General features: G+C 66.8%; 102 protein-coding genes, 3 tRNA genes and 6 pseudogenes (2 of these 111 running past the window's edge). 57 read left to right on the top strand and 54 right to left on the bottom strand.

The window, feature by feature from the left end:
• The 6 genes from LPA45_RS09110 to LPA45_RS09135 all read left to right on the top strand — a co-directional run.
• Positions 1-195, top strand: the end of a protein-coding gene (locus LPA45_RS09110; protein ID WP_116320633.1) for a cbb3-type cytochrome c oxidase subunit II. The gene continues 1,518 nt to the left of window position 1, outside the view; the window shows 195 of its 1,713 coding nt (coding positions 1,519-1,713); its start codon lies beyond the left edge, outside the window; it ends in the stop codon at positions 193-195.
• Between the two features lie 8 nt (positions 196-203).
• Positions 204-380, top strand: coding sequence for a cbb3-type cytochrome oxidase assembly protein CcoS (gene ccoS / locus LPA45_RS09115; protein ID WP_116320632.1), 177 nt, complete (start codon positions 204-206; stop codon positions 378-380).
• Positions 373-582: a hypothetical protein gene (locus tag LPA45_RS09120; RefSeq protein WP_116320631.1), complete on the top strand. Its 210-nt coding sequence runs from the start codon at positions 373-375 to the stop codon at positions 580-582. Before ccoS ends, LPA45_RS09120 begins: the two co-directional genes overlap by 8 nt.
• 264 nt (positions 583-846) lie before the next feature.
• Positions 847-1,602 carry a sulfite exporter TauE/SafE family protein gene (locus LPA45_RS09125; RefSeq protein ID WP_116320630.1) on the top strand — a complete coding sequence of 252 codons (756 nt, stop codon included), beginning with the start codon at positions 847-849 and terminating at the stop codon, positions 1,600-1,602.
• A gap of 25 nt (positions 1,603-1,627) precedes the next feature.
• Complete coding sequence (locus LPA45_RS09130; protein ID WP_116320629.1) at positions 1,628-3,796, top strand: heavy metal translocating P-type ATPase; 2,169 nt, start codon at positions 1,628-1,630, stop codon at positions 3,794-3,796.
• Positions 3,793-4,380, top strand: coding sequence for an SCO family protein (locus LPA45_RS09135; protein WP_116320628.1), 588 nt, complete (start codon positions 3,793-3,795; stop codon positions 4,378-4,380). Before LPA45_RS09130 ends, LPA45_RS09135 begins: the two co-directional genes overlap by 4 nt.
• Positions 4,381-4,404: 24 nt before the next feature.
• Here the strand turns inward: LPA45_RS09135 and LPA45_RS09140 are convergent, their stop codons facing one another.
• Positions 4,405-5,370: a DMT family transporter gene (locus LPA45_RS09140; protein ID WP_116320627.1), complete on the bottom strand. Its 966-nt coding sequence runs from the start codon at positions 5,368-5,370 to the stop codon at positions 4,405-4,407.
• A gap of 203 nt (positions 5,371-5,573) precedes the next feature.
• On the opposite strand from LPA45_RS09140, the gene dapC reads away from it, so the two are divergent.
• The 10 genes from dapC to LPA45_RS09190 all read left to right on the top strand — a co-directional run bounded on the left by dapC (position 5,574) and on the right by LPA45_RS09190 (position 15,147).
• The gene (dapC, locus tag LPA45_RS09145; protein ID WP_116320626.1) at positions 5,574-6,788 is read left to right on the top strand and encodes a succinyldiaminopimelate transaminase; all 1,215 of its coding nucleotides are present in this window, start codon (positions 5,574-5,576) and stop codon (positions 6,786-6,788) included.
• Between the two features lie 66 nt (positions 6,789-6,854).
• A complete protein-coding gene (gene dapD / locus LPA45_RS09150) occupies positions 6,855-7,682 on the top strand; it encodes a 2,3,4,5-tetrahydropyridine-2,6-dicarboxylate N-succinyltransferase (RefSeq protein ID WP_018005704.1) in 828 nt (275 codons plus the stop codon).
• A gap of 117 nt (positions 7,683-7,799) precedes the next feature.
• Entirely contained in the window at positions 7,800-8,159 is a 360-nt protein-coding gene (locus tag LPA45_RS09155; protein WP_233528185.1) for a hypothetical protein, read from the top strand.
• Positions 8,160-8,184: 25 nt separating this feature from the next.
• The gene (locus LPA45_RS09160) at positions 8,185-8,532 is read left to right on the top strand and encodes an arsenate reductase (protein WP_116320624.1); all 348 of its coding nucleotides are present in this window, start codon (positions 8,185-8,187) and stop codon (positions 8,530-8,532) included.
• A gap of 74 nt (positions 8,533-8,606) precedes the next feature.
• Complete coding sequence (gene dapE, locus LPA45_RS09165; protein ID WP_116320623.1) at positions 8,607-9,758, top strand: succinyl-diaminopimelate desuccinylase; 1,152 nt, start codon at positions 8,607-8,609, stop codon at positions 9,756-9,758.
• Between the two features lie 24 nt (positions 9,759-9,782).
• Complete coding sequence (prmB, locus tag LPA45_RS09170) at positions 9,783-10,676, top strand: 50S ribosomal protein L3 N(5)-glutamine methyltransferase (protein ID WP_116320622.1); 894 nt, start codon at positions 9,783-9,785, stop codon at positions 10,674-10,676.
• A gap of 165 nt (positions 10,677-10,841) precedes the next feature.
• Entirely contained in the window at positions 10,842-12,110 is a 1,269-nt protein-coding gene (locus tag LPA45_RS09175; RefSeq protein WP_116320621.1) for an MFS transporter, read from the top strand.
• A 209-nt stretch (positions 12,111-12,319) separates the two neighbouring features.
• Complete coding sequence (locus tag LPA45_RS09180; protein ID WP_116320620.1) at positions 12,320-13,327, top strand: tripartite tricarboxylate transporter substrate binding protein; 1,008 nt, start codon at positions 12,320-12,322, stop codon at positions 13,325-13,327.
• 64 nt (positions 13,328-13,391) lie between these two features.
• Positions 13,392-14,963, top strand: coding sequence for a class I adenylate-forming enzyme family protein (locus LPA45_RS09185; protein ID WP_317920199.1), 1,572 nt, complete (start codon positions 13,392-13,394; stop codon positions 14,961-14,963).
• A gap of 107 nt (positions 14,964-15,070) precedes the next feature.
• Positions 15,071-15,147, top strand: a tRNA-Val gene (locus LPA45_RS09190).
• 83 nt (positions 15,148-15,230) lie between these two features.
• Here the strand turns inward: LPA45_RS09190 and LPA45_RS09195 are convergent.
• From LPA45_RS09195 to LPA45_RS09205, 3 genes are read right to left on the bottom strand one after another with little or no spacing between them, the layout of a single operon-like run.
• Entirely contained in the window at positions 15,231-16,370 is a 1,140-nt protein-coding gene (locus tag LPA45_RS09195; protein ID WP_317920201.1) for a CaiB/BaiF CoA-transferase family protein, read from the bottom strand.
• A gap of 15 nt (positions 16,371-16,385) precedes the next feature.
• A complete protein-coding gene (locus LPA45_RS09200; protein ID WP_317920203.1) occupies positions 16,386-17,399 on the bottom strand; it encodes an NADPH:quinone oxidoreductase family protein in 1,014 nt (337 codons plus the stop codon).
• A 10-nt stretch (positions 17,400-17,409) separates the two neighbouring features.
• Positions 17,410-18,408 carry a tripartite tricarboxylate transporter substrate binding protein gene (locus tag LPA45_RS09205; RefSeq protein WP_317920204.1) on the bottom strand — a complete coding sequence of 333 codons (999 nt, stop codon included), beginning with the start codon at positions 18,406-18,408 and terminating at the stop codon, positions 17,410-17,412.
• A 251-nt stretch (positions 18,409-18,659) separates the two neighbouring features.
• Between LPA45_RS09205 and LPA45_RS09210 the strand changes: the two genes are divergently transcribed.
• The 7 genes from LPA45_RS09210 (at position 18,660) to LPA45_RS09240 (ending at position 26,904) form a co-directional block, all read left to right on the top strand.
• Positions 18,660-19,160, top strand: coding sequence for a MarR family winged helix-turn-helix transcriptional regulator (locus LPA45_RS09210; protein ID WP_116320615.1), 501 nt, complete (start codon positions 18,660-18,662; stop codon positions 19,158-19,160).
• 84 nt (positions 19,161-19,244) lie between these two features.
• Positions 19,245-20,828 (top strand): ABC transporter substrate-binding protein, encoded by a 1,584-nt coding sequence (locus LPA45_RS09215; RefSeq protein WP_317920206.1) that lies wholly within the window; start codon positions 19,245-19,247, stop codon positions 20,826-20,828.
• 103 nt (positions 20,829-20,931) lie between these two features.
• Positions 20,932-21,873, top strand: coding sequence for an ABC transporter permease (locus tag LPA45_RS09220; protein ID WP_116320613.1), 942 nt, complete (start codon positions 20,932-20,934; stop codon positions 21,871-21,873).
• Between the two features lie 11 nt (positions 21,874-21,884).
• On the top strand, positions 21,885-22,814 hold the full coding sequence (locus LPA45_RS09225) for an ABC transporter permease (protein WP_116320612.1): 930 nt from the start codon (positions 21,885-21,887) through the stop codon (positions 22,812-22,814).
• On the top strand, positions 22,811-24,463 hold the full coding sequence (locus tag LPA45_RS09230) for an ABC transporter ATP-binding protein (protein WP_367394500.1): 1,653 nt from the start codon (positions 22,811-22,813) through the stop codon (positions 24,461-24,463). The genes LPA45_RS09225 and LPA45_RS09230 overlap by 4 nt, the downstream gene beginning before the upstream one ends.
• Before the next feature lie 52 nt (positions 24,464-24,515).
• On the top strand, positions 24,516-25,925 hold the full coding sequence (locus LPA45_RS09235) for an amidase (RefSeq protein WP_317920208.1): 1,410 nt from the start codon (positions 24,516-24,518) through the stop codon (positions 25,923-25,925).
• Between the two features lie 79 nt (positions 25,926-26,004).
• Positions 26,005-26,904, top strand: coding sequence for a LysR family transcriptional regulator (locus LPA45_RS09240; protein ID WP_116320610.1), 900 nt, complete (start codon positions 26,005-26,007; stop codon positions 26,902-26,904).
• A gap of 9 nt (positions 26,905-26,913) precedes the next feature.
• Here the strand turns inward: LPA45_RS09240 and LPA45_RS09245 are convergent, their stop codons facing one another.
• The 16 genes from LPA45_RS09245 to LPA45_RS09320 form a co-directional block, all read right to left on the bottom strand.
• The gene (locus tag LPA45_RS09245) at positions 26,914-27,876 is read right to left on the bottom strand and encodes a phosphatidate cytidylyltransferase (protein ID WP_116320749.1); all 963 of its coding nucleotides are present in this window, start codon (positions 27,874-27,876) and stop codon (positions 26,914-26,916) included.
• A gap of 5 nt (positions 27,877-27,881) precedes the next feature.
• Entirely contained in the window at positions 27,882-28,508 is a 627-nt protein-coding gene (locus tag LPA45_RS09250) for a 1-acyl-sn-glycerol-3-phosphate acyltransferase (protein WP_116320609.1), read from the bottom strand.
• Between the two features lie 8 nt (positions 28,509-28,516).
• Positions 28,517-28,948 (bottom strand): hypothetical protein, encoded by a 432-nt coding sequence (locus LPA45_RS09255; protein ID WP_317920209.1) that lies wholly within the window; start codon positions 28,946-28,948, stop codon positions 28,517-28,519.
• Positions 28,938-30,317 (bottom strand): phosphatase PAP2/dual specificity phosphatase family protein, encoded by a 1,380-nt coding sequence (locus LPA45_RS09260; protein ID WP_367394501.1) that lies wholly within the window; start codon positions 30,315-30,317, stop codon positions 28,938-28,940. Before LPA45_RS09260 ends, LPA45_RS09255 begins: the two co-directional genes overlap by 11 nt.
• Positions 30,314-32,083 carry a bifunctional alpha/beta hydrolase/class I SAM-dependent methyltransferase gene (locus tag LPA45_RS09265; protein ID WP_317924493.1) on the bottom strand — a complete coding sequence of 590 codons (1,770 nt, stop codon included), beginning with the start codon at positions 32,081-32,083 and terminating at the stop codon, positions 30,314-30,316. The genes LPA45_RS09260 and LPA45_RS09265 overlap by 4 nt, the downstream gene beginning before the upstream one ends.
• 4 nt (positions 32,084-32,087) lie before the next feature.
• A complete protein-coding gene (locus tag LPA45_RS09270) occupies positions 32,088-32,714 on the bottom strand; it encodes a CDP-alcohol phosphatidyltransferase family protein (protein ID WP_317924492.1) in 627 nt (208 codons plus the stop codon).
• Positions 32,715-33,008: 294 nt separating this feature from the next.
• Positions 33,009-34,079 carry a M14 family metallopeptidase gene (locus tag LPA45_RS09275; RefSeq protein WP_116320748.1) on the bottom strand — a complete coding sequence of 357 codons (1,071 nt, stop codon included), beginning with the start codon at positions 34,077-34,079 and terminating at the stop codon, positions 33,009-33,011.
• A gap of 63 nt (positions 34,080-34,142) precedes the next feature.
• Positions 34,143-34,922, bottom strand: a complete 780-nt coding sequence (locus LPA45_RS09280) for a hypothetical protein (protein ID WP_317924491.1) — start codon at positions 34,920-34,922, stop codon at positions 34,143-34,145.
• A gap of 74 nt (positions 34,923-34,996) precedes the next feature.
• Entirely contained in the window at positions 34,997-35,815 is an 819-nt protein-coding gene (locus LPA45_RS09285; protein ID WP_317924490.1) for a M55 family metallopeptidase, read from the bottom strand.
• Positions 35,815-36,861 carry a P1 family peptidase gene (locus LPA45_RS09290; RefSeq protein WP_317924489.1) on the bottom strand — a complete coding sequence of 349 codons (1,047 nt, stop codon included), beginning with the start codon at positions 36,859-36,861 and terminating at the stop codon, positions 35,815-35,817. Before LPA45_RS09290 ends, LPA45_RS09285 begins: the two co-directional genes overlap by 1 nt.
• A 3-nt stretch (positions 36,862-36,864) precedes the next feature.
• A complete protein-coding gene (gsiD, locus tag LPA45_RS09295; RefSeq protein ID WP_116320601.1) occupies positions 36,865-37,788 on the bottom strand; it encodes a glutathione ABC transporter permease GsiD in 924 nt (307 codons plus the stop codon).
• 7 nt (positions 37,789-37,795) lie between these two features.
• Positions 37,796-38,716 carry a glutathione ABC transporter permease GsiC gene (gene gsiC, locus LPA45_RS09300; RefSeq protein WP_116320600.1) on the bottom strand — a complete coding sequence of 307 codons (921 nt, stop codon included), beginning with the start codon at positions 38,714-38,716 and terminating at the stop codon, positions 37,796-37,798.
• Positions 38,717-39,018: 302 nt separating this feature from the next.
• On the bottom strand, positions 39,019-40,563 hold the full coding sequence (gene gsiB, locus LPA45_RS09305) for a glutathione ABC transporter substrate-binding protein GsiB (RefSeq protein WP_376790645.1): 1,545 nt from the start codon (positions 40,561-40,563) through the stop codon (positions 39,019-39,021).
• A gap of 50 nt (positions 40,564-40,613) precedes the next feature.
• Entirely contained in the window at positions 40,614-42,518 is a 1,905-nt protein-coding gene (locus tag LPA45_RS09310; RefSeq protein WP_116320598.1) for a dipeptide ABC transporter ATP-binding protein, read from the bottom strand.
• Between the two features lie 50 nt (positions 42,519-42,568).
• Positions 42,569-43,546 (bottom strand): isoaspartyl peptidase/L-asparaginase family protein, encoded by a 978-nt coding sequence (locus LPA45_RS09315; RefSeq protein WP_116320597.1) that lies wholly within the window; start codon positions 43,544-43,546, stop codon positions 42,569-42,571.
• An 8-nt stretch (positions 43,547-43,554) separates the two neighbouring features.
• A complete protein-coding gene (locus LPA45_RS09320; protein WP_116320596.1) occupies positions 43,555-44,520 on the bottom strand; it encodes a MurR/RpiR family transcriptional regulator in 966 nt (321 codons plus the stop codon).
• Positions 44,521-44,819: 299 nt separating this feature from the next.
• Between LPA45_RS09320 and LPA45_RS09325 the strand changes: the two genes are divergently transcribed.
• Complete coding sequence (locus LPA45_RS09325) at positions 44,820-46,751, top strand: ATP-binding cassette domain-containing protein (protein WP_317924487.1); 1,932 nt, start codon at positions 44,820-44,822, stop codon at positions 46,749-46,751.
• A gap of 66 nt (positions 46,752-46,817) precedes the next feature.
• Here the strand turns inward: LPA45_RS09325 and LPA45_RS09330 are convergent, their stop codons facing one another.
• From LPA45_RS09330 to alr, 4 genes are all read right to left on the bottom strand, one after another.
• Positions 46,818-47,303 (bottom strand): disulfide bond formation protein B, encoded by a 486-nt coding sequence (locus tag LPA45_RS09330; protein WP_116320594.1) that lies wholly within the window; start codon positions 47,301-47,303, stop codon positions 46,818-46,820.
• A gap of 159 nt (positions 47,304-47,462) precedes the next feature.
• The gene (locus LPA45_RS09335) at positions 47,463-48,035 is read right to left on the bottom strand and encodes a GNAT family N-acetyltransferase (RefSeq protein ID WP_317924486.1); all 573 of its coding nucleotides are present in this window, start codon (positions 48,033-48,035) and stop codon (positions 47,463-47,465) included.
• A gap of 3 nt (positions 48,036-48,038) precedes the next feature.
• Positions 48,039-49,400: a DNA repair protein RadA gene (radA, locus tag LPA45_RS09340; RefSeq protein ID WP_317924485.1), complete on the bottom strand. Its 1,362-nt coding sequence runs from the start codon at positions 49,398-49,400 to the stop codon at positions 48,039-48,041.
• 109 nt (positions 49,401-49,509) lie between these two features.
• Positions 49,510-50,631, bottom strand: coding sequence for an alanine racemase (gene alr, locus LPA45_RS09345; protein WP_116320591.1), 1,122 nt, complete (start codon positions 50,629-50,631; stop codon positions 49,510-49,512).
• Between the two features lie 635 nt (positions 50,632-51,266).
• On the opposite strand from alr, the gene lplT reads away from it, so the two are divergent.
• On the top strand, positions 51,267-52,586 hold the full coding sequence (lplT, locus tag LPA45_RS09350) for a lysophospholipid transporter LplT (protein WP_317924483.1): 1,320 nt from the start codon (positions 51,267-51,269) through the stop codon (positions 52,584-52,586).
• A 24-nt stretch (positions 52,587-52,610) separates the two neighbouring features.
• On the opposite strand, the gene LPA45_RS09355 is transcribed toward lplT, so the two are convergent.
• Genes LPA45_RS09355 through tsaB form a run of 4 tightly spaced genes read right to left on the bottom strand, consistent with a single transcriptional unit; the run spans position 52,611 to position 56,020 of the window.
• Positions 52,611-53,786 carry a DUF1853 family protein gene (locus LPA45_RS09355; RefSeq protein WP_116320589.1) on the bottom strand — a complete coding sequence of 392 codons (1,176 nt, stop codon included), beginning with the start codon at positions 53,784-53,786 and terminating at the stop codon, positions 52,611-52,613.
• Entirely contained in the window at positions 53,761-54,693 is a 933-nt protein-coding gene (locus LPA45_RS09360) for a uracil-DNA glycosylase (RefSeq protein ID WP_317924482.1), read from the bottom strand. Before LPA45_RS09360 ends, LPA45_RS09355 begins: the two co-directional genes overlap by 26 nt.
• Positions 54,690-55,265 (bottom strand): ribosomal protein S18-alanine N-acetyltransferase, encoded by a 576-nt coding sequence (gene rimI, locus LPA45_RS09365; RefSeq protein ID WP_116320587.1) that lies wholly within the window; start codon positions 55,263-55,265, stop codon positions 54,690-54,692. The genes LPA45_RS09360 and rimI overlap by 4 nt, the downstream gene beginning before the upstream one ends.
• A complete protein-coding gene (tsaB, locus tag LPA45_RS09370; protein ID WP_317924480.1) occupies positions 55,262-56,020 on the bottom strand; it encodes a tRNA (adenosine(37)-N6)-threonylcarbamoyltransferase complex dimerization subunit type 1 TsaB in 759 nt (252 codons plus the stop codon). Before tsaB ends, rimI begins: the two co-directional genes overlap by 4 nt.
• A 131-nt stretch (positions 56,021-56,151) precedes the next feature.
• Between tsaB and LPA45_RS09375 the strand changes: the two genes are divergently transcribed.
• Positions 56,152-56,421: an acyl-CoA-binding protein gene (locus LPA45_RS09375; protein WP_317924479.1), complete on the top strand. Its 270-nt coding sequence runs from the start codon at positions 56,152-56,154 to the stop codon at positions 56,419-56,421.
• 30 nt (positions 56,422-56,451) lie between these two features.
• Here the strand turns inward: LPA45_RS09375 and LPA45_RS09380 are convergent, their stop codons facing one another.
• Both LPA45_RS09380 and LPA45_RS09385 read right to left on the bottom strand, forming a co-directional pair.
• Positions 56,452-57,933: a DHA2 family efflux MFS transporter permease subunit gene (locus LPA45_RS09380; RefSeq protein ID WP_317924478.1), complete on the bottom strand. Its 1,482-nt coding sequence runs from the start codon at positions 57,931-57,933 to the stop codon at positions 56,452-56,454.
• Positions 57,930-58,400: an SRPBCC family protein gene (locus LPA45_RS09385; RefSeq protein ID WP_317924477.1), complete on the bottom strand. Its 471-nt coding sequence runs from the start codon at positions 58,398-58,400 to the stop codon at positions 57,930-57,932. Before LPA45_RS09385 ends, LPA45_RS09380 begins: the two co-directional genes overlap by 4 nt.
• 143 nt (positions 58,401-58,543) lie before the next feature.
• Between LPA45_RS09385 and LPA45_RS09390 the strand changes: the two genes are divergently transcribed.
• The 6 genes from LPA45_RS09390 to LPA45_RS09415 all read left to right on the top strand — a co-directional run bounded on the left by LPA45_RS09390 (position 58,544) and on the right by LPA45_RS09415 (position 61,631).
• Positions 58,544-59,218, top strand: a complete 675-nt coding sequence (locus tag LPA45_RS09390) for an SGNH/GDSL hydrolase family protein (protein WP_317924476.1) — start codon at positions 58,544-58,546, stop codon at positions 59,216-59,218.
• Between the two features lie 120 nt (positions 59,219-59,338).
• Positions 59,339-59,746, top strand: a complete 408-nt coding sequence (locus LPA45_RS09395; protein WP_317924475.1) for a VOC family protein — start codon at positions 59,339-59,341, stop codon at positions 59,744-59,746.
• Between the two features lie 151 nt (positions 59,747-59,897).
• Complete coding sequence (locus LPA45_RS09400) at positions 59,898-60,146, top strand: AbrB/MazE/SpoVT family DNA-binding domain-containing protein (protein WP_116320580.1); 249 nt, start codon at positions 59,898-59,900, stop codon at positions 60,144-60,146.
• Positions 60,140-60,460 (top strand): type II toxin-antitoxin system PemK/MazF family toxin, encoded by a 321-nt coding sequence (locus tag LPA45_RS09405; RefSeq protein ID WP_317924474.1) that lies wholly within the window; start codon positions 60,140-60,142, stop codon positions 60,458-60,460. The genes LPA45_RS09400 and LPA45_RS09405 overlap by 7 nt, the downstream gene beginning before the upstream one ends.
• 198 nt (positions 60,461-60,658) lie before the next feature.
• Positions 60,659-61,471 carry a MetQ/NlpA family ABC transporter substrate-binding protein gene (locus LPA45_RS09410; RefSeq protein ID WP_317924473.1) on the top strand — a complete coding sequence of 271 codons (813 nt, stop codon included), beginning with the start codon at positions 60,659-60,661 and terminating at the stop codon, positions 61,469-61,471.
• A gap of 73 nt (positions 61,472-61,544) precedes the next feature.
• Positions 61,545-61,631: transfer RNA gene (locus LPA45_RS09415), tRNA-Leu, on the top strand.
• A 76-nt stretch (positions 61,632-61,707) separates the two neighbouring features.
• On the opposite strand, the gene LPA45_RS09420 is transcribed toward LPA45_RS09415, so the two are convergent.
• Positions 61,708-62,517, bottom strand: a complete 810-nt coding sequence (locus LPA45_RS09420; RefSeq protein ID WP_233528192.1) for a substrate-binding domain-containing protein — start codon at positions 62,515-62,517, stop codon at positions 61,708-61,710.
• Between the two features lie 244 nt (positions 62,518-62,761).
• Here LPA45_RS09420 and LPA45_RS09425 point away from each other — a divergent pair, with 244 nt between their 5' ends.
• From LPA45_RS09425 to LPA45_RS09435, 3 genes are all read left to right on the top strand, one after another.
• Positions 62,762-63,661, top strand: coding sequence for a LysR family transcriptional regulator (locus LPA45_RS09425; protein ID WP_317924472.1), 900 nt, complete (start codon positions 62,762-62,764; stop codon positions 63,659-63,661).
• Between the two features lie 94 nt (positions 63,662-63,755).
• Positions 63,756-63,842, top strand: a tRNA-Leu gene (locus LPA45_RS09430).
• A gap of 308 nt (positions 63,843-64,150) precedes the next feature.
• Complete coding sequence (locus LPA45_RS09435; RefSeq protein WP_367394502.1) at positions 64,151-65,698, top strand: serine hydrolase; 1,548 nt, start codon at positions 64,151-64,153, stop codon at positions 65,696-65,698.
• Positions 65,699-65,743: 45 nt separating this feature from the next.
• Here LPA45_RS09435 and LPA45_RS09440 read toward each other — a convergent pair whose 3' ends face one another.
• Positions 65,744-66,841: a mechanosensitive ion channel family protein gene (locus tag LPA45_RS09440; RefSeq protein WP_116320575.1), complete on the bottom strand. Its 1,098-nt coding sequence runs from the start codon at positions 66,839-66,841 to the stop codon at positions 65,744-65,746.
• A gap of 146 nt (positions 66,842-66,987) precedes the next feature.
• Complete coding sequence (locus LPA45_RS09445; RefSeq protein ID WP_317925850.1) at positions 66,988-68,463, bottom strand: HdeD family acid-resistance protein; 1,476 nt, start codon at positions 68,461-68,463, stop codon at positions 66,988-66,990.
• A 181-nt stretch (positions 68,464-68,644) separates the two neighbouring features.
• Here LPA45_RS09445 and LPA45_RS09450 point away from each other — a divergent pair, with 181 nt between their 5' ends.
• The 3 genes from LPA45_RS09450 to LPA45_RS09460 all read left to right on the top strand — a co-directional run bounded on the left by LPA45_RS09450 (position 68,645) and on the right by LPA45_RS09460 (position 71,489).
• Complete coding sequence (locus LPA45_RS09450; RefSeq protein ID WP_317925848.1) at positions 68,645-69,352, top strand: HAD-IA family hydrolase; 708 nt, start codon at positions 68,645-68,647, stop codon at positions 69,350-69,352.
• A 249-nt stretch (positions 69,353-69,601) separates the two neighbouring features.
• Entirely contained in the window at positions 69,602-70,573 is a 972-nt protein-coding gene (locus LPA45_RS09455) for a tripartite tricarboxylate transporter substrate binding protein (protein ID WP_116320572.1), read from the top strand.
• 190 nt (positions 70,574-70,763) lie between these two features.
• Positions 70,764-71,489: a hypothetical protein gene (locus LPA45_RS09460; protein WP_376790603.1), complete on the top strand. Its 726-nt coding sequence runs from the start codon at positions 70,764-70,766 to the stop codon at positions 71,487-71,489.
• Between the two features lie 68 nt (positions 71,490-71,557).
• Here the strand turns inward: LPA45_RS09460 and LPA45_RS09465 are convergent.
• From LPA45_RS09465 to LPA45_RS09475, 3 genes and pseudogenes are all read right to left on the bottom strand, one after another.
• Positions 71,558-71,782: pseudogene (locus LPA45_RS09465) on the bottom strand (porin); the annotation flags it as partial.
• A 181-nt stretch (positions 71,783-71,963) separates the two neighbouring features.
• Entirely contained in the window at positions 71,964-73,211 is a 1,248-nt protein-coding gene (locus tag LPA45_RS09470) for an NAD(P)/FAD-dependent oxidoreductase (protein WP_317925846.1), read from the bottom strand.
• Positions 73,212-73,327: 116 nt separating this feature from the next.
• Positions 73,328-74,260, bottom strand: a pseudogene (locus LPA45_RS09475) (MFS transporter); the annotation flags it as partial.
• 134 nt (positions 74,261-74,394) lie between these two features.
• On the opposite strand from LPA45_RS09475, the gene istA reads away from it, so the two are divergent.
• Positions 74,395-75,960, top strand: a complete 1,566-nt coding sequence (gene istA / locus LPA45_RS09480; protein ID WP_317925844.1) for an IS21 family transposase — start codon at positions 74,395-74,397, stop codon at positions 75,958-75,960.
• Entirely contained in the window at positions 75,957-76,730 is a 774-nt protein-coding gene (istB, locus tag LPA45_RS09485; RefSeq protein ID WP_317925842.1) for an IS21-like element helper ATPase IstB, read from the top strand. The genes istA and istB overlap by 4 nt, the downstream gene beginning before the upstream one ends.
• A 66-nt stretch (positions 76,731-76,796) precedes the next feature.
• On the opposite strand, the pseudogene LPA45_RS09490 reads toward istB, so the two are convergent.
• Positions 76,797-77,212, bottom strand: a pseudogene (locus LPA45_RS09490) (MFS transporter); the annotation flags it as partial.
• 177 nt (positions 77,213-77,389) lie between these two features.
• Complete coding sequence (locus LPA45_RS09495) at positions 77,390-77,623, bottom strand: tripartite tricarboxylate transporter substrate-binding protein (RefSeq protein WP_317925841.1); 234 nt, start codon at positions 77,621-77,623, stop codon at positions 77,390-77,392.
• A gap of 116 nt (positions 77,624-77,739) precedes the next feature.
• On the opposite strand from LPA45_RS09495, the pseudogene LPA45_RS09500 reads away from it, so the two are divergent.
• Positions 77,740-78,129, top strand: a pseudogene (locus LPA45_RS09500) (MurR/RpiR family transcriptional regulator); the annotation flags it as partial.
• A gap of 56 nt (positions 78,130-78,185) precedes the next feature.
• Positions 78,186-78,926, top strand: a complete 741-nt coding sequence (locus LPA45_RS09505; RefSeq protein ID WP_317925839.1) for a hypothetical protein — start codon at positions 78,186-78,188, stop codon at positions 78,924-78,926.
• Between the two features lie 176 nt (positions 78,927-79,102).
• On the opposite strand, the gene LPA45_RS09510 is transcribed toward LPA45_RS09505, so the two are convergent.
• From LPA45_RS09510 to LPA45_RS09530, 5 genes and pseudogenes are all read right to left on the bottom strand, one after another.
• Complete coding sequence (locus LPA45_RS09510; RefSeq protein WP_367394503.1) at positions 79,103-80,299, bottom strand: acetate/propionate family kinase; 1,197 nt, start codon at positions 80,297-80,299, stop codon at positions 79,103-79,105.
• A 4-nt stretch (positions 80,300-80,303) separates the two neighbouring features.
• Positions 80,304-81,242 carry a phosphate acetyltransferase gene (locus LPA45_RS09515; RefSeq protein ID WP_367394504.1) on the bottom strand — a complete coding sequence of 313 codons (939 nt, stop codon included), beginning with the start codon at positions 81,240-81,242 and terminating at the stop codon, positions 80,304-80,306.
• A gap of 60 nt (positions 81,243-81,302) precedes the next feature.
• Positions 81,303-83,624: a DUF3141 domain-containing protein gene (locus tag LPA45_RS09520; RefSeq protein ID WP_367394505.1), complete on the bottom strand. Its 2,322-nt coding sequence runs from the start codon at positions 83,622-83,624 to the stop codon at positions 81,303-81,305.
• A 106-nt stretch (positions 83,625-83,730) separates the two neighbouring features.
• Entirely contained in the window at positions 83,731-84,723 is a 993-nt protein-coding gene (locus LPA45_RS09525) for a 2-hydroxyacid dehydrogenase (protein WP_317924519.1), read from the bottom strand.
• 40 nt (positions 84,724-84,763) lie between these two features.
• A pseudogene (locus LPA45_RS09530) lies at positions 84,764-86,355 on the bottom strand (aspartate:alanine exchanger family transporter).
• Positions 86,356-86,784: 429 nt separating this feature from the next.
• Between LPA45_RS09530 and LPA45_RS09535 the strand changes: the two are divergent.
• Positions 86,785-88,038 (top strand): oligosaccharide flippase family protein, encoded by a 1,254-nt coding sequence (locus LPA45_RS09535; protein WP_116320542.1) that lies wholly within the window; start codon positions 86,785-86,787, stop codon positions 88,036-88,038.
• Between the two features lie 47 nt (positions 88,039-88,085).
• Here LPA45_RS09535 and phbB read toward each other — a convergent pair whose 3' ends face one another.
• The 4 genes from phbB to LPA45_RS09555 form a co-directional block, all read right to left on the bottom strand.
• On the bottom strand, positions 88,086-88,829 hold the full coding sequence (gene phbB / locus LPA45_RS09540) for an acetoacetyl-CoA reductase (protein WP_116320541.1): 744 nt from the start codon (positions 88,827-88,829) through the stop codon (positions 88,086-88,088).
• Between the two features lie 185 nt (positions 88,830-89,014).
• Entirely contained in the window at positions 89,015-89,560 is a 546-nt protein-coding gene (gene phaP / locus LPA45_RS09545; RefSeq protein ID WP_317924520.1) for a TIGR01841 family phasin, read from the bottom strand.
• A 258-nt stretch (positions 89,561-89,818) separates the two neighbouring features.
• Positions 89,819-90,739 (bottom strand): phosphorylase, encoded by a 921-nt coding sequence (locus LPA45_RS09550; RefSeq protein WP_317924521.1) that lies wholly within the window; start codon positions 90,737-90,739, stop codon positions 89,819-89,821.
• 67 nt (positions 90,740-90,806) lie between these two features.
• Positions 90,807-91,154, bottom strand: coding sequence for a hypothetical protein (locus tag LPA45_RS09555; protein ID WP_199414615.1), 348 nt, complete (start codon positions 91,152-91,154; stop codon positions 90,807-90,809).
• Positions 91,155-91,594: 440 nt separating this feature from the next.
• Here LPA45_RS09555 and LPA45_RS09560 point away from each other — a divergent pair, with 440 nt between their 5' ends.
• The gene (locus tag LPA45_RS09560) at positions 91,595-95,392 is read left to right on the top strand and encodes a chemotaxis protein CheB (RefSeq protein ID WP_317924522.1); all 3,798 of its coding nucleotides are present in this window, start codon (positions 91,595-91,597) and stop codon (positions 95,390-95,392) included.
• 136 nt (positions 95,393-95,528) lie between these two features.
• Entirely contained in the window at positions 95,529-95,993 is a 465-nt protein-coding gene (locus LPA45_RS09565; protein ID WP_116320537.1) for a YaiI/YqxD family protein, read from the top strand.
• Between the two features lie 72 nt (positions 95,994-96,065).
• Here the strand turns inward: LPA45_RS09565 and LPA45_RS09570 are convergent, their stop codons facing one another.
• The gene (locus LPA45_RS09570; protein WP_116320536.1) at positions 96,066-96,521 is read right to left on the bottom strand and encodes a carboxymuconolactone decarboxylase family protein; all 456 of its coding nucleotides are present in this window, start codon (positions 96,519-96,521) and stop codon (positions 96,066-96,068) included.
• Positions 96,522-96,530: 9 nt separating this feature from the next.
• Entirely contained in the window at positions 96,531-96,947 is a 417-nt protein-coding gene (locus LPA45_RS09575; protein WP_116320535.1) for a cupin domain-containing protein, read from the bottom strand.
• 87 nt (positions 96,948-97,034) lie between these two features.
• On the opposite strand from LPA45_RS09575, the gene LPA45_RS09580 reads away from it, so the two are divergent.
• A complete protein-coding gene (locus tag LPA45_RS09580; protein WP_116320534.1) occupies positions 97,035-98,447 on the top strand; it encodes a PLP-dependent aminotransferase family protein in 1,413 nt (470 codons plus the stop codon).
• A gap of 409 nt (positions 98,448-98,856) precedes the next feature.
• Here LPA45_RS09580 and LPA45_RS09590 read toward each other — a convergent pair whose 3' ends face one another.
• Positions 98,857-99,591: a GntR family transcriptional regulator gene (locus tag LPA45_RS09590; RefSeq protein WP_116320533.1), complete on the bottom strand. Its 735-nt coding sequence runs from the start codon at positions 99,589-99,591 to the stop codon at positions 98,857-98,859.
• A gap of 126 nt (positions 99,592-99,717) precedes the next feature.
• On the opposite strand from LPA45_RS09590, the gene LPA45_RS09595 reads away from it, so the two are divergent.
• From LPA45_RS09595 to LPA45_RS09605, 3 genes are read left to right on the top strand one after another with little or no spacing between them, the layout of a single operon-like run.
• Positions 99,718-101,124 (top strand): adenylosuccinate lyase family protein, encoded by a 1,407-nt coding sequence (locus tag LPA45_RS09595; RefSeq protein ID WP_317924526.1) that lies wholly within the window; start codon positions 99,718-99,720, stop codon positions 101,122-101,124.
• Between the two features lie 47 nt (positions 101,125-101,171).
• Positions 101,172-102,161: a tripartite tricarboxylate transporter substrate binding protein BugD gene (locus tag LPA45_RS09600; protein ID WP_116320531.1), complete on the top strand. Its 990-nt coding sequence runs from the start codon at positions 101,172-101,174 to the stop codon at positions 102,159-102,161.
• A 29-nt stretch (positions 102,162-102,190) separates the two neighbouring features.
• Entirely contained in the window at positions 102,191-103,597 is a 1,407-nt protein-coding gene (locus LPA45_RS09605) for a class II fumarate hydratase (RefSeq protein ID WP_317924528.1), read from the top strand.
• Positions 103,598-103,621: 24 nt separating this feature from the next.
• On the opposite strand, the gene LPA45_RS09610 is transcribed toward LPA45_RS09605, so the two are convergent.
• Positions 103,622-104,230 (bottom strand): cysteine hydrolase family protein, encoded by a 609-nt coding sequence (locus LPA45_RS09610; RefSeq protein ID WP_317924529.1) that lies wholly within the window; start codon positions 104,228-104,230, stop codon positions 103,622-103,624.
• A gap of 187 nt (positions 104,231-104,417) precedes the next feature.
• On the opposite strand from LPA45_RS09610, the gene LPA45_RS09615 reads away from it, so the two are divergent.
• A complete protein-coding gene (locus LPA45_RS09615; protein WP_317924530.1) occupies positions 104,418-105,392 on the top strand; it encodes a GlxA family transcriptional regulator in 975 nt (324 codons plus the stop codon).
• 6 nt (positions 105,393-105,398) lie between these two features.
• Positions 105,399-105,743: a hypothetical protein gene (locus LPA45_RS09620; RefSeq protein WP_317924532.1), complete on the top strand. Its 345-nt coding sequence runs from the start codon at positions 105,399-105,401 to the stop codon at positions 105,741-105,743.
• Positions 105,744-105,764: 21 nt separating this feature from the next.
• On the opposite strand, the gene LPA45_RS09625 is transcribed toward LPA45_RS09620, so the two are convergent.
• Together LPA45_RS09625 and LPA45_RS09630 are read right to left on the bottom strand one after the other, a co-directional pair.
• Positions 105,765-106,148 carry a hypothetical protein gene (locus LPA45_RS09625; protein WP_116320528.1) on the bottom strand — a complete coding sequence of 128 codons (384 nt, stop codon included), beginning with the start codon at positions 106,146-106,148 and terminating at the stop codon, positions 105,765-105,767.
• A 303-nt stretch (positions 106,149-106,451) separates the two neighbouring features.
• Positions 106,452-107,555: a mandelate racemase/muconate lactonizing enzyme family protein gene (locus tag LPA45_RS09630; RefSeq protein ID WP_317924533.1), complete on the bottom strand. Its 1,104-nt coding sequence runs from the start codon at positions 107,553-107,555 to the stop codon at positions 106,452-106,454.
• 129 nt (positions 107,556-107,684) lie between these two features.
• Here LPA45_RS09630 and LPA45_RS09635 point away from each other — a divergent pair.
• The 4 genes and pseudogenes from LPA45_RS09635 to pcaD form a co-directional block, all read left to right on the top strand.
• Positions 107,685-107,825, top strand: a pseudogene (locus tag LPA45_RS09635) (LysR family transcriptional regulator); the annotation flags it as partial.
• A 127-nt stretch (positions 107,826-107,952) separates the two neighbouring features.
• Positions 107,953-109,104 (top strand): muconate/chloromuconate family cycloisomerase, encoded by a 1,152-nt coding sequence (locus LPA45_RS09640; RefSeq protein ID WP_317924534.1) that lies wholly within the window; start codon positions 107,953-107,955, stop codon positions 109,102-109,104.
• A 43-nt stretch (positions 109,105-109,147) separates the two neighbouring features.
• A complete protein-coding gene (gene catC / locus LPA45_RS09645) occupies positions 109,148-109,426 on the top strand; it encodes a muconolactone Delta-isomerase (protein WP_029048466.1) in 279 nt (92 codons plus the stop codon).
• Between the two features lie 14 nt (positions 109,427-109,440).
• Complete coding sequence (pcaD, locus tag LPA45_RS09650) at positions 109,441-110,223, top strand: 3-oxoadipate enol-lactonase (protein ID WP_317924535.1); 783 nt, start codon at positions 109,441-109,443, stop codon at positions 110,221-110,223.
• A 31-nt stretch (positions 110,224-110,254) separates the two neighbouring features.
• Here the strand turns inward: pcaD and LPA45_RS09655 are convergent, their stop codons facing one another.
• Positions 110,255-111,637 carry a PLP-dependent aminotransferase family protein gene (locus LPA45_RS09655; RefSeq protein ID WP_317924537.1) on the bottom strand — a complete coding sequence of 461 codons (1,383 nt, stop codon included), beginning with the start codon at positions 111,635-111,637 and terminating at the stop codon, positions 110,255-110,257.
• A 167-nt stretch (positions 111,638-111,804) separates the two neighbouring features.
• Here LPA45_RS09655 and cyoA point away from each other — a divergent pair, with 167 nt between their 5' ends.
• Both cyoA and cyoB read left to right on the top strand, forming a co-directional pair.
• Complete coding sequence (gene cyoA, locus LPA45_RS09660) at positions 111,805-112,839, top strand: ubiquinol oxidase subunit II (protein ID WP_116320523.1); 1,035 nt, start codon at positions 111,805-111,807, stop codon at positions 112,837-112,839.
• A 1-nt stretch (position 112,840) separates the two neighbouring features.
• On the top strand, positions 112,841-113,811 hold the 5' end (the start) of the coding sequence (cyoB, locus tag LPA45_RS09665) for a cytochrome o ubiquinol oxidase subunit I (RefSeq protein WP_317924539.1). It continues 1,006 nt past the right edge of the window; only the first 971 of its 1,977 coding nucleotides appear in the window; its start codon is at positions 112,841-112,843; its stop codon lies beyond the right edge, outside the window.

A 113,811-nucleotide genomic window follows, 5' to 3' on the forward strand; every position in this document is an offset into this window, starting at 1 on the left:
CCGCTGACCGGCCAGCCGCTGCCGATTCCGCCCGAGCAGAAAGCCGCGCTGAACGACCCCGACCTGCGCGCCGACGAATCGCGCCACGCCTATCGTCCCCCGGCCGGCGAACCGGGACAGCCCGGCCAGCCAAGCACCTATGCCGGCGAGGCGTGGGCCAAACGGCACGGCTTCGCATTTGCTGACGAGCGCTAGGAGCGAGCATGGCTGAACTCACCTTCCTGCAATTCGTGGTGGCCTTCTTCATGAGCCTCGGCGCGGTCTGCGTGTTTATCTGGGCCGTGCTGTCGGGGCTGTTCGAAGACGTCGAGGCCATCAAGTACAAGGCCTACCGGGCCGAAGTCAAGGATGACGAAGCGGAGGCATCCGGCCATGAATGATGAACCCGACACTCCGCCCGCCGGACCCGAAACACCGCATCACCAGCAGACCGAAGACTACGGCGGCGGCCATATCCAGGCGCGCCATGGCCGCATCAATGTATGGCTGCTGGTCGTCTACCTGGTGTTGTTCATCTGGGCGTTGTACTACGGCTACGCCTACTGGGGCGGGCTCGGGCCAGGGCTGGACCTGACGCGCTGAGTGACCGCCCGCCGACCGCCCGCCGACCGTCCGCCACACCATCGGAGCCGACCATGATACCGAGACTGCTGCTGGCGCTGGCCCTGCTGAACCTGGCCTTCCTGTTCGGCGAACTCGCGCTGAACGTGCTCGGCCTGCAACTGTTATAGCGGAGCCGGTCATGACCCTTGCCGAAGCGATCGCCTTCTGGATCTTCGTCATCATGACGGTTGGCTTCTTTGCCTGGGTGGCCTACCTGGCGATACGCAAGTAGCGGGAGAGGCCATGAGCGACCTGTGGCTGGTCTTTCTGGCAGGCGTGGCCGGCAGCATGCACTGCGTGGGGATGTGCGGTGGCTTTGCCTGTGGCCTGGGCCCCGCGCCCGGCGGACGCCTTGCTACCATGCTGCGGCACCTGGGCTACAACCTGGGCCGCATCGCCAGCTATGCCTTCCTTGGCACGCTGGCCGGCTATCTCGGCATGCTGCTGGTCGGCCACGCTGGTGAAAGCACCACGGCCAGCATGGTGCAGCGCGGACTGGCCATTTTCTCCGGGCTGCTCATGCTGATGATCGGGCTGAACCTGGCCGGGTTCATTGGCCGAGGCGGCCATGCGCTGGGCGGCGTGGGCGCGCAATGGCTGGCGCAATCGCTGCGCACCTTGCTGCGCCAGCCCGGACCTGCCGCGCCGCTGGCATTTGGCGTACTGAACGGCTTCCTCCCCTGCCCGCTGGTCTATGCCTTCGCCGCCCAGGCGGCAGCCAGCGGCACCGCGCTGGGCGGGCTGCAGATCATGCTCGCGTTCGGGCTCGGCACCCTGCCGACCATGCTGGCAATGGGCGGATTCGGGCTCTGGTGGCGCGCGCGGCGTCGGCCTGCCGGCATCCCGGCGCAGCCGGTCGTGGCCAGCTTCCTGCCTGCGCCGGCGGCGCGCCTGGGCTGGCGCATGCAGGGCGTGCGTGCCGCCGGCGCGTTTATCGTCCTCCTCGGCCTGATCACACTCGCGCGCGGGGTGGTGCCGATGAGCGCTCACCTGCATTAGCGAGGCCGCATTAACCAGGCCATCCATGCCCATCGAAACCACACACGCCTGCAGTCACTGCCAGTTGCCGGTCGGACGGCTGGGCCAGCAGCGCGAACTGGACGGCGAAGCGCACTGGTTCTGCTGCTATGGCTGCTGCCTGGCGTATCAGGTGCACCATGGCGAGCACGAGGAACCGCAGGCCGCTGCCGCGCTGATACGGCTCGGCGTCGGCGGGTTTCTCGCGATGAACGTCATGCTGTTCAGCTGGCTGCTCTACGCCGATGCGTTTACCGGCGACGAAGCGTGGCTGCGGGGCCCGGTTCACTGGCTGCTGTGGGCGCTGGCGACGCCACTGGCATTGCTGCTGGGGCGGCCATTTGCCGAAGGCGCGTGGCAGGCCATGCAGCAGGGCCGGCTGTCGACCGATACCCTGGTCTGCATCGGCGTGCTCGCCGCCTACTGCTACTCAGGCTGGCAGGTATTGCTCGGCTCGAGCCTGGTCTATTTCGATACCGCCGCCATGGTGCTGCTGCTGTTTACGCTGGGCCGCCTGCTTGAGGCGCAGGTGCGCGTACGCACCGCGCGCCGCCTCGCGCCGATGCTGGCGGCTGAACGCGCCGAGGCGCGCGTGGTCGAGGGCGGCACCGAAGGCTGGCGCGCCGTCGTCGACATCCGGCCGGGCGAAATGGTGCGGATACTTCCCGGCGAACGCGTGCCAGTCGACGGCATTGTCGTCGATGGCCGCTCGGAGTGCGACGAAGCCGTCCTGACCGGGCAGGACGAGCCGCAGTTCAAGCCGCCGGGCGCATTGGTGCACGCCGGCAGCATCAACGGCAGCCGCCCGCTGCTGGTCCGCGCCACGGCGGCCGGCTCGCAGACCCGGTGGCAGCAGATCGGCCGGCAGGTGCGTGCAGCGCTGGCGCGCAAATCGCTGGCGGGCGACACCGTCGACCGGATCATTGCCGTGTTCATTCCCGGCGTGCTGGCGCTGGCCGCGGCCAGCGCATGGTTCTGGGGGAGCCGCGCAGGCGCGCCGGCGCAGGCGGCGGATGCCGCGATGCTGGCCGGACTGGCCGTGCTGGTGGTGGCGTGCCCGTGCTCGCTGGGCCTGGCTGCACCGCTTACGCATGCGTTGGCAATCGGGCTGGCGGCACAACGCGGCATTCTCGTGCGCGGCGGCGACGTGCTGGAAAGGCTGGCGCGGCTCAAGGGCATTGCCTTCGACAAGACCGGCACGCTGACGGCGGACACGCTGCACCCGGTCGGCATGCAGACCGAAGGCGCCAGCCATGCCGAAGTCCTGCGCGTGGCGGCTGCGCTGGCGCAGGCTTCGGACCATCCGGCAGCGCGCGCAATTGCCGCCATGGCCCGCGCCGCGGCGTCGCCGCCCGCAACCTCAAACGAAGTCGAGGCCAATGCCGGCGAGGGCCTGTGCGGTCGATTCGACGGGATGGAGTGCGCGCTGGGGTCGCCCGCCTTTCTCGGCACGCTCGGATGGCACGTGCCCCCGGGCCTGCTGGCTACGGCGCCACTGGGATGCACGCTGGTACTGGTCGGTTGGGAGGGACAGGCGCGCGGGCTGATCGCGCTGCGTACGCTGCCGATGCCGCATGTTGGCGACGTGATCGCCGAGATGCAGCGCCAGGGCCTGCGCACGCTGCTGCTGAGCGGCGACAATCCGCACGCGGTGGCGGCCATGGCCGGCACGCTGCATATCGCTGCGTGGCAAGCCAGGCTGCTGCCGCAGGACAAGGTGCTTGCCCTGCGCGACTGGGCCGCCGGCACAGGGCCGGTCGCCATGGTCGGCGATGGCCTCAACGACGGTCCGGTGCTGGCGGCTGCCTCGGTCGGCATCGCCGTGGGCAATGCCTCCGACCTGGCGCGCGAAAGTGCGGACGTCGTGCTGCCGCGCTCCGGCCTGGCCAGCTTGCCGTGGCTGTTGCAGCAGGCGCACCAGGTGCGCCGCACGGTCCGGGCCAACCTGGCCTGGGCCTTCGGCTACAACGCGATCGCGCTGGCGCTGGCCGCCGCCGGGCTGCTGCAACCGGTGCTCGCGGCGGTGCTGATGGCGGGTTCCAGCGTGCTCGTGGCGATGCGCTCGTGGCGCGCCAGCGCAACTGCCGAAGCCAATGCAGGCACCGCCGAGCACGCAGGCGCCACGGCTCCGGGCCAGCCTGCCGCACTACGATCCGGTCACGGAGTGTCACCATGAACCGATGGCTGGCCAGCCTGGCCGCCTGCCTCTTCGCGGCCTCGCTGCCGGACCTTGCGCCGGCCACGCACAATGAGACCCAGCACACCGACCTGTCGTCGCGCGGCTGGCCGGTGGGTGATTTCCGCCTTACCGATCAGAACGGCCGCTCCTTTACCCACGCGCAACTGCAAGGCCGCTGGACCCTCGTGCTGTTGGGCGACACCCATTGCGGAGCGCCGTGCGGCGCTGCGCTGACGGCCCTGACGGGGTTGTACCAGCGCATCAGCACGACGCAGAAGCTTGCCACCACGCAGGTGCTGTTCGTCTCGCTGGACCCGCGGCGCGATACACCGGAGGCACTGCGGCGCTACCTTGCCCCGTACGACGCCCGCTTCATGGGTGCCACCGGCAGCCCGGAGACGCTGGCACGAATGATTGACGATCTCGGCGCCAGACCAGGCGTGCCGCCCGCCCCGAACGCAGCCTATCCAGGCTCGCTGATCCTGGTCGGGCCGGATGCCACGGTGCGCGAGCAGTTCCTGCCGCCGTTCGACGTGCCGCTGCTGACCGCCGCCTACCTGAAAGCACGCGTGCGAAAGTGACACGCACGCCCCAACGGCGACGGCTCAAGCTGCCAGTTCGGCGTCAGCCACTGCCGAAGCACGCGCCGGCCGGCTCCGGTGCACCAGCCCCGACAAGGCCCCGGCCGCGACAATGCACAGCCCGCCGGCCGCCTCCTTCCAGCTCAGCACCTCGGTCGCCAGCCACCACGCCGATACCGCCGCGATCACGATCTCGAACAGCATCAGCAGTGACACCCGGTTGGCCGGCAGCCGCTGCAGGCCGTACTGCACCACCGAATTGCTGACCACCAGCACCGCGGCCAGGCCCAGCACCAGCATGGCGACGCTGACCTGCGCGCCCGCCGCGACCACCACCGAGGTGCCATCCAGCAGCAGTGCCGCCGGCACGCCGACCACGGTGCAACCGAGAAACACCACCACGGTACGCACGCGCGCATCCATGTCGGGAAAGCGCTGGCCGGCCCGGCGCGACAGCACGTTGTTGACGGCAAAGCCCATGCCGCCGACCAGCCCCGACCATTCCGCGGCGTTGCCCGGCAGTGGCACGCCGACCTCCGGCGTCCACAGCATCAGCCCCGCGCCGAACAGGGCCAGCGCCACCAGCCCCAGCCCGGCCGCCGACAGCCGCTCACCCAGGAACAGCCGCGCGAACAGCGCGGTCCAGACCGGCGTCAGGTAGAACAGCAGCAGCACGCGCATGACATGGCCGTTGACGCTGCCCCAGACAAAGCCTGCATTGGTCACCCCCGCCGCCAGCCCGATTGCGACAAAGAGCCAGTGCGGGCGCAGCCCGGCCAGCTGGCGGCGGAACGCCAGCATCGACAGCACCGCGGCGACCGCGCTGACCAACGCGGCGGCGTGCATGCCGCCCAGCCCCCAGCCGGCCAGCACGCGGTACGGAAACCAGGCGATGCCCCAGACCGAGGCCCCCAGCAGGATGGAAAGTGATGCCTTGACCGCATGGCGGTCGGCCGGCGCAGCCTGCGCCGTAACGAGTTTCGTGTTCATGAAGGAATCTGTTTGAGGCGAGCCGGGCTTGTTGCGGCGACTCAAAGACGAGCGAGCAGGCAAGTCCGGACGGCGCCGGCGGCATCACTGCGATGTGATGCCCGCCATCCGTGCCCCGGCCGGCCGCGCGGGCGGCCCCGGTGCACGGTAACCCGCGCCGTTCCTCTATAATGCGTCGTTTTAACCGGCCCCGACTGCTAACCGTGAATCCGCGCCTCGACCTGCTCCAGCCCTACCCGTTCGAGAAACTGCGGGTGCTCTTTTCGCAGGTAACGCCTGCCGACAAACCGGCGATCAGCTTCGGCATCGGCGAACCCAAGCACCCGACGCCCGAGTTCATCAAGCAAGCGCTGGCCGGGTCGCTTTCGGGACTGGCGAATTATCCCACAACGGCCGGTTCCGATGCACTACGACAGTGCATCGCGGGCTGGCTGGAACGCCGCTACGGCCTGCCCAAGGTCAATGCCGCGACCGAAGTGCTGCCGGTGACCGGCTCGCGCGAGGCGCTGTTCGCCTTTGCCCAGACCGTGGTTGACGGCACCAGGCCCGGCGCGCTGGTGATGTGCCCGAACCCGTTCTACCAGATCTACGAAGGCGGCGCGCTGCTGGCCGGCGCCACGCCGGTGTTCGCCAACAGCGACCCGGCGCGCAACTTTGCCCCGGCGTTCGACCGCATTGGCGAAGACGTGTGGCAGAACGTGCAACTGCTGTTCGTCTGCACGCCTGGCAATCCGACCGGCGCGGTGCTGTCGCTGGACGACTGGAAGCAGCTGTTCGCGCTGTCGGACCGCTACGGCTTCGTGATTGCGTCGGACGAGTGCTATTCGGAAATCTATTTCGACGAAGGCCGCGCTCCGCTGGGTGCGCTGGAAGCCGCGCACAAGCTCGGCCGCGCGAATGGGGCCAACCCCTTCGAACGGCTGGTGATGTTCTCCAGCCTGTCCAAGCGCTCCAACGTGCCGGGGCTGCGTTCCGGCTTTGTCGCCGGCGACGCCGCGCTGCTGAAGAAATTCCTGCTATACCGTACCTATCATGGCGGCGCGATGAACCCGGCGGTGCAGACTGCCAGCATCGCCGCCTGGAACGATGAGGACCACGTGCGCGAGAACCGCGCCGCCTACGTGCGCAAGTTCAGCGAAGTGACGCCGATGCTGGCCGAGGTGCTGGACGTGGCGCTGCCCGATGCCGGTTTCTACCTGTGGGCCGATGTCTCGCGCACCGGCCTGAGCGATACCGAATTCGCCACGCGGCTGCTGGCCGAGCAGAACGTGACCGTGCTGCCCGGCAGCTACCTGGCGCGCGAAGCCGACGGCATCAACCCGGGCGCCAACCGGGTGCGCATGGCACTGGTCGCCACGCCGGAGGAATGCCTGGAAGGCGCGCGCCGCATCGTCGAATTCTGCAAATCGCTGGGCTGAGGCAGCTGCCTCGCCCACCGCATTGGCCAGACCCAAGCATCAATATTCAACCCTGAGAAAACGAACATGACGCAAGCACTGCAAGCCCTGATCGACCAGGCCTGGGAAGACCGCACCAGCCTGTCGCCCAAGTCCGCCCCCAACGACATCCGCGAAGCCGTGGCCAACGTCATCGGCCAGCTGGATGCCGGCACGCTGCGCGTGGCCGAGAAGCAGGGCAAGGACTGGATCGTCAACCAGTGGGTCAAGAAGGCCGTGCTGCTGTCGTTCCGCCTGGAAGACAACGCACCGATGAGCGCCGGCGGCTTCGCCCAGTTCTACGACAAGGTGCCGACCAAGTTCGCCAACTGGAGCGGCGACGACTTCGCCAAGGCCGGCTTCCGCGTGGTGCCGCCCGCCGTGGCCCGCCGCGGTTCGTTCATCGCCAGGAACGCCGTGCTGATGCCGTCGTACGTCAACATCGGCGCCTATGTCGATGAAGGCACCATGGTCGACACCTGGGCCACCGTCGGTTCGTGCGCGCAGATCGGCAAGAACGTCCACCTGTCGGGTGGCGTGGGCATCGGCGGCGTGCTGGAACCGCTGCAGGCCAACCCGGTCATCATCGAAGACAACTGCTTCATCGGCGCCCGTTCGGAAGTCGTGGAAGGCGTGATCGTGGAAGAAAACTCGGTGATCTCGATGGGCGTGTACCTGGGCCAGTCGACCAAGATCTACGACCGCGAAACCGGCGAGATCCACTATGGCCGCGTGCCGGCCGGTTCGGTCGTGGTCGCTGGCAACCTGCCGTCCAAGGATGGCAAGTACAGCCTGTACTGCGCCGTGATCGTGAAGAAGGTCGACGCGCAGACCCGCGCCAAGACCAGCCTGAACGACCTGCTGCGCGGCGACTAAGCCCGCGCCTGGCGCAGCCCGGCTGCGCCACACCGTCCCGGGGCCGGCCCCGGGATTGCATTTCCGCTGTTACCCCGCCTGGCCAGGCTGAACATGCCTTCCCTCCGCAAGCGACTCATGGCCCTGGATCCCGCCACCGTCAGTACCGTGCTCTCCCTGTTGCCCACCATTCTCGAGCAGGCAAACAAGACCATCGAGAAGATCAAGAAAGGCAAGCGCAAGGACGACGCGCCGGAAGGCGCCGTGGCCGAAGCGCGCGATCCCGCCGCCCGCATTGCCGAGTTGGAAGCAGCCGCCGTGCAGCAGGCCGAAGCGGTCAAGCTGCTGGCCGAGCAACACGCCATCACCATCGAAGCGCTGCGCAAGGAAGCCGCGCGGCTGGACCGCCGCCTGCGCCTGATGACCGCGGTCGCCATGGGCGGCGTGGCGCTGGGCCTCGGCAGCCTGGTAATCGCGCTGAACCTGCTGTTCCGCTGAGCCCGAATTTCACAAAGAACAAGCCATGACCGTCCTGCTCTACGGCATTCCCAACTGCGATACCGTCAAGAAAGCCCGCACCTGGCTGGACGCCAACGGCGTGGCCTACACCTTCCACGACTTCAAGAAGCAAGGCGTGGATGAAGCCATGCTGCGCGGCTGGCTCAGGCACGTGCCGCTGGCCACGCTGCTCAACCGCAAGGGCACCACGTATCGGGCACTGTCGGATGCCGACAAGGCCCGCGCCGAGGAAGAAGCCGGCGCGATCGCCCTGATGCAGCAGAGCCCGTCGCTGATCAAGCGCCCGGTGCTGGCCCACGATGGCAAGGTGATGGTGGGCTTTTCCGCCGACCAGTACGCCAGCCAGTTCTGATTTCCCTGCCGATATCCCCGCCGATATCCCTGCCGATATCCCGGCTGATTTTCCTGATTTAGCGCCGCCGTCACATGACCGCCACCCTCGCCCTCACCGAAGACCTGATCCGCCGCCGCTCCGTCACGCCCGCCGACGAAGGCTGCCAGGCCATCCTGGAAACCCGCCTGAAGGCGCTCGGCTTCGACTGCGAAGCCATCGTCAGCGGTCCGGACGATTTCCGCGTGACCAACCTGTGGGCGGTCAGGCGCGGCACGCAGGGCAAGGACGGCAAGCTGCTGGTGTTCGCCGGCCATACCGACGTGGTGCCGACCGGCCCGCTGGAGCAGTGGCACTCGGATCCGTTCGAGCCGACCCACCGCGACGGCAAGCTGTACGGCCGCGGCGCGGCCGACATGAAGACCTCGATCGCCGGCTTCGTGGTGGCGGTGGAGGAATTCGTCAAGGCGCATCCCGCGCATGCCGGATCGATCGGTTTCCTGATCACCAGCGACGAAGAAGGCCCGGCGCATGACGGCACCATCAAGGTCGTCGAAGCGCTGACCGCGCGCGGCGAGCGCCTGGACTACTGCGTGATCGGCGAGCCGACCTCGGTCAACGCGCTCGGCGACATGGTCAAGAACGGCCGCCGTGGCTCGCTGTCGGGCAAGCTGACGGTCAAGGGCATCCAGTGCCATATCGCGTATCCGCACCTGGGCCGCAACCCGATCCACGAAGCCGCCCCGGCAATGGCCGAACTGGCCGCCGAGCTCTGGGACGAAGGCAACGAGTATTTCCCGCCGACCAGCTGGCAGATGTCGAACATCCACGGCGGCACCGGCGCCACCAACGTGATCCCGGGCCACGTCACCATCGACTTCAATTTCCGCTTCTCGACCGCCAGCACGCCCGAAGGCCTGAAGGCGCGCGTGCATGCGATCCTGGACCGCCACAGCCTCGAATACACGCTGGACTGGACCCTCGGTGGCGAGCCCTTCCTGACGCCGCGCGGCGATCTGTCCGAGGCGCTGTCCGCGGCGATCCACGCCGAAACCGGCTTCGACACCGAGCTCTCGACCACCGGCGGTACCTCCGACGGCCGCTTTATCGCCAAGATCTGCCCGCAGGTGATCGAGTTCGGCCCGCCCAACGCCAGCATCCACAAGATCGACGAGCACGTCGAGGTGCGCTTCATCGACCCGCTGAAGAACGTTTACCGCGGCGTGCTGGAACGCCTGATCGCCTGATTTTTTTCGCCGAAAGATACCTACATGGCAACGCCCTCTCCCCTGCGCACCGTGCGCGACCTGCTGCGTCTCGCAGTCTCGCGCTTTACCGCCGCGCGCCTGTCCTTCGGCCACGGCAGCGCCAACGCCTATGACGAGGCAGCCTACCTGGTGCTGCACACGCTGAACCTGCCGCTCGACACGCTCGACCCGTTCCTCGATGCGCGCCTGCTGCCCGAGGAAATCGACGCCGTGCTGAAGGTCATCGACCGCCGCGTCAACGAGCGCGTGCCGGCCGCTTACATCACGCACGAGGCCTATATGCATGGCCTGCGCTTCTACGTCGACTCGCGCGTGATCGTGCCGCGCAGCTTTATCGGCGAACTGCTGCAGGAAGGACTGGAGCCGTGGATTGGCGAAACCGACCAGATCGGCCCGGTGCTGGAACTGTGCACCGGCTCCGGCTGCCTGCCGATCCTGGCCGCGCATGTGTGGCCGAAGGCGAAGATCGATACCGTCGACATCTCGCCCGACGCGCTGGCCGTGGCGCGCCGCAACGTTGCCGACTACAAGATGGACGACCGCATCCATCTGTACGAAGGCGACCTGTACGCGCCGCTGCCGCATGGTGCGACCTACGATGTGATCCTGACCAACCCGCCGTACGTCAACGAAACCTCGATGCAGGCGCTGCCGGCCGAATACCAGGCCGAGCCGCGCATCGCGCTGGCCGGCGGGGACGACGGCATGGACGTAGTGCGTCGGATCATCGCCGGCGCCAAGGCGCGGCTGAATCCGGGTGGCGTGCTGGTGGTCGAGATCGGCAACGAGCATGCCAACGTGGAGGCTGCCTTCCCCGACCTGGAAATCGTCTGGCTGCCGGTCAGCGCGGGCGAAGAGCAGGTGTTCTTGCTGACGTACGACGCATTGCCGGGCTGATGCGCTGAATCCGCCGACGGTTTGCCCCCCTCTCCCGCAAGCGGGAGAGGGGGCACACAATCTGCACAGGGAGCGGCCGCGCAATCTGGGCGAACACCGGCCAACCGTTGATCAGGCAACACGCGCAGGCTCTACACTCGCTGCAGATATTGCGCTACTGACGCCGTGACCGCCAGCAACTCCCCCCTTCCCGGATCCCCACCCGGTTCCAACGCCCTGCCCGCCCGGGCCGCGACGACGCATGCCGTGCGCGGCATCGCCATCCTGACCTTCGCCTTCGCGCTCAGCCAGTTCTTCCGCTCCTGCCTGGCAGTGATGGCGCCGGAACTGCAGCATGACTTCGGGCTGTCGCCGGCAGGGTACGGCGCACTCTCTTCATCGTTCTTCCTGGCCTTCGCCGTGGCGCAGATCCCGGTGGGCATCGCCTTCGATCGCTACGGCGTCGGACGCCCCACCGCGCTGCTGCTCGCCGTTGGCGCGCTGTCGTCGATCGTGTTCGTGCTGGCGCCCAACGGCACCGCGGCCACGCTGGCGCAGGTGGGGCTGGGGCTGGCATGCGCACCGGTGTTCATGGGCCTGCTGCATTTCGCCTCGGAGCAACTCTCCGAACGCGATTACACCCGCGTGGTCAGCCGCTCCAACGCCACCGGCATGATCGGCTCGCTGTGCGCGACCGCGCCGCTTGGCTGGGCCATCTCGCTGATCGGCTGGCGGCCATCGATGGCGGTATCGGCGCTGGGCATGGTGGCGGCCTGCTACGGCGTGTGGCGCTTCGTGCGCGACCATGGCCATGCCGAGGCTCGCAGCGCCTCGTGGCCGGCGATGCTGTCGGAAAGCGTGCAGCTGCTGAAGCTGGCGCCGCTGTGGACGCTGATTCCGCTGTGCGTGGCGATGGCCGCCGGCACCGCCTTCCGCAATGCCTGGAGCGGCCCCTACCTGGCAGAGGTGTTCGGCCTGGGTTCAGCGACGCGCGGCGTGGCGCTGACGCTGCTGAGCCTGGCCGGCTTCCTGACCGCCTTCCTGCTGCCGGTGCTGGTCCGCCGCAGCACGCTCAAGACCACCATCGCCGCGTGGTCGTGCTTTGCCATGTCGGGAGCGATCCTGCTGGCGCTGTGGCCGGCCACCGGCATCGGCTACGCCGTGGCGATGATGGCGCTGCTGTCGACCATCGGCATGCTGCATCCGCTGGTGATGGCGCAGGGGCGCGGGCTGATCCCGCCATCGCAGCGCGGCCGGGGGCTGGGACTGCTGAATACCTTCGTGTTCCTCGGCTCGGCGCTGACGTCATGGGCCTTCGGGCTGATTGCCAATGCGGGGCATGTGCGGCAGTGGCCGGTGGCGTCGACGTATGCGGCGATCTTCGTATCCGCGGCGGTACTGGTCGCGCTGTCGCTGATCCCGTATTTCTTCAGTCCGCCGCATCCCGCCAACTGAGCGCCATTTCGGACGGGGCCCGCCAGGCAGCCGCGCGGCGTGTGGATCACCACGAGACCGCCCTGGGCTTTGCCCACAAAAAGCCAGACTTATCGATTTAAGAATTCCCCTGCCGCGCATCCCGCTTTACCGTTTGTGACATCCACGTCCCAGCCCGCTACATGGGACGACCGGCCGCGCCCGCGGCCGCATAACAAGGAGACACATCGATGGCATCCACCCTGCGCCCCGTCCGGGGCCGTCGTGCATGGCTCACCCGCGGACTGGCCGGCATGCTGGCCGCCGCGTCGCTGGCCGTACCGCTTGCCGCCGGCGCCGAGACCTGGCCCGCGCGGCCGATCCAGCTGCTGATTCCCTACCCGCCCGGCGGCAGCGCCGACCTGCTGGCGCGCCCGGTGGCCGCCAAGCTGCAGGAGAAGCTGGGCCAGCCGGTGGTGCTCGACTACCGGCCCGGCGCCGGGGGCACCATCGCCACGCAGGCGCTGGCGCGCGCCAAGCCGGACGGGTACACGCTGATCATGGTGCTGGCCGCACATGCCATCAATGCGAGCCTGTATCCCAAGCTGCCGTATGACACCCGCAAGGACTTCGCGCCGGTGTCGCTGGTGGCCAACCTGCCGATGATCCTGGCCGGCAGCTCGTCGCTGCGCGCAAACAACGTGCAGGAACTGATCGCGGAGGCAAAGGCCAATCCCGGCAAACTGACCTTCGCCTCGGCCGGCAACGGCAATACCGGGCATCTGGCCGGGGAGCTCTTCGATTCCGTGGCCGGCATCAAGATGACGCATGTCCCGTACAAGGGCAGCGCGCAAGTGGTGACGGCGATGCTGTCGGGCGAGGTCCAGCTGACCTTCGACAGCATCTCGACAACGCTGCCGCACGTGAAGAGCGGCAAGCTGCGCGCGTTGGCGGTGACCGGCAGCCAGCGCGCCGCGGTCGCGCCTGACGTGCCGACGCTGGCCGAAGCCGGCGTGCCAGGCATCAGCATCACTGGCTGGTACGCCGTGCTGGCACCGGCCGGCACGCCGCAGCCGGTGGTCGACCGCCTCAGCACCGAGATCGCCACGGTGCTGCGCCAGCCCGACCTGAAGGCCACGCTGGCAACCAATGGCTATGAGCCGGTCGGCTCCACGCCCGCCGCGCTGCGCACGCATATCGATGCCGAGATCAACCGCTGGAGCAAGGTAGTGAAGGACTCCGGCGCGCAGATCCAGTAACCGCTGTTCAACGGGCGCCGCCATGCTGGCGCCCGCTCCGTTTTTGCGACATGAACTTGCCGACATGACCCAGACGACCACCCAGCCCATCCAGCCCGCCCCGCTCACCCGCCCTTTCACCACCATGTCCGTGCTCGTGCGCGAGCACGCCACCGAACGCCCCACGCAGCCCGCGCTGATGCATGACGGGCGCGTGCTCGACTATGCCGGGCTGGACGCCGCCATGGACCGCATCGCCGCAGCGCTGGCGCGCGACAGCGTGCGCCCGGGCGAGGCCATCGCGATCTGCGCGAACTCGTCGATCGAATATGCCGCGGTCTATCTGGGCGCGGTGCGCGCCGGGGTGGTGGTGGCGCCGCTGGCACCGTCGTCGACGCCTGAAAGCCTGGCCGGCATGGCCGCCGACGCGGGTGCGCGCATCCTCTTCACCGATGCCGCGGTCGCGGCCGCCTTGCAGCCGGTACGCGCGCAAGTGGCGGGCACGCCCATCGTCACGCTCGATGGCAGCGACGCTGGCCAGCCGTATGCGGACTGGCTCGCCCCGGCCGGCACGCCGGTGCAGGAGCCCGGGATCCGCCCGGAAATGCCGCTGAACATCATCTATTCGTCCGGCACCACCGGCAAGCCCAAGGGCATCGTGCAGTCGCACGGCATGCGCTGGGCGCACGTGTCGCGCGGCGCGGCCACCGGCTACGGCACGGACGCGGTCACGCTGCTGTCGACGCCGCTGTACTCCAACACCACGCTGGCCAGCTTTTTCCCGACCATCGGCCTGGGCGGCACGGCGATCCTGATGGCCAAGTTCGATGCGGGCAAGTACCTGACGCTGGCGCAGCAGCACCGCGTCACGCACACCATGCTGGTGCCGGTGCAATACCAGCGCCTGCTGGCGCATCCGGACTTCGATAGCCATGACCTGTCGTCCTTCCGGCAGAAGTTCTGCACCAGCGCACCGTTCAGCCCGGCGCTGAAGGCCGAGGTGCTGCGCCGTTGGCCGGGAGGGCTCACCGAGCTGTACGGCATGACCGAAGGCGGCGGCAGCTGCCTTTTGCACGCGCACCAGTTCCCCGACAAGCTGCATACCGTGGGCCGCCCCGCACCGAACGCCGACATCCGCATCATCGACGACGAAGGCCGCGAACTGCCGCCCGGCAGCACCGGCGAAGTGGTCGGCCGTTCGCCGGCCATGATGAACGGCTATCACAACCAGCCGGAGAAGACCGCCGAGACTGAATGGCACGACGCGCAGGGCAATCGCTTTATCCGCACCGGCGACATCGGCCGCTTCGATGAAGACGGCTTCCTGCTGCTGCTCGACCGCAAGAAGGACATGATCATCTCGGGCGGCTTCAACATCTATCCGAGCGATATCGAGGCGGTGGTGCGCGAGCATCCGGCAGTCGCCGAAGTATCGGTGGTGGGCGTGCCGTCGGAGCGCTGGGGCGAAACGCCGGTGGGCTTCGTCGCGCTGCGCGCGGGCAGCGGCGCCACGGCGCAGGACGTGCTGGCCTGGGCCAATGAGCGCCTGGGCAAGACCCAGCGGCTGGCGGACTTGCACGTGGTCGACAGCCTGCCGCGCAGTGCCATCGGCAAGGTGCTAAAGCGCGAGTTGCGCGACCGGCTCGCGCAGGCGTGAAGCATCGATGCAAGAGACGCTGACGCGCTGCGCGCAGCACAATCGCAGAAAGTTTGCGAAGGTGCTTGCGCAATCGCGAAGGCGTACCTATAATCTGCGGCTTCGCTAGGCTCGTAGCTCAGCTGGTTAGAGCACCACCTTGACATGGTGGGGGTCGTTGGTTCGAGTCCAATCGAGCCTACCAACGCACAAAGGAAACGGACGGTACGCACTCGCGCACCGTCCGTTTTTCTTTTGCCGCGCGGAAATTTTCCCCGCGCGGAAATGTCAGGCGCTGATGCCGAACTCCGCCAGCACCGCCTCGGTGTGCTGGCCCAGCGTGGGCGCATCGCCCTCGGGCCGCGCCATGCCTGCCATGCCCGGCAGGTTGGCCCAGGGCACCTCGCCAATCCCATCCAGCGTCAATCGGCCGAATACGCCCGCCTGCCCGCATTGCGCGCTGCGCAGGAAATCACTTGCGTGACTGACGCGGCCGAACAGCACGTCGTGCTCGGTCAGCAGCGCTTCCCAGTGCGCGAGCGGCTGCGCGGCCACCGCCTGCGCCACGCGCCGGTTCAGTTCCGCCGCGCGCGGCAGCCGGCCGGCACTGGTGCGCAGCGCGGCATCGCCGAGCCAGTCGTCAAAGCCCATCACGCGCGCCAGCCGCACGAACATCGCGTCGTTGAGCATGCTGATGTAGAGCATGCCGTCCGCTGCCGCGAACAACCCGGTCGGTGCGTTGGCCGCGGCCATTTCCGCGTCGGGGAACATGGCATCGTCCACCAGCAGGTACGATTGCAGCGCCGCGCTGGTCTCCAGCAGCGACAGCCTCACATGGCGCCCGCTGCCATGGCGTGCGGCCTTGAACAACGCCGCGCACGCATGCTGGGCGGCATAGAGTCCGGTGTTGAGGTCGACCAGGAAGAACGGGATACGCCGCGGCTGGCCGGCGCTGTCGCGATTCAGGTGCATCAGCCCGCTGACCGCCTGCACGGTGGTATCGACCGCCGGCAGCGCCGCCATCGGGCCAGCGTGGCCGTAGCCGGTGATCGACACATAGACCAGCGCCGGGTTGCGCGCGGCCAGCGCGTCATAGCCCACGCCCATGCGCTCGGCAACACCGGGGCGGAAGTTCTGGATCACCACGTCGGCACGCTCGGCCAGTTGGGCGATGGCGGCGCGGCCGCTGTCGGTGCGCGCATCCAGCAGGACGCTTTCCTTGCCGGCATTGCACGCCACCGCGATCGCGGTCTGGCCGGCGCGGATGCGGCCCATGTTGCGCGACCAGTCGCCGCCGGGCGGCTCCACCTTGATCACGCGCGCGCCCTGCTGGCGCAACACCAGCCCACAGTACGGGCCGGCGATGCCCTGGCTCAGGTCCAGCACCGTCAGGCCGTCGAGCAGCGCAGCGTCTTGTTCGGGTTGCATGTCGTCCTCCGCGTTTCAGATATCCAGCATGACCTTGCCGATGGCCCGGCGCGACATCGTGGTGTCGACCGCCGCCAGCCAGTCGCGCAGCGGGAAGTGCTGCAGCACCGGCGGCGGCAGCTTGCCACTTGCCACCGCCTGCATGATCTGTTCGACCACCTGCTGCACGCGCGGCGCGAAGCGCTGCCGTTCATCGCTCAGTCCCCAGCCGATGTAGTAGCCGTAGTTGAAGCCGATCACTGACAGGTTCTTGACCAGCAGCAGGTTGGCCGGCACTTCCGGGATGCGCCCGCTGGCATAGCCGATCGACAGCAGCCGCGCGCCCGGTGCCGCGCAGCGCAGCGAGGCGTCGAACAGGTCGCCGCCGACCGGATCGAACACCACGTCGACCCCACCCGCCGGGCACAGCGCCTTCACCGATGCCGCCAGCGTGGCAGCATCGGCAGGCAGCGCGTGCGCGGCGCCGTTGCCGAGTGCCGCCTCGCGCTTGGCGTCGGTGCTGGCAGTAGCGATCACGCGCGCGCCCATCAGCTTGCCCACCTGCACGGCCGCCGTGCCAAGCGCGCCGCTGGCACCGTGCACCAGCATGGTCTCGCCGGGCTGCAGCGCGGCGCGCCACGCCAGCGCGGCCCACACCGTGCCATAGGTGACCGGCAGCGCCGCGGCGTGCGCCAGTGACAGCCCGTCCGGCACCGGATAGACCGTGTCGGCGGTCGTCACCACTTCTTCGGCAAAGCCGCCCCAGTCCAGCGCCGCCGCCACGCGCTGGCCGACATGCAGCCGCGTCACGTCCGGCGCGACTTCCAGGATCTCGCCCGCTGCCTCGGTGCCGGGCGTAAACGGCAGCGGCGGCTTGCGCTGGTACTTGCCCGATACGAACAGGCTCAGCGCAAAGCCGACGCCCGCATTCCGCACGCGGATGCGCACCTGCCCCGGCCTGAGCGGCTGGCGCGGAATGCGTTGCAGCGCAAGCTCGCTCCAGTGGCACCAGCGCGAGCAGACCAGCCCCAGGTAATCGTTGTCTTGCATCGCCTATCCTTTACTCCAGCGTGATACCGACATCGCGGATGATGCGGCTCCATTTGTCGCGGTCGCTCTTCAGCACCGCGGCGAAGGCCTCCGGCGTGCCGCCGACCGGCACCAGGTTCAGGTCCTGCATCTTCTTCGCGATCTCCGGCATGCGCACGATGCGCGCGACTTCGCGCGACAGTGCCTCGACCCGCGCCTTCGGCACGCCTGCCGGGAACAGCAGGCCCATCCACGCATCCGGCTCGAAGCCCTTGTAGCCCGCCTCACGGAAGGTCGGCACCCTGGGCAGCAGCGCCGAGCGCTCCGCGCCCGCCATGGCCACTGGAATCAGCTTGCCGCCCTGCAGCAGCGCCATCGCCGTGCCCACCGGAACAAAGCCGATCTTCACATGCCCGGCGGCCAGGTCCGTGACCAGCGGCACGCCGCCCTTGTAGGCCACGTGATCCATCTGCAGCCCTGCCTCGCGCTTGAACAGTTCGCCCAGGATATGGCCGGTGGTGCCGGCACCGTAGGAGCCGTACGGGTACTTGTTGGGATTGGCCTTGACCAGCGCCACCAGTTCCGGCAGCGTGCGCGCCGGGAAGTCCGGCGACACGGCCAGGATCGTCGACGAGATCGCCACCTCGCTGACCGGCGCGAAATCGGCGATCGGGTCGTAGCCGATGCGCGGGTACAGCGATGGGTTCTGCACGTGCGCGGTAAAGGTCAGCAGCGCGGTGTAGCCGTCCTTCGCGGCGCGCGCAACGTGCTTGGTGCCGGTGGTGGTGCCAGCGCCCGGCTTGTTGTCGACGATGACCGGCTGGCCCCACGTCCTGGTCAGTTCCTGACCGATCAGCCGGGCGACCGCGTCGTTGACATTGCCGGCCACCGACGGCACCACGATGGTCAGCGGCCGCGACGGAAACGGTTCGGCGTCGGTGGCGGCATCGGCGGCGTGCGCAATGTTGGCGAACGCGGCCAGCACGATGGCGGGCATGGCGGCAAGCAGCCGCGAGCGGATGGTCGGCATGGTTGGTGTCTCCTGTTGGCTCCCTTCTGTGATGCCCGCCAGCGCCGGCGATGCGAGGGATGCCAGCGCAGTCTATGGCACCGGCCGCGCCCCGCCGATTCCCGCGCGGCGCGAGGCGAGTCCTGGCAGGCATCGCGCGGCGCGTCATCAGCCCCCTTGCCTTCGCAGGCAGGGTAATCCCCCATGTCGAGGTGCCGCCTCGCTGGCTACCATTTGTTGAAACTTTCAACTATCGAATTTTTCATCGAATCATGCGCAGCCCGCTACGGCTCAAGACCGACTACATCAATATCCTGCTCGACCAGGCCGCGGAGCGCACGCGCGAGCGTGGCTCGCGCGTCTACGAGGCGAGGTTCGGCATCTCGCTGCGCGACATTCGCCTGCTGCGCATGATCGGCATCACCCCCGGTATCACCATGGGCCAGTTGGTGCAGCAGTCTGCCATCGAGAAGACGCTGGCATCCAAGCTGGTCGGCGCGCTGGTGAAGCAGTCGCTGGTCCAGCGCGAGATCTGCGCCGAAGACGCGCGGCAGGTGCGCCTGTCGCTGACCGACGAAGGCGCCGACCTGGTGCGGCGCGCGGAGCCGCTCGGCATCGAGCTGGAATCGCGCTTCCTGTACTGCCTGACGCCGGAGGAGATCGACACCCTGCGCGCCACGCTGCTCAAGCTGATCGACGCCGAATCCGCCTCGCGCGACGCCTTCGAAGCGTCGATGGCCAGGTTGCAGAAGCAAGCCGCCAGGTCGGAGTGAACCGGCCGCCTTCCCGTTCGCCTTCCCGTTCGCCTTCCCGTTCGCCTTCCCGTTCGTCTTCCCTTCCCCCCACAGGTGATGATCATGATGTCTGCCACCCTGCTTCGCCATGCCGGCACCGCCGCGCTGTGCGCGCTGGCCTGGATTTCCGCCGGCAGTGCCAGCGCCGAAACGGTGCTGCGCACCGTGCCGTCTTCGGACCTGAAGATCCTGGACCCGGTCTGGACCACCGCGAACATCACGCGCAACCACGGCCTCATGATCTACGACACCTTGTTCGGCATGGACGAGAAAGGCGCGATCCGGCCGCAGATGGTCGACAAGTACAGCGCCAGCGCCGACAACAAGACCTGGACCTTCACGCTGCGCCCCGGCCTGAAGTTCCATGACGGCGCGCCTGTGACCGCGCAGGACGTGATCGCGTCGCTGACGCGCTGGGGCAAGCGCGACGTGCTCGGCCAGCGCATGTTCGAGGCCATGGCGAGCCTCACCGCCGAGGGGCCGTCGACCGTGCGCATGACCTTCCGCCAGCCCTTCGGCGCGGTGCTCGACGCACTCGGCAAGCCCAGCCCGCTGGCGCCCTTCATCATGCCCAGGCGCGTGGCCGACACGCCCGCCGACAAGCAGATCGACGATCTGACCGGCTCCGGCCCCTTCACGCTGAAGAAGGAGGACTACCGCCCCGGCGACCGCGTGGTCTACCGCCGCAATCCCGCCTACGTGCCGCGCAAGGAACCGGCGTCGGGCCTGGCCGGCGGCAAGGTCGTGCATGTCGACCGCGTCGAATGGGTGTTCCTGCGCGATCCGCAAACCCAGGTCAACGCGCTGCTCAATGGCGAAGTCGATATCGTCGAGACCGTGCCGGCATCGCATTACCCGCAGCTGCGCACCGACAACCGCGTGCAGATGGTCGACATCATGCCGGCCGGCCCCTTCACCGTGATCTACAACCACAAGGTGCCGCCGTTCAACGACGCCCGCGTGCGCAAGGCCGCCATGCTGGCCATCAACCAGGAAGCGATGCTGCGCGCGCAGGCCACCTATCGCGACTTCTACAAGCCGTGCACCTCGGTCTACCTGTGCGGCTCGCCGTATGCCAGCGACCAGACCGGGTTCTTCACCGGCAAGCCGCAGTTCGAGCAGGCGCGCAAGCTGCTGAAGGAGGCCGGCTATGACGGCAAGCCGGTGGTGATCATGCTGCCCGGCGACGCGCCCGCGCTGAGCCGTTTGCCGGTGGTGTACGGCCAGCTGCTCAAGCAGGCCGGCTTCAATGTCGACGTGCAGGCTACGGACTGGAGCACGCTGATCACGCGCCGCACCAGGAAGGACCTGCCCGAGAACGGCGGCTGGAATGCCTTTATCACCTTCTGGGGCGGCGTCGATGCCAGCAGCCCCGTCACCTACAGCCCGCTGACCGGCAATGGCGACCGCGGCTATTTCGGCTGGGCGGAAGATGCAGAACTGGAAGCGCTGAAGACGCGCTTTATCGAGACGGCCGATGCGGCCCAACGCAAGGACCTCGCCGCCAGGATCCAGCTGCGCGCCATCGAGAGCGGCGTGCTGGCGCCGGTCGGCGAAGGCAAGGCGCCTACCGTGGTGCGCCGCGGCGCCGTCAGCGGGCTGCTGCCCGCGCCGGCGGTGCTGTACTGGAACGTGCGCAAGCCATAGCACAGACAGAGGCATCGGTAGCCGACCGATTACCTGCTCCCTTTCCCGCTTGCGGGAGAGGGGAGAAAAAACCCCCGCTCTGCTCCCCCAACGAGGCTAGTCCATGATGAATTTCCTGGTCCGCCGCAGCCTGGCCACCGTGCCGGTGCTGGCGGTGGTGGCGGTCATCGTCTTCCTGCTGCTGCGGCTCACGCCCGGCGATCCGGCCGCGGCCATCGCCGGCGATGCCGCCAGCGCGCAGGACATCGCCCGCATCCGCATGCAACTTGGCCTGGACGAGGCGCTGCCGCGCCAGTTCGTCCACTGGATCGGCCAGGTGCTGCGGGCCGACCTGGGCTACTCCTACTACTACAAGATGTCCGTGACCACGCTGATCGCACAGCGGCTGGAGCCGACCCTGTCGGTGGCGGCGCTGACCATCGCGCTGACCGTGCTGGCGGCGGTGCCGCTGGGCACGCTGGCCGCTTACCGGCGCGGGCACTGGGTCGACCGCATGGTGATGGGCGGCTCGGTGCTGGGATTCTCGCTGCCAGTCTTCGTGGCCGGCTACCTGATGATCTGGCTGTTCTCGCTGCACCTGGGCTGGTTCCCGGCACAAGGCTACAAGCGCCTGGCCGATGGCGTCGGGCCGTGGCTGCACAGCCTGGCGCTGCCCTGCGTCACGCTGTCGGTGATGTCGTGCGCGCTGGTGGCGCGCGTGACCCGCGCCGCGGTCGCCGAGGCCCTGACCGAGGACTTCGTGCAGACCGCGCGCGCCAAGGGCATCCCGGAGTGGCGCATGCTGACGCGCCATGCGCTGGCCAATGCCGCGGTGCCGATCGCGACCGTGATCGGCCTGAGCGTCGCCGGCCTGATCGGCGGGGTGGTGGTGACCGAGACCATCTTCGCCATTCCCGGCGTCGGGCAGCTCACCGTCGATGCGGTGCTGTCGCGCGACTACCCGCTGATCCAGGGCATCACGCTGTTCTTCTCGGTGTCCTACGTGGTTATCAACCTGCTGGTGGACATGAGCTACCTGCTGCTCGATCCCCGTATCCGCTACTGAGAGACGCCCCCATGACTTCACTCACCACCGCCATCGAGACCGCCGCACCCGCGGCTGCCCGCCGGCCCTCGCGGCTGCGCACGGTGCTGGGCAACGGCGCCGTGCGCGCCGGCGGCGCCATCCTGCTGCTGATGCTGTTCCTCGCCGTGGCCGCGCCCTGGCTCTACACCATCGATCCCAACACCATGGACCCGGCCAGCTCGCAGCTCGCACCGGGCACCCGCGCCGAGATCATGACGCTGGCCGGCGATACCTTCGAGCGCCTGTTCCTGTTCGGCACCGACAGCCTGGGCCGCGATATCTGGAGCCGCACGCTGTACGGCGCGCGCGTGTCGCTGGCGGTAGGCGTGTGCGTGGCCCTCGCGTCGGTGGTGCTCGGGCTGGCCGTGGGGCTGGTGTCGGGCTATTTCCGCTGGCTGGACGGCCCGGTCATGCGCGTGATGGACGGCATGATGGCGATCCCTGGCATCCTGTTCGCGATCGTGCTGGTGGCCGCGTGGCGGCCCAGCCTGCTGACGGTGATCGTGGCCATGACGGTGCCCGACACGCCGCGCGTGGCGCGGCTGGTGCGCTCGGTGGTGCTATCGGTGCGCGAAGAGCCCTACGTCGAAGCCGCCATCGCCCTCGACACGCCCGCGTGGAAGCTGATGCTGCGCCATATCCTGCCCAACACCATCGCGCCGCTGCTGGTGCAGGGCACGTTCATCTGCGCCGGCGCGATGCTGGTGGAAGCGGTGATGTCCTTTCTCGGCATCGGCCTGCCCACCGACATCCCCACCTGGGGGAACATCATGGCCGAGGGCCGCGCGCACTTCACCTCGCACCCGCATAGCGTGCTGCTGCCCGGCGCGTTCCTGGCCCTGACCGTGCTGGCCGTCAATATGCTCGGCGACGGCCTGCGCGACACCCTCGACCCCAAGTTCAACAAGCGGAACGGATGATGATGGCAGCCAACCCCACCACGGCGGCGCACGCCTCTGCGCCCGCCCTGCGCGTGCAAGACCTGCGCATCGACCTGCCGCCCGGCGCAGACCGGCCCCACGCCGTACAAGGCGCTTGCTTCGACGTAATGCCCGGTGAAGTGGTCTGCCTGCTGGGCGAATCCGGCTCGGGCAAGTCGGTGATCGCGCGTGCGGTGATGGGTCTGCTGCCCGAAGGCCTGCACGTTTCCGGAGGCAGCATCGCGCTATGCGGCGAAGACCTGCTGGCGGCATCGCCGGCACGCCGGCGCGCCTTGCGCGGCACCGGCGTGGCGATGGTGTTCCAGGAACCGATGACGGCGCTCAACCCCGTGATGCGCTGCGGCGCGCAGGTGGAAGAAGTGCTGGCGCAGCACACCGCGCTCAGCGCGGCGCAGCGGCGCGAGCAGGTGTTCTCGATCTTTGCGCGCGTGCGGCTGCCCGATCCCGAGCGCATCTATGACGCCTATCCCCACCAGCTGTCCGGCGGCCAGCGCCAGCGCATCGTCATCGCCATGGCGCTGATCCTGCGCCCCGCCCTGCTGGTGTGCGACGAGCCCACCACGGCGCTCGACGTCACCACGCAGGCCGAGATCCTGGCGCTGGTGCGCGAGCTGCAGCATGAACACCGCACCGCGGTGCTGTTCATCACGCATGACTTCGGCGTGGTCGCCGACATTGCCGACCGCGTGGTGGTGATGCAGCTGGGCCGCCAGGTCGAATGCGGGCCGCGCGACCAGGTCTTGCGCCGTCCCGAGGCCGACTACACGCGCATGCTGCTCAATGCCGTGCCCGGGCTGGAGCCTGCACGCCGCCCCCCGGACACCGAACGCCCATTGCTGCTGGACGCCAGTGCGATCGGCAAGACGTACACCTCGGGCGCATGGCCTGGCCGCCGGCGCGTGGTGCAGGCGGCCAGCGAGGTGTCGCTGCAGGTGCATGCCGGCGAGACCGTCGGCATCGTCGGCGAATCCGGCTCCGGCAAGTCCACGGTGGCGCGCTGCATCGCGCGGCTGATCGAGCCGTCGGCGGGCGAGATCCGCATCCTGCCGGCGCAGCCGCGCGGGCTGTCGCGGCGCGCGCAGCTGTCGGCATTTCGGCGCGCCGTGCAGGTGGTGTTCCAGGATCCCAACCGTTCGCTCAACCCACGCCGCACCGTCGGCCAGTCGATCGTCGAAGGCGCGATCAACTTCGGCGCCACGCCCGCGCAGGCCTGGGAACGCGCCGAATCGCTGATGAAACTGGTGCGGCTGCGGCCCGACGCATTGCACCGCTATCCCAGCGAGTTTTCCGGCGGCCAGCGCCAGCGGCTGTGCATCGCCCGCGCACTCGCATGCGAGCCACGCGTGCTGATCGCCGACGAAGCGGTGTCGGCGCTCGACGTCTCGGTGCAGGCGCAGATCCTGAAGCTGCTCGCCGATATCCAGCAGCGGCTCGCCATCGGCATCCTCTTCATCACCCATGACCTGCGCGTGGCCAGCCAGATCTGCGACCGGCTGATCGTGATGCACAAGGGCCGCGTGGTCGAGCAGGGCCCCACCCGCGACGTGGTGCTGTCGCCGCGGCAGGACTACACCCGCGCGCTGCTGGCCGCCGCGCCGGGACGCGGCTACCGCTTCGGCGAAGCGTAAACATCGCCACCCAAAGATTCCCAGGCAGTTGCCACCCACAACGGACAACAACATGAACCAACCGCTCTACGCACTCAGCGCCGTCGAACTGACCCGCTATTACCGCCAGCGTGAATTGTCTCCGGTCGAGGTCGTGCAGGCCGTCCTCGACCGCATCGGACAATGGGAGCCCACCATCGGCGCCATGTACCTGGTGCATGCGCAGCAGGCGCTGGACGCCGCCCGCGCCGCCGAAGCGCGCTGGCTGGCTGGCACGCCCTGCGGCGCGCTCGACGGCGTACCGGTGACGCTGAAGGAGAACATCGCCACGCAAGGCACGCCGACGCCGCTGGGCAGCGCCGCCACGGTGCTGGCGCCGGCGCCCGCCGACGCCCCGGCCGCCGCGCGACTGCGCGAAGCCGGCGCGATCGTGGTCGGCAAGACCACCATGCCGGACTTCGGCTTCCTCGGCGCGGCGCCGTCGAGCTTCCATCCGCTGACGCGCAATCCGTGGAATCCGGGCCGCAATACCGGCGGCTCCAGCTCCGGCGCGGGTGCGGCGGCAGCGGCCGGCTACGGCCCGATCCACCTCGGCACCGATATCGGCGGCTCGGTGCGCATCCCCGCCAGCTTCTGCGGCGTTTTCGGCCTCAAGCCCAGCCATGGCCGCGTGCCGGTGTATCCGCCGGCGGCGGCGCGCGTGCTCGGCCCGCTCACCCGCACCGTGGCCGACGCCGCCCTCGCCATGCAGGCGATCGCCCGGCCCGACGCGCGCGACTACATGAGCCTGCCGCCGCACGATCTGCCGTGGGACCGGCTGGCGTGCGATGTACGCGAGCTGCGCATCGGCCTGTGGCTGGAGCCGGCCGGCGGCTGGCAGGTCGATCCCGAAGTGCAGGCCGCGGTGCTGGCAGCCGCGCGCGTGTTCGAGCAGGCCGGCGCCGTGGTCGAGCCGGTGCGCGACTGGACCACCATGGACATGCGCATGGGCATGGCGCACTTCTTCACCATGCGCTGCCGCGTCGACCTCGCCGCGATGCCGCCGGAACGCGCCGGCCTGGCCGCGGGCTACATCCGCAAGGCCGCGGACTTCGCGGGCGCGCTGACGCCGGAGCAGACCTTCCAGGCCTTCACGCGCATGCAGCAGCTGCGCGAGGCCACCGTGGCCGCGACCCAGCCCTATGACTTCGTGATTTCGCCGGTGTCGCCGGTGTTGCCGTTTGCCGCCGACGCCATCAACAGCGGTGGCGACCTGCCGCTGAAGGACTCGCACTTCACCGCGGTGTTCAATCATTCCGAGCAGCCGGCGGCTTCGATCCCGTGTGGCTTTGCCGGCGACGGCATGCCGATCGGCCTGCAGATCGCCGGCAGGCGCTTCGACGACCTGGGCGTGCTGCAGCTGGCGCACTGGTTCGAACAGGCCGTCAGGCTGCGGCCGCAATGGCCGCAACCGCAGCCGCAACCGCAGCCGGCGGCAGGCTGACGCCCGCGCGGCGGCCCGTGGCCGTACCGGCGCTACAATGGCCCGCTCCGCCCCTGCGCGCCCCTGCCCGGTACGTCCCATGCGATTCGAGGATCTTGAAGCCTTCCTGGTAGTCAGCGAACACGGCAACCTGCATCGCGCCGCCGACACGCTCGGCATGACCCAGTCCGGCCTGTCCAAAACGCTGGCGCGGCTGGAGGGCGAGGCCGGCATGCCGCTGTTCGAGCGCACGCCACGCGGGCTGGTGCCGACCAGCGTCGGCAAGACGCTGCTGGCGCATGCGCGCAAGATCTCGCTGGCGGCAACCGACCTGCGCAATGAGCTGGCGGAGCAGCGGCTGGCGCGCGCCGGCACCGTGCGGCTCGGCGCCATCCCCTACCTGGTGCCGTCGCTGCTGTCGCCGCTGCTGGCCCAGTTCTTCGTCAGCCGCCCGCTGGCGGTGTTCTCGATCGAGACGCACCTGAGCGCGCGCCTGATGGCTGTGCTGCAGAACGGCGACGCCGACCTGATCCTGGCGGCGCGCCCGGCCAGCGTGCCGGAGGATATCGACTGGCTGCCGCTGGGGCCGCTGACCATGCAGATCGTCTGCCGCAGCGCGCATCCGCGCCGCGACGGCTTCCGTACGCTGGCCGACCTGACCGAAGAGCGCTGGGCGGTGCCGGCCAGCTCGCTGTACCTGCGCCAATGGCTGGAAGAACGGTTCACCTCGGTGGGCCTGCCGCCGCCGCGCGTGGCGGTGGAAAGCACGGCCTCGCCGGTGGCGTTCGGCGAGTTGCTGCGGCACTCGGACCTGCTCGGCATCATGCCGCCGCGCATCCTGAAGCAGGCGGAGGGACAGGGGTTGCAGGCGATCGCCGGGCCGGGCATGTCGTGGCAGCACGAACTGGCGGTGCTGTGGCGCGCCGGCGGCTACCTGTCGCCGATCTGCCAGGACTTCCGCGACGCCGTGGTCAAGTGGTGCGAGGAGATGGAAATCTGAGGGAGCGGCTCAGGGCACCCACCAGTAACGGGTGAGATGGAAGAACACCGGCGCGGCGAACACCACCGAGTCGAGCCGGTCCAGCATGCCGCCGTGGCCCTGGATCATGTGGCCCCAGTCCTTGATGCCGCGGTCGCGCTTGATCGCCGACATCACCAGCCCTCCCAGGAAGCCCATCAGCGCGATTACCAGCGCGATCAGGCCGGCCTGCCACGGCGTGAACGGCGTGATCCACCACAGCGCCGCGCCCAGCGCAGTGGCGCTGGCGACCCCGCCGACAAACCCCTCCACCGTCTTCGACGGCGACAGCAGCGGCGCGATCTTGCGCCTGCCGCACAGCTTGCCCCACACGTACTGCAACACGTCGCTGCCCTGCACCACGATCACCAGGAAGGCGATCAGCAGCAGGTTGCGGCCCTCGAAGCCCGGGATCGGCAGCGTCAGCAGCGCCGGTACGTGCGAGATGCAGAACACGCAGATCATCACCGCCCACTGCACCCCGGCGCAGCGTTCCAGGAAGCGCGTGGTCTCGGACGACAGCGCCGCCAGGATCGGCAGGAACAGGAAGGCGTAGACCGGGATCAGGATCGAGAACATGCCGTACCAGCCGGTGTAGACCAGCACGTACTGCAGCGGCAGGAACACGAAGAACGCGGCGGCGATGGCGCGGTGGTCGCCCCGGCGCGTGGTGGTGATGGTGACGAACTCGCGCAGCGCAAGGAACGACAGCAGGAAGAACAGCACGATCACCGCGGTGCGCCCCAGCGCGAAGGCCACGCCCATGATGCCGATCATCCACCACCAGGCATTGACGCGCTGCGCCAGGTTGTCGATCACCGCGTGCTGGCCGCCGCCGGCCACGCGCCAGCGCAGCAGCGCGGTCACGGTGGAGGCGAGCAGCAGCACCGCAAAGAGGCCGCCGAACAGCAGCCAGGTTTCATGGCTCCAGTGCAGGGTGGGCGTGGTCGGCATGGTCATCAGTCCAGTTCGGGGGCAAGCGCGAGCAAGCCGTCGCGGCAGCGGGAAAGGAAGCTCTCCTTGTCTTCGCCGTCGGCCACCAGTACCGGCCGGCCGAAGGTCACGGTGCACAGCAGCGGCACCGGCACGACCTCGCCCTTGGGCATGACGCGGTTGAGGTTGTCGATCCAGACCGGCACGAACTCCACCGCCGGGCAGGCGCGCGCCAGGTGGTAGATGCCGCTCTTGAACGGCAGCAGCCGCGCCTCGGTGGTATTTCGGGTGCCCTCGGGAAACAGGATCAGCGAATCGCCACCCTCCAGCGCGCCGCGCATCAGCGCCACCGGATCGCTGCCGGGATCGCTATGGGTGCGGTCGATCAGCAGCGCGCGGAACACGTCACGGCCGATAAAGCGCCGCAGCGGCGAGCAGTCCCAGTAGTCGGCTCCCGCCACCGGACGCGTGCCGGTGCGCAGGTCGGGCGGCAGGCAGCCCCAGATCAGCACGAAATCGCCATGGCTGCTGTGGTTGGCAAAGTACACACGCTGCACCGCGGCGGGAAAGCAGCCCTGCCAGTTGGCGCGCATGCCGGTCAGCAGGCGCGCGAAAGCGATGATGGCGTGCGCGGTGGCACGGGCGACCCACATGGTGTTTTTCACCTCAGCAGCAAGATCAACAGGGACAGGCACAGCTGGAGCGCGGCCAGTAGCGCGCTGGCGCGTACCAGCCGCATCGCGCCGCGTGCGCGTTCGCGCAACGGACGGCCAGCGCGGTCGGGCGTGATCCAGCCCAGTCCGGTCAGCGCGCCGTCGAGGCCGGCCAGGTCCGCCTGGCCGTCACGGTCGGCCGACGCGGCCAGCGCGTCGAACAGGCGCCGGTCGATCGCCACGCGCAGCAGCAACCATAGCTGAGCCAGCGCCACCAGCAGCGGCAGTGCAGACAGTGCGGGACTGGCAGACAGCCATGCGGAAGCCAGCGCGAAGGCCAGCCCGGCCACGCCGATCCAGAACGCACCGGACAGCGCGCCGGTGACGGCGTGCGCGATCCAGGCATCGGTGGTACCGCTGCGGGCGGCGTCAGCGGCCATCGGCAGCCTCCGGTGCCGGATACTGGTCCAGCCACGCCTGCAGCGCCGCGGCGTGCTCGCGTCCCAGCACCACCGCAGGCCGGTGCGCGCGCAATGCGGCCAGCGCCGCCGGCGCGTCGCGCAGCCCCTGCCGGCGCGCCATCCACGCGGCGGCCACCAGCGCGCTGCGTGAATAGCCCAGGGCGCAACTCACCAGTATCCGGCGCCTCTGGACGTGCCACGCGTCGAGTTGCGCCACGGCCTGCTCCAGTTGCCGCGCGGTCGGCACGGTCAGGTCCAGCACCGGCACGCAGCAATAGGCCAGTCCGGGACCGGTCGCGGCGCGCGGCAGTTCGGCGCTGAGGTCGAGCACGGCATCGGCGCCCAACGCCCGCAACTCGGCATCGGTCGGGAAGCGGCCGACCCAGACGCCGTCGGCGATGCGGCTGGCCTGCGGCGCGCGCCGTGTCCACCAGCGCGAATTCAGGAAGGCGCCGAACAGGTAAGGCGCCAGCACCCAGCGTGCCGCCTGCGCCATGGTGCCGTCGGCGTTCTTCTGGAACCACGCCGGCGCGGCCAGCGCGTAGAGGCGGGCGACGCAGGCCAGCGCCAGCGCGGCCCACAGCAGCAGGAAGGCCAGCGTCACGGATGCTCCCACCGCCAGCCCCGCGCACAGCAATGCGATGACGGCGCCAAGCGCGTACCGCCGCGAAAGCTGCCGGGTGCGCGCATCGGGCAAGCCCGCCGCAACGCCCGGCAATTGCATCGGAAACAGGTAAACGCACAGCCAGCCAACCAGCGCCCCGGTCGGCACGTCGATCAAGTGGTGCTGCCACGTGGTCAGCACCGACACACCGATCAGCGCGAACCAGCCATGCAGCAGCCAGCGCCAGCCGCCGCGCGGGTGCGCCGCGTACGCTGTCCACAGGATCACCAGCAGGCTGATATGCAGCGACGGCGCCTGGTTGAACGGCAGGTCGAAGCCGCCCAGCAGCGCGAACAGCTGGCCAGGCAGCCCGTCCGCTTGCGGCCGCTCGAAGCTGAAGCGCAGCGGGAACGCGATGAAGCACGCGACCGACACCAGCTGCGCCAGCACCAGCCGCTTGACGTGCGTGACCAGCGCCGCGCGCGTGCGCCACAGGAAGAAGGAGATGCCGTACAGCAGGTCGATCGACCAGTACGGGATGATGGTCCACGGCAGGAACGGGATGCCGCGTTCCCAGCCGAAAAAGACCGACGGCACCTGCGCGCGCTGGCTCGCGAGCCAGTTGGCAAAACCATAGCTGGAAAAGAAAAACGCGCCGGCCAGCGCCAGCAGCAGGCAGGCCAGCCCCCACGGGCGTTCACCCCCGGATGCCGAGGCAGCCGCATCGGCGGGCAGCGTGCTCATGCTTCGCGCCTGCGCGCCAGGCTGACGGTGAAGATGCCCCACGGGTCGATGCGCTGGGTCACCTTGTCGAAGCCGGCGGCGCGCACCAGCTCGTCCATCTCGGCCTGCGAACGGCGGCGCATCACCCAGGCGGCGCCGCCACGGTGGCTGGTCAGCGCGCGGGCGATGAATTCGAGCTGCGGATGCCAGGGCTGGCCCGTGTAGACCAGATAACCGCCCGGCGGCACCGCGCGCGCCAGGCCTTCCAGCGAGCGCCGCACCATCGCGTTTTCCGGGAACAGCTCGTACAGGCCGGACACCACGGCCAGCGTCGGCGCCGGCATCAGCGCTGCCAGGCTGTCGGCGTCGAAGGCATCGCCCTGTTCGAAGCGGGCAACCCCTTGCAGTCCCTTGGCGGCGATCAGCGCCCTGCCCTGTTCGACATTGAGCGGGCTGTAGTCGCGCAGCAGGATCGATTCGACCGCGGCTGCACCGCCGTCCAGCGCGCCCAGCGCCTCCAGCACGTAGCGCCCGTGGCCGGCGGCGATATCGACCATGCGCACCGGCATGCCGGCCGCGCGTAGCCGCCGCACGGCCTCGGCGATCAGCGCTTCGGCGTGGACCTTGCGCTGGCGGATGCCGCGCCAGCCGATGGCGCCGAGGTATTGCTCGTCGGCCAGCCGGCCCAGCCGGCCTCGGCCCGAGGGGGTATTGCGGTAAACGTAGTCGAGCGTCGAGCCCGAGTCGAAACCCGTCTCATGCCCCAGCCGCACGCCGTCCGACAGCATGCCACCGAGCTTCAGGTTGGCGCGCGCCGCGCGCCAGTACCAGGCCGCCAGTCCACCCGGCGCCGACGCCAGCCGGTCCGATTCTTCCCGGAACGGACCGATCTGGTCGGCATCCAGCAGCGAACGCGGCCGTGACGGCGTGTCGAACTCGCGCACGATAAAGCGGCGCGCCGCATCCACGGCCAGCTTGCGGTCGCGCTCGCCCAGCGTGTCGTGGAAGAAGCCGTCCAGCACGATGCGTTCCTTGGTGCGCGCGCCCAGCCGCTCGTAGAAGCGGTCCTGCGGCCCGCGGTGCACGACCCAGTCGGCGCCGGAGATCAGCAGCTGCGTCGGCACCGTAATCGCGGCGGCATCGGCGACGATGCGTTCCGCGGTCTCGTACAGGTCCAGCAGGATATTGACCGCGATCGGCCGCGTGATCAGCGGGTCGGTGTCATAGCCGGCAATGCGTTCGGGATCGTGCGTCAGGAACTTCGCCTTGACGTAGCTGTTGACGAAGAACCTGCCGCGCAGCCGGTGCATCAGCTTCAGCCCCGGCCGCGCGAACGGCACGTACAGCTTGACCTTGAACGCGGGCGAGGCCAGCACCAGCGCGCGGATCGGCGGCGCGTAGTCGTGCACCCAGGTGGCGGCCAGCACCGCGCCGACGCTTTGCGCGACCACCGCGGTGCGCTCCAGCGGGATGCCGTGCTCGTCGGCGATATGCTGGGTAAACGTCTGGATGTCGCGCACCGAATGCGCCAGGCTGGGGCTGTAGCCGCGCTCGCCGGGCGAGCGCCCGTGGCCGCGCGCGTCCCAGGCAAAGATGTCGTAGCCGGGCAGGTTCAGTTCGTCGGCCAGGTGGGAGACACGGCCGGAATGCTCGTGGCCGCGGTGGAACAGCACCACGGCGCCGCGCGCCGGGCCCTCCACCGCCGGCCAGTGGCGGTAGAACAGCGCCTGGCCGTCATGGGTCTGGAAAAGCCGCTCCTGCGGCTGGCGGATAGCGGCTCGGTCCATGGGCTTAGCCTGCGGTGCGGGCACGCGCCTCGGCAACGCCGCGGCGCACGCGATTGGCGATGGTGTACAGCGACAGCAAGGACAGCGCCAGCCACAGCCAGGAAGCGGCACCGTTGAAGCCAAGGCCGAGCCCGGCCCACAGCGCGATGGCCCCGACCGCGAAGGCACGGTCGCTCTTGCCAAGCGGGCCGTCGTAGCGCCGGCTGGCGCCGGCAAGCGGCCCGATCAGGCCGGCGGCCTCGACCATCACCGCCAGCAAGGCAAAGGTGCCGACCTGCGCCAGCCCGAAATCCGGCAGCGCCGCCAGCGGCAGGATCAGCGCCAGGTCCGAGACGATGTCGCCGAGTTCGTTGAGGTAGGCGCCAAGCGCGCTCTGCTGGCCGTGCTCGCGCGCCAGCATGCCGTCGATGGCGTTGAGCGCCATGCGCAGGAACAGCCAGAGGGGAAACAGCAGGAACAGCGCCGGGGTCTCGGCCACCAGCATGCCGGTGGCGGCCAGCACCCCGACCGCGAGCGAGCCGGCGGCCGCGGCCACGGTGACCTGGTTGGCGGTGGCGCCGCGATGGGCCAGGTCGTGCACCACCGGGCGCAGCCATGCCTGGAACCTGGGCTTGAGTTCGTAGAGCGTCATCGCGCCGGCCTCCCCGCCGAGCTGATGCCGGAAGCGGCGCCGCGCGCCTTGCCGGGCCCGGCGCGTGCGCTTTTGCCGCTGACCGGCCGGGATACCCCTTCCGTCTTGTTCTTGGTGGTCGTGTTGTCCTGCCTGTCCGGGGCCGCGGCTGGCAGACAGCTGTCGCCGCTGCCGCAGCGGTGCCTTTGACGGCACTCTACAGCCAAGCCCGAGACATTACCAGAAGCGGCTTACGCCCTGTATTGAAGGATTTCGAATGCGAGATGCGCCCCGCTCAGGCCCGCCCAGGCCCGCTCAGGCCGCGGCCAGCGTGCTGCGCACGGCGTCGGTCACCTGCGTCACTACGCCGTCGCGCCAGTCGTCGGCATCGCCATAGAAGGCCTGCCACATCGCCTGGCGCACCAGCGCGCGCTGGTTCTCGTCCGCCTCGGGATGCTGGTGCAGCCAGTGGTCGCCGCGCAGCGCGTCCAGCACCTCGCCCACCGGCAGCGTGCCGAATTCCAGCGCGATGCCGGCATAGTCGACGCCCGGCAACGTCTGCGGCACCGACTGCCAGGCCAGTCCGGTCAGGTTGGCCGAGGTCGACGAGCCGTCATAGATCGACGTCACCCGGCTGCCCCAGATCGCGCGCGTGCGCGTCACGGACTCGGGCGTGTCCGGGCCCATGTGGATGGGCTCGCCATAGCCCCACGGCCCCAGGCCGGTGTGCACGTCGATCCAGCGCAGCGTCTCGCGCCCGGCGCCAAAGCGCGCCAGGATGCGGCACAGGGTGTAGTTGCTCCAGGTCGCCTTGGTGCCGCCGAAGAACATGCCCTCCGGGTCCTGGTACTGGCCGCCGCTCAGCGCGGCCTGGTACCACGCCATGCCGCGCTCGGCCACGGTCTTCATCAGCCGGGCCTGGTCCTCGCCCGAGGGCGGCCACTGCGCCGGCAGCAGCATCGGCGCGATCTCGGCATAGGGCGCGTTGTGCGGCAGCGGCTGCGTGAAGTCCATGAAATTGCGGTTCAGGTCGACATTGTCTTCGTTGACCCGGCGCAGGTGCGAAAAGCCGTAAGGGTTGATGGCGTGGACCAGCAGCAGGCTGGTGCCGGCGGCGGCGCAATCGGCCAGCAGCGCGGCGTCGTTCAGCATCGCAATCTGCGCACCCGAGCCGGCGAAGCCCTCGGCGCCATGCGTGCCGGAGGTGACCATCAGGCACTGGCGCGCGCCAGGCTGGCCCACCTGCGCCACGTCGATCGCCAGATCCTCGCCGGCGCTGCCGCGGCGGGTCGGGTGCGGGAACTGTGCCAGGTCAGCCCCGACCGCACGCGCGGCATCAAGGAATTTCTGGCGGGCTTCGGCGTAGCTGCGCGAAAAATGGCTCATGGCGTCACCGGCGGATGGCGATGCAGGCATTAGACGCCATTTCCGCCGGTCTTGCCAGCGGGGCTAGAACAGCGAGCCGGTCGGGTCGGAACTCGCCGGCGCCGGACTTGCCGCTTCCGCCTCCGGGCCCCAGATGCCGGGCGAAGTGAAGGCCTGCGGGTGCATCTCGATCCCCGCCGCGGCCAGCTGGCTGGCGGTCATCACCAGGTGGCGCGCCAGCCAGTCGTGCAGGCTGCGCAGGAAGCGGATGTTTTCAACGCTGTTGGACGCGGCGATCAGCCGCTCCAGCTTGACATGGGCGGTGTAGACGTCGAGCAGGTTGATGGCACGCAGCCGCGGCGGCGTGCTGGGGGCACGCTCGATCGCCAGGATGCGGCGCACCTGGGCGCTGGCGAGGTCGCCGGTACGCAGGTATTGCTCGTAGATCGCCTCCAGCGCGGGAAAATGCACCGTGGGTTGCACGCGCGGCACGGCGGCCACCTTTTCCATGCGCAGCACCAGGTAGCGGATGGCGGCGAGGCGCTCGGCCGCCGCGGTTTCGGCCGCGCTGCGGCGTCCGCGCCGGGCGCCGGCGGGGATGGGGTCGGGCAAGGCCGTGCGCGGCACCACGTCGCGCTCGGTGTAGTCCGGCACCTGCTGCAGCAGCCCGGGATGCGCCACCGCGGCGCGCGCGCAGTCTTCGCCGAACGGGTACTCATGTCCGGCGGCGTCGCGCAGGATGTAGGCCTGTCCGTGGGGGAAACCGTGGTGCCGGCGGCTGTTGCCGCGCGCCTGGCAGCGGGTGTCCAAGTCGACGAAGTCCTTGCGTACGGGGATCCAGCCCCCGTCGTGTGCCTGGGTCATGCGGAATTGCGTAATGCTGGTTGGCTGCGGACCCGCTATTGTCGCCGATCCGCACGATCCGCCGCCCGCAGGCGCTACTTCAGCATGAACGACATCGCCGACAGGCAGTTGAGCATGCGCACTGCGGCCTGCACGGAATCGGCCTGGAAGCCCAATGTCACGCCGTCCAGGCGCTCCAGCGACGGCCACTGGCAGAACAGGTCGGCATGCGCCGGCGTCAACGTCTGCAGCCGGGCGCTCACCGGCGCGTCGAGCCGCAGGCATTGCGCCTGCGCGGCGGCGCGCACGCCCTCGGCCGCGGCCGCTTCGATCGCCTCGCGCGCAGCCGCCGGCGACAGCGTGGTGCCGCTGCCGAAGCCGCCGGCACGCTTGGTCTCGACAAAGCGCACCCACGGCATCAGCGGCCGGGTCTCGTGCACGAAGACATCGTCGCCGCTGGCCATCAGCACCGGCACGCCCCGTTCCCCGGCCAGCGCGCCGTATAAACCGGCCTCGCCCAGCTCCATGCCGTTGAGCCAGACCCGGGCAAAGGCGCTGCTGTTGATGGTGTGCGCCAGCACGCCGCGGCTCTGTGCGCGGCCGTGATAGCCGATCATCAGCACGCCGTCGGCGCCGTCCTCGATGCCGGCCATCATGCCGAGGTAGCGCGGCTTGCCGAGCACCAGCCGCGCGCGCGGGTCGATCTGGTCCGGCAGCAGGTTGCGGAAGCCGCCGTGCGAGTCGTTGACCAGCACTTCGGTGGCGCCGCCGGCAAAGGCGCCGGAGACGGCTGCGTTGGCCTCGGCGGTCATCCAGGCGCGGGCGCGCTCGTATTCGCCGTTGCCGGCACGGGTCTGCTCGGCGTGGAAGACGCCGGCGACGCCTTCGATATCGGTGGAAATCAGGATCTTCATCAGGCGGTCTGGCGCAGTTCTGGCATGATCTCCAGCAAGGCGCGGCGGGCATGGCCATCGCGGCCCTGCACCGTCGCCGCATGCCAGAGCGCATGCACGATGGCCTGCTCGACACTATCCGCGGCGGCGCGGAACAGCGGGTCGAGCAGCGTTTCATGAAGCATGGCGATGGCGGGCATCGCACGCCCAGCCTCATGCGGCACGGTATAAGCGGTCGAAAAAGCCAGCGCGATGTCGCCCGAGCCGTGCCCGAATACCGAGCCGGTACGGGCCAGCCCCGCTCCCGCGCGCAGCGACAGCCGGCGCAACTGGCGCGCGTCCAGCGGCGCGTCGGTGGCCACGACCATGATGATCGAGCCCTTTTCAGGCTGCGCCACCACGTCGGGCTGCGCCAGCCGCCGCACCAGTTCCGGCCCGACCAGCTTGCCCGCCAGCGTCAGCGACTCCGGCGTGCCGAAGTTGGCCAGCACCAGCGCGCCGACGCAATAGCCTTGCGCCATGCGCGATGCCGTGCCGATGCCGCCCTTGACGCCGAACGACGACATGCCGCGTCCTGCGCCGATTGCGCCCTGCGCGACATCCGCGCCGGCACCCGCCAACGCGGCGTCATGGTGGCTGCCGTCCACCGCCATGCGCTGGATATCGTTCAGGTAGCCGTCATTGCATTCGAACACCAGCGGATTGACGGTAGGCCACGCGCGCCCGATCTCCGGGTTGGCGGCGACGGCGGCGCGGATCTGCGCCTGCGCGACTGCGCCGACCGAGAAGGTGTTGGTCAGCGCAACCGGCGTCTCCAGCACGCCCAGTTCGTCCACCTGCACCAGCCCCACGCTCTTGCCGAAGCCATTGAGCACGGTAGCCGCCGCGGGCACCTTGTCGCGATACGGATCACCGCCGTGCGGGCGGATCACGGTCACGCCGGTCTGCACCGCATCCTGCGACAGCGTGCAGTGGCCCACGGTCACGCCCGGCACGTCGGCGATGCTGTCGCGCGGCCCTGCCGCCAGGCTGCCGATGCGCGGTATGCCCTGTGTCGGTGTCTGCATGGCTCAGCGGCGGTCGATCTTGGGATCCAGCGCGTCGCGCAGGCCGTCGCCAAGCAGGTTGAATGCGAGCACCGTCAGGAAGATCGCCAGGCTCGGGAAGATCGCCACGTGCGGTGCGGTCACCATGTCGGCGCGGGCCTCGTTCAGCATCGCGCCCCACTCCGGCGTGGGCGGCTGCGCGCCCAGCCCCAGGAAAGACAGGCTGGCCGCGGTGATGATCGAGGTGCCGATCCGCATCGAGAAATACACCACGATCGACGACACCGTGCCCGGCAGGATATGGCGCATCAGGATGGTCCAGTCCGACGCGCCGATGCTGCGCGCGGCTTCCACATAGGTCAGCCGCTTCAGCATCAGCGTATTGCCGCGCACCAGCCGCGCGAACGCCGGGATGCTGAAGATCGCCACGGCAAAGATCACGTTGGTCATGCCATTGCCCAGGATGGCGACGATGCCGATCGCCAGCAGGATCCCCGGGAAGGCGAACAGCACATCGGAGATGCGCATCACGATGCGGTCCCACCAGCCCTCGTAGTACCCCGCCAGCAGGCCCAGCACGGTGCCGATCAGCGCGCCGATGATGACCGACAGGAAGCCGGCCGCCAGCGAGATGCGCGCGCCGGCCAGGATACGGCTGAAGATATCGCGCCCGAGCGAATCGACGCCCATCCAGTGCGCAGCCGACGGGCCGGCGTTGAGCGCGTCGTAGTCAAAGAAGTTCTCGGGGTCGTACGGCACGATATGCGGCGCCAGGATGGCGACCAGCACCAGCAGCAGCACGAACACGCCGGCGCCGAGCGCCAGGTGCTGCTTGCGGAATTTGCGCCAGAACTCGGTCCATGGCGTGCGCACGGCCTCCACAATGGGAGCGGAGGGGGCGGTGGCGGGTGCCGCTTCGCTTGCGGCGGGCGTGGAAAGTTCAGTCATGCCGGCCTCACTTGTAGCGGATGGTTGGGTTGATCACGGTGTAGAGCATGTCCACCACCAGGTTGATCAGGATGAATTCGAGCGAGAACAGCAGCACCTCGGCCTGGATCACCGGGTAGTCGCGCATCTCGACGGCATCGACCAGCAGGCGCCCGAGGCCCGGCCAGTTGAACACCTTCTCGACCACGATCGAGCCGCCCAGCAGGAAGCCGAACTGCAGGCCCATCATCGTCACCACCGGGATCATGGCGTTGCGCAGGCCGTGCTTGGCCACCACCACCGTCTCGTGCACGCCCTTGGCGCGGGCGGTGCGGATAAAGTCTTCCTGCAGCACCTCGACGAACGAGGCGCGGGTGAAGCGCGCCATCACCGCCGCCACCGCCGCGCCCAGCGTGATCGACGGCAGCACGTAGTGCTTCCAGCTGTCGGCGCCGATCGACGGCAGCCAGCCCAGCTGCACGGAGAACACCTCCATCAGCAGCATGCCGAGCGCGAAGGCGGGGAAAGAAATGCCCGACACCGCCAGCGTCATGCCGAGCCGGTCCGGCCAACGGTTGCGCCACACCGCAGAGCCGATGCCGATGGCCATGCCGAACACCACCGCCCACGCCATCGACGCCACCGTCAGCAGCAGCGTCGGCATGAAGCGGTCGCCGATCTCTTCGCTCACCGGGCGCTTGGTGCGCAGCGAATTGCCGAACTCGCCGCGGATCGCATTGGAGAAGAAGTTGACGAACTGCTCGGGCAGCGGCCGGTCCAGGCCCAGGTCCTTGCGCACCAGTTCGACCGTGGCCGAGTCGGCCTCGGGGCCCGCCGCCAGCCGCGCGGGATCGCCCGGCAGCAGGTGGACGAACAGGAACACCAGCACTGCCACGATCAGCAGCGTGGGGATCACGCCCAGCACTCGTTTGAGGAAGTAGTTCAGCATTGCACACCATGAAGAAGGGCCGCAGGCCGCCTGCCTGCGAACCCCGCGTCGCGGGCAGGCGGCCACCATCGGCTTACTGCTTTACTGCTTTGGTTGAGGGAGTTGTGGCGGAGTGAGGCTCAGCGGTGCTGCCACCGCCTGCCCTCTCCCCCGCCCCTCTCCCCGGAGGGACCGGATGGAGAGGGGAGAAAACCCTCGCGGCTCAAGACATCACCCGCTGTTTGCTCCCCTCTCCCGCACGCGGGAGAGGGGCCGGGGGAGAGGGCCGGAGCATCCACGAAGTCCGCCCCTCTCACACTCCATCACTGCTTGATATCGATCTCATCAAAGTTAAACGACCCATCCGGCATCACATACGCACCGGTCAGCCGCTTGCTGCGCGCGAACAGCACCTTCTCCGTCACCAGGAAGGCCCACGGCGCATCCTTCCAGATGCGTTCCTGCGCGTCCTTGTACAGGCGCGCCTTCTCGCTGCGGTCCGTGGTGCGCAGCGCGCCCGCGATGTCCGCATCGACCTGGTCGTTCTTGTAGTACGCGGTGTTCAGCAGCTTGGGCGGCATCGATTCCGAAGCCAGCAGCGGCCGCAGCGCCCAGTCCGATTCACCGGTCGACGACGACCAGCCCACGTAGTAGATACGCACGCCGGCGTCTTCCGGCTTCTGCACGCTTTCGACCTTCTCCACACGCTGGCCGGCTTCCAGCGCCTGCACCTGCGCCTTGATGCCGACCTGCTGCAGTTGCTGCTGCACGAACTGGATCACCTTCTGCGCGGTGGTGTGGTTGTAAGCCGACCACAGCGTGGTCTCGAATCCGTTCGGGTAGCCGGCTTCCTTGAGCAGCGCGCGCGCCTTGGCCGGGTCATACGGCCACGGGCCCAGCTTCTCCGCAAAGTCAACGCCCGGCGGCACCACGCCCTCGGCCGGCACGGCGTAGCCAGCAAAGGCCACCTTGGCGAGCGCGTCCTTGTTGATCGCGTAGTTGATGGCCTGGCGCACCTTGGGGTCGTTGAACGGCTTGACCGTGGTGTTCAGGCTCAGGTAGCGCTGGATGATCGACGGCGACGAGATCAGCTCGACCTTGGGGCTGTTCTTCAGCACCGCGGCCTGCTCGAACGGGATGCTGAAGGCAAAGTCCGCCTCGCCGGTCTGCATGATGGCCGCGCGCGTGTTGTTGTCGACCACCGGCTTCCAGGTGATGCTGTCGATCTTCGGGTAGCCGGTCTTCCAGTAGCCGGCGAACTTCTTGCCCTTCAGGTGATCGGGCTGCTTCCACTCGACGAACTCGAACGGGCCGGTGCCGACCGGGTGGAAGGCAATCTCCTTGCCGTACTTCTGCAGCGCGGCCGGCGAGATCATCACTGCCGACGGATGCGCCAGCACGTTGATGAACGGCGAGAACGGCTCCTTCAGCGTGACCTTGACGGTATTGGCATCGACCACGTCGGTCTTGGCGACGCGGTTGAACAGCGTATAGCGCTTGAGCTTGTTGGCCGGGTTGGTGACGCGGTCCAGGTTGGCCTTGACGGCGGCGGCATCGAAGGTGGTGCCGTCGTGGAACCTGATGCCCTTCTTCAGCTTGATGGTGTAGACCAGCCCATCCTTGCTGACGTCATAGCTGTCGGCCAGCACGTTGACCAGCTTCATGTCCTTGTCCATGCCGAACAGGCCCTGGTAGAACGACTTGCTGGCCGCCTGCGACAGCGTGTCGTTCGCATCGTACGGGTCCAGCGTGGTGAAGGTGGAATACACCGCCATCACGGCATCCTTGGCCGCAAAGGCCGGGGCAGCGGCCAGCATGCCGAGCGCGCCGGCGGTAAAGGCGCCGGCCATCCATCGGGGCGAAACCATACGTGCAGACATCGTCGAATCTCCTTGGTAACTGCGGAATTTCCTGGACTTCAATAGGCGCCGCCGACGGCATGCCGGGCGACATAGTGGCCAAGCGCGCCGCTGCCGGCGACCTGCACCAGCGGCTGCACCACCGGCTCGTCGCCGACCGCGCGGATCGGGCTGGGAATCTCATCGTTCAGCGGCTCGCGCCGCAGGTGACGCCGCGCCGGATCGGCGATCGGCACCGCCGACATCAGCTTGCGCGTGTACGGGTGCTGCGGGTTCTCGAAGATCGCGCGGCGCGGGCCGATCTCGACGATCTGGCCCAGGTACATCACCGCCACGCGGTGGCTGACGCGCTCCACTACCGCCATGTCGTGCGAGATAAACAGGAAGGCGATGCCCAGCTCGCGCTGCAGGTCCAGCATCAGGTTGACGATCTGCGCCTGGATCGACACGTCGAGCGCGGAGACCGATTCGTCCGCCACCACCACCTTGGGGTTCAGCGCCAGCGCGCGTGCAATGCAGATGCGCTGGCGCTGGCCGCCGGAGAACTCGTGCGGGTAGCGTGCCGCGTGCGACGGGTCCAGCCCCACCTTGTCGAGCAGCCACGCCACGCGCTGCTCGGCTTCCTTGCCGCTGGCCGCCTTGTGCACCAGCAGCGGCTCCATGATCGAATAACCCACCGGCACGCGCGGATCGAGCGAGGCGAACGGGTCCTGGAAGATGAACTGGATATTGCGGCGCAGGGTCTGCAGCGCCGGGCCTTCCATCTTGCTGATGTTCTGGCCGTTGAACTCGATGGTGCCGCTCTGGCTTTCCACCAGCCGCAGCAGCGAGCGGCCCGTGGTGGACTTGCCGCAGCCGGACTCGCCCACCAGTGCCAGCGTTTCGCCGGGATAGAGATCGAAGCTGACCTGCTCGACCGCATGCACGCGGCGCGTGACGCGGCCGAACAGGCCGCCGGGCACGTCGAAGCGCGTGACCAGGTCCTGCACGCGCAGGATCGGCGCGACGCCGGGCCTGACCGTGTCCTGCGGCGCGGCCTGCTCCGCGCGGGCGCTGTCCACGCGCAGCAGCGGGAACTTGGCCGGCAGGTCGGTGCCGCTCATCGCGCCCAGGCGCGGCACGGCCGACAGCAGTGCGCGCGTGTAGGGGTGCGCCGGCGCGCGGAACACATCGTCGGAACTGCCCTCTTCCACCTTCTCGCCGCGGTACATCACCAGCACGCGGTCGGCCACCTCCGCCACCACGCCCATGTCGTGGGTGATGAAGACCACGCCCATATGCATTTCCGCCTGCAGGCCGCGGATCAGCTGCAGAATCTCTGCCTGGATGGTGACATCCAGGGCGGTGGTCGGCTCGTCGGCGATCAGCAGTGCCGGCTTGCATGACAGCGCCATCGCGATCATCACGCGCTGGCGCATGCCGCCGGAGAGCTGGTGCGGGTAGCGCTCCAGCACGCGGCGCGCCTCGGGGATGCGCACCAGCTCAAGCATGCGCAGTGCCTCGGCACGCGCCGCGGCGCGGCTCTTGCCCTGGTGCAGCCGGATCGATTCGGCGATCTGCTCACCCACCGGGAACACCGGGTTGAGCGAGGTCATCGGCTCCTGGAAGATCATCGCCACGTCGGCGCCGCGCACGCCGCGCAGCGTCGCGTTATCGGCGCGCGCCAGGTCGATGACCTCGCCGCCGCGCCGGCGCAGCAGCATGCTGCCGCTGGCGATCTTGCCGCCGCCATGCTCGACCAGCCGCATCAGCGCCAGCGACGTGACCGACTTGCCCGAGCCCGACTCGCCCACCACCGCCAGCGTCTCGCCGCGGTCGACATGGAACGACAGGTTGCGCACGGCCTCGACGGTACGTTCGGAGGTGGCAAAGCGCACGCTCAGGCCGTTGACCGAGACGACGCGCTCGGGCGGCAGGACAATGCCGGAGGCGGAAGCGTGCGATTGCGCAGGGGTAGTGGCCACTGGAACTCCTTGTTTGCTGCGAGTGCTGAGACTTGCCGGTGCGGCGTGGGTCAGCCGTAGATGGAGACGTCGACCGCCTCGCCCACGCGGGCAAAGCCGCGGTACATGCCTTCGGTGTTGAACGGCAGCGTGACGTTGCCAGCACGGTCAACCGCGATCAGTCCGCCGCGGCCTTCGATGGCAACGAGTTTTTCCATCACCACGCGCCGTGCCGATTCTTCCAGCGACAAGCCGGCATAGCGCATCTGCGCCGAGACATCGTGCGCGGCCACGGTGCGGATGAACATCTCGCCGGTGCCGGTGGCGGACACCGCCACCACCTCGTCGGCATAGCAGCCCGCGCCGATGACCGGGGTATCGCCCACGCGTCCCACTTTCTTGTTGGTCACGCCGCCAGTGGAGGTCGCCGCAGCGAGGTTGCCGCGGCTGTCGCACGCCACCGCGCCGACGGTGCCGAACTTGCTGTCCGGATCGATCGGGTCGGCCGGCTCGGCTGGGTTCTTGCGTGCCGCCAGTGCGGCTGCGTCATGGTCGAGCAGCGCCATGCCGGCGGTACCGCGGGCGCGCTGCCATTGTTCATGGCGTGCCTGCGTGAAGTAGTAATCCTGTTCCACCAGCTCCAGCCCGTGTGCGGCGGCGAAGGCCTCCGCACCGGCACCGGCAAACAGCACGTGCTCGCTGTGGTCGAGCACCGCGCGCGCGGCCAGCACCGGATTGCGCAGGCGCGTGACACAGGCGACCGCGCCGGCGTCGCGGGTGGCACCGTCCATCACGGCCGCGTCGAGTTCATAGGTGCCGGCGTGGGTCAGCACGGCGCCCTTGCCCGCGTTGAACAGCGGGCATTCCTCCAGCAGGCGCACGGCCTCGGTCACGGCGTCGAGCGCGCTGCCGCCATCGGCCAGGATGCGCTGGCCGGCTTGCAGCACGTGTTCCAGCGCCTCGGTGTATTCGCGTTCGCGCGCGGGATCCATCGCCTCGCGTGTGATGGTGCCGGCGCCGCCGTGGATGGCAATGACTGCTTGTTGCATGGAATGGCTCAGGACTTCTTGAGGTTGGACACGCGGCGGCGCGTGGTGCCGGCCGCCTGGTCTTCGGTAGGCTGCGGCGCGGCTGGCCCGGCACGGCCGGCGCGTTCTGCGCCCGGCGTGCCATACAGCCACGGCAGCAGGAATTCGGTCATTTCGGCGGCGGCCTTGACCGGCCGCTCGGCGCGGTGCGCGACTGCGCCGCACAGCGCTTCGATCAGCGCCAGCACCGTCGCATCGGAGTTGGCCGAGAGCCGGTTGGCGGCCTGCGCGTACAGCGCGATATCGGCCAGCGGCGCCAGCGGCGAGGTCGGCCCGTCGGTCAGTGCCAGCACCCGGCCGCCGTGCGCCTTGACGCGCTGCGCCAGCTCGATGGTGTCGGTCACGTAGCGCGGGAAGGCGATCACGATCAGCAGGTCGCTCGGCTGCAGCTTGAACAGCTGGCGCGCCGCATGCGAGGCGCCGCCGGCGCCGGCCACCGAGGTCACCATGCGGCAATGCATCTCCAGCCCGTGCTGCAGCAGGCCGGCCAGGAAGCCGCTGGCGCCGAAGCCCGCCACGTAGACCCGCTGCGCGCCCAGGATCGCCGAGACCGCGCGCTCGCACGCCTGCGCGTCGATGCCGCGCCGCGTGGCTTCGGCATTGGCGGCCGCATCCTCAAGCGAGGCGGCGAACACCTCGGCCACGGTGGCGGGCCGTTCCAGCTCGCTGCGCAGCCGCTCGACCGGCGCCAGCGTGGCCTCGAAGCCGCGCACCAGCTCGGTACGGAACTGCGGGTAGCCGTCAAATCCCAGCGCCCGCGCAAAACGGTTGGCGGTCGCTACCGACACATCCACCGCGGCGGCGAACTCGTCGATGCGCATCGTGGCCGCGCGGAACAGGTTGGCCAGCACGTATTCCGCCATGCGGCGGTGCGCCGGCGTCAGCGTGGGCAGGCTGCGCGCAATACGGTCGGAAATCGAATGGCCTTGGGTCATGGGGGTCGGTATGGCGTTCGCACGGGCGACGCTGCCAGTTACATCGTGAAAAATTCGTGAAAATGAATTTACACTCAACCAACCCACAAGAAAATAGAGTTTTGTCCGATCAAGGGTAATCCCTAGCAGCTGCCGCCATGCGGCGCACCGGGGGGTGCGCAATGTCGCGGCATTTCTGGCGTTTCGCCACTCGCGGGCATGCCCCGCACCGGAAACGCTACAATGCCGGCCAGCGCCGCCAACCCGCCTTGGCCGGCTTCCGCGTAGTTGCCCGTTCCCGTTCAGAAGTTTCCCCGCCCGTGATCCGAATCGACCAGCTTGTCCTCCAGCGCGGCACCAAGGTGCTGTTCGACCACACCACCGTCACGCTCAACCCGGGCGAGCGCGTGGGCCTTGTCGGCGCCAATGGCAGCGGCAAGTCGACGCTGTTCGCGCTGCTGCGGGGCGAGTTGCATCCGGACGGCGGCGATCTCAGCGTCCCGGCGCAATGGCGCATTGCGCACGTAGCGCAGGAAACGCCGGCGGTCAGCCGCAGCGCGGTGGAGTACGTGATCGACGGCGACACCCGCCTGCGCGAGATCGAAGCGGCCATCGCCGCCGCACAGGCCAGCGGCGACGGCACCGCCGAGGGCGCAGCCCACGCCGCCTATGCCGATGCCGACGGCTACACCGCCCCCGCCCGCGCCGAGGCGCTGCTGCTGGGGCTGGGCTTCACGCTGCCCCAGGTGTCGCAGCCGGTGTCGTCGTTCTCCGGCGGCTGGCGCATGCGCCTGAACCTGGCGCAGGCGCTGATGTGCCCGTCTGACCTGCTGCTGCTCGATGAACCGACCAACCACCTGGACCTGGACGCCATCGTCTGGCTGGAAGACTGGCTGGCGCGCTACCCGGGCACGCTGGTGATGATTTCGCACGACCGCGAATTCCTCGACGCGATCTGCAATGTCACCGTGCATATCGAGAACCAGCAGCTGCGCCGCTACGGCGGCAACTACACGCTGTTCGAGACCCTGCGGCTGCAGCAGATGGCGCAGCAGCAGTCCGCCTACGCGCGCCAGCAGAAGGAGATCGCGCACCTGGAGTCGTTCATCACGCGCTTCAAGGCCAAGGCGACCAAGGCGCGCCAGGCGCAGAGCCGGGTCAAGGCGCTGGAGAAGATGGAGCGGCTGGCGCCGGTGCATGTCGCCGCCGGCTTTGCCTTTGAATTCCGAGAGCCCGACGCCGCGCCCAATCCGATGATGGTGCTCGACGGCGTCGACTGCGGCTACGCCGAGGCCGAGCCGCCGGTCACCATCCTGCACAACCTGGCGCTGTCGATCCAGAACGGCCAGCGCATCGGCCTGCTGGGTGCCAACGGCCAGGGCAAGTCCACGCTGGTCAAGACGCTGGCCGGCACGCAGGATCCGATGACCGGCAAGCTGCGCCTGGGCAAGGGCCTGCAGATCGGCTACTTCGCGCAGCACCAGCTGGAGACGCTGCGCGACCATGACTCGCCGCTGCAGCACCTCGCGCGCCTGGCCCCGGATGTGCGCGAGCAGGAACTGCGCGACTTCCTCGGCAGCTTCAATTTCCGCGGCGACATGGCCACGTCACCGATCGAGCCTTTCTCCGGCGGCGAAAAGGCGCGGCTGGCGCTGTCGCTGATCGTCTGGCAGAAGCCCAACCTGCTGCTGCTCGACGAACCAACCAACCACCTGGACCTCGACACCCGCGAGGCGCTGACCATGGCGCTGGCGCAGTTCGAAGGCACGCTGATCCTGGTCTCACACGACCGCCACCTGCTGCGCGCCACCGCCGACCAGTTCATGCTGGTCGCCGACGGCACCATCAAGCCTTTCGACGGGGACCTTGACGACTACCGCGACTGGCTGCTGCAGCAGGCCGCCGCCAAGCGCAACGCCGCCACGGCCGCGCACCTGGCGGAAAGCGGTGGCGACGCCGCCACGGTCAACCGCAAGGGCCAGCGCCGCGCCGAGGCCGACGAACGCCAGCGCTTGTCGGCATTGCGCAAGCCGCTGACGAAGGAACTGGAGAAGGTGGAGAAGCGGATGGCGGTGCTGCAAACCGCCAAGGAGGAGGTCGACCGCTTTATGGCCGATGAGAGCAGCTATGCCGAAGCCAACAAGGCGAAGCTGATGGAGATGCTCAAGCGCCAGGGCGAGGTCAATGGCGAGCTGGAGACGCTGGAAGAGAAGTGGCTGGAACTGCAGGAGCAGATCGAGCAGATTGCGTGAGGGCTGTCTGTTCAATGAAAAACCGGCGCACACAGCGCCGGTTTTTCATTTCAACTCCGCCATCCTTCAACGGAAATTCTTCTCCCGCCGGATCAACCCCACCGCCAGCGTCAGCGTCAGGATAAACAGCCAGATCAGCGACCACGCCGGCACCGACAGGCCCAGCACCGGCGGCAGCGGCGCCGCGCACAGGCCATCGGCATAGAACACCTGCGGCAGCACCTTGGCGGTCGGCAGCGCGTTGACCCAGTTCTCCAGCGGATCGATGCCGCAGGTTGCCTTCGGGTTCAGCAACAGCGAAACATGGTAAACGGCCACTGCAATGCCGGCGATGCCGGACAGCATGCCCAGCCCTTGCCACAGCGAACGCGTGTTCTGCGCCACCACGGCGAGCAGCGAGAAGATCCCGATGCCGATAAACGCAAAGCGCTGCATCACGCAAAGCGGACAGGGCTGGTAGCCCATTTCAAACTGCAGGTAGAGCGCAACGCCGACCAGGCCGAAGGAAACCAGGGCGATCAGCAAAAAATAGGCGCGGGAATTGGCTTGCATAGCGGTGATAGAGGGTGATCCGGTAAACAGTGCAGTGCCGTCAAGTGGCTTCAGTACGGGGAGCGGCATTGCTGCGCATTATTACCGATTTTTCCGCGCCCGCCTTGGGCGCCACATCGGCTGCGCATCCCCTGCCCTGTGGCGGATTGACGCAGGGCACTATGCCGCGCTCGCCTGCCACGTGGCGCGGGGCAATCGATACAGGCAATGGGGACGCAGCGGATGCCGCGGCGGCAGCGCCGGATGCTCGAACCCCAGCGCATCCTCGCGCATGCCCAGCCGTTCCATCACCGCGCGCGAGCGGCGGTTTTCCAGCGTGGTGAAGGATACGATCTCGTCCAGGCCAAGCGTTCCGAAGCCATATTCCAGCGCCGCGCGCGCCGCTTCGGTGGCAAGACCGCTGCCCCACGCATCGCGTGCCAGGCGCCAGGCGATTTCGACACATGGCGAGAACGGCAGCGCGGCGGCCGGTTCGTGCAAGCCGACAAAGCCGATGAAGGCGCGGTCCAGCTTGCGCTCCACGGCCCACGGCCCCCATCCACGCCCGGCGATCAGCGCCCGGCAGCGGTCAGCCATCGCATCGCTTTCGGCGCGCGTCAGCGGCGCGGGGAAAAAACGCATCACCTCCGCATCGGCATTCAGCACGGAGAATGGCGAGTAGTCGGCATCGCACCACTGTCGCAGGCGCAGCCGCGGGGTTTCCATTTCCATGGCGATCGCGCCCGCATCCATGCATTACTCCAGGTGGCGCACGCGGTCGATGGCCTGCTCGATGCGCTCCACCGGGATCACTTCAAGGCCGTCGATCTTCTGCCTGGGCGCATTCGCCTTGGGGATCACGGCCAGCGTGAAGCCCAGCTTGGCGGCTTCCTTCAGGCGCTCCTGGCCTCGCGGACTGGGACGGATTTCGCCCGCCAGGCCGACTTCGCCAAAGACCACCAGGCCGCGCGGCAGCGGCTTGTTGCGCATCGACGAATGGATCGACAGCAGCACCGCCAGGTCGGCGGCCGGCTCGGTGATCTTGACCCCGCCCACCGCATTCAGGAACACATCCTGGTCAAAGCAGGCAATGCCCGCATGCCGGTGCAGCACCGCCAGCAGCAGCGCCAGCCGGTTCTGCTCAAGGCCCACCGCCAGCCGGCGCGGGTTGGGCACGTGCGCGGTATCGACCAGTGCCTGGATCTCCACCAGCAGCGGGCGCGAGCCCTCCTGAGTCACCAGCACGCAGGAGCCCGGCACGGTCTCTTCATGGTGCGACAGGAACAGCGCCGACGGGTTGCTGATGCCACGCAGCCCGCGCTCGGTCATGGCGAACACACCCAGTTCGTTGACCGCGCCAAAACGGTTCTTGAAAGCGCGGATCAGCCGGTGCGAGGAATGCGTATCGCCCTCGAAATACAGCACCGTGTCGACGATATGCTCCAGCACGCGCGGCCCGGCCAGGCTGCCTTCCTTGGTCACGTGGCCGACCAGGATGATGGTGATGCCGCTGCTCTTGGCGATGCGCGTCAGCTGCGCCGCGCATTCGCGCACCTGCGCGACCGAGCCCGGTGCCGAGGTCAGCGCCTCGGAGTACAGCGTCTGGATCGAGTCGATCACCGCCACTTCCGGCTTCTCGGCTTCGAGCGTGGCCTGGATCTTCTCGAGCTGGATTTCGGCCAGCAGCCCCAGCGCCGGGCTCTCCACGCCGAGCCGCTGCGCACGCAAGGCGATCTGCGCGCCCGATTCTTCGCCGCTGACATAAAGCACGCGGCGCTGTCCGGCCAGGTTGGCCAGCGCCTGCAGCAGCAGCGTGGACTTGCCGATGCCTGGATCGCCGCCGATCAGCACCACGCCGCCCGCCACCAGCCCGCCACCCAGCACGCGGTCAAACTCGTCGATGCAGCTGGAAAAGCGCGGCACGTCGGCGGCGTCGATCTCCGACAGCTTGCGCACCATGGCCGACGCAGCCAGCGGCTGGAAGCGCTTGGAAGCGGCCGTCTCGGCCACCGTTTCCACCAGCGTGTTCCATTGCTGGCAATGCGGGCACTGGCCGGCCCAGCGCGGCGTGGTACCGCCGCATTCGGTACAGGTGTAGACGGTCTTGGTCTTGGCCAACGGAAAATCCTTGCGGGAAAGAACGAGCCGGGCGCACAAGTGGCCCGGCCCTCACAATAGCCGGCGGCAGCCGCTGCCGGCAGGTCTCGCTTTCAACCCTTTCAACCTTTCACACTACGGCCGGCGCGGCGCTGTCGGATGCCGTGATGGTCGCCACCGTGGTCGGCACGCGCGGCGCCAGCGCGCACATCAGCTCATAGCCGACCGTGCCGCTGGCCTGTGCCACCTCGTCGATCGGCAGGCCCTGGCCCCACAACGTCACCGGGCTGCCGACCCGTGCCTTCGGGCACGGCGTCAGGTCCACGCACAGCATGTCCATCGACACGCGGCCGATCAGCTCGGTACGCACGCCGTCGACCAGCACCGGCGCGCGCTGCTCGCCCCAGCCTGACGCATGGCGCGGGTAGCCATCGGCATAGCCGCAGGCGACCACGCCGATGCGCATCGGGCGGTCCGCCGTAAACAGCGAGCCGTAGCCGACCGTATCGCCCGGCTGCAGGTCCTGCACCGAGATCAGTTCGCTGTGCAGCGACATGGCCGGCTGCAGGCCCGTGCCGGCGATATCGGCCTCGCGGCCGGTCGGCGAGGCGCCGTACAGGATGATGCCCGGACGCACCCAGGCCCGGTGCGCCTGCGGATGCCACAGCACCGCGGCCGAGTTCGACAGGCTCGCCTCGCCCGGCAGGTTGGCCGTGGCGGCATCGAAGGCCTCGATCTGGTGGGCGATGCCTCGGGGACTATCCGCATCGGAAAAATGCGTCATATGGACGATACTGCCCACGCAGGGCATGGCGCGGGCGCGCTCCCAGGCGGCGCGGTACTGGGCCGGATGGAAGCCGAGCCGGTTCATGCCGGTGTTCAGCTTGAGCTGGATCGCCAACGGTCCCCTGGGGCGCGCGCTTTCCAGCATGCGCAACTGTTCGTCGCAGTGGATCGCGGTGGTCAGCCGGTATTGTTCGATCAGGGCAATGTCCTGCGGCTGGAAGAAGCCCTCCAGCAGCAGGATCGGCCCCTGCCAGCCCAGGTCGCGCAGCAGCACGGCTTCGTTCAGGTCCAGCAGGCCGAAACCGTCGGCGCCGCGCAGCGCGGCAAAGACGCGGCGGATGCCGTGGCCGTAGGCGTTGGCCTTGACGACCGCCCAGATGCGCGAGCTCGGCGCGCTGCGGCGGATGACGCCCAGGTTATTGGCCAGGGCGGGTTGGTGGATCACAGCGTTGATGGGTCTTGGCATGGAGTCACATCTCGTAAAGCGGGCAACGCGGGGCGTGCGGTAGCGCGGTGGCGCATCAGGCGCATCGGTCACGTCACCGGCGAGGACTGGAGGGACGGCTCTGTCTCTGTCTCAGTTTCAATGGCGCAAACGTCACCTGTCGGTAGGCGATGACACAGTAGAAGTATGCGGAGTGCTTCATATAGCGGGCATGTCGCGCTAAGGTGACCGGCCATGGGTACTGCGTTCGCCTGGTCATGCGGATGTCGCCCGGCGGCGATAGTGTCGTGCCGTTGCACCAGATCAGGGAAGACCCGGTCCTCTGACCGGGATCGCAGCCGTTATTTGAACACATCCGGATGCCGCTGCCGGGGGTCTTCAGGGAATCGGCGCGGCAATTTGCAGTCAAAAAGGCACCTTGCCGGGGTTCGGGAATGTCATGTTTTCGTGATATAAAGCCGGACGCTCCGGCCATGTTCTAAAAGCGAAGCATTATGTCAATGACTGTCAGGCAAGCCGCACGACGCCGTAGTGCAGTGCACCCGAGACATTTCGACACGGCCGCGGCGCAAGGTTCCCTGCAAACCATAGCCTCCCCAGCCGGTGCCACCCTGACCGGCGTGACGGAAGTCCGCGATGGAGACAAAGTCGAAAGCATGAAGAAGGGTTTTTACACCATCATGGCCGCGCAGTTTTTTTCGTCGCTGGCCGACAATGCGTTACTGATCGCCGCCATCGCCCTTCTCACCGAATTGCATTCCCCGCAGTGGATGACCCCGCTGCTCAAGCTGTTCTTCGTTCTTTCTTACGTCATCCTCGCCGCCTTTGTCGGCGCCTTTGCCGACTCGATGCCCAAGGGGCGGGTGATGCTCATCACCAATGCCATCAAGGTGGTCGGCTGCGCGATCATGATGTTCGGGCTCCACCCGCTGCTGGCCTATGGCGTGGTGGGCTTCGGCGCGGCCGCCTACTCGCCGGCCAAGTACGGCATCCTGACCGAGCTGCTGCCGCCTGAGAAGCTGGTGTTGGCCAACGGCTGGATCGAAGGGTTGACGGTGGGCTCGATCATCCTTGGCACGGTGGTGGGGGGCGCACTCATTTCGGTGCACGTGTCGGAAATCCTGATGCGGCTCGACCTGCCCTACGTCAATACCGGCATCGACACGCCGGCCGAGGCCGCGATGGTCGTGATCATGCTGTTCTATGTGATCGCGTCGGTGTTCAACCTGTTCATTCCGGATACCGGCGCCCGCTACCCGCAGCAGGAAAAGAACCCGATCAAGCTGATCGCCGAGTTCGGTGACTGCTTCCTGGCGCTGTGGCGCGACAAGCTGGGCCAGATCTCGCTGGCGGTGACGACCCTGTTCTGGGGCGTGGGCGCGACGCTGCAGTTCATCGTGCTGAAGTGGGCGGAGAAGTCCCTGGGCCTGAACCTGTCGCAAGGCGCGCTGCTGCAGGCGGTGGTAGCCGTCGGCGTGGCCGTGGGCGCGATCGGCGCCGCCGCGCGCATTCCGCTGCGCAAGTCGCTGTCGGTGCTGCCCTTCGGTGTGGCGATGGGCGCGACCGTGATGATCATGGCCTTCTACACCAAGGACGCCATGCCCCAGGTGACGCTGCACATCCTGGGCCTGCACATGCCGCTGTACATGGCCATCGCCTATGTGTTCCTGATGCTGGTGGGCGCGATGTCGGGCTACTTCGTGGTGCCGATGAACGCGCTGCTGCAGCACCGCGGGCACGTGCTGCTGTCGGCCGGCCACTCGATCGCGGTGCAGAACTTCAACGAGAACGTATCGGTGCTGCTGATGCTGTGCCTGTACGCGCTGCTGATCAAGCTGAACGTGCCTATCGGCGTGGTCATCATCGCGCTGGGCCTGTTTATCTGCGTGACCATGATGCTGGTGATCAAGCTGCACAAGTACAACGTGAGCACCTTCAACTCGCTGGCGATGATCGGCGAGGACAAGCACCACTGAGGTCCCCTGGCCGGCGCGACCCGTTCAGGGCCCGTCGGCCAGCGCTTGCGGACCCTGCCGCGGCGGCTCCGCCGCCCGCGCCATGGCCCGTGCCTCCCATCCCTGCGGCACCACGAACCCGCGCGAGCATTCGCGCCACCAGCCGTGGCCGGCCGGTTCCAGCTCGCATAGCATGACCGGCGCTTCGCGGCGCCAGCCGTGGTCGTGGCGCGGGTCGGCAAAGCGCTGCGCCAGCGCGGCATACAGCGCATCGACCTCCTCTATGCCGCTGTCAGGCACCAGCGCCCCCGACAACCATCCCGAACGCGGCAGCCGGCACCAGCGCAGGCCCGGCCGTGCCGCCGCGCGCGCCCGCCAGCCGTCCAGCGGCGACCACCAGCCGCGCAAGTGGTCCGGCGCGATGCCCAGCGCGTCAAGTCCCGCCGGCACTTGCCCGTCCCGGTAGAACAGCCAGCCAAGCAGGTAAACCTCGCTGCGGTCGACGACATGGCCGAGCAGCGCACGCGCTTCCGGCGTGCGTCCCAGCGGCAGCTGGCGCCCGACCACGTGGCCGAGCTTGTCGCCCAGCCGGTCGACCATGTTTGGCCCGACAAAATCGTGCAGGGTCGGCGCCGGCACCGCGCCGGCCATCAGATAGAACTTGGCGGCCATCTCCCAGTGCACCACTTCGCCGGAAGCCTGTTCGCGCCAGACGAAGTCCAGTTCGCCCAGCGTGCGGATGCCGTGCGCGCCGGCGCGCCGCACCGGCACATTGGCCGCCAGCAGCGACAGTCCCTGCATATGGCGCAGCGCAAAATGCAGCAGCCGCTCGGCATGGCGCCCGAGCCGCAGGCTGCGGCTGGCGGGGTCCTGCACATGCTGCATGGCGGCAGCCGGGCCGGGAGCGGGATTGGGAGCGGGATTGGGAACGGGATCGGAAGGAAAGGCGGCATGGCCGCCGGCCAGCTCGTCGATGGTGGCTGGCAGCGCCGCCGGGTCGGCGGTTTCCAGCCAGTGCTGCCAGGCCGCCAGCGTACCGGCGGGCCAGCGCGCGGGCGCGGCGCCCGTTACCGCGGACAGCAGCGGCGGCGACAGCGTGGTCCAGGCAAGGTCGCGCGTGCGCGGCGACAAGGCGCGGCGCCACAGCGGCGGCTCCGACGGCAGGTTGCCGTCGCCGCCGCGATGCAGCGAAAGGTCAGGCCCCAGCTCCCGCACGGTCATGTACCTCGCGGGCCAGGCACAGGTCTTCCCATGCGCGCGCCTTGTCGGTCAGCGTGCGCAGCAGGTAGGCCGGGTGGTAGGTCACCACCACCGGGATGCCTTCATAGGTATGCACGGTGCCGCGCAGCTTGCCGATCGGCGTGGTGGTGCGCAGCAGCGACTGGGCGGCGAAGCGGCCCAGCACCACGATGACCCGGGGGCGCACCAGCGCGATCTGGCGCCGCAGGAACGGCTCGCACTGCGCCACCTCGGCCGGCTCGGGATTGCGGTTGCCCGGCGGGCGGCACTTGAGCACGTTGGCGATAAAGACGTTGCGCCCACGCGCCAGGCCGAGCGCGCCCAGCATGTTGTCGAGCAGCTTGCCGGCCTGGCCGACAAAGGGCTCGCCCTGCATGTCTTCATTCTCGCCCGGGGCCTCGCCGACCAGCATCCATTCCGCTTGCCGGTCGCCAACGCCGAAGACGGTATTGGTGCGGGTCTGGCACAGTCCGCAAGCCGTGCAGCCGGCCACGGCGGCATCCAGCGCGGGCCATGCCATGGCGGCGATGGCAGCCTCGCGCCCGGCCTGCGCCGGGTCGGGGTCCGGGCCGGCCGGCACCAGCGAAGGTTCGGCTGGCGCCCGCGAGACAGGCACCGCCACAGGGGCGAGAGGCACCGCCGGGATGGCGGTTTCGATAGCCGGCGCGGCTTCCAAGACTGGCGCAGCGGCCTGCGCGGCCACCGTGACGGGCTCGACAATGACCTCGGCAAGGGGCTCAGTAACGAGCCCAGCAACGGGCTCAGTAACGGGCTCATTAACCGCTACAGCCTCCGACACCACCTCGGCCTGCGGTGCGCCCTCGCGCGCCCGCGGCAGCCATTCGGCCGTGATGCCCAGCGCCTCCAGGAATCGTGCGCGGCGGCTCATGCGCGGCCCTCCCCGCTTTCCCTGCCATCCCTGCCTTCCCCGGCGACCTCGTCATGCCAGCTCCGGCGCAGCACCAGCGCGTCTTCGCGGGTCCGGCCCACCGCCGGGTAATAGCCCTTGCGGCGGCCGATCTCGGCAAACCCGGCGGCCTCGTACAGCTCGATCGCACCGGTATTGGACGGACGCACCTCCAGCAGCATGGTGTGGATGCGGTGCGCGTGCGAGGTCGCCAGCACGACCGACAGCATCAGCCGCCCCAGCCCCTGGCGCTGGCGCAGCGGCTCGACGGTGATATTGAGCAGGTGCATCTCGTCGACCACCGGCATCAGCACGGCATAGGCCACCAGCGTGCCGGCGGGATCGCGCAGCGTCAGGCCAAGATGCCCGGCCTTGACCGAGTTCTCGAAATTGCCGCGCGTCCACGGATGGCTGTAGGCGCGCGCCTCGATGCCGGCTACCGCCTCCAGGTCGAGCGCGCTCATCCGGCCGAGTGTGAAACCCTGGGGCAGCGGCGGCATGGCGGGCACGGCCGGCCAGTCGGCACGCTCTTCCAGAGGATAGGCGGCGCTCACGATGCGCTCCCGGCCGTGGCCGCGGCGCGCGCGGCGGCGGTAGCTTCGCGTTCGGCGATGGTTTGTGCCACCTTGTCGCGGAGGTAAATCGGCATGGCGCGGTCGGCGTCGATGGCATCGCCTCGCGCCAGCGCGCGCAGTGCGATGGCTACCATCGGCTGCGCATGGGGCATCGCTTCCGGCAGCACGCGTTGCGCGCGCGCCAGGCCCGCAAGGCGTTCGCCGAAGACCGTGGCGGCATTGCCCGCCAGCCAGAATTCGCCGTCGGGCAACTGCACGGTTTCCGGCGCGTTTACCAGCATCGGCGTGCGCTCCGCCCACTCCTGCGCGGCGGCATCCCAGCCGAAGGCACCGGCATAGGCTTCGTCCATGCGTGCGTCGAGCGCGACCAGCACCGCGGTGCCAGCGGGCAGCGGCGGCTCGGCGGCGCGCACGCGTTCGGCACAGGCCATCAGTGTATTGACCGGCACCACCGGCAGGCCGGCACCGAAGGCCAGCCCCTGCGCCACGCCACAGGCGGTACGCAGACCGGTAAACGAGCCGGGACCGGCGCCGAAGGCGATCGCGGCGCAATCGGCCAGTGCGATGCCGGCCTCGGCCAGCAGCTCGCCGGCGGCGGGCAGCACGCGTGCAGAGGAGCGCGCACCGGTGTGCTCATGGCGCACCAGGCACTCGATGCCGGCGCCGGCCGCGGCACGTCCGAGCGCGACCGAGCACCACTCCGTAGAGGTTTCAACAGCAAGAATCCAGGACATGGCGCGATTGTAGCCGCTGGCGCCCGGAACCGAGGGCTTCTTCGGTTTTATGCGACCGGTCCGGCGCGCTGGCGCGGCTATCATCGGGCTGCACTTTTACCTTGATCCAGCTTATCCCCACGGAGGAACCCATGAGCGACCTGCAGGCACGCTTCGACCAGGCCCAGATCGACGTCAAGCAACTGAGCGAGCGTCCCAGCAACATGACCCTGCTGCGCCTGTACGCGCTGTTCAAGCAAGGCAGCGAAGGCGATGCCCATGGCGACAAGCCGGGCATGACCGACTTTGTCGGCCGCTACAAGTTCGAAGCCTGGGAAGCGCTGCGCGGCACGGCGCGCGAGCAGGCGATGGAACAGTATGTCGCCCTGGTAGAAGAACTGCGCAGCGGCGCGACCAGCTAAGCCCCCCGCCCGCCACGCAAGCCGGCGGCCTCAGCCCGCCGGCAGCGGCCTGGGCCGGATCCGCCAGGCCGCGAACATGGCACTGGCGATCACCACCCCGACCGCCAGGAAGGTTTCATCGAAGGCGCGGATGCGCGCCGCCTGCAGCGCGGCGTCGCCCGCCTGGCCCAGCACCGCGCCGTGCTGGGCCAGGCGCCACTGCAGCCCCACGCCGGCCAGGCTCACGCCGATCGCGCCACCCAGCTGCCGGATAAAGTTGATGCAGCTCGATCCCTGCGCGATCAGCGAGAAATCCACGCCCCGCATCGATCCCAGCGTCAGCGACGGCAAAATGCAGCCGAGCCCGATCCGCCCCAGCACGGCCAGCGCGACCAGCATCAGGTAAGGCGTAGAGCGCGAGCCCAGCGCCATCAGCAGGAACGACAGCGCCAGCAGCGCCAGCCCGAACGATACCTGGACATGCGGCGCGATCCGATGCGTGAAGCGGCCCGCCACCGCGATGGTCAGCGCCAGCATCACGCCCGCCGGCAACAGCACCAGGCCAGCGCGCGAGGGCGTGTACTCCAGCGCCATTTGCATGTAGACCGGCAGCAGGTAGGTCGAGCCGAACAGTCCCGCGCCGTAGATAAACGCCACCACCGCACCCGCGGAAAACTGCCGGTAGCTGTACAGCCGCATGTTCATCAGCGGATGCGGCGCGCGCAACTGCCACAGCACGAACGCGGCCAGCATCAGCACGCCAAAGCCCGCCAGCGCAATCCCCGCGGCAACGCTGTTGCGCATCTCGACCACGCCGTTGAGCAGGCTGACGGTGGCCACGCCGGCCAGCGCCAGGCCGCGCCAGTCCAGCGGCTCGCGCTCGCCCATCATGATCGAGTCCACCGCCATGAAGCGCCGCGCCATGAACGCGCCGAGCAGCGTCAGCGGCACCACCACGAAGAAGATCGAGCGCCAGCCGAACGCCTCGACCAGGAAACCGCCCAGGCTGGGCCCCAGCGCCGGCGCCAGCACCACGCCGAAGCCGAACATGCTGATGGCCTTGCCCTGCTCGCGCTCCTCGAACACGCGCAGGATCAGGATATTGGGCAGCGGTTGCATGATGCCGGCGGCGGCGCCTTCGGCCACGCGCATGGCGATCATCACGCCATAGGTCGGCGAGAACCCGCCGAACAATCCGCCGGCACCCAGCAGCAGCAGCGACCCCAGGAAGGTGCGGCGCAGCCCGTAGCGGTTGAGCAGCCACGGCGTCAGCAGCATCGACAGCGTCATCGCGATCATGAAGCTGGCCGCGACCCATTGCGCCCGCTCCTGCCCCAGCACGAAATGCCGGCTCAGGTCGGGGATGGCAACGTTGATGATGGTGGACGAGACGATCGACGAGACCGTGCCCAGCATCAGCGTCATCAGCACCAGCCAGCGCAGGCGGTCGCCGTAGCGGGCACGCAGCGCTGCCCGGGTCAGTGCGTCCGGCTCCTTGCCGGGACCCTTCGGCGTGCCGGGGCCCTCGCTCACCCGAGCCGTCCGGTGTCGGCGATCTCGCGGATCTTGCGGACGGTGTCGAGGTCGGCCTCGTGGTACGCGGACTTGACGATCTCGGCGTAGCGGTCGTCGCCGCTCGCGTCGACGGCCGGCATGGTGGTGTCGTAGATGAAGCGCAGCAGCAGCGCGCCCGGACCGGGGGTTTCGATCACCATGGTCAACGTGCCGCCAGCGTGCTCGGCCGTGGCGGCGGTTTCATAGCGTACCTGGCGGCGCGGCTCGAACACCACGCGGTCATGGATGGACGCCTGGCCAAAATGCAGCACGCGGTCGATCCAGTTGTCGCCCCGCGCCACCACTTCGGCGCTGTCCAGACCCAGCACGAACAGTTCGGGCGACTCGGCGCGCAACACCAGGCCTTGCCAAAGCTGGTCAGGTGTCAGCGGATCCAGTTGAGGGTTGCCTGGATCGTTGATTTCCACCAAGTGCTCGAAGCGCAACTTCTTTCTCCCTGTCTTCAATAAGTCGATATTATGAAGTCTCCGCGTGTTCGGGAGACGTTTTTGTCTGCGCAGTGCAACATGACTGTGACAGCCCTTCCCGCTGGATATCGACCGCCCGTCAACTTCCCTGGAGTCCGCGCATGCCCGCCGCGACGCTGGTCGACACCGATCCGCTGCAAGTCCTTGTCTATGCCGATTCACTGTCCTGGGGGATCGTCCCCGGCTCGCGCCAGCGGCTTCCGTTCCCGGTGCGCTGGCCGGGCCGCCTGGAGCTGGCACTGAACGCCGACGGCGGCACACCGGTGCGCATCATCGAAGACTGCCTGAACGGCCGCCGCACGGTCTGGGACGATCCCTTCAAGCCCGGGCGCAACGGGCTGCAGGGCCTGGCGCAGCGTATCGAAATCCACTCGCCGCTGGCGCTGGTGGTCTTGATGCTCGGCAACAACGATTTCCAATCGATGCATCCGCACAATGCCTGGCACGCCGCCCAGGGCATCGGCACCCTGGTGCAGGCGATCCGCACCGCGCCGATCGAACCGGGCATGCCGGTGCCGCCGGTGCTGGTGGTAGTGCCGCCGCCGATCCGCACGCCGCGGGGGCCGCTGGCGCCCAAGTTCGCCGGTGGCGAGCACAAATGGACCGGCCTGCCGCAAGCGGTTGCCGGGGTCTGTGCACAACTGGACTGCCCGATGTTCGATGCTGGCTCGCTCATCCAGAGCAGCGCCGTCGACGGCGTGCACCTCGACGCGGACGCGCATCTGGCGCTTGGCGACGCGTTGGTCGCGGTCGTGCGCGAACTGCTGCCGCGCTGACCAATACGCCTGTCGGCATCCCAGCTGCGGCCGGCCGAAACATCACTCCTGACAGCAGTTGTCAGGAGGGCCGGCGCACAATGCGGCCGCTCTCACACAGAACGCCGCAAGGAGGCTGTCATGGAGTTGCTGATCAATATCGATGTCGACGACCTCGCGCGTGGCATCGCCTTTTACGAGCAAGGCCTGGGATTGAAGCTGCAACGCCGCTTGTTCGACGGCACCGTCGCAGAAATGCTGGGCGGCAATACCCCGATCTATTTGCTCGCCAAACCCGCCGGCACCCGCCCCACCAGCCGTTCCGATACCCGTCGCGATTACCGCCGGCACTGGACGCCGGTGCATCTCGACTTTGTCGTGGCCGACCTCGAAGCCGCAATTGAACGGGCGCTGGAAGCGGGCGCCGAGATCGAGGACTGGCCGCAGGATTTCGACTGGGGCAGGCAGGCCACCCTGTCGGATCCGTTTGGGCATGGGCTTTGTTTTATTGAGTGGAGGGGGGAGGGGTATGGAGCTGTAGCCGGCTGAGGCCAACCTGCCGCGTTTCGGAAAAGTCGCCTGTCCGAGACCAAGCCCCGATGTCACATTCCCCTTCAGGCTTGCGCGGCCTATCCTTGAGCCCGGCGACGTTATAACATTGTGCTACTTATCGCCGCAGCGATAGCGACAAGGACAGGCAATGAAAGCGACGATCCGAAAAATGGGCAACTCACAGGGGGTCCTGATCCCCAAGGCAATCCTGGCGCAACTGGGCCTGGAAGATGAAGTGGAAATGGATATCGTGAACGACACGCTGGTGATTCGGCGGCCGAGAAATACGCCACGCGAAGGCTGGGCCGAGGCGAGCCGCGCCATTGCCGAAGCCGGTGACGATGTGCTGGTTCTGGGCGAATTTCCCAACGCGGACGATGCGGAGCTGAAATGGTAGTGCGGGGTGAGGTCTGGCTTGTAGCCCTTGACCCAGCCGTAGGCAGCGAAATCAGGAAGGCGCGCCCGTGCGTCGTCGTCTCGCCGCCGGAGATGCATGACTACCTGCGAACAGTCACCGTTGCTCCCATGACTTCCGGTAGCCGGCCCGCACCCTTCCGGGTCGGCGTGACGTTCCAGCGCAGGCACGGGCTGATTCTCCTCGACCAGATTCGTGCCGTCGACAAATCTCGACTGATAAAGCGGGCTGGCGAACTCAATGAGAACACCCTGCGCGAAACCCTTCGCGTCTTGCGCGAGTGCTTCGCCGACTAAAACTGAAGCGGCAATTTATGCCATCGAATCAGCCTACCCCGACTTCATAAGCATATGAAAAAGAAATAGACGCCAGATCTGTTCCCGCCGTTCCATTTGCACGCAATTGCGCTAATCTGTGGCCTCGCCGGCGCAGGCGATCCCTGCCAAGGCGCAACTGTCTCACTCGCCACACAATCAAAAAACTACAGAACTCCTATGCGCAGCACGTCCCTTATCAAGCGCCTGGCGGTTGCCGTCTCCGCAATCGGCTTTATCGCCGCCGGCAGCGCCTCGGCCCAGGAACAGACCATCCGCGTCGGCACCGTCAGCGGCCCGGACGCCGAAGTCTGGCAAGTCGTCCAGAAGGTTGCCAAGCGCAACGGCCTGAACGTCAAGGTCGTGGAATTCAACGACTACGTGCAGCCTAATGCCGCACTGGACGCCGGCGACCTGGATGCCAACAGCTTCCAGCACCAGCCCTACCTGGACAGCCAGGTCAAGCAGCGTGGCTACAAGATGCAGAGCGTCGGCTACACCTATATCTCGCCGCTGGGCATCTACTCGAAGAACCTGAAGTCGCCCAAGGACCTGCCGCAAGGCGCCAAGGTGGCCGTGCCCAACGACCCGTCCAATGAGAACCGTGCGCTGTTGCTGCTGCAGTCGCAGGGCGTGATCAAGCTCAAGGCCGGCGCCGGCACCAATGGCAACAACGCTACGCCGCTGGACGTTGCCGAGAATCCCAGGAAGCTGAAGATCGTGGAACTGGACGCCGCCCAGCTGGCGCGCGCCCTGCCCGATGTCGGCGCCGCGGTGATCAACACCAACTACGCGCTGGCCGCCGGCCTGCAGCCGACCAAGGATGCGATCGCGCTGGAAGACATCCACAGCCCGTACGCCAATATCATCGTGGTGCGCACGCAGGACAAGGACAAGCCGTGGGTCAGGAAGCTGGTCGCCGCCTACCAGTCGGAAGACGTGCGCCAGTTCATGAAGGCCCAGTTCAAGGGCGCGATGGTGCCGTCGTTCTGATCGGACGCGCTTAGCCACTGCAAACGCGTGCTTGCAAATTCCGTCGCCTTCGGTAGAATGCGGCGCTCACCTTGCCCAGGTGGCGGAATTGGTAGACGCACTAGGTTCAGGTCCTAGCGGTGGCAACACTGTGGAGGTTCGAGTCCTCTCCTGGGCACCAAGGTTTTAAAGCGAGAAGCCCGCACGAAAGTGCGGGCTTTTTGTTTTTCCGAACCGTCCAGTCAATCCACCGGGGATCAGGGCTTCGCGACTTGCCCGAGCACTGGCGGCGCCGGGGGCGGCAACGGCGTGGCGACCGGCTCCAATCCGGTTGTCCGTACGATCGTGGCCGCTGCGGGTGAAGCCAGGAACCGCACAAACCGCGCGACCGCCGCGGTCTGCCGACCGGCGGCCGTTCCGGCGGAGAAGAACACCGCCTGCTGCAGTTCGGCGGGCAACGCCCCGACAAAATCCAGTTCCTTGAACGGCAGCAACTCGCTGATCTGCTGGAACCCGATTTCCGCATCGCCGCGCGCCACCACCGTGCCGACGCGCTCGCTGTAGATCTTGCGGGCTTTGTCCTTGACCTGGTCCGCCACGCCAAGCCGGTGGAACAACTCGGTGGAGAGATAGGTGCCACTGGCACTGGCGGAGTACGCAATCGACTTCGCGTCGAGCAAGGTCCGCTTCAGTGCCTCCGGCGTGCTGATATCCGGCTTCGGCGTGCCCTTGCGGACCGACATGCCGATCAGCGACCGGGCCAGGTCCACCCTGCTCCCGTTCGCCACCTTCCCTTCGGCGATCAGCTTGTCAAGGCCGGAGTCCGCAAGGATCACCACATCGAACGTCTCGCCGCGGGCAAGCCGGCTGGGAATGGAATCCGGGGCGTTGCCCATCGAAGCGCCATAGGCGGTGATGACCCGGTCCTGCGTAGCGGCCTCATACAGCGGCACCAGTTGCTGGTACGCAGCGGTGAAGCCGCCTGAGGTAATCACGCGGATATCGTCGGCCCAGGCCGGGCCGGCCAGCCATACCAGCAGAACGAAAGCGGCCTTCCTGGCGGCCATTGCGGTCAGGTACATGTGGTCTCCATGATCATGTTGCCGGCGTACGGTGCCGCCAGTCAGTCTTCTTTCATGTTGGCAGCGCGCGCGATCGGGCCGAGGCGCGCTTTCTCGTCTGCCAGGAAACCTGGTGTGTCCGCCCAGGTTTGTGCGCGCCGAACCGCCCCGCAGGGCGCAATGTTCGGCCATTGCAAGCGTACGTCCGTACCACTAATCTGTGAATTGCAACGTTCTGATGGATTCATGCATGTCACGCATCAATTTCGCACTGGAGGACTTGCAAGCCTTTGTCGCCACGGCGGACAAGGGCAGCTTCCGGATGGCGGCCGAAACGCTCCATATCTCGCAGCCCGCGCTGAGCCGCAGGATCGACAAGCTGGAAAAGACGCTCGGCTCGCGCTTGCTGGAGCGCACCACCCGGCGCGTGGAAACGACCGCAATCGGCAAGCAGTTCCTGGAGGAAGCGCGTGCCGCGCTGGATATCCTCGACAGCGCGGTATTCCGACTTGGCGACGAAGCCGCGCTGCAGCGCGGATTGGTGACAGTGGCCGCGATCCCGTCTGCCGCGATGCATCTGCTCTCCGATGCCATCGGCATATTTGCAGGCCGTCATCCGGGCGTACGCGTGCGGGTCATCGATGAAAGCGCAAACGTCGGGCTGGCCAGTGTGCTGTCGGGCGAATCGGATTTCGGCATCAACTTCATGGGCGCGCAGGAGCCGAATATCGAATTCCGCTCGATCCGCACGGAGCCCTACCGGCTGGTGCTGCAGCGCGACCATGCCTGGGCCGGTCGCCAGTCGGTGGCATGGCAGGAACTGGCCGGGCAGCGCATGGCCGGCGTATCGAAGCAAAGCGGCAATCGCGCCCTGATCGAACATGCCATCGCGCATCTCGAGCAGCGGCCGACCATTTACTATGAAGCCAACCATGTCGTGGGCGTGTTGGCGCTGGTCGAAGCGGGCCTCGGCATGGCGGTGCTGCCGGGCCTGGCGTTACCGCCCGATCATCCGCGGCTGCGCGCCATCCCGCTGGTCGAGCCTGCCGTGGACCGGGTCCTGGCGCTGATTCGCCGCCGCGACAAGGCGCTGCAGCCCGCGGCCAAGGCGCTGTTTGAAATTCTTGCCGACGGCTCGCCGCCGGCCTGACCGGCGCCGTGTCCCGGCACAGGAATTTTTGCAAGGATTGCCTTGCAGGCCCTTGCAAAATCCGACGCGCCCTGTAGAATGCGGCGCTCACCTTGCCCAGGTGGCGGAATTGGTAGACGCACTAGGTTCAGGTCCTAGCGGTGGCAACACTGTGGAGGTTCGAGTCCTCTCCTGGGCACCAGGATTTGAAAAGGGTCTGCGCAAGCAGACCCTTTTTTCGTTTCCGCCCAGGAAGAAAAGCGCTTGAGCGCTTTTCGGGAGGACTGGAAGGGCTGCGCTTGCAAGCGCAGCCGGGGTCGCGCTGGCGTGACCGGGTCCCCTCCTGGGCACCAAAGGTTTCACGCGAGAAGCCCGCACGAAAGTGCGGGCTTTTTGTTTTGGCGAGCGGATCCCGGCCAGCCATTCTCCTGTCCGCCCCCGACCCACCAAGCTTGCATCGCCTACAGTAAATCCCACAGGCGCCGTAGCGCCGCCGTCGGGAGACCTGCCGTGAGCAAACTGCAACAGCGTCGCCGTTTCCTGGGAGCCGCGCTGAGCGGCCTGGTCGCACCGGCCCTGCCCGCCTGCGGCGGCGATGACGATCCGGAGCCGACGCCCGCCCCCATCCCGGAAGCGCAGATCACCGCCGCCATCGCCCAGGTCGAAACGCTGGCCACCAACCTGATGGCCAGCTCGGGCGTGCCCGGCATGGCCATCGCAGTGGTGCGCGGCAACCAGGTCGTCTTCGCCAGGGGCTTTGGCCGCCGGCTGGTGACCGATCCCGCGCCGGTCGATGCCGATACCGTGTTCCAGCTGGCCTCCGTGTCGAAGTCCATCGGCGCCACGGTGGTGGCACGGCAGGTGGGGCGCGGCAGCATCGGCTGGGACACCCCGGTCATCCGGCACCTGCCATGGTTCGCGCTGGCCGATGCGGAAACGACTGAAGCCGTCACCGTCGGCGATCTCTATGCGCATCGTTCCGGCCTGCCCGACCACGCCGGCGACCGGCTCGAAGACATGGGCTACGATCGCCGCGAGGTGCTGACCCGCCTGCGCTTCCTGCCGCTGCATCCGTTGCGCGCGGTCTACGAGTACACCAACTTCGGCATGACCGCCGCGGCCGAGGCGGTGGCGAACGCCGCGGGCATCGACTGGGCCACGCTGTCCGAGCAGGCCATCTACCAGCCGCTGGGCATGACCCGCACCAGCTCGCGCTACGCGGACTTTGCCGCGCGCGACAACCGCGCGCTAGGCCACGTCAGGGTCAACGGCAGCTGGGTGCAGGGCATGGGCACCATGCCCGATGCGCAATCGCCCGCGGGTGGCGTCAGCGCCTCGGTCAACGACCTGGGGAAATGGCTGATCATGGTGCTGGCAAAAGGCGAGTTCGCCGGCCAGCGCGTCGTCGACGCCGCGGCGCTCGCCCCGGCGCTGTCCCAGCAGATGCAAAGCGGCCCGCCCGTGCAGGGCCGCCCCGCCAGCTACTACGGCTACGGCTTCAATATCGGCACGACCGAACTGGGCCTGACCAACTACAACCATTCCGGCGCCTTCGCGGTCGGCGCGGCCACCAGCTTCACCGCGGTGCCGTCGCTGAACCTGGCCATCGTCACACTGACCAATGGCTACCCCATCGGCATCCCGGAAACACTGAACGCGCAGTTCTTCGACCTGGTCCAGTACGGCGCTTTCCGCCGCGACTGGGGCGCGATCTTTGCCGATGCCTTCGCGCCCTTGCTGCTGCCCGAAGGCAGGCTGGTCGGCCAGTCGCCGCCGGCAAGCCCATTGCCCGCGCGCGCGTTGTCCACCTATGCCGGCACCTATCGCAACGACTACTACGGCCCGCTGCAGGTCGCCGAACAGGGCGGCGCGCTGGTAATGACGCTGGGCGCGAGGCCGCTGGTCCTGCCGCTGACACACTGGGACGGAGATGTCTTTACATTCACGCTCCATAACGAGAACGCCAACCCCGGCACGATCTCGCAGGCGGTATTTGCCAGCGACCGGGTATGGCTGGAGTACTACGACCATGAAGGGCTGGGCGTCTTTGTCCGCTGAGCCGCGCCGGCGCGCTGGGCAAGGGGAATGCCCGGCGCGGCCGCGTCAGGCCGCCTGCACGGCGGCGCCGCGCATCGCGGCACCGCTCTCGCCATTGCCCCCGCCCTCCCCTTCGATCCGCAGCCGCGGCAGATGCTGCGGATATTCGCGCTGCATGAAGTCGATCAGCCCTTCGCGCACGACGCAGCGCAGGTCCCACGCAAGCCCGGACGAGGCCGCGGTGCACAGCACGCGTAGCTGCATGGTGCGCTCCGTGGCGTCGGTCACCACCAGGTTGAAGAAGCGCCGGTCCCACTCCGGCGCCGCGTGGACGATGCGCTCCAGCTCCTTGCGCAACGGTGCCAGCGGCATGCCGTAGTCCACGTGGAAGAACACCGAGCCCATCAGTTCTGAACTGCTGCGGGTCCAGTTCTGGAATGGCTTCTCGATGAAATACTGCAGCGGGATGATGAGGCGGCGATCGTCCCAGATCCGCAGCACGACGTAGGTGCCGGTGATCTCCTCCACGCGCCCCCACTCGCCTTCGACGATCAGCACATCGTCGAGCCGGATTGGCTGGGTCAGCGCCAGTTGCAGGCCGGCGATCAGGTTGCTGAACACCGGCTTGGCGGCAAAGCCCGCGATCAGGCCAACCACGCCTGCCGAGGCCAGCAGGCTGGCGCCGACCTGCCGCGCACCCGGGAAGGTCATCAGCAGCATCGCCGCGCCCATCACGATCACCAGGGACATGGCAATGCGCGACAGCACCCGCGTCTGCGTATGGATGCGCCGCGCGCCCATGTTGTCCGCCACGTCGACCGGGTGCCGTTCCAGCACGCCCTGTGCAAAACCCGCGATGATGCGCGCCGCCAGCCAGGTGGTGGCAACGATCATCAGCAGCCCGTTGAGATGCCGCACATTGCCGATCCAGCGCAGGTCGTCCGGCGCCGCCTGCCACACCGTCTGCAATGCCAGCAGCGGCAGCACCGCCTTGGCCGGTGCGCGCGCCTTGATGACGATGGCATGCAGCACCGGCGCGGCGCGGGTAATGCGCAACAGCAGCAGGCCGCCAAGGCGATGCGCGATCAGCGCGACGATGACGGCGACCAGCGCCGCGGTCCATGTGCCAAACCAGGGATGATCGAGGAGGAGTTCAAGGTTCATGCGTCGTCCTGTGTCATTGCGGGTTGCACGGCCATGGAGCTAACGACACGGGGCGCCGGCAGAAGTTCGGCCCCGGCCGCCGGCACCGTTGCTGGCGCCAGCCATTTCGGCCACGCGTGCCGGGGCAACCACGCACTGCGCGCGGGCTATTCCGCCTGCACCTGGTTATCGTCCGCCCGCCATTGCCGGCGCTGCCGCCGCCAGCGGTTCATCGCGGCGAGGCCGAGCCGCCAGAACCGGCGCGGGTGCGCGTGCGCGTGCGGGTGCGGATGGGGATCGACCAGCAGGCTCAGGGCGCGCGCATAGTCGCGCACCAGCCCCGGCGTCCACGCCATGGTCTTGCCGCGCTTGCGGATCTGCGCGGCAAGCCATAGCTCGGGCATGCACAGCGTCTGCAGCAGCAGCGTCCACGACTGCCGCTGGCCGCGTATGCCGAGCCTTCCGCGCCTGCGCATCAGCGCGCCTTCCACGGCGGCTTCCAACGCACGCGCCACGCTGACGGCGCAATTGCGATAGGTCAGGTTGTAGGTGGTATCGGCACGCCAGGCATGCCAGAAGCGCTGCAGGCGTGCCGCGTCGTAGTTGCGCAGGTGCACGCGCACGGTGGAGTCGCCGCGGCGCGACGCCTCGGTGGCATAGTCGGGCTCGAACACGCCCGGCACATCGTTGTCGGCGGATGCGCGCAGCGCCTGCGTCACGCTTTCCGGCGTGCGGCTGAGCGGCTCGGCCGGATCGAAGCTGATGTAGACCCCTTCGGGCGCCTCGAGCGCCGTATGGCCGGTCCAGATCGCACCGTTGGCGTCAACGGCGGCGATGTAGCGGTCGAATACCGGGCGGCGCCGCAGCGGCTGCTGCACGGAACCGGATGGCGTCCAGACATGCACGGTCAGTCCGGGCGCGCCTTCGTCGGGCAGGTGTGCCGCGTGCTCGGCCGGCGCGAACAACAGCGTCTTGGTGACCCTTCTGGCCGGGGCATGCGATGCGTCCGTCCAGTGGGAACCGCCGTGGCTCGCGGCGTCGCCCCGGCGCCGGCGCGGCCCGTGCATCAGGCTTTCGATCGTGGCGGTTTCCGGCACGCGGATGGCGCGGTAGGCAAGCATGACCATGCTCCAGCCGCCGAACAACAGCCATAGCGACAGCGCATAGGGCACGGTGCCCTGGTAGTTGGTGGGATACGGCTGGTAGAAGAAGAACGCGATCAGCACTTCCAGCATGCCCGTGCCGACAGCCCAGCGCCAGCGCGGAAAGCGAACGACCGATGCCGACACGCATTGCAGCAACCCGTCGGCCAGGAACAGCGTGCCGAAGATCATCGACAGCCAGAAGTGCCCGTGATGATGCCCGGCCAGCACCAGGGACGCCGCCAGCACCAGCGCCAGGCCCTTGAACAGGCGCATCGTCTTCAGGCCGCCGGCGCCCACCAGGGCGACGACCAGCGTGCCGAGGCCGCCCGCCAGCAACAGGCCGGCGAACCATTCCAGCGGGAAGAAGCGCGCACTGTCCAGTCCGTCGACGAACAGCACGACCCCTGCCAGCAGGAACCCGATGCCGAGCCAGAACATGCCGCGCGCGCGCTGGCGCAGGTAGTCAAACCCCAACAGGATCAGGACAAGGCGGATCATCGTTTCGCAGCGAGATCGTGGATCGTCTTGGCGGATTCTAGCCACAACATGCGGTCAGCGCGAAATTATGGCGTGGTCGGCACATCGACGCTCCATGCGGTTGACGGCCCGGAAACCGGGCCTTCGCGGTGGTAAGCTACCAGACCCCATCCCCCTCGCCAATCCGCAGCGTCCCCGTCCCATGCGCCTGACCAAGGTCTCCGCCATCTCCTTCGATCTCGACGACACCCTGTGGCCGTTCGGCCCCGCCGTGGCCCGCGCCGAGGCAACGCTGCTGGCCTGGCTGCTGCAGCACGCGCCGAAGACGGCGGGAGTGCTGACCTCACCCGAGGTGCTGCGCGAGTTGCGCGCCAGCTATGAAGGCGAGAACCTGCATCTCGCGCATGACTACCGGGCCCTGCGCCTCGGCTCGATCCTGCTGGCGCTGGACATGGCCGGCGAGGACGCCAGCCTGGCCGAAGACGCGTACGACGCCTTCTTTGCCGCGCGGCAGCAGGTCGAATTCTTCGAGGACGCGCTGCCCGCGCTGGAATGGCTCAGCGAACGCTTCCCGCTGGTGGCCGTGTCCAACGGCAACGCCGACCTGAAGGTCACCGGCGGCCATCACTTCTTCCGTGCGGCGCTCAGCGCCGGGACGTTCGGCACGGCCAAGCCGGCGGCGGCGATCTTCCACGCGGCGGCGGCGGCAGTCGATACGCCGCCGGAACAGATGCTGCATGTCGGCGACGATCCCGACCTCGACGTCGTCGGCGCACTCGGCGCGGGACTGCAGGCCGCGTGGCTGGTGCGCCCGGACGGCCCGCACACCGCGCAATGGCAACGCAGCGGCGCGCACCCGCACCTGATCCTCAGTGACCTGCAATCGCTCTGCCGCGCGCTGGCTGGCTAATCGCGCCGCGCGCCAACGCGACCATACGCCCCGCCCGACGGCGATATCGGGCCAACGCATACCTAATATGCGAAAATGTCGTTTCGCGACCAGGGCCGAAGCCCTGCGCTTGCCTCGCCACCGCACGATCCAGACGTTCCCCGCCATCCGCTCCGGGCCGTTCCAGTGCCCGACACCGCCGCAATCCGCCAGGTTCACAGGCAGCAAGCCAGGGTCCGCCCCGCAAGATTTCGATCGAGGAGAAACAAGATGTTGAAGGCCCTATTTGCCGCACTGCTGGTGGCATGCGGACTGACAAGCGCGCTCGCGCAAACCCCCGCCAGCTTTCCGACCAAGCCGATCCGGCTGGTAATTCCGTTCCCGCCCGGCGGCGGCACCGACATCCTGGCCCGGCTGGTGGCAACCCAGGTCAGCCAGGCCACCAAGTGGAATTTCGTGCCGGACAACAAGCCGGGCGCCGGCGGCACGCTGGGCATCGCCGAAGCGGTCCGGGCAGCGCCGACCGGCTACGAGCTGGTGATGGGCCAGAAGGACAACCTGGTGGTCGCGCCGTGGCTGTACAAGTCGGTCAACTATGTGCCGAACCGCGACCTGATCGCCATCAGCCATGTCGCCTACACCCCGATCGTGATCGTCACGTCGGCCAATTCGCGCTTCAAGACGCTGGCCGACGTGGTCACCGCCGCGCGCGGTGCGCCGGGCGCGGTGAAGTACGGCTCGCCGGGCAATGGCACCACCATCCACCTGGCCGCCGAGATCTTCAGCCATGCGGCGGGGATCAAGCTGCTGCACGTGCCCTACAAGGGCTCCAACGCGGCGATGATGGACGCGCTGGCCGGCAACGTGGACCTGATGGTGGCATCGGTGCCGTCGGCGCTGGCGCAGGTCAAGGCGGGCAAGCTGCGCGCGCTGGCCGTGACCTCGGCCACGCGCAGCACGTCGCTGCCTGACGTGCCCACCGTCGCGGAAAGCGGCTACAAGCAGGTGGACGTCAGCACCTGGTACGGCCTGTTCGCCCCGGCCAAGACGCCGCCCGAGGTGGTCAACCGCATCCATGCCGAAGTGAACAAGGTCCTCGCCACGCCGGCGATGATCCACGCGATCCAGGAGCAAGGCGCGGAAGCCAGGCTGATGACGACCAAGGAGTTCTCCGACCTGGTGCAGTCTGACTACAAGAAATGGAAGGACATCGTCGAGCGTTCGGGGGCAAAGCTGGAGTAAGCCCGGCGCTCCGCCACCGTTTTCGTTATCAGGGAATGCCCGCCGTTAATCACGGCGGGCATTTTTTTGGTCCATCGCCGAATTCGAAGGATTCGCCTGGGAACCCCGGAAGCGGGGAAGATCCTGAGGACGCAACGGCGGCCGTCGACTATATTATGCGCAGCACTTCAACCACCGAAGGAGCCTCCCGATGAGCAAGACACGAGTCTTCACCCTGACGGCGACAGCGGTCGTGCTGCTGGCCGCCTGCGCAACCGGGCCGACAAGCGGGCCGACAAGCGGGCCGACAACCGGGCCGACCTCCGGGTCGACCACCGGCCCGATGAGCTTCTTCGTCACCAGTGTCGGCACCGGCAAGGGCGGCGATCTCGGCGGTTTGAGCGGCGCAGACGCTCACTGCCAACGCCTGGCGGCTGCCGCTGGCGCCGGCGGCAAGACCTGGCGCGCCTACCTCAGCGCGCCGGGCACCATCGCGCAGGGCAGCACGCCGGCGGTGCAAGGCACGCACGCGCGCGACCGCATTGGCGCCGGCCCCTGGTACAACGCCAAGGGCACGCTGATCGCGCGTGACATAACCGCGCTGCACAACAATGCCAACATCACCAAGGACACCGCGCTCGACGAGAAGGGCAACACGGTGAAGGGCCGCAGTGATCAGCCCAACGAGCACGACATCCTGACCGGCTCGCGCGCCGACGGCACCGCGTTCGCGCCGCAGACTGACACCACGTGCAAGGCGTGGACCAGCAGCAGCGACGGCTCGGCGATCGTCGGTCACCACGACCGCTCTGGCCCGCTGCAGGACAACTGGTCAACGAGCTGGAACTTCTCGCATCAAACGGCCGGCTGCAGCCAGGAAGCGTTGGTGCGCACCGGCGGCGCCGGGAAGTTGTACTGCTTCGCGACCAGCAACTGACGGCGCAGCGGCATCGATTACTTGAGGGGCATCGGACGCATCCAGCGCCAGATGCCCGGCAAGCGCCGTCAGAAAATATGCTTCACCCCAAGCATGCCGCCGAACTGATTTCCGCCGGCTTTGGGATTCGATCCCGTTGCGCCACTGCTCACCGACATCGCAAGCTGGCCGCCGTTGTCGATCAATCCCGCAGTGGCGCAGACGGAGCTGCGCTTGGAAAATGCGTACGTTCCTCGTAACGCCCAAAGCGTCGCCCTGTCGTCGCTATGATGGAAGCGCAGGTAATACATCTGATTCTCCTCCGGGCGCTTGGGGTGAAAGGCTTCGCCACCGCAGCAGGGCGCCGTTTTCTTATGTCGCAGGCAATAGCTGGGCACCACACAGCGTGTGGAGCTTCAATGCAATGCGTATTCCAGCGTCTTGATTGCCGCGCGGCCGCAAACTGTGCTGGATCGCGCGGCAGTAATGAACCGTCTATGACTTCCCGACGGTCCCGCCATATGCTGGTGGTCGCTGGATTGCCGGTGCGCCGGCAGACAAGATGTCTTCCCGGTTGCCGGTTCTTGGCGGATAGATACGTTCGCGGTTGATGACGATCTTCGTCTGCTTGGCCACTGCGCCTTCCGCCACCAGGCGCCGATCCCATCCTTCCGTGTAGACCGCTCCCCAAGGGCCGAGGTCGAGGATCGTCGTATACCAGTCGATGTTCAATGGCAGCATTGGCAGGCCCAGCAACTCGCTTGCCGCGTTGTGGCCCGCAAAACGTCCCATCGGCCGCGCGTGCTGGCACGACATGACGGAGGCATGTTCGCCATCGATTTTTGCGTTGGCGGCGTCGCCGGCGGCGAAGACGTTGCTGATCCCCTCGACGCGCATAAAGTGGTCGACAGGCACGCGTCCCAGCCTGTCCAGTTCCACGGCGAGGCGTTCATTCAACGGATGTGCGCGCATCCCGCCGCACCACACCACCGTCGACGCAGGCACCTGCTCGCCGCTGGCCAATATGACATCAGACTCGCCAATGGACTGGACGGCAAAGTTCGGCCACAACTCGACCCCAAGTGCTTGGCAGGCGCGTTCGATGACCGGTCGCGCATCACCCATCGCCTCGCCGATGCGCGGCGACCGGTCTGCCAGAATCACACGGATGGATTTGCTCGCGTCCGAGTCAGCGGCACCCTGGGCAACCGCTCGAAGGCGCTCAGGCAGCTCCAATGCAAGTTCAATACCGGTGAGGCCGGCACCGACTACGATCGCGGTAAAGCGACCTGGCTTCGTGTGTCGGTCCGCGAGTCCGCGAAGATGGTCTTGCAGTCGTAGCGCGGCCTCATAGGTGTCAATATCATGGGCATGCTGCGCCAGGCCGGGAATTGGCGGACGAACGAGCTGGCTACCCGACGCCAGGATGAGCTTGGAGTACGGCAGCTCTATTTCTTCTTCGGCAGTCCGGATAACGACAATCTGCGCCGAAGTCTCTATGTCGACGACCTCTCCCTCCACATGCTTGACCCCGATGGGATCCAGCACGTCCGCCAAAGGGACCAGCGTGCACGCGAGGTCGGATTCGTAGTTCCTCACGCGAATGCTGTGGTATTTGCGTGGATTGACAAGCACCACTTCCACGCCCCCCTGTCCCACGCCCTCCTCACGAAGCTTGCGGGCCGCGCCCACGGCGCTCCATAGTCCGCCAAATCCGCCGCCCACCACAATGATTCTCTTCATTCCGAACTCCGTTGTGTTCCGCCGCCGCGCAGCACCGTGATCGCGACGGCTTCTCTCAATGCTTGTCTAAACCGATGGAAAAATCTGCCGCTCTGGCCCTATCGCTTGCGCCTGACTCAGGAGGACATGCTGGCCTCTTGCAGCGCAGCCGGGGTGCGTGCCGACCCCAGCCAGAACATCGCGGCACCGGCAACCAATGTCGGCAGGCCGACCACGGCAAACAGTGTTGGCATGCCCCAGCCCAACGACAGCATGGTTGCCCCGCCCATCGAACCTACGACGGAGCCGATGCGTCCAACGCCATTGGCCCAGCCCACTGCGGTGGCACGGCAGTCGGTGGGATAAAGCCTGGCGACCAGGGCGTTCACGCCAACCTGGGAACCTCAGATACAAAAGCCCGCGCAGAACACCACGGCACCAGCCGCCACCGGTTCCGAAGCCAGGCTGCCGATCGCTGCAATAAAAACGCATGCGAGCGCATAGCTGGTGGCGAGGACGAAGTATGGATTGCGCCGATCCATCAGCCATCCCAACGCGATGGCGCCCAGGGTGCCTCCGGCCTGGAGCATCGCCGTAACGAGGGCGGCAGTGCGCAGGGACAGGCCTGCCCCGCCCAGCAGGATGGGAAGCCAGCTGGACAGCAGAAAGAGGACCAGCAGACTCATGAAGAAAGTCAGCCAGAACATCAGCGTATAGCGCAGGAGTTCAGGTCTGAACAAATGCCCAAGCGGCGAGCTGGCGTTGTGTCGTTCCGATACCGCGAAAGTCGCATCGCGCAGGTCTGCTTGCGGTGCAATGCGGCCAAGCGTCGCGCGGATCCGCTCGGTATTTCGGCCCGACATGCTCAGGTACCTGACAGATTCCGGCAACCTCCACGCCACCACCATTGCGAGCGCCATAGGCAGGACGCCACCGACCACCAGCACCGAGCGCCATCCAAAGCCTTCAACCAGCCACGCGGATGCCAGTCCCCCAAGCGACATTCCGATGGTGAAGCCACAGAACATCGTGGTGACCAGAAAGGAAATCCGCCGTTGCGGGCAATACTCGCCCCGATGGTCGGCCAAATTCCCCCACCTGTGGTCACCTCAAACTCCCCCACCTGAAGGGGCGCTGCAAGTGATGTGAGCGCCAGGCAGGACGTTACCTTGCTCCCCTCGAATACAGCAGAGGGGTTACCGGAGTGAACGTCTTGAAGCCGCATCTACAGACCACCATCGCTACGCTAATCGCCGCTGGCAAGGGTCAGCGGGAGATCGCCCGGATCACTGGCGTCGACCGCAAGACGATTCGGGGGTATCAAGCGCAATTTGCCGCCGCGCAGCAGGCAAACTCCCCCACGGTGACCACCGGCTCTGAGCCGCAAATTCCCCCACCCCGACCACCGGCAACTGGTGCACATCAATTGTCGGCGTGCGCGCCATACCAGGAGTTTGTGCGAGCCCAGGTGCAACTGCATCGGAACGCCACGGCGATCTACCAAGATCTCGTCGATCAGTACGGCTTCACCGCCAGCTACGAAAGCGTCAAGCGTTTCGTCCGGTCCTTGCGCCACCAAGCGCCAAAACAATTCGACCGACTGGAATTCCTTGCAGGCGAGGAGGCGCAGGTTGACTATGGCGAGGGGGCACCCACCCGGGTGCCTGGCACAGACCGCTACCGTAAGCCGCGGTTGTTCGTCATGACGCTGCGCCATTCCCGGCATAGCTTCCGGCGCGTGGTATGGAAATCGAGCCAGCAAGTCTGGGCGGAACTGCACGAGCAAGCCTGGCGCTACTTCGGTGGCTCCACCCAGTACGTGGTCCTGGACAATTTAAAGGAGGGTGTCCTCAAGCCTGACCTGTATGAACCCGAGCTCAACCCGGTGTATGCGGCCATGCTGGCCCATTATGGGGTGGTAGCCGATCCCGCACGGGTACGCGACCCTGACCGCAAAGGCACAGTCGAGAATGCGATCCAGCATACCCAGGCTACTGCTCTGAAAGGGCGGCGCTTCGAATCGATCGAGGCGCAGAATGCCTTCCTTGAGCAATGGGAGGAGAAATGGGCCTCCAAGCGGGTCCATGGCAGCACACGGCGCCAGGTTCAGGCGATGTTCGAAGAAGAGCGTCCTCACCTGAGGGCGCTACCGGCAAGAAACTTCGAGTACTTCACCGACCGCGTCTACACCGTCTACGACGACACCTGTGTTCGCGTCGACCACAGCAGTTATGCCGCCCGGCCGGCGGCCATCGGCAGCCGTGTGCTGGTGCGCAAATACGCGCATCGTCTGGAGATCCGGGACCTGAAAACCCAAGTCTTGCTGCGCAGCCATGATCTGGCGGACCGGCCCGGCACGGTGGTGCTGCCGCAGGACGAACGCCTGTTTAATCCCTCACGCGAGACACGTCGCATCCTGGCGCAGGCCAAAGCGATTGGGCCATCTGCCGAGCGCCTGTGCCAACTCCTGTTCGATACCGAAGGCCGTGTCGGTCAGCGCAAGCTGTGGGGCATCGTCGGTCGGTATCCACGCCGGCTGATCGAAGAGGCGTGCGAAACCGCCTTGCGAGAAGGCGTGCCCAGCTATCGCCGGGTCAAGGCCTTGACGGAGCGCCTGCTTGAGCAGGCGCTGGCCGCTCTCGATACGCCGATCCAGGGCGAACTGCCCCTGACCCAGGAACACCCCCTGATCCGGGACGGCGACGACTATGCCGACCTGTTCACGCGCGGCGCCAAACAAAACACCGAAAACCAAGGAGATCACCCATGACCATGAGTCTCGCAGAGATCGACCGCGCCTTGCGCGAACTGCGCCTGTCAGGCATCGGCGCCACATTGCAGACCCGCGTGCTGCAGGCCCAGGCCAGCCAGCAACCCTTCCTCGAAACCTTCTCCATGATCCTGCAGGATGAACTGGATCGTCGCCGCTCCCGGCTACTCGAGCGGCGCTACCAGCAGTCAGGCCTGGACGAGCGCCGTACCTTGGCAGAGTTCGATTGGGCCTTCAACCCGAAGCTGCCGCGTCAAGCCTGCTTCGAACTGCATACCTTGAAGTTCGTAGCCGACGCCGACAATGCTCTGCTCATTGGCAAGCCCGGCACCGGCAAGAGCCACATCGCCAAGGCCATTGCCTACAACGCCACCCTGCAGGGCATAAAGGTGCGTTACGTCGAGTCCGACACGGTGTTCGCCGGCTACGCCGTCGACACGCGCACCGATCAGGACCGCTTGCTCAAGATGCTGCTCGAACCGGAACTGGTTGTGCTCGACGACTTGTTCCTGGCAAAACGCATCCCGGATGCCGCCGCCGAACTGCTGCAAACGCTGGTCCACCAACGCTACAAATTGCGTCGCAGCATCGTCGTCACGTCCAACCGTGTAGTGCAGGACTGGGGGCGTTACCTCGGCGACAACACCATGGCCACCACCATACTCGACCGTCTGATGCACCGCTCCAAACTCCTCGAGTTCGAAGGCAAAAGCTATCGCCTCAAGGAAGCAGCCACCAGGCTTGCTGTATCAGAGAAAGCCGACTCATAATCAGCTCGTCCTGCCTGGGGGAATTTACCCGACCACAAGTGGGGGAGTTTGAGGTGACCATCCGGGCTCGGAAGTCAGCGTAATGGCGTTCGGCATTGCGCCTCCCAGGCCAAGGCCAGTAAGGAAGCGCAGCGCCACCAGTTCCCATAACGTCTCCGCTTCAGCGGAGACCAGGCTCGCCAACCCGAAGAACACAGCGCAAAAGACCAGGATCTTCTTGCGCCGACGCGATCCGCAAGTGGCCCGAAAATGAAGGCGCCTGCCATCAGCCCTATCAGCCCGGCGCCAAACAGCGGGGCGAGGTCTGCATGCGTCAACCGCCATTCAGCACTGATCGCCGGCGCGATGAAGCCAATGGCAGCGGTGTCGAATCCATCGACAGCGACAATTAGAAAGCACAGAACTACGATGGTCACCTGGAACATCGACAGCGGTTGCCGGTCGATGAAATCCGTGACATGAATTGGCCGATTGAGCGCCATGTTGTCTCCTCGCCGCGGTTTGTTGAAATGGACTGCTGATCGTGCGGCGAGTGCAGTTATACGCATCGATTCATAAGAGATGAAATAAAGATTTCATCTTCCTTATATCCGATTTCGTATAGCTTTTAGTGTGATGAATCATGCTCATTCATATTATTTATTTCAGGCTTTGCCTCGTCAGGCAGCCTTGATGTTGAGGCGGTTAATGAGCTGCTTGAACGTGGCGTTGTCGCGGGCGATCACGCGCTTGAAGTCCGGCTCGTCGAGGTAGCCCTCTCCCATGTTCTGCTTCGCCATGGTCTCGCGCAGCCCCGGCTCCTGCATGGTCTTGGCGATGGCGGCGCGCAATACGGCTACCACTTCCGGCGGCGTGCCCTTCGGGGCCGCGATGCCGCGCCAGCCGTTGATCACGAGGTCATGCGTTTGATATGCCGTTGTTCGCGCAGGGTGAGGCCATCATTAGCCCAGCTTTAGAAAATTTGTTCTGTTTTTTTGTTTGTGCGAAAATATTTTCTATTCCGCACTTCGCCCAGGGTCAAATGCAGCAGGGACAACTGCGGGCGCTGCGGCCGGGCGATGTGATGGTGGCAGTGTCGTTCGAGCCGTATGCGCAAGAGACGCTGCTGGCGGTGCAGGACGCCGCCGCGCGCGGGGCCCGCATCGTTGCGATCAGCGACAGCCAGTTGAGTCCGCTGGCCGACCATGCCGAGGTGCTGCTGCCGGTGCAGGATGCCGCGACGTTCGGCTTTCGCTCGCTGACCAGCACGCTGTGCCTGGCGCAGTCGCTATTCCTGGCGCTGGCCTATCGACTGGAGATCGCGTACACGCAGCCGGAGTCGGCGCCGCTGTCCCCGTCATCGCCGTCATCGCCATCATCGCCTTCATCGGCACGCAAGGCATCAACGAAAGCTTCGTAACCCATCCTCCATGTCCGGGCCGCTGCGCCACGCTGTGCACCGTCAAGCCAAAGCCAATGAGCTACCCTCCCCTGCAACCCAAGCCCCCAAACCTCCTGACCTCCTATTTCTGGAGCGGCGACGCCATCCGCAGTCGGGGCGTCAGTGACATCGTGCTGTCAGGCAAGGTCGACGTGCCTGAGCCGCCGGCGCGTCTGCTCGCGGATTGGGCCAGGGAGATATCGTCCCGCATGACCTTGGAACCCGGAGATGTCGAGATGTTGCCTCTGGCACGGGCACGAGCGCGCTGGCCGGCCTACTCGCAATGCGTGCAGGCAGTGTCTGACTGGGCGAGCACGCTTGGACTGCCCGGAGTACTTGCCTCCGGTGACGTCGCCCTCATGGCTTGCCGCGGCGCGAGGTATCACCATGACGGAGAGCAGTACGGCGGTTCGGCCTTCTGCAATCTCTTCCTGAGCGAGGACAAGGGGCAGGACGTACATTTTCCGTCCTTGGATCTTCGAATCCCCCTGACCCGTGGTTCGGTCCTGATATTCGATACCTGCCAGCCTCATGGGGTCATTCAACGCGGCAGCAGCGGTTTTGATGTGGCCGACTTCCCGCCCGACCAGGATTGCACGCAGCTATTCCTCACCTGGGAGCTTCCCATTGAGAATGTCCATGTCATGCGGGCGCTCAATGTCGCCTTCGACATTGACCTTGCGACCTCGCCGAAGGTGAATGAGGAGCAAGTCCGGCTGAATGATGAAAGGGTCAGCGTGCGTCACGAGTCAGGTCAGTGGCACCGGGCTGACTAACCGTCGGGACTGGTCACGATCCCAGCTGGCGCACGACGGCCGGAACTCACTCGCCGCGGCGGGACCCGACCCTCGCCACGCACGCCAACGGCCTCTGAGTTGCACTACAGTGATGGGCCGTCACGTTGAACTACATCTGGGCTTCGGTCCATAAGATCGTTACTTGCAGTCGCTATTCATCGTTCGATGAAGCGTTCGTCAAGGGCCTCTCTGGTGTGCCTTGCAATCATCAGTTCCTCGTTGGTCGGGATGACCCAGACCGGTACCCGGCCCGAGGCCGAACTGATGCGCGGTCCGTCGCCCGCGTTGGCTTCGGCATCGACACTCACTCCGAGCCAAGCCGCCAGCCGGCATACGCGTTCGCGGATGGGCGCCGCATGCTCGCCGATGCCTGCGGTGAAGACCAGCGCGTCCAGCCCCTGCGCGGCAGCGGCGAGCGAGCCAAGTTCGCGGGCAATGCGGTACGTGTACAACTCGACGGCAAGGCGCGCCTGAGCATCGTCGCTGGCGAGCAACGCGCGCATATCGCTCGACACACCGGAGACGCCAAGCAGGCCGGATTTGCGGTAGATCAGGTCCTCGATGGCGCGGGCATCCATGCCGAGTTCGCTGATCAGGTACAGGATCACGCCCGGGTCGAGGCTGCCGCAGCGGGTTCCCATCGGCAGGCCGTCCACCGCAGTAAAGCCCATGGTGCTGGCCACGCTGCGGCCCGCCACCAGCGCGCACATGCTGCTGCCATTGCCGAGGTGGGCCACAACGGTGCGGCCCGCGGCCGCGCCCGCATCCACGCCTGGGAGGACACTCGCGATGTACTCGTAGGACAGTCCGTGGAAGCCGTAGCGCCTGACGCCTCGCGCAGTTATCTCCGCTGGCAATGCAAATGCCTGTGCCACTTCCGGCTGCGCCCGGTGGAACGCGGTGTCGAAACAGGCGACTTGCGGCAGTTCCGGACGCCGCTCGGCGAGGATGCGGATGGGCTTGAGGTTGTGGGGCTGGTGCAAGGGCGCGAGCGGGCAAAGCGTATCCAGTTCCGACAGTAACGCGTCGGTCACCCTTGCCGGCTGGGTAAAACGTACCCCGCCGTGCACCACCCGGTGCCCCACCGCGCTCAGCGTATGCCCTTCCCCATGGCCGCGCAGGAAGTCCGCCAGGAAGGCGATGGCACCTTCGTGCCCGAGCTCGGTGCCGGCGTCCCACCGCCTGGTCTCGATCTCGGCCCCCGCCGCATCGGTCGCGCGGAACGCCGGCGCCGTGTAAAGTCCGTCGAGGCTGCCGCGCAAGACAAGTTGCAGCGCATCGTCATGGGTATCGTAGGCGCAGTACTTGAGGCTCGACGAACCCGCATTCAGGACCAGGATCAGTTCGGCCATGGCATCACCCCGCCACCTTGCCGGACTCGCGGCGTGCCCTGGCCACCAGCGCGGCCACCGCGCACGACGCCAGCCGGGTCGTGACCGAGTCGGCGCGGCTGGTCAGGATGATCGGCACCCGCGCGCCCAGCACGATGCCCGCGGCGTCGGCCCCGGCCAGGAAGGTCAGGCTCTTGGCAAGCATGTTGCCGGCGTCCAGGTCCGGCACCAGCAAGACATTGGCGCGCCCCGCCACCGGCGAATCGATCTTCTTGATCCGTGCGGCATCCAGGTTGATGGCGTTGTCCAGCGCAAGCGGCCCGTCGACTACCGCCCCGGTGATCTGGTGGCGGTCGACCATCTTGCACAGCGCGGCAGCGTCGAGCGTGGATGGCACCTTCGGGTTGACCGTCTCCATCGCCGACAGGATCGCCACGCGCACCTCCTCGACCCGCAAGGCATGGGCCAGGTCGATCGCGTTTTGCAGGATGTCGGCCTTCTCGGCCAGCGTCGGCGCGATGTTGACGGCAGCGTCGGTGACGATCAGGGCGTCCTCGTGCCCCGGCACGTCCATCACGAAGCAGTGGCTGACGCGTCGGGCGGTGCGCAAGCCGCTGTCGCTCTTGACCACGGCCCCCATCAACTCGTCGGTATGCAGGCTGCCCTTCATCAGGGCCTCGGCCTTGCTTTCGCGAACGAGTTGCACGGCTGCCGCGGCGGCTGCGTGACTGTGCTCGGCATCGACGATCGGGTAATCGCGGATATCAAGGCTGGCTGCGCGCGCAGCGTCCTCGATGCGCGAACGTGGCCCGACCAGGATCGGCGCGATCAGGCCCAGCCGTGCGGCCTCCACCGCGCCTTGCAGCGACGACTGGTCGCACGGATGCACCACCGCAGTTGGTGTAGGCGGCATGGTCTTGCAAAAATCAATCAGACGCTGGTACTTCTCATGCTTGGCGTTCACGGCTTGCTCCGTCAGGGTCATCGGTGACGGTCGCCCGCGATGCAGGCGACCCACGGCGTGCTAGGACGCGCGCTTGATTGGAACGGCCGCGCCACGCACGCGTTCCGGCTTGGTGCCAAGCACCGTGCTGACCTGCTCAAGCATGGCTGCCTGCTCGGCGGTGGGCGTGGTGCCAAGCACGCGCTCATCGGTTCGCAGCTTTTCCGCCAGGGCCTGCAGCCGCTGCCGGTCGGCCTGGTGCCTGAGCAGCGCCGGCAGCGTCTCAAGCGCCTGCTCGGGCGCGTACCGCGTGATCAGTTCCTGCTGGCCGCGGAGCTTGCGCCAGGCGTCCGGCTCTAGTTCCGGCAGCAGATCCGCATAGTCCGTGACCAGTTCCTTGCGCAACTCCAGCCGGGACAGCGGCAGCGGTTCCCCCTTGCGGCCCAGCAGGCAGGCCAGCCGGGCAATGGCCTCGGCGTATCCGCCTTGCCCCACCACGGCCAGCGCCGCTCTGACTTCCGGCAACTCCCTGGGGTCGGTCACCGTCGGGGTACCCGCGCGGGCGGAAGGCTCGCTCCCTGGCAGGAACGGGAACAGGTTGGCGTACACGTTAAAAAAGGTGTACTCGGTCATCGCATCGCGCACGGCACGATATGCATCCAGACCGGCGCTGAGCATTTCCGCGCCCGCCTGCTCTTGCTGGCGCAGCGGATGGTCCGGCTCCAGCGCCTGCCGGCTGGCCCGGACCGCGTCGGCGGCGGGCTTCAACCATGCCATCCACGGATTCAGGTCGGAGAACAACCAGTTCTGCATGCGCAGCGGATGGAATTCGCGCAGCACCCGCGCAGTCATCTCGTTGGACAGCGCCTGGACGTAAGGCTGAGCAAACAGCTCGTAGGCGCGCTGGGTGAAGTCCGACAGGTTGGCGACCCTCTCGAACGGCCTTTCGTCGACGCGCTCGAAGCGGTTAAGCCTGCTGGCGATCTCTTCCAGCGAGTGCTCCTCGAACTCGACCTCATACTCCACGCCAGCGCTGCCCTTGCGCTCATGGATGACCATGGCGTAGAGCCCCGGCGGCAGCAGTTCGATGCTCTTGAGCACCGAGACGATCTGCGCGTGCTCCTTCTGCGCGACCTTGCCGGAGACGAAGATGCCGAGATGGCCGACGTTTCGATGCATCATGCCGACGATCACCTGGCCGCGCGCCTTGATCTCCTCGGTGCTGCCATAGATGTCCACGACCCAGTTGAAAGCCTGCTGCGGCGGCGTGATGTTGTCACCCATCGAGGCAAACAGCACGATGGGCGAGCGGATCTCGCGCAGATCGAACGCCTTGCCGCCGGCGTTCTTGACGTCACCGCTCCAGAGCTTGTTGCCGACGAACAAATTGCGCGTGATCCATTCGATCTCCTCGCGGTTCATCAGGTAGTAGCCACCCCACCAGCGTTCGAACTCCAGGAAACGTGGCGGCTCGGTATCGGCCTTTTTGTACAGGTTGTAGTACTTGTCCCACAGACTGTTGGCCGGATTCAGGTTCTCGAAATTCTGGACTAACCAGGCGCCGTCAAACTTGCCGTTGCCGAGGTCAGCCGTATACGAGGCCAGCCAGGTCCCGCCCAGCAGTCCGCCGGAATAGCGCATCGGGTTGTCGCCCTCGCCCTCACTCCAGGCACCGCTCCAGTACGACATCGGCGCGCCGTTGATGACGATCGGCCCGGTGTCGTCCGGGTCCGAGGCGCCAAGCATCATCGCGGCCCAGCCGCCCTGGCAATTGCCGATGATGGCGGGCTTGGCACTGTGCGGATGCAGCGCACGCACTTTCTTGATGAACTGCTGCTCGGCCTCGCACACGTCCAGCAGGGTCTGTCCCGGCTCGGGATCGCGGAAGAAGATGACGAAATACACCGGATGGCCAGCACGCAGTGCCACCCCGACCTGCGAGTCGTCCTTGAAGCCGCCGATGCCGGGACCATGGCCGGCCCGCGGATCGATGATGACGTAAGGGCGGCGGCTATCATCGATCGCCACCCCGTCGGGCGGCGTGATCTTCAGCAGCGCATAGTTGACGGGCCGCTCAAACTCGCGCGCATCCAACACGGTCTCGTAGCCAAAATGCAGGACCGGCTTGAGCCCCTGCATGGTGTTTTCGACAAAGTTATTGCCCCGTTGCCTGAGCGTGTCCCAGAACAGGATGCCACGCTGCATGCTGTCGACGGCATAGGCATAGCCGCTCATCGGGTCCATCCCTGCCGTCGGGATGGCCGGGCCAGCGCCCGGATCCCCAACGGCCTGCTGCACGCGGCCGCTATAGGCCTCCTGCGCATTCTTCAGGCGCTTTTGCAGCACCATGCCGGTCTTGAGGCCAACTTCACGCGCGTGAACCAGTTGCTTTGCTGCATCCATGCCGTTCTCCGCTAGAAATTTTGTGACAGGGAAGTCAAGGAGGGCGCGGTCAGTTCACCGTGGCGATATCGTATCGACCGCGCCCCGACCGCAGACGTTGGCAATGTCATACCTTGATCTCATTGGCCAGTGCCTGGCCTGACTCGAATTCGGTGATGCTGCGCAAGGTCGTCTGGCAAATCGTAGTCATGGCTTCACGTGTGAAGAAGGCCTGATGTCCGGTCACGATGACGTTCGGGAAAGAAACCAGGCGCTGGAGCACATCGTCGGAAATGATGGTGCTGGAGAGATCACGGAAGAACAGATCCGCCTCCTGCTCGTACACGTCGAGGGCGAGGCCGCCCAATTGCCGGCTCTTCAGCGCATCGATCGCGGCCTCGGTATCGATCAGGCCGCCCCGGCTGGTGTTCACCAGCAACGCCCCCGGCTTTGCCCTTGCCAGCGTGTCGGCATTGATGATGTGATGCGTCTGCGGCGTCAGCGGACAGTGCAGCGAGATAATGTCCGCGCTGGCTCCGATTTCCCCCTCCCGGGCGTAGCGTGCCCCCAGGGCCTCGAACTCAGGCGAGTGATATACGTCGTAGCCGATGACATCGCATCCGAAGCCAAGCATGATCCGGGCGAACACGCGGCCGATCTTGCCGGTGCCGACCACGGCGACAGTCTTGCCGCAGAAGTCGAATCCCATCAACCCGTCAAGGGAAAAATTGAAGTCCCGGGTACGGTTGTAGGCCCGGTGAATCTTGCGATTGACCGCCAGCAGCAAGGCAACGGCATGCTCGGCCACCGAGTTCGGTGAGTAACTGACGACGCGAACCACCTTCATGTCAAGGCTTGCCGCGGCTTTCAGGTCGACGTTGTTGAATCCGGTGCAGCGCAGCGCCACCAGGCCCGTTCCGCCGCGCTTCAGTGCGTCGAGCACTGACGCATCCACGGTATCGTTCACAAAGATGCAGATAGCGTCGTGGCCGGCGGCAAGGCCAACCGTTCCCATGCTCAGCAGGTCATCGAAATACCTGAGCTGATGCCCTTCGGCAACATTGGCGGCGTCAAGATACTCACGGTCGTAAGGCTTGGCGCTGAATACGGCTACTTTCATCGCTTGTCTCCCGGCATGATGGCGGGGCCCGGGCCTCTTGCTATCCGGCGGCCAGGGCCACGGCAATCTCTACGAACAGGATTTTTGCAATCGTCATCGAAGGAAAGATCATTGCATAGCCAAGGTCCGGCTGATCCGTGGGAGCGACGCGATTGGCAAATGCAAGAATCGCCGGGTTCCCTGTCGCGCCGCATATGACACCCGCGGTGACATCGAACGGCAGCCTGAAAATCAACAGGCATGCCAACGCGGTGATCAGCACCAGTGCCAGGACAATTGCAATGCTGTAAAGCAGGAACGAAATCCCGGTCATGCTGATGGTCGCGAAAAACTTAGGCCCGGAGGCAATGCCAACTTGTGCCAGAAAGATGGTCAGGCCAAAGTTTCGCAGTACCAGATTGGCCGACAGCGGCATGGTCCAGACGAACCTCCCGGAGCGACGAACCTTGCCAAGATAAAGCGCCACCAGCAGAAGCGCCGCCAGTCCGAGGGTCAGTTTGCCGACGCCCGGAATCGGTAGCGGGATCATCCCTGCCAACAGTCCCGCGGCAGCACCGATGCCGATCGAGATAAAGCTCAGCTCGGCGGTACCCTTGATGGAATCACCGAAGAAGCTGCGCATCGCCTTGGCGTGGGCACGGTTGACCAGCAGGCCGACACGGTCGCCGACCTCGAGGATCAGATCGGGCCTGGGCAGCATGTCGGCATCGCCCCTTCGCACCTGGACAATCGAACAGGCAATGCCGTCGGGAAAGCGGATGTCTTGCAGCGCCAGCCCGACCACCGCGCGGCTCGATGCAAATACCCGGGCATAGTCCAGGTCCTCCCGATGACTGCTGATTCGCCCTGGCTGCAACTCTCCCAGCAGTGCCGCTGCTTCCTGAAGCAGCGTCGGATCCGTGGCCGTCGCAAGCAGGACATCGTCTGCCCGCAGGACAAGTCCTCCGTGGGCAGCTGGTTATGGTGTTCGCGCCGCACCGCGGCAACCGACAGCCCGGCTGGCAGGCGCGCTTTCAGTTCGGCGATGGTGAGGCCAATGATTTCGCGATTCCGCAGCGAGATCTCCGCCAGTTCAATGACCTTTGCCGGCGGTGCCTCGACCTTTGCTTTCAGTACCGCGCCAAGGCAATAGAGACACAGAATCGGACCGGCGACACCGAACGGATAGGCTACGCTGTAGCCAACCGCAGCGCCGTCGCCTTTCGTGGCCGCAATGATCGCCTGCAAGGTCGCCGTGCTGGTCCCGGCCCCCGCGAAAATCCCAAGCGACGCATCCATGCCGACGCCGAACAACGGCGCCAGCGCCAGCGAAATCAATCCGGCGCCGACCACCCCCAAAGCGGCCGCCGCGTTGGCCTTCAGTCCGCGGGCACTTGTCAGGCCCTCGAAGAACTGCCCGCCGTACTGGATGCCGATGCCATAGAGGAATAGCAGCAGGCCGAGGGTCCCGATCAGGGCGGGTGGCGCTGCTTTGGGTGTAAATCCCCCGATTGCCAATCCGACAAAGAGAACGGCTCCGGACCCCAGCGAAACTCCTTTTATGCTCAGTTCGCCGACTACGTAGCCCAGCGCGATCGTGAGGAACAAGGTGAACAACGGCTGGGCTTCCAACAGCACCCTGACTGCATCCATTGCCGCTCCTTCGATTAGGAAGATCAGCAGGACAGGCCAGTCGCTCGTTGATCTGGCGCAGTTGCGGGTCCGCCTCTCCCCCGCGGGCCTGAGTTAGGAGGGTAGACCAATTACCGGGAACTTCAAATCGAACCTGCTGGAGGAAGTTGATCGTCGCTCACGCGAGATCAGAGCAGGCAAAGGACCTTTTGGCGCACATATGGCCTGTGCATGGCAGCCGCCAGTGTGCGGAGCGCAACAGTGCGCGCAGTACGTCGCATGTCAGAATCCCCGACACCTGTGCAGGCATCCGGCGATCCGGGCGTTGGTCCGACGCGGCCGCCGTGGATTTCCGCACTGATGACACGACACCCGCGGCCGGACGGCAGAAACTCCCTGCGGTCATGCCCGCGAAGCACTTACTGACACCATTCTCGGAGAGACCTGGCAATGCGTATGCAAATCGCCCGCAACATGCTCTGGCTGGTTCTTGAGCGTGGCTTGCAGGTCCTGCTTGGCATCGTCAGCATCGCCCTGATCGCACGCGCTGTCGGGCCTGAGGGCTTTGCCGAGTTTCAGTACGCGCAGTCGCTGGTATTGATTGCGTCAGCGATCGCCCTGATCTGTTGCGATGAAGAGGTCATCCCCCGTCTCGTTGCCAACCCGGCACCGGCCGCGCAGCACAAGCTGCTGGCCCATGTATTCGGCTTACGCATAATTGCCGCGGTGACCGGCTATCTGCTGCTCGTGGTTGTCGTGGCGACGACGGAAGAGGACAAGGCCATTGTCCTGGCCGCCATGATCTTTGGCATCCCCATGTTGCTGGGCGAACCCTTCAGCGCGGTCCGTGCCTGGCTGCAGGCGCGTACCGACAGTCGCCCCGCGGTCGTTTTCGGCATGATGGGCCTTGCCTTCCGGATGGTGGGTGTCTCGGTGCTCTATATGGCCGGCTCGGACTCTGCCCCGGTTTTTGCCTGGGCTTTCGCCGCGGAGGCCATGCTCGGTGCCGTGCTGCTTGCCCGCTATTACCGCCAGCGCGCCCCCCGCGTGGCGGTAAGCATCGACTGGTCACTGGCGAGGCGGCTGCTGCGCGACGGCACGGTCTTCTGGGCGAGCATGCTGCTGATGCTTTGCGCGAAGCGCGTCGACCAGCTCCTGCTCAGGCCACACATTTCCCTGTTCGAACTTGGCGGCTATGCCGCCTCGATGCAGATTCTGGACAACTTCATGATGCTCAGCACCATCGTCGCAAGTTCGGTGGCGCCATTGATGATCTATGCCCAGCCGACCCTGGCGCTGGTACGGCGCAATGTGCTTTACGTCGCCGCCGGCATGGTCGCCCTGGGGGCGGCGGGAGGCGCAGTGCTCGCCTACTGCGCACCCTGGGTCATTGCCTTGGTCTACGGCGACCACTATGAGGCAGCGGCAGACCTGCTGCGCCTTTCCGCGATGGCGGCCGGACTGGTGTTCGCGGATGCGGCACTGTCGTTGCTGGTGATCTATCTGCGCAAGCCGAACTGGCTGGTCGAGAAATGGATCCTCGTGCTGTTCACCATGATCGTGGTGGACCTCATCATGATCCCGCACCACGGAGCGCGCGGCGCCGTCTATGGCTATATCGCCGGTTATGCGGTAGCCGTGATTGCCGGCCTCGGGTACTTTGTCCGGTCCCGTGCGGCAGTTGCGCTGGCGCGGGCGGCGTGAGCGGGGCAGTCCACCGCCTTGACAGCGACAGACTGCCCCTCCCTGCGTCAGTCCATATGCTGACCGCCGTTGATGGCAAGATTCGCGCCAGTCAGGTAGGCCGCATCCTCGGAGCAAAGGAAAGCGACCAGCCCTGCCACTTCCTCCGGCTTGCCCAGGCGCCCCATCGGAATCTGCGGCAGGATCTTGCTGTCCATGATCTCCTTCGGCACGGCCGTCACCATCTTGGTGGCCAGATAGCCCGGCGATACCGTGTTGACCGTCACGCCTTTTCTGGCGACCTCCAGGGCCAGTGCCTTGGTGAATCCATGCATGCCGGCCTTGGCCGCGGAATAGTTGGTCTGGCCAAAGGCGCCCTTGGAACCGTTGACTGACGAGATGTTGATGATCCGGCCCCAGCCGCGCTCCACCATGCCTTCGCAAAGGGGCTTGGTAACGTTGAACACGGAGTCGAGATTGGTCCTGATCACCGCATCCCAGTTTGGCTTGTCCATCTTCTTGAACGCCATGTCCCGCGTGATGCCGGCGTTATTCACCAGGACGTCGACGCGGCCGAGCTCGGCCAGGATCCGTGCCATGCCTGCCTGGCAGCTCTCGTAGTCGGCCACGTCGACCTCGTACGCGCGGATCTCGCGACCGCCGGCAGCCATGGAGGCAAGCCACTCCTGGACTTTGGTGTTGCCCGGCGAATGCGTGACCGCCACCGTATAGCCCGCGTCATGCAAGCGGATGGAGATGGCCTCTCCCAGGCCACCCATGCCGCCGGTAACCAACGCGATTCGTTTCGTCATGCTGATTCTCTCTTTTGCAAAGTAAAAAGACCCCTGGCCTGCCGGAAATGGCAGGCCGACCGAAACGGCTTATCCCAACAGCTACAGCCCCTGCGCCATGCAGCAAGGGGGAGCCGTTCGATGACCGAACTTGTTCCTGGATGGATACCGGCTATGCCGGCCCAGCGCCGCTCTCGATTCGCAGACTAGCGCTGCGTTGGCTGGCGATCCGAACCCGTAGCCGCGCCGGGGTTTACGGTGAACGTGGCGGAAGCCAGGCCGGCCAACTGCTGGCTGATGGCTTGCGCGGCGCGGTAGGATTGCGTGGCGTTATCTAATGTCGCCTGCAGCGTGGCGGAAATTCCTTCGGCACCAGCCGGGGCGTTCTTCACGAAGGCGTCGACGAAGGCCTGCACATTGCGCTGCTGCTGCTCGAACTGCTCTTCAACTGCCTTGGCCAGGTCGGCCTGGGCCTGCGTTGCGATCTCGCACACGTGACGCGCGTACTCGATGGCTTTGTCTGCAGCAGGCTGCTGCACATTACCTTGGACTGAGAGGACATCCCCGAGATCTTTGTTGGCCGAAACGGCCTGCAGAATTGCCTGCCCATCGGCCATGGCTGCCTTGGCCGCCTGCAGGTTCAGTTCCGTCAGCTTCTGGATCCCTTCGAAGGTGGTGTTCGACAGCTTGGCCAGATTGTTCAGGTTGTTCTTATGGACTGCCGCAAACTGATCGGAGGTAAAAAAGGACATGGATTGGGTTCGCCTCTTGGTAGCCGCCGGGTGTCGCCTGCCGCAAGGCTACAAGGCACCGGTCGAGCGTGGTTTCCAAACGGTTATGGCCCCTGCTGCACCGCACAAAGACCAACGCTAAGATTAGAGGACTTGTTCTAATTCAGTCCCTAGGGACTTACCAGAAGTGGAGTGACGTTCACGCTTGAATGTGGCGTAAGCGTCATGTATATAACATCTACTTACAAGATAGCGTGGCGTTGGCAGGGCACGGCGTAGCTATGCCCCCTCCCCACCCCGCTCGCCGCCTGCCGCGGCACGCCGGAGGAGATTCATCGGGCCAAGCCTCTCGACCACCTGCATCTGCGCCGCATCCCGGACGAACAACGAGCCGGCAAACGCGAGGGCGTTGAGCGAGATGCCTTCCACGCACTCCCTGGCTCTGCGCACCAGCAGCAGCCCGGCTGGCATGACCAGCAGGTTGTATGGCGCCGACTGAAGCCATGCGCCATCGACATGCAGCGTCCGCACGCCAACCGAGTCGAGCAAGGCGCGGTAGCGCTCGCAGGCCGTGCGCGCCAGCTCTTGCAGTGGCGCCGCAACCAGGTCCAGTGGGGTGAATGCGTGCGCAAAGGGAAGGCCCGGGACGGCGCGGATGGCGCCTGGGGCGCCGCTGATTCGCGCCGACTGCAGCAAGGAGTCGATCGGCAGCAACGGGCTGCCTTCGGCGAGAGGCAGCGGCACGAGCTGCAGATGTTTGTGGGCCTGGCTCGCTCCCGCGGCGGCCCCGCCGTTGTAGAAGCCCAGGCTCGGGAACTCCGCCATGCAGGCAAGCAGCGCGGCAAAATCCGGGACGGTCAGTAGTGATTCCTGCGGTTCGAAGCAGCGGGTGACGATCAGCAGGTGATGCTCGATGACGTTGAACTTGTTCAGCAGGGCCACATGGTCGTCGGAGATATCCGAGACAAACAGTTGAGCGTCATAGGGCAGGAACGGATTGCCGCCGGCATTGCGCGCCTTGCGCGCCTTGTCCTTGTTCCGCAGGCTCGACACCGCGCGCACCCGGAAGCGCACGCCGCCGTCCTCGATTACCGTCTGGATGGTTTCGATCGGACATAACGCCCCGCTCTGCAGGGCGTGCGCTGTCCGGTGGACGATAGCCGGCCGAAGCGTGCCGGGCTGAAGGTGTGGATGGTGCATGTCCGCTGGCGCTCCCACTTCAGCATAGCGCCGCCGGAGGCCCCGCTCAACTGGCGAGGCCCGCGCTTCAGGGATTCTCGAAGCCGTCGCTTGTAACCGTGCAAACCTTCGAGATCATGTATCCCACGCCGGCAATTCGGTGCTGGTGGCGTGGCGCGAAGGCGTTCAGATGGGCGGTGATGCAACGGTCGATCGCCTGGCAAGCCGCGGCGTCATCGAACTCTGGCAGGAATGAAATCGAAATACCGGGTAGCTGGTAGTCGAGCAAGCGCGCCTCTGCCAGACGGGTGTAGAGATTGCCGTTGCGGAAATCCGCCGGGATGTCTTCCCATCCCGGCAGCAATTTAAGGGTGCTGCATTTCACGTCGTCTTCGGTAATGCTGTCCACGTCGGCGCGCGAGAGCGAATAAGTCATGCTGGCTACATCCTTCCAAGAACATCGCGACACGAGACAATGCCGGCAACGCGGCCCGTCTGGACCTGCGTCAGTTTCGTCATGGCCTACGTGGAGTAGCCTAACGGCGCCAGGGGGCTAACCGCCATGCAAAGGATGCCAACGACTTTGCATTACATGCCACCGTCTCGATCGATGGCCCATGAAGCACCCGGGACGCGCGAGCCGCCCAAACTCGGCGGGGCCGATTGGGCAAACTAAAATGCCTGAAGAGGGTGGGTATCGGCTGTCCGTTGAGGATCAACGTCTTACGTCCGCCGCACTCACATACTAAAACGCCATTGGAAGGGCCAGCGTCGGCGTCGCTCGGGCGATGAATGATCCGCAAGAGGGGATGGGGAAGGAACCTCTTCATCGGGATGGGAGCGAGGAAGCGCCATCTATTCATCATTGGAGAGAACGTGATCTATCCTGCCACCGCGGCCAACGAAGCGACGTCGAAAGCCTTTCCGTTAGTGGGCATCGGCGCCTCGGCAGGCGGACTTGAGGCGATATCGGAACTGCTCGCCGAGATACCCGCTGGCAGCGGCATGGCATTTCTGGTCGTCCAGCATCTGGATCCCACCCGGCCCAGCCTGCTCCCGGAAATCCTGGCCAAGCGCGCATCCATGCCGGTGCTGGAAGGCGCCGAAGGGATGGAAGTGGAAGCCGACCATGTATATGTCATTCCTGCGAACGCAAGCATGTCGGTTGCGCAGCGCAGCATCCGCCTGCGCGCGCGTGAGGCATCAGTGCCACCGATGCCCATCGACGACCTGCTGAGCTCACTTGCGGATGACCAGGGTCCCAATGCCATTGGCGTGATCCTTTCTGGCAGCGGCTCCGATGGCGCGCTGGGGCTCCAGGCTATCCAGCGCGAAGGCGGCATCACTTTCGCCCAGGACGAAGCGTCGGCGCTCTTCAACAGCATGCCACGCGCAGCGATCAGCCTCGGCTGCGTCGATCGCGTGCTTACGCCACGCGATATTGGCAAAGAGATGATGTTGATCGGGCGGCATCCGCATCTGCGGGCGTTTGCGGACAAGGCGCCAGACGCTCCGACCGCTCCCAACGGCAGCCTGCGCCCGATATTCCGCCTGCTTCGAAATACCTGCAACGTCGATTTCAGCCGATATAAGCCCGGCACCATCCAGCGCAGGCTGACGCGCCGCATGGCATTGCGGCAACTCATGTCCGTGGAAGACTACATCTCGGTGCTCGAGTCGGATCCAGCCGAAACCCTGGCGCTCGGACGAGACCTGCTCATCCGGGTAACCGAGTTCTTCCGCGATCCGGAAACATTCGAAGCCCTGATGCAGACCGTGTTTCCCCGGCTCGTGGCTGCCAACGAGCCTGAAGGCTCGCTCAGGATCTGGGTGCCCGGATGCTCAACAGGCGAGGAAGTCTATTCGATTGCGATTTGTCTGCTGGAGTATCTGGGTGAGCGGTGGGCGACCATGCCGATTCAGCTTTTCGGTACTGACATCAGCGGGGAGGCGCTTGAGACCGCGCGTGCCGGCAGGTACATCGAAAACATCGCGCGAAACGTGTCGTCCGAGCGTCTGGCGCGATTCTTTGTGCGCGACGGCGAGTATTACTGTGTCGACAAATCGGTGAGAGAGGTCTGCACGTTCTCGCGTCATGACTTGCTGAGCGATCCGCCATTCTCGCGGATGGACCTGGTGAGCTGCCGCAACCTGCTGATCTACCTGAGTGCGCCAGCGCAACGAAGCGTGATGCCACTCTTTCACTACGCGCTGAAGCCGGAAGGCGTGCTGATGCTGGGTCCTTCCGAAACGGTGGGCTCTTTCTCTGACCTCTTTGGCACCATCGAGAACCAACGCAGCAAACTGTACAGCAAGAAACCCTGGCTGCGGCCGCCCGCGGAGGTGCGCCTGCCGTCGACGCAGGTCCCGTCGTCCCAGACACGTCCGGCGAACGTGTCCGACAGCCGAGCCAGGCCGGACGGCGTGTCGCCGCTTCGCGCCGAAGTCGATCGCATCACGCTTGCGCGGTTTGCGCCCGCCTCGGTGCTTTGCGATGACGATCTGAATATCATCGAATATAGCGGCGATACCTCGGCCTACCTGGTCAACCCCAGCGGCCCACCCGCCAGCAACCTCCAGCGACTTGCACGGCCCGAAGTTTTCCTGGCCATCAGCGAGGCAATCAGGCAGGTGCGCCAGGAAGGCCTGGCGGTACGCAAGACCGGCTTGCGGCTCGGCGCTGGCGGGTCAACCGTCGCGAGCCTCGAAGTGCAACCCGTCCAGGCCACCGGCGTTGATGGGCGCTGGTCCCTGGTCTTCTTCGAGAGCACGGCGCAAGGGGACGGCGTAGCGGCAGACAGGCAGCAGACACTCATCACGCTACTGTTGCAGACGTTGAGGCAACGGCTGGGGCGCAAGGCTACCGCCCTTGGGGCCGACTCCAGAGATGAGGAGATCGCACGACTGAACGCCGAACTGAGCGCCATGCGCGTGCAGATTCGAACCATGCTCGAAGAACATGAAAGCGCGCGCGAAGAGCTTAAGTCCAGCGAAGAAGAGTTGCTCTCGAGCAACGAGGAATTCCAGAGCACCAACGAAGAGCTGGAAACGGCCAAGGAAGAACTCCAGTCGCTGAACGAGGAGCTGTCGACCACCAACGACGAGTTGCGCTATCGGAATCATGAACTCAAGACCCTGCACGACGAGGTGGTCCGCGCGCGCGACTATGCCGACGCGATCATCAACACCATGTCCGAGCCGCTACTCGTGCTGGAACCCGATCTGCGTGTGACTCGGGCCAATCGCGCTTTCTACCACACCTTCCAGACCATCGCCGACGATACCATCGGCACTTCCCTTTACACGCTGGGTAACGGACAGTGGAATATCCCCAGCCTGCGCGAGCTGCTCGAGAAGCTGCTGCCCGAGCGGATTGTCGTACGGGATTTTCAGATCACCCATGATTTCCCGCGCATTGGGACGCGCACAATGCGCCTGAACGCCGCACGGGTTCGCGGGCGCGCGCATGAACTGATCCTGCTGACCATCGAGGACATTACCCAGCATCAGCTCGCGGTGGAACGACTCGAGACCGCCGATCACCAGAAGGACGAGTTTCTTGCGATGCTGGCTCACGAACTGCGCAATCCGCTGGCGGCAATCGGCAATGGTCTCGAGATCTGGGGGCGTGACAATGTTGACCCGCAGACACAACGGCGGGCGCGGGCGGCGGCCAGGCGCCAACTGGATCACGAGATCGGCCTGGTCGATGACCTGCTGGATGTTTCCCGCATAACGCACGGCATCATCAAGCTCAATCCAAAGCCCCTCGATCTGGCCGAGATTGTGCAACACGTCGTTGACACGATGCGCGCGGAAATAGACGCGCATCGGCACCAGCTGGTACTTTCCCTGCCCCCGTCAATGGCCCTTGTGATCGAAGGCGATGCCATACGGGTCGAGCAGATTGTGACCAATCTGCTGGGCAACGCCATCAAGTACACGCCACCTGGCGGCCTCATCAAGGTCTCGGTCGAACACGATGGCGACAACGCGGTGCTGACGGTTGCCGACAACGGCATCGGCATGACAGCGGACTTCCTGCCCACCATCTTTACCATCTTCGTGCAGGGAGATTCGTCGCTGGACCGCAAGTCTGCGGGTCTGGGGCTGGGTCTGGCACTGGTACACCAACTGGTTCAGTTGCATCATGGGACCGTGCAGGCTTCGAGCGATGGCCCTGGCCGGGGCAGCACGTTCGTGGTCCGGCTTCCGATGCTATCGCAAGCGATTACGCAGCAAGGCGCCCCAACGGGTGTGGAACCGGTCGTTCCCCAGGCCGCGCCGAAGCGGATTCTCGTGGTGGACGACAACTCCGATGCGGCCGACAGCACAGCGATGTTATTAAGGCTCGACGGACACGAGGTCGAGGTCGCCGGCGATGGTCCATCGGCCTTGCAAGGCGCAGCGCAATTCCGGCCGGACGTCATCCTGCTCGACATCGGGCTACCGGAGATGGACGGCTACGAAGTAGCCCGGAGGCTACGCACGATGCCGGATTTCGCCAATACGTTGCTGATCGCGCTTAGCGGATACGCCGGGCAAGAATATCTTGACCGTGCAAGACAGGCAGGTTTCGACCACCACCTGGTTAAACCTGCGGACCTCGCCCGGTTGAACCAGTTGATCTCATCCGCCGCCACGTCTCAACATCGAGTGGACAACGCGTCGTAGCAACAAGAGGGACTTCACCTGCCCAGCGACGGGCGCCGGCGAAACAGTGATTCCGGCCCGCCGGCCGACGTTCATTCCCTGCTTGACGCCCGCAGGCGGTAACATGAGCACCCCGCCCTCAATTGGAAGTACCGCGATGCAAGTACTGGTTGACGCAGACGCCTGCCCGGTTGTCGTCAAGGATATGTTGTATCGGGCCGCGCAACGTGTCGAAGTGTGCGTCACGCTGGTTGCGAACCAGTATATGCGCACGCCGCCTTCCCGCTTTATCAAGTCACTGCAAGTCCCGGCTGGGTTCGACGTCGCCGATGACCGTATCCTCGAGCTGGTTGGCAGCGGTGACCTCGTCATTACGGCGGACATAGCTCTTGCCGCCGCTGCCCTGGACAAGGGCGCCCATGTGCTCGACCCACGAGGAAGCTGGTTTAGTCGTGAGAATATCCAGGAGCGCGTGACGATGCGCGAAGTGATGGACCAGCTCCGCGCCTCGGGCATCGATACCGGCGGACCGGCGCCGTATGCCCCACAGGACAGCAAGGCGTTCGCTGGCCAGCTGGACCGTTTCCTTGCACGCCATGTGCCACCAGGTGCCGTCCCCTGAGGCGTGCCAGCCACGGCAACGCAAAACTTCGCGTCAATAGATCGCGCACTGGCAGTCACGGGGTAAGGCCAATCAGCCTTTCGCCGCCAGCACGGACTCGGGGGCGCGGCGGAAGCTGATGGCGAGCCGGTTATAGGCGTTCATCAGGCCAATAGCCATCGTGAGGTCGGCGAGTTCCTTCTCGTTGAACGCCGCCGATGCGGCGTTGAAGTCCTCGTCTGGCACGTGGGTGTCCGCCACCCGGGTGACCGACTCGGTCCATGCCAGTGCAGCCTGTTCGCGGCTGCTGAACAACGGCCCCGCTTCACGCCACGCTTGCACGAGCGCCAGCTTCCCGGGCGTAATGCCCTTCTTGATCAGGTCACGGGTATGCATGTCCAGGCAATAGGCGCACCCATTGATCTGGCTCACGCGCAGATAGACCAGTTCGACGAGGACGTCTTCGAGGCCCGATTGCATGACATAGCCGTAGACCCCGCCAAATGCCTTCACACCGCCAGGCGATGCCTTGGTGTAATCCAGTCTCATTTCAAACTCCTACTTGTCGTTGATGGTCAGTTCCTTGTCGTCTGAATCGACGACAAACACGGCGAGCAGTTTTGCCGGCCTGGTCTTGCTCGCATTGCGGCTCACCGGATGGCGTGAGCCCGGCTCTTCGAAGAAGCTTTCACCCGCCCTGTACACGCGTTCCGGCTCGTCGTTCACCTTGCTGGCGACGCTGCCAGAGACGACGTATGCGTAGATGAATGACGACCTGGCATGGGTATGAGGATGCGAAGCGCCTCCGGGCGGATAGAGGACCTCCACGGCGATGAGCGACTTGCCCGGGATATTGGGAATCGCCCGGGAGAAATTCGGCTTGACCGTATCGCCGACGGTGTGAGCAGCGGCAGCCCCGGCAAAGGCCATGCTCGTAGCCGCCACGAGCGCGAGAAGAATGCGTTGAAGTTTCATGTTTACCTCCTGGGAGACTAGAATCATCCTCTCCCGCAGGTTCATAAAAAAGAACCAAAAATCCAAATTCTTTATGCACCAGACGCTATGAGAACCCTGGCCCTGAAGCTTGACCGTGCATCCAGGACTTCGCTGGCGGAGCAGATTCGGCTTGGCATCACGGGTGCCATTGAGAAGGGGGTACTCGTTCCCGGTGCCAGACTGCCCTCCTGGGTGGATCTAGCAGCACAGCTTGGGGTGGCTCGAGGCACCGTCAAGACTGCGTATGATCGGCTGACCGATGCACAACTGGTGGTTTCATCCCGCGCTGGCGGAACCAGAGTCTCTGAGCATGCTGCCGTGGCGAGCCCAATCACGGAACGTGCGCGTTCCATCGAGTCCGATCTGCGATCCGAGCTGTACCAGCATTTCCTGCCCGGCCCCGCCGTCTTTCAAATGGGCGTGCCGGCATCGGACTGCTTCCCGGCGACATTGTTCTCGCGGCTGCGAGCCCGTGCGGCACGCGATGAAGTCGAAGCGCCTGCAGCGTATCCAGACCCGAGAGGCGAACATGAACTCCGTCGAGAGATCGCAGCGCACCTGGCCCTGGCACGCGGCATTGAATGCCAGCCCTCGCAGGTTTTCATTACGGCGGGATGTTCGGGGGCGCTCGGTGTGGCGCTGCGAGTGATTCAGGCCGAAGGCCTGAAGGCATGGGTCGAGAACCCGGGTTTTCTCCCCAGCCGCAGGGCATTGGAGATTTCCCGGCTCACGACGGTGCCCATTCCGGTAGACGAAGACGGCATGGATGTCGGCTACGGCGAAGTGCTTGCACCGGATGCCGCCGTGGCTTTGGTCACCGCAGGACAACAGGCGCCGCTGGGTCCGACCTTGTCGCTCGCGCGTCGAGTGCAAATCCTCGAATGGGCCACACGCACGGGTGCCTGGATCATCGAAGATGATTACCTGGGTGAACTCCAACTGACACGCCGCGCGGCTCCCGCACTGGCGTCGCTCGATCGTGCGGGGCGGGTGATCCATATCGGGTCGTTCAGCAAGACGATCAGTCCGACGCTGCGGCTTGGATTTGCCGTGGTGCCGCCCGGCCTGTTAGCCAGGTTCGATGAAGCCGTGGCGTGCCTGGCTTCGGCACCCGGACCTGCAGTGCAAATGGCGACTGCCGAGTTCATGCGGGATGGACACTATATTCGACACCTGCGTCGCATGAAACGCATTTACGCGGGCCGCAGCCAGGCACTGCTGGCCGCGGTGAGATCCAGGGGATTCCACGCCTACGCGGCGGGGCTTGCCGTGGTGGCAAGGCTTCCCGATGGCGCCGACGACAAGAGGATCGCGCGGGAAGCCTACGCCTACGGGCTTGCGCCCGCCCCATTGTCGGGGTGGTATTGCTCGGCGGCTACGCAGCGATCGGGACTACTCCTCGGTGTTGCGACAGCGATCGAACATCAGCTGCCGGCCGCCTGTGATCGCTTGCAACACCTGGTCAGGAAATTCTCCTAGCGCCAGGTCACTGGCAACACGCTGGACGGGTGCTACACGATTGGGTGGTACACGATTTCTTCAGGTTTTTGGTACTTTTTTCAGGCCCAACGAACCGACACAATCCTGTTCACCGAATCGGAATCACGGAATGGTCCGCCCTGCCCGCGACCGAGATATTCCTGCGTGACAACCGCCACGATTCCGACTTTTCGGCGTTCATGAGCCTCTGGTTCTTCGAGGAGCCGGTGCAGGACCTGAACCGCTACCGCAGGGCGCTGCTAGCAAGCGCTCAGGCTGACTAGCAAATTGGCAGCCGCAGGAGGCCATCGTTCGCTTGGCGCGCGGCCGGCCTGCCGAAGGTGGTGCAAGTCGTCGAGCGCCATCGATCGCGAAGGCACGGACCATTTCTTACCGGCTTCGCTGATCCCTACCCCGCCGAGCGCTGCAAGCGCATCGAAACAGAAAAGCTGTCGGCGGGGTGCACGGTCACCGAGACTTCGAAGGTCTCGCCGGCGGCGTCCAGGTAGCGACGCACGATCTTCAACGCGGCCGCGCCCGCTTCCAGCCTGAGCGCTTCGGCCATACGCCGATCCGCGATCGCAAACGCGCGCACGTCCTGGTGGATCTCCGCGATCTGCCGGTCATAGCGCGACTCCATCAGCGTGCTGACGAGCATGTCCGGCGACGCGCGCACCAGTTCGCCAAGCTCGGCATAGACGGGATCCACGTAGATGTCGGTCCATGCCATCGGCGTGCCGTCCTCGCCGCCATCCATCCGCAGACTGGAAATCCGCAGCCAGCGCGCACCCGGCTCGCAGCCGATCTCGGCCGCCACCTCGGCGGTCACCGCGACCTCATCCACCGACTGCACCACGCGCAGGTGCTCGGCGGCGAACTGCATCAGGTCGTCCACCGACGCCAGCGAGGGCCGGAACACCGGCCGCGGCCGCGCCGATTCCACGCGCGTGCCCACGTTCTTGCGCCGCGACACCAGCCCTAGCTGCTGCAACTCCTGCAGCACCGCGCGAATGGTGTAGCGGCTGGCCTGGTACTGCTCGCACAGCTCGAATTCGGTGGGCAGCAGCGATCCGACCGCGTAGCGGCCGGATGTGATGCCCTCGATAAGTTGCCTGCTGATCTCTGCCGGATTGGTTTTGCTCATGACCGCCTGCCCGCGGCCTCGTCGGACGCGGGTTTACCCTCCTTTTCTAAATATGTTCGAACATATTTAATGACGGATATGTTCGAACATATTAACGAACTGCCCTCTTCACCTCAAGGTAGCAACATGACCCTGTTCTCTGCCCCCACGGCCAGCACCGTTGTTGACTCGATCCTGTTCCGCGATGCCTTCGGTACCGCCGGGATGCGCCAGATTTTCTCCGATGTGGCCCTGATCCAGCGCTATATCGACGTCGAGGTCGGACTCGCCAAAGCCGAGGCCAGGGTGGGCGTCATCCCCGCGGAAGCGGCCGACGTCATCGCCCGCGAGTCACGCCTGGAGCGCATCGACTTCGACCACATGCGCGAGGAAACCGACATTGTCGGCTATCCGATCCTGCCCCTGGTACACCAGCTGGTGGCAATGTGCGGCGACGCCGGACGCTACGTGCACTGGGGCGCCACCACGCAGGACATCATGGACACCGCGGTCGCGCTGCAGGTGCGCGACGCGCTCGACAGCGTCGATGCCGATATCCGCGCGCTGCGCGGCATCCTGGCCGACCTGGCGGTCAAGCACCGCGACACGCCGATGGCCGGCCGCACCCACCTGCAGCAGGCGCTGCCGGTGACTTTCGGCTACAAGGCGGCGATCTGGCTGGCCATGTTCGACCGCCACCAGCAGCGCCTGGCCGAGTTGCGGCCGCGCGTGGCCGTGGTCGAGTTCGCCGGCGCAGCGGGCACGCTGGCATCGCTGGGCGCAGAAGGTGACGGCAAGGCGGGCGAAAACAAAGGCTTCGCCGTGCAGGAAGCCCTGGCGCAGGAACTGGGGCTGGGCGTGCCGGCCACCACCTGGCACGTGGCGCGCGACGGCTTTGCCGAAGCGGTCAACCTGCTCGCGCTCATCACCGGTTCGCTGGGCAAGATCGCGCTCGACATCATGATCATGGCGTCGACCGAGTTCGCCGAGGTGTACGAGCCCTTCGTCAAGGGCCGCGGCGCCAGCAGCACCATGCCGCAGAAGCGCAACCCGATATCCAGCGAGCTGATGCTGGCCGCTTCCAAGGCGGTGCGCCAGCACGCGGGCCTGATGGTCGACGCGATGGTGCAGGACTTCGAGCGCGCCACCGGGCCCTGGCATGCGGAATGGATCGCCATCCCGGAGAGCTTCATCCTGACCGCCGGCGCGCTGCACCAGGCGAGGTTCGCGCTGGGCGGCCTGATCGTCGACACAGCGCGCATGAAGCACAACCTGGGTATCACCAACGGCCTGATCGTGGCCGAGGCCGTGATGATGGGGATGGCCCCGCATATCGGCCGCCAGCAGGCCCACGACGTGGTCTACGACGCCTGCCGCACGGTCAACGAGCACGGCGGCACGCTGGCCGACGCGCTGGCCGCATTGCCGGCCGTCACCAGGCATTTCGACCGCGCCGCCATCGACCGGATGACCGATCCGGCCAACTACCTCGGCCTCGCGCCGCAGATGGTCGACCGCGCCGTCGCGCTGTCCCGCGAGCAATCCGCGGCCTGAGGCAGCAGGCCGGCACACATCATCAAATTCAATCAAGGAGACAACCCATGAACCCCATCAGCAAAGTGGCCGCCTGCGCGGCCCTGGCATTCGCCACGGCCGTGGCCGCCACCCCGGCGCTGGCACAGGCCTGGCCCAGCAAGCCGATCACCTGGATCGTCCCGTTCGCCGCCGGCGGCCCAACCGACGCGCTGGCGCGCACCATTGCCGAGCGGGTCTCGCGCGAGGTCGGCCAGTCGATCATCATCGACAACTCGCCGGGCGCCGGCGGCACCGTCGGCACGGCCAAGGCAGCGCGCGCGCCGGCTGACGGCTACACCATGCTGGTGGGACACATGGGCTACATGGGCGCCGCGCCGGCGCTGTACAAGAAGCTGTCCTACGACCCGGTGAAGGACTTCGCGCCCGTGTTCCGCTTCCCGGATACGCCGATGGTGCTGATGGTGCGCAAGGACCATCCGGCCAAGACCGTGCGCGACCTGGTCGAGTTCGGCAAGAAGAACCCGGGCAAGCTCAACCTGAGCAATGCCGGCATGGGCTCCACCTCGCACCTGGTGGCCGCGCTGTTCGCGGCGTCGGCCGGCATGCAGGTATCGCTGGTGCCGTACAAGGGGGCCGGCCCGGCGCTGATCGACGTGATCGGTGGGCAGGTCGATGGCATGTTCGACCAGACCAATACGGCGCTGCCGCAGATCACCGAGTCCAAGGTGCGGCCGCTGGCGGTGACGTCCGCGACCCGCGTGGCACAGCTCAAGGACGTGCCCACGCTGGCCGAATCGGGGTTGCCCGGCTTCGAGGCCAGCACCTGGTACGGCATCTACGCGCCCAGGGGCACGCCGCAGCCCGTCATCGACAAGATGCAGCAGGCCTACCTGAAGGTCATGGCCGACAAGGCCTTTACCGGCAAGATGACGGCGCAGGCGATCCAGATGCTGCCGCCCGAGCAGTACACCGCCAGCGCGCTCGGCAAGCACACCCAGGCCGAGATCACGCGCTGGAAGGCAGTGGCGGCCAAGGCCAATATCTCACTGGACTGAACGTTGAAATGAGCGCTGGACTGAACACCATGACAGCATATCGCGTAGAGCACGACGCCTTCGGTCCGGTCGACATCCCCGCCGACCGCTACTGGGGCGCCCAGACGCAGCGGGCGCTGGCGATCTTCGAGATCGGCGAAGAGCGCTTTCCCGACTGCCTGCTGCATGCCTTCGGCGTGCACAAGATGGCGGCGGCGCGGGCCAACCTGCGTTGCGGCGCGGTCGACGCCGCCATCGCGGAGGCGATCGTCGACGCGGCCGCCGAGCTGCGCTGCGGCCGCTTCGACAGCCATTTCCCGCTGACCATCTGGCAGACCGGCTCGGGCACGCAGACCAACATGAACGCAAACGAGGTCATCGCCAACCGTGCCAACGAACGGCTTGGCCAGCCGCTTGGCACGCGCGCGCCGGTGCATCCGAATGACCACGTCAACGCGTCGCAGTCCTCCAACGACAGCTTCCCGACGGTCATGCACCTGAGCGCGGTGCTGGAACTGGAAGACCGGCTGCTACCTGCCCTGGTGCTGCTGCGCGACACCCTGCGCGAGCGTGCCCTGGCCTTTGCCGATGTGCTCAAGATTGCGCGCACGCACCTGATGGACGCCGTGCCCATGACCATGGGGCAGGCGTTCGACGGCTTTGCCGCGCAGGTCGACAACGCCATCGAGCGCGTACGCGGCACCCTGCCGCGCCTGCTGGTGCTGCCGCAAGGCGGCACCGCCGCCGGCACCGGCCTGAACGCGCCGGCGGGCTTCGCCCAGGCCTTTTGCGAGGAAGCCAGCGAGCTGACGGGGCAGGCGTTCCGTCCCAATCCCTGCAAGGTCGAGGGCATGGCCGCGCACGATGCGCTGGTCGAACTGTCGGGCGTGCTTAACGTGGTCGCCGTTTCCTTCACCAAGATGGCCAACGACCTGCGCTGGCTGGGCTCGGGCCCGCGCTGCGGGCTGGGCGAGCTGGTGCTGCCCGACGATGGCCTGACTTCGTCGATCATGCCCGGCAAGCGCAATCCGACCATCGCCGAGGTCGTCGCGCAGGCCGCCATGCAGGTCGCCGGCAACCACGTCACCGTGACGATGGCGGGCGCCTCCGGCAGCTTCGAACTGAACGTGGCCAAGCCGGTACTGATCTACAACGTGCTGCAGTCGATCCGCGTACTGGCCGACGGCGCGCACGTCTTTGCGCTGCGGCTGGTGCAGGGACTGGCGGTGAACCCTGAACGGCTGGCCAGCAACCTGGACAACCCGCTGCTGGCGGTCACCGCGCTCAACCCGGTATTGGGCTATGACCGCGCGGCGCAGATCACCAGGCTCGCGCAGGCACAAGGGATCTCGCCGCGGGAAGCGGCGGTCGCGCTGGGACTGCTGAGCGGCGAAGCGTTCGACCGGCTGGTGGATCCGATGCGGCTGGCCAAGGGACATTCCAACGGGCAACAGTAGGCAGGCGACCGCCCATCCCCGCGGTCAGGCCACCGGCAGCCTGAGCACCTGCTCCGTCGTCAGCACATCGCCAAAGGTGTCCTCGATGCTCGCCAGCGCGGCCTGGTGCAGGTCGCGATGCCGCACCACGCCGCCGGCCCGGTCCAGGTCGCGCGTCGCGCAGGCGTCTTCCGCCACGATCACGCCGTAGCCCAGCGGCACCGCATCGCGCGCGGCACCCGCGACGCAGGCATGCGTCATCAGCCCCGTGATGACCAGCGTCTTGATGCCGGCGGCCTTGAGGCGCTGGTCCAGGTCGGTGGTGGGGAACACGCTGACCGAAGTCTTCTGCACCACGGTGTGGTGGCCCGCGGGCTGCAGGTCCTGGTGGAACGCCGCGCTGGCGCCCTGCTCCGCGAAGACGGGGCTGCCCGCCGGCGCCAGGTGCTGGACGTGGAACACGGGAATGCCGGCGGCGTCCGCATGCGCCACCAGGCGCCGGGCGTTGCCTAGCGCGGCCGCGCCGTCCGGGATCGGCAGCTTGCCGTCGAAGTATTCGTTCTGGAAGTCGATCACCAGCAGCGCGGTGCTGGCGGCTGCGATCGCGGTCGGGGCGCTGGCACCGGCCAGGGTGCGGATCGTCGGGTGTGTCATCGTTGTCCTCGTTGTCCTCGTTGTCTGCTTCGTGATGGGAAGGAGAGCGCGCTTGCCTGGCGGGATTGCCGCCAGGGCCACATCGCTGCACGCAGTTTCCAACGACTGCCGCCGCCCGGAAAGCGTCCCGATGGACAACATCCGCTAGAATCGGGCCAACTTTCAGAGCCCTGCTTGCGAGGACGCGATGCACACCGTCGCCGTGATTGCCTTCGAAGGCATCAGCCCGTTCCACCTGTCGGTGCCCTGCATCGTGTTCGGCGACGATCTCGCCATGCTGGGGGTGCCGCGCTACCGGCTGCTGATCTGCGGCGAGCAGACCGGCCTGATCCGGACCATGTCGGGCTTCCGCATCGAGGTCGAGCACGACCTCCGCGCGCTGGAACAAGCCGATACCGTGATCATGCCGGCCTGGCGCGACCCGGCGGAACGCCCCTCGCCGGCCTTGCTGGCGGCACTGCAGGCGGCCAGCGCCCGCGGCGCGCGCATCGCCGGGCTGTGCCTGGGCACCTTCGTGATCGCCGAGGCCGGCCTGCTCGACGGCCGGCCGGCGGCCACCCACTGGGTCTGGGCCGATGACTTCGCCGCGCGCTATCCCAGGGTCCGGCTCGACCGCCGTTCGCTGTATATCGACGATGGCAGCATCCTCACGTCGGCCGGCACCGCCGCCGCGCTGGACTGCTGCCTGCACCTGGTGCGCCGCGATCACGGCGCGGAAGTCGCGAACCGCGTGGCCCGCCGCATGGTGGTGGCGCCGCACCGGCATGGCGGGCAGGCGCAGTACATCGAGCAGCCGCTGCCGCAGGCGGCCGGCGCCGACAAGCTGAGCACCACGCTCGACTGGGCCATCGAGCACCTGGAACAGCCGCTGACGCTGGACCTGCTGGCCGACAAGGCAGGCATGAGCCGGCGCAATTTCACCCGGCGCTTCAAGGCCAAGACCGGCACCACGGTGACGCAGTGGGTGCTGAACCACCGGCTTACCGCGGCGCAGCGCCTGCTGGAGACCACCAGCAAGAGCGTCGACGTGATCGCCGGCCTGGTCGGGTTCGGCTCGGCGGTTTCCTTGCGCCAGCACTTTGCCCAGACCTTTGCCATTTCGCCCTCCGCCTACCGCAAGCAGTTCGGCACCACGGCGCCTTCAGGCCGTGCCGCTGCATAACTCGTCATGAACCGCTTTTTCCGCCTCCGCTTTATGCGCTGCTGCATCGGCGCCGTTGCCCTTGCGCTCGCCGGCACCGCCCACGCTGCGACCGATATCGACTGCGACCCGTCGGCGGCGCCCGCGGGCCGCGTGCCCTCGCAGCGGCTGATCTGCGAATCGGCGCTGTTTTCGATGGGCTACCAGCGCATCCATGCCGATCAGCAGCGGCAACTGAAGGCCGGCACGATCACCGAGGCCGAGGTCGCCGCGTTCCGCAGGAAGCGTGACAGCTGCGAGACCGCGGCGTGCCTCGACAACGTGTTCCGTGAATGGCGGACGTTCGCGGCGCAAGCCGGCGGCAAGCGCTGAAGGCCGCGACTGCCGGGGCCTTCAGAAGTTCGTCTCGATCGCCATCCTGGCGCCGTCCGGCACCTGGTTCGGAATGACCCGGTGTGCAAGGATCTCGTAGTCCCGGGCAGCCGCCACTGACGTGGGATTCACCAGCCGCTTCGGGCCGCCCAGCCAGGCGAAATGATCCTTGCCGTCGTCACTGCTGAACCAGGCAAAGTCGCCGATGCGGTCGAGGCCACGCTGCACCATCTTCAGCAGCGCCAGGGCTTCTTCTGAAACACCCAGATGCCGTCCTGTGTCATGGATGACCGTGGCCAGGTTGCGGAGCTTGTTGGTGGTTGAGGTGCCTTCCCCGTTCGCCTGGTCAGGCACCAGTTCGACAACCAGAATCCCTTTGTGTGCGGTGATGCGTGCTTGATGCATGGCTTCTCCCAACGGATGCAGGTCCCCTGTCGGCCAGATGCAATCAACAAGCAAGTTTGCTGCCAGGCCTTGCGGGATGTGCAGCGTACCTGCCTTGCATGACAATTCTGGGTGTGCGGCGCGGGAATCGACAGCCGGCGAGGTCGCCAGGCCACTCGCGCGCGGGTGTGACGGAATGGGCGTGGTGTTGGTACCCGCCGTGGACTTCCCGGAAACCGTTGGGCCGCAAGCAACTTGTCTGCGTTGGCTTGCCAGCACAACACAGGCACGGAACTGGTGCGCGCGTTGTTCGGGGTGAACCTTTCAGCCGACCTGGTAGCGCCGGATTACCTCCGGATCCGGATCGATACCCAGCCCCGGCCCGTCCGGCACCCGGATCATCCCGTCGCGCGGCACCACCGCATCGCCGAGCACCGGGGCCTCCATGTCAAAGTAGCGCCATTCGATCATGGCGCGCGCATCGCCCAGCGCCGCCGTGGCATGGATGCTGGCCAGCAGCCCGGGGCCGTCATAGAAGGTATGCACCATCACCTGGGTGTTGTGCGCCTCGGCCAGCGCGAACACCTTGCGCAGCGGGCTGATGCCGCCCATCTTGGCCGGGCTTGGCTGGATGACGTCGACCGCGCCAGCGCCAAGCATCTGGTGGAAGTCCATCAGCGTCGAGGCATTCTCGCCTGCGGCAACGGGAATGCCGCATTGCCGGCGCAATGCCGCAAGGCCTGCGTAGTTCTCCGGCGGCCACAGCGGCTCCTCGAGCCAGCGCAGCGCCAGCGGCTCCAGTTCGCGCGCCATGTCGATGGCCTCCGCCAGCGACCAGGGGCAGTTTACATCCAGCGTGATTTCGATATCCGGCCCCGCCGCCTCGCGCGCGGCCCTGATGACGCCAAGGTCGACCTCGTGCAGCTTGACGCTGCGGTAGCCGTCGGCGATCGCGCGCTGCATGTTGGCAGCGATCGTCTCACGGTCGGCGTAGCGGATCAGGCTGGCATAGGCCGGCAAGCGATCCCGCTGCGCGCCGCCCAGCAGCCGGTGCAACGGCATGCCGGCGGCCTTGCCGCAGATATCCCACAGCGCGATATCGAGCGCCGACAGCCCGTACATCAGGGCGCCGCTGCGCCCGAAGACATGAAACCGGCGCTGAAGGTCCAGGCTGAGCGCCTCGGGCCGCGTGGCATCCCTGCCGATGCACGCCGGCGCCAGCAGTTCGTCGAGCGCCGCCTTGACCATGGGGATGCCGATAAAGCCGAAGGTTTCGCCCCAGCCCACGATGCCGTCGTCAGTGGTCACCCGGACCAGCAGCGAATCGGCGGCCTGCAGCCCCGCCCCGCCCCACACGCCGGCGGCGGAGACTCCGCCGACCGTGAATGGCACGCGCAGCACGATGGTGTCGATCGACGCAATCTGCATGGCTCGTCTCCCGCTGCCATTGCAGCCTTGGGGGACCAGCTGGCTGCATGGCAGCGTTCACTATAGGCAAGCGCGCGTTATCCCGCCCGCACCGGAGCGGAGGACTCAGGCGCTTGCCATCAGCCCTGGCATGAGGTGCGCGAGCTGCAGATCGCGCTCGGGCTGGTGGCGATGGGCGAAGGCATCTCGGTGGTGCCCAGCAGCGTCTACGGGCTGAAGCGGGGCGACGTGACCTACAAGGAACTGGAGAAGGCATGGCTTACCTGCCCCCGCAGAAGGAATAAGGCGCCAGCGGCAACCCATACTTTTTAAGTATCAGATCAGACGCCAACGGTCTTGGACAGCTGAAAAACAGCCCCTCATACTCCGACGCAACGTTCAACTGAATCAGGAAGGTATGAAAGTGGCGACACAATCCGGCTCCACGGCCATCGAGTCGATCGAGGCCATCCTGGTCGACCTGCCGACCATCCGCCCGCACCAGCTCGCCATGGCGACCATGCAGCGGCAGACCCTCGTGATCGTCCGCCTGCGCTGCGCCGACGGCGTGGAAGGCATCGGCGAGGCCACCACCATCGGCGGCCTGTCCTATGGCGATGAAAGCCCCGAGGGCATCAAGCTGACCATCGACACTTACCTGGCGCCGGCGTTGCTGGGGCAGGACGCCACCAACGTGCATGCCGCCATGGCGCGGCTGAACAAGGTGGCGCGCGGCAACCGCTTTGCCAAGTCGGCGCTGGAGACCGCGCTGCTCGACGCACAGGGCAAGCGCCTGGGCGTGCCGCTGTCGACGCTGCTGGGCGGCGCCGTGCGCGACACGCTGCCGGTGCTGTGGACGCTGGCCAGCGGCGATACCGCGCGCGACATCGACGAGGCCGAACGCCTGCTGGCCGAGCGCCGCCACGACACCTTCAAGCTCAAGATCGGCCGGCGCAGCGTGCGCGAGGATGTGGCCCATGTGTCCGCGATCAAGCGCGCGCTGGGCGACCGTGCGCGCGTCACCGTCGACGTCAACCAGGCCTGGAACGAAGCGGATGCCGCCACCGGCATCGCCATGCTCGAAGCCGCCGGCATCGACCTGATCGAGCAGCCTACGCCGCGCGAGCAGCGCACCGCGCTGGCCCGGCTGGCGGCGCGCTTTGTCGTGCCCATCATGGCCGACGAAGCCGTGTGCGGCCCCGAGGACGCGATGGAACTGGCCCGCCTCGGCGCCGCCGACGTGTTCGCACTGAAGATCGCCAAGTCCGGCGGCATCTTCGGCATGCTGCGCACCGCCGCGGTCGGCGATGCGGCCGGCATCGCGCTGTATGGCGGCACCATGCTGGAAGGCAGTGTCGGCACCATCGCGGCCGCCCACGGCTTCGCCACGCTGCCGCAACTGGCGTGGGGCACCGAGCTGTTCGGCCCGCTGCTGCTGAAGGACGATATCGTGCTGGAGCGGCCGGTGTACCGCGACTTTGCGCTGCACCTGCCGCAAGGGCCCGGGCTGGGGATCGCGCTCGACGAAGACAAGCTGGCGCACTACCGTCGCGACAGCGGCCGCGCCTGAATTTTCACCACCGGACTAATCAGACTGGAACAAGGAGAACCCGATGCTGTATCTGGTACGAATGGACGTGAACCTGCCGCACGACATGCCCGCCGCGCAGGCCGACGAGATCAAGGCGCGCGAGAAGGCTTACGCGCAGGACCTGCAGCGCCAGGGCAAGTGGCTGCACCTCTACCGCGTGGTTGGCGAGTATGCCAACTACAGCGTGTTCGACGTCGAGTCGAACGAGGCGCTGCACAACCTGCTGTCGGCCCTGCCGCTGTTCCCGTACATGAAGATCGCCGTCACGCCGCTGGCGCCGCATCCTTCTTCGATCCGCTGAGCGAGGCCCGCGTCATGAGCATCGCCACCCGTGACGGGCTTCGCCTGCACTACGAACTCCAGGGCCCCGCCGGCGCGCCGGTGCTGGTCATGTCCAACTCGCTCGGCACCAGCCTGTCGATGTGGGATCCGCAGATGCCGGCGCTGCTGGAGCGCTTCCGCGTGCTGCGCTACGACACGCGCGGCCATGGCGCCTCCGCCGTGCCGGCCGGGCCGTTCGGCATGGCCGAACTGGGCGCCGACGTGCTGGCGGTGATGGACCACGCCGGCGTCGGGCGCGCGCACTTCTGCGGCCTGTCGATGGGCGGCATGACCGGCATCTGGCTGGCACGCCATCACCCCGAACGCTTCGGCCGCTTCGTGCTGGCCAACACCGCGGCGCTGATCGGCCCGCCTTCCGGCTGGAACACGCGCATCGAGCGCGTGCAGGCCGAAGGCATGGCAGCCATTGCCGAGGGCGTGCTGGCCCGCTGGTTCACCCCCGCGGCGCTCGCCGGCGATCCGGCCCGCCTGGCCCCGGTGCTGTCGATGCTCGCCTCGACCGATGCCGGCGGCTATGTCGCCAACTGCGCCGCGGTGCGCGATGCCGACCTGCGCGGCATGCTGGCCGGCATTGACGCGCGCGTGCTGGTGATCGCTGGCGTGCAGGATGCCGCCACCACGCCGGAACAGGGGCGCGAGCTGGCTGATGGCATCGCCAACGCCGAGTACCTCGCGCTCAATGCGGCGCATCTGTCGAACTGGGAATTGCCGGGGAAGTTCTCTGACGCGGTGATCAACTTCGTTTCACAGGCGTGACGACTGCGCTGCTGGCGCGAGGCTGACCGGTTCAGACCACCATCTCCACCCCCGACGTTGGCCGGCGCTCCAGCAATGCCGCCAGTTTCCTCAGCGCCAGCGACAGCTGCGCGTGATTGTCCACGCCGCCGAGCGAGATGCGGATGGCATTGGGCGCATCGGGCCCGTCCCAGAACGCATCGGAAGGCGTGACCCGCAGGTCTTCCGCCAGCGCGGCCCGGGTGAGTTGCTGCGCCGACCACTGCGCGGGCAGGCGGTGCCAGACGTGGATGGCGCTGGGCGGCAGCTGGCCGATCCCGCTCAGCCATCGGCTTGCCAGAGCGCACCGCGCCAGCGCTTCGGTGCGGATGCCGTCGAGCAGTTGCATGGCCGAGCCGTCGTGGATCCATTGCGTGGCCAGGGCCGCGGTCATCGGCGCTGCCATCAGCGCGAAGGCGCGCAGCGATGCCAGCAGGTCATCGCCACCCCTGTCCTCCGGCAGCAAGACATAGGCGGTGCGCAGGCCCGGACTGAGCGCCTTGGACAGCGTCGCGACGTAGTAGGTGCGCTCGGGCGCAAAGCTGGCGAGCGGCGGCGGCGCTGACGGCGTCAGCAGCCAGTACGGATCATCCTCCAGCAAGGCGATATCGCATCGGTGCGCGGTTCTGGCGATCTCTGCCCGGCGCGAGGCCGGCATGGTGTGCGTGGTCGGATTCTGGGCGGTCGGGTTGAGGTAGGCGAGCGTGGCCCCCCCGGCGCGGGCCGCGGCGAGCGCGTCGGGCAGCATCCCGTCCGCGTCGCACGGCGCGATCACCACGCGCCGGCCCAGTTGCGCCGCCGCGGCGCGGATGCCCGGATAGGCCAGCGGCTCGGTCACGATCGCCTCGCCCGGCCGGGTACGGCTCAGGATCACGGCGGCCAGCGCGGCCTGGGCGCCGGGGCACACCACCAGCCGCGCGGTGTCCACCTGCCCGAAGATCGGCGCCAGCCAGAGCGCCCCGGCCGACCGGTCCGAAGCGCTGCCGCCGCCAAGCTGGTAGGTCATCAGCAGGTGCGGGTCGCTGCGCAGCAGGACCTGGCTCAGGCCGCGCCGCAACAGGTCCTGGAAATCCACACCCGCTGGCGGCGGCGGCACGTTCATGCTCATGTCGACCACCCGCGCCAGTTCCGCGCGCGGCGCCGCAATGAAGGTGCCAAGCGCGCCCCGGGCCTCGATCAGCTGGCGCCGCCGGGCCTCGTTATAGGCGCGGGTCACGGTGGTCAGGTCGACGCCGAGCGCCCGGGCAAGCCCGCGCTGCGGCGGCACGCGGTCACCGGCCACGAGGCTGCCGTCGCGGATCGCCCCTTCGATGAAATCCACGATCTGCAGGTAGCGCGCGCCGCCGCCTGTAGTGATCTGAAGATCCCATTTGTCCAGGATTTCGCTGCCTTGCATGGATTCTTTGCCCAAAATCTTCCTCGATGTATGGGTTTTGTCTTCAGCTAGCATGCCAGACATCACCGGAGGAATCCATACAAACCACGCCCGCGCGAGGCTGACGCAGCCCTTGAATCGGAGTGCGTGGCGGATGCTTTCGGTGATCCGTCACCAAGGTATCCGAAATGCTAAAAACAACCGCCGGGCCGGCAGACAGCGATCGACTAGGTCCCCAAGTCCCGCGCCAAGCCCCCCGACAAGCCACCTTCACCCGCCTCACCCGCGCCTTTCCAGGCCCGCAGGTCCGCCTGCCGACCTTGCTGCTGACCGCCTGCCTGAGCACCCTGCTCAGCGGCTGCAACCTCGAACTGCTCAATCCCAAGGGCAGCATCGGCGCACAGGAAAAATCGCTGATCCTGATCGCGCTGTTCGTCATGCTGATGGTCGTCATCCCGGTGATCTTCCTGACGCTGTGGTTTGCCTGGCGCTACCGCGAAAGCAACACGCGCGCGACCTACGCGCCCAAGTGGTCGCACTCGACCAAGATCGAGATCGTGGTGTGGGGCATCCCGTGCGTGATCGTGGCCTGCCTGGCCGTGCTGATCTGGGACTCGACGCACAAGCTCGACCCCTATCGTCCGCTTGAGTCCGAGGTCAGGCCGCTGCAGGTTGACGTCATCGCGCTGAACTGGAAATGGCTGTTCATCTATCCCGAGTACGGCGTCGCCTCGGTGAACCAGCTCGCCATCCCGGTCGGCACGCCGGTCAACTTCCGGCTGACCGCGGAATCGATGATGAATGCCTTCTTCATTCCGCAGCTTGGCAGCATGGTCTACACCATGGCCGGCATGCAGACCCGCCTGCACCTGATCGCCGACACGCCCGGCGTCTATCTCGGCCAGTCCGCGGCCTACAGCGGCGCGGGCTTCTCGGACATGCATTTCAAGACCCTGGCGACCTCGCGCGAGGACTTCGATGCCTGGATCGGCAAGGCCCGCGCGTCGGCGCAGGCGCTTGACGCGAACACCTACGGCACGCTGGAGCAGCCCAGCACCAAGGACCCCGTCACGCTCTATGCATCGGTGACCCCGAAGCTGTTCGACCAGGTCGTCGACAAGTACATGCAGGCCAACGGCGCGATCTGCCGCGCCAACACCCCCGAATCTCTGCAGGCCTTCCAACGCGTCCCGTCGGCGCTCCCCGGCCGCCTGGAGCAATGACATGCTAGGAAAACTCAACCTCGAAGCCATCCCCTACCACGAGCCGATCATCATGGTGACGCTGGCCGTGGTGCTGGTGCTGGGCGCCGCGCTGCTCGCCGCCATCACCAGATACGGCAAGTGGAAATACCTGTGGACCGAATGGATCTGCTCGGTCGACCACAAGAAGGTCGGCGTGATGTACATCATCCTGGCCCTGGTCATGCTGCTGCGCGGCTTCGCCGATGCGATCCTGATGCGCACGCAGCAAGCCGTCGCCTATGGCGATGCCGCCGGCTACCTGCCGCCGCACCACTACGACCAGATCTTCACCGCCCACGGCGTGATCATGATCTTCTACGTGGCCACGCCGCTGGTGGTGGGGCTGATGAACGTGATCGTGCCGCTGCAGATCGGCGCGCGCGACGTGGCCTTCCCGTTCGTCAATTCGCTGAGCTTCTGGCTGTCGGCCATGGGCGCGGTGCTGGTGATGCTGTCGATGTTCGTCGGCGACTTCGCCGCGACCGGCTGGGTCGCGTATCCGCCGTTGTCCGAACTCGGCTACAGCCCGACCGTCGGCGTGGATTACTACATCTGGTCATTGCAGATATCCGGGCTCGGCACCACGCTGACCGGCATCAACTTCATCGTCACGATCCTGCGCATGCGCGCACCGGGCCTGACCCTGATGAAGATGCCGGTGTTCACCTGGACCGCGCTGATCACCAACATCCTGATCGTCGCCATCTTCCCGGTCCTGACCGCCACGCTGGCCCTGCTCACCGCCGACCGCTACCTCGGCATGCACTTCTTCACCAACGAGCTGGGCGGCAACGCCATGATGTACGTGAACCTGATCTGGATCTGGGGGCACCCCGAGGTCTATGTGCTGATCCTGCCCGCGTTCGGCGCGTTCTCGGAAATCATCGCCACGTTCTCGCGCAAGCCCCTGTTCGGCTACAAGTCGATGGTCTATGCCACCTCGTCGATCGG

This window comes from Cupriavidus sp. Agwp_2, assembly GCF_040784895.1.
Taxonomy (GTDB): domain Bacteria; phylum Pseudomonadota; class Gammaproteobacteria; order Burkholderiales; family Burkholderiaceae; genus Cupriavidus.

Coding starts and splice junctions, on each gene's coding strand:
- ccoS (WP_116320632.1), top strand. CDS start 204: ATGGCTGAACTCACCTTCCTGCAATTCGTGGTGGCCTTCTTCATGAGC.
- LPA45_RS09120 (WP_116320631.1), top strand. CDS start 373: ATGAATGATGAACCCGACACTCCGCCCGCCGGACCCGAAACACCGCAT.
- LPA45_RS09125 (WP_116320630.1), top strand. CDS start 847: ATGAGCGACCTGTGGCTGGTCTTTCTGGCAGGCGTGGCCGGCAGCATG.
- LPA45_RS09130 (WP_116320629.1), top strand. CDS start 1,628: ATGCCCATCGAAACCACACACGCCTGCAGTCACTGCCAGTTGCCGGTC.
- LPA45_RS09135 (WP_116320628.1), top strand. CDS start 3,793: ATGAACCGATGGCTGGCCAGCCTGGCCGCCTGCCTCTTCGCGGCCTCG.
- LPA45_RS09140 (WP_116320627.1), bottom strand. CDS start 5,370: ATGAACACGAAACTCGTTACGGCGCAGGCTGCGCCGGCCGACCGCCAT.
- dapD (WP_018005704.1), top strand. CDS start 6,855: ATGACGCAAGCACTGCAAGCCCTGATCGACCAGGCCTGGGAAGACCGC.
- LPA45_RS09155 (WP_233528185.1), top strand. CDS start 7,800: ATGGCCCTGGATCCCGCCACCGTCAGTACCGTGCTCTCCCTGTTGCCC.
- LPA45_RS09160 (WP_116320624.1), top strand. CDS start 8,185: ATGACCGTCCTGCTCTACGGCATTCCCAACTGCGATACCGTCAAGAAA.
- dapE (WP_116320623.1), top strand. CDS start 8,607: ATGACCGCCACCCTCGCCCTCACCGAAGACCTGATCCGCCGCCGCTCC.
- prmB (WP_116320622.1), top strand. CDS start 9,783: ATGGCAACGCCCTCTCCCCTGCGCACCGTGCGCGACCTGCTGCGTCTC.
- LPA45_RS09180 (WP_116320620.1), top strand. CDS start 12,320: ATGGCATCCACCCTGCGCCCCGTCCGGGGCCGTCGTGCATGGCTCACC.
- LPA45_RS09185 (WP_317920199.1), top strand. CDS start 13,392: ATGACCCAGACGACCACCCAGCCCATCCAGCCCGCCCCGCTCACCCGC.
- LPA45_RS09195 (WP_317920201.1), bottom strand. CDS start 16,370: ATGCAACCCGAACAAGACGCTGCGCTGCTCGACGGCCTGACGGTGCTG.
- LPA45_RS09200 (WP_317920203.1), bottom strand. CDS start 17,399: ATGCAAGACAACGATTACCTGGGGCTGGTCTGCTCGCGCTGGTGCCAC.
- LPA45_RS09205 (WP_317920204.1), bottom strand. CDS start 18,408: ATGCCGACCATCCGCTCGCGGCTGCTTGCCGCCATGCCCGCCATCGTG.
- LPA45_RS09210 (WP_116320615.1), top strand. CDS start 18,660: ATGCGCAGCCCGCTACGGCTCAAGACCGACTACATCAATATCCTGCTC.
- LPA45_RS09215 (WP_317920206.1), top strand. CDS start 19,245: ATGATGTCTGCCACCCTGCTTCGCCATGCCGGCACCGCCGCGCTGTGC.
- LPA45_RS09220 (WP_116320613.1), top strand. CDS start 20,932: ATGATGAATTTCCTGGTCCGCCGCAGCCTGGCCACCGTGCCGGTGCTG.
- LPA45_RS09225 (WP_116320612.1), top strand. CDS start 21,885: ATGACTTCACTCACCACCGCCATCGAGACCGCCGCACCCGCGGCTGCC.
- LPA45_RS09230 (WP_367394500.1), top strand. CDS start 22,811: ATGATGATGGCAGCCAACCCCACCACGGCGGCGCACGCCTCTGCGCCC.
- LPA45_RS09235 (WP_317920208.1), top strand. CDS start 24,516: ATGAACCAACCGCTCTACGCACTCAGCGCCGTCGAACTGACCCGCTAT.
- LPA45_RS09240 (WP_116320610.1), top strand. CDS start 26,005: ATGCGATTCGAGGATCTTGAAGCCTTCCTGGTAGTCAGCGAACACGGC.
- LPA45_RS09245 (WP_116320749.1), bottom strand. CDS start 27,876: ATGCCGACCACGCCCACCCTGCACTGGAGCCATGAAACCTGGCTGCTG.
- LPA45_RS09250 (WP_116320609.1), bottom strand. CDS start 28,508: ATGTGGGTCGCCCGTGCCACCGCGCACGCCATCATCGCTTTCGCGCGC.
- LPA45_RS09255 (WP_317920209.1), bottom strand. CDS start 28,948: ATGGCCGCTGACGCCGCCCGCAGCGGTACCACCGATGCCTGGATCGCG.
- LPA45_RS09260 (WP_367394501.1), bottom strand. CDS start 30,317: ATGAGCACGCTGCCCGCCGATGCGGCTGCCTCGGCATCCGGGGGTGAA.
- LPA45_RS09265 (WP_317924493.1), bottom strand. CDS start 32,083: ATGGACCGAGCCGCTATCCGCCAGCCGCAGGAGCGGCTTTTCCAGACC.
- LPA45_RS09270 (WP_317924492.1), bottom strand. CDS start 32,714: ATGACGCTCTACGAACTCAAGCCCAGGTTCCAGGCATGGCTGCGCCCG.
- LPA45_RS09275 (WP_116320748.1), bottom strand. CDS start 34,079: ATGAGCCATTTTTCGCGCAGCTACGCCGAAGCCCGCCAGAAATTCCTT.
- LPA45_RS09280 (WP_317924491.1), bottom strand. CDS start 34,922: ATGACCCAGGCACACGACGGGGGCTGGATCCCCGTACGCAAGGACTTC.
- LPA45_RS09285 (WP_317924490.1), bottom strand. CDS start 35,815: ATGAAGATCCTGATTTCCACCGATATCGAAGGCGTCGCCGGCGTCTTC.
- LPA45_RS09290 (WP_317924489.1), bottom strand. CDS start 36,861: ATGCAGACACCGACACAGGGCATACCGCGCATCGGCAGCCTGGCGGCA.
- gsiD (WP_116320601.1), bottom strand. CDS start 37,788: ATGACTGAACTTTCCACGCCCGCCGCAAGCGAAGCGGCACCCGCCACC.
- gsiC (WP_116320600.1), bottom strand. CDS start 38,716: ATGCTGAACTACTTCCTCAAACGAGTGCTGGGCGTGATCCCCACGCTG.
- gsiB (WP_376790645.1), bottom strand. CDS start 40,563: ATGGTTTCGCCCCGATGGATGGCCGGCGCCTTTACCGCCGGCGCGCTC.
- LPA45_RS09315 (WP_116320597.1), bottom strand. CDS start 43,546: ATGCAACAAGCAGTCATTGCCATCCACGGCGGCGCCGGCACCATCACA.
- LPA45_RS09320 (WP_116320596.1), bottom strand. CDS start 44,520: ATGACCCAAGGCCATTCGATTTCCGACCGTATTGCGCGCAGCCTGCCC.
- LPA45_RS09330 (WP_116320594.1), bottom strand. CDS start 47,303: ATGCAAGCCAATTCCCGCGCCTATTTTTTGCTGATCGCCCTGGTTTCC.
- LPA45_RS09335 (WP_317924486.1), bottom strand. CDS start 48,035: ATGGATGCGGGCGCGATCGCCATGGAAATGGAAACCCCGCGGCTGCGC.
- alr (WP_116320591.1), bottom strand. CDS start 50,631: ATGCCAAGACCCATCAACGCTGTGATCCACCAACCCGCCCTGGCCAAT.
- lplT (WP_317924483.1), top strand. CDS start 51,267: ATGAAGAAGGGTTTTTACACCATCATGGCCGCGCAGTTTTTTTCGTCG.
- LPA45_RS09355 (WP_116320589.1), bottom strand. CDS start 53,786: ATGACCGTGCGGGAGCTGGGGCCTGACCTTTCGCTGCATCGCGGCGGC.
- LPA45_RS09360 (WP_317924482.1), bottom strand. CDS start 54,693: ATGAGCCGCCGCGCACGATTCCTGGAGGCGCTGGGCATCACGGCCGAA.
- tsaB (WP_317924480.1), bottom strand. CDS start 56,020: ATGTCCTGGATTCTTGCTGTTGAAACCTCTACGGAGTGGTGCTCGGTC.
- LPA45_RS09375 (WP_317924479.1), top strand. CDS start 56,152: ATGAGCGACCTGCAGGCACGCTTCGACCAGGCCCAGATCGACGTCAAG.
- LPA45_RS09390 (WP_317924476.1), top strand. CDS start 58,544: ATGCCCGCCGCGACGCTGGTCGACACCGATCCGCTGCAAGTCCTTGTC.
- LPA45_RS09395 (WP_317924475.1), top strand. CDS start 59,339: ATGGAGTTGCTGATCAATATCGATGTCGACGACCTCGCGCGTGGCATC.
- LPA45_RS09400 (WP_116320580.1), top strand. CDS start 59,898: ATGAAAGCGACGATCCGAAAAATGGGCAACTCACAGGGGGTCCTGATC.
- LPA45_RS09405 (WP_317924474.1), top strand. CDS start 60,140: ATGGTAGTGCGGGGTGAGGTCTGGCTTGTAGCCCTTGACCCAGCCGTA.
- LPA45_RS09410 (WP_317924473.1), top strand. CDS start 60,659: ATGCGCAGCACGTCCCTTATCAAGCGCCTGGCGGTTGCCGTCTCCGCA.
- LPA45_RS09420 (WP_233528192.1), bottom strand. CDS start 62,517: ATGGCCGCCAGGAAGGCCGCTTTCGTTCTGCTGGTATGGCTGGCCGGC.
- LPA45_RS09425 (WP_317924472.1), top strand. CDS start 62,762: ATGTCACGCATCAATTTCGCACTGGAGGACTTGCAAGCCTTTGTCGCC.
- LPA45_RS09440 (WP_116320575.1), bottom strand. CDS start 66,841: ATGAACCTTGAACTCCTCCTCGATCATCCCTGGTTTGGCACATGGACC.
- LPA45_RS09445 (WP_317925850.1), bottom strand. CDS start 68,463: ATGATCCGCCTTGTCCTGATCCTGTTGGGGTTTGACTACCTGCGCCAG.
- LPA45_RS09450 (WP_317925848.1), top strand. CDS start 68,645: ATGCGCCTGACCAAGGTCTCCGCCATCTCCTTCGATCTCGACGACACC.
- LPA45_RS09455 (WP_116320572.1), top strand. CDS start 69,602: ATGTTGAAGGCCCTATTTGCCGCACTGCTGGTGGCATGCGGACTGACA.
- LPA45_RS09460 (WP_376790603.1), top strand. CDS start 70,764: ATGAGCAAGACACGAGTCTTCACCCTGACGGCGACAGCGGTCGTGCTG.
- LPA45_RS09470 (WP_317925846.1), bottom strand. CDS start 73,211: ATGAAGAGAATCATTGTGGTGGGCGGCGGATTTGGCGGACTATGGAGC.
- istB (WP_317925842.1), top strand. CDS start 75,957: ATGACCATGAGTCTCGCAGAGATCGACCGCGCCTTGCGCGAACTGCGC.
- LPA45_RS09505 (WP_317925839.1), top strand. CDS start 78,186: ATGAGCTACCCTCCCCTGCAACCCAAGCCCCCAAACCTCCTGACCTCC.
- LPA45_RS09510 (WP_367394503.1), bottom strand. CDS start 80,299: ATGGCCGAACTGATCCTGGTCCTGAATGCGGGTTCGTCGAGCCTCAAG.
- LPA45_RS09520 (WP_367394505.1), bottom strand. CDS start 83,624: ATGGATGCAGCAAAGCAACTGGTTCACGCGCGTGAAGTTGGCCTCAAG.
- LPA45_RS09525 (WP_317924519.1), bottom strand. CDS start 84,723: ATGAAAGTAGCCGTATTCAGCGCCAAGCCTTACGACCGTGAGTATCTT.
- LPA45_RS09535 (WP_116320542.1), top strand. CDS start 86,785: ATGCGTATGCAAATCGCCCGCAACATGCTCTGGCTGGTTCTTGAGCGT.
- phbB (WP_116320541.1), bottom strand. CDS start 88,829: ATGACGAAACGAATCGCGTTGGTTACCGGCGGCATGGGTGGCCTGGGA.
- phaP (WP_317924520.1), bottom strand. CDS start 89,560: ATGTCCTTTTTTACCTCCGATCAGTTTGCGGCAGTCCATAAGAACAAC.
- LPA45_RS09550 (WP_317924521.1), bottom strand. CDS start 90,739: ATGCACCATCCACACCTTCAGCCCGGCACGCTTCGGCCGGCTATCGTC.
- LPA45_RS09555 (WP_199414615.1), bottom strand. CDS start 91,154: ATGACTTATTCGCTCTCGCGCGCCGACGTGGACAGCATTACCGAAGAC.
- LPA45_RS09565 (WP_116320537.1), top strand. CDS start 95,529: ATGCAAGTACTGGTTGACGCAGACGCCTGCCCGGTTGTCGTCAAGGAT.
- LPA45_RS09570 (WP_116320536.1), bottom strand. CDS start 96,521: ATGAGACTGGATTACACCAAGGCATCGCCTGGCGGTGTGAAGGCATTT.
- LPA45_RS09575 (WP_116320535.1), bottom strand. CDS start 96,947: ATGAAACTTCAACGCATTCTTCTCGCGCTCGTGGCGGCTACGAGCATG.
- LPA45_RS09580 (WP_116320534.1), top strand. CDS start 97,035: ATGAGAACCCTGGCCCTGAAGCTTGACCGTGCATCCAGGACTTCGCTG.
- LPA45_RS09590 (WP_116320533.1), bottom strand. CDS start 99,591: ATGAGCAAAACCAATCCGGCAGAGATCAGCAGGCAACTTATCGAGGGC.
- LPA45_RS09595 (WP_317924526.1), top strand. CDS start 99,718: ATGACCCTGTTCTCTGCCCCCACGGCCAGCACCGTTGTTGACTCGATC.
- LPA45_RS09600 (WP_116320531.1), top strand. CDS start 101,172: ATGAACCCCATCAGCAAAGTGGCCGCCTGCGCGGCCCTGGCATTCGCC.
- LPA45_RS09605 (WP_317924528.1), top strand. CDS start 102,191: ATGACAGCATATCGCGTAGAGCACGACGCCTTCGGTCCGGTCGACATC.
- LPA45_RS09610 (WP_317924529.1), bottom strand. CDS start 104,230: ATGACACACCCGACGATCCGCACCCTGGCCGGTGCCAGCGCCCCGACC.
- LPA45_RS09615 (WP_317924530.1), top strand. CDS start 104,418: ATGCACACCGTCGCCGTGATTGCCTTCGAAGGCATCAGCCCGTTCCAC.
- LPA45_RS09620 (WP_317924532.1), top strand. CDS start 105,399: ATGAACCGCTTTTTCCGCCTCCGCTTTATGCGCTGCTGCATCGGCGCC.
- LPA45_RS09625 (WP_116320528.1), bottom strand. CDS start 106,148: ATGCATCAAGCACGCATCACCGCACACAAAGGGATTCTGGTTGTCGAA.
- LPA45_RS09630 (WP_317924533.1), bottom strand. CDS start 107,555: ATGCAGATTGCGTCGATCGACACCATCGTGCTGCGCGTGCCATTCACG.
- LPA45_RS09640 (WP_317924534.1), top strand. CDS start 107,953: ATGAAAGTGGCGACACAATCCGGCTCCACGGCCATCGAGTCGATCGAG.
- catC (WP_029048466.1), top strand. CDS start 109,148: ATGCTGTATCTGGTACGAATGGACGTGAACCTGCCGCACGACATGCCC.
- pcaD (WP_317924535.1), top strand. CDS start 109,441: ATGAGCATCGCCACCCGTGACGGGCTTCGCCTGCACTACGAACTCCAG.
- LPA45_RS09655 (WP_317924537.1), bottom strand. CDS start 111,637: ATGCAAGGCAGCGAAATCCTGGACAAATGGGATCTTCAGATCACTACA.
- cyoA (WP_116320523.1), top strand. CDS start 111,805: ATGCTAAAAACAACCGCCGGGCCGGCAGACAGCGATCGACTAGGTCCC.